This is a genomic window from Halomonas sp. hl-4 (assembly GCF_900215475.1).
GTDB lineage: Bacteria > Pseudomonadota > Gammaproteobacteria > Pseudomonadales > Halomonadaceae > Vreelandella.
Map to the genome: position 1 here is coordinate 4,127,439 of NZ_LT907845.1, position 111,144 is coordinate 4,238,582.

General features: G+C 55.1%; 99 protein-coding genes, 5 tRNA genes and 6 pseudogenes (1 of these 110 cut by a window edge). 54 read left to right on the forward strand and 56 right to left on the reverse strand.

All coding sequences use genetic code 11. The annotated features are described in order from the left end of the window. Positions 1-38, forward strand: the 3' end of a protein-coding gene (locus CPH17_RS19280; RefSeq protein WP_074395838.1) for an SCO family protein. The gene continues 544 nt to the left of window position 1, outside the view; the window shows 38 of its 582 coding nt (coding positions 545-582); the start codon falls outside the window, past its left edge; it ends in the stop codon at positions 36-38. A gap of 1 nt (position 39) precedes the next feature. On the opposite strand, the gene CPH17_RS19285 is transcribed toward CPH17_RS19280, so the two are convergent. From CPH17_RS19285 to miaB, 6 genes are all read right to left on the reverse strand, one after another. Beyond that, positions 40-381, reverse strand: coding sequence for a hypothetical protein (locus CPH17_RS19285; protein ID WP_074395839.1), 342 nt, complete (start codon positions 379-381; stop codon positions 40-42). Positions 382-513: 132 nt separating this feature from the next. Next, positions 514-1,980 carry an apolipoprotein N-acyltransferase gene (gene lnt / locus CPH17_RS19290; RefSeq protein ID WP_074395840.1) on the reverse strand — a complete coding sequence of 489 codons (1,467 nt, stop codon included), beginning with the start codon at positions 1,978-1,980 and terminating at the stop codon, positions 514-516. Between the two features lie 47 nt (positions 1,981-2,027). Further along, entirely contained in the window at positions 2,028-2,918 is an 891-nt protein-coding gene (locus CPH17_RS19295) for an HlyC/CorC family transporter (RefSeq protein ID WP_074395841.1), read from the reverse strand. A gap of 101 nt (positions 2,919-3,019) precedes the next feature. After that, positions 3,020-3,487: an rRNA maturation RNase YbeY gene (gene ybeY, locus CPH17_RS19300; protein ID WP_074395842.1), complete on the reverse strand. Its 468-nt coding sequence runs from the start codon at positions 3,485-3,487 to the stop codon at positions 3,020-3,022. Continuing rightward, positions 3,487-4,563 (reverse strand): PhoH family protein, encoded by a 1,077-nt coding sequence (locus CPH17_RS19305; protein ID WP_074395843.1) that lies wholly within the window; start codon positions 4,561-4,563, stop codon positions 3,487-3,489. The genes ybeY and CPH17_RS19305 overlap by 1 nt, the downstream gene beginning before the upstream one ends. Before the next feature lie 86 nt (positions 4,564-4,649). Next, positions 4,650-5,993: a tRNA (N6-isopentenyl adenosine(37)-C2)-methylthiotransferase MiaB gene (gene miaB / locus CPH17_RS19310; RefSeq protein WP_074395844.1), complete on the reverse strand. Its 1,344-nt coding sequence runs from the start codon at positions 5,991-5,993 to the stop codon at positions 4,650-4,652. A gap of 180 nt (positions 5,994-6,173) precedes the next feature. Between miaB and CPH17_RS19315 the strand changes: the two genes are divergently transcribed. The 4 genes from CPH17_RS19315 to CPH17_RS19330 all read left to right on the forward strand — a co-directional run bounded on the left by CPH17_RS19315 (position 6,174) and on the right by CPH17_RS19330 (position 7,065). Further along, positions 6,174-6,249, forward strand: a tRNA-Asn gene (locus tag CPH17_RS19315). Positions 6,250-6,287: 38 nt separating this feature from the next. After that, a tRNA-Asn gene (locus CPH17_RS19320) sits at positions 6,288-6,363 on the forward strand. A gap of 49 nt (positions 6,364-6,412) precedes the next feature. Then, positions 6,413-6,488: transfer RNA gene (locus CPH17_RS19325), tRNA-Asn, on the forward strand. A gap of 214 nt (positions 6,489-6,702) precedes the next feature. Then, the gene (locus tag CPH17_RS19330; protein ID WP_074395845.1) at positions 6,703-7,065 is read left to right on the forward strand and encodes a metalloregulator ArsR/SmtB family transcription factor; all 363 of its coding nucleotides are present in this window, start codon (positions 6,703-6,705) and stop codon (positions 7,063-7,065) included. A gap of 76 nt (positions 7,066-7,141) precedes the next feature. Here the strand turns inward: CPH17_RS19330 and CPH17_RS19335 are convergent, their stop codons facing one another. Next, a complete protein-coding gene (locus CPH17_RS19335) occupies positions 7,142-9,253 on the reverse strand; it encodes a carboxy terminal-processing peptidase (RefSeq protein ID WP_074395846.1) in 2,112 nt (703 codons plus the stop codon). A 139-nt stretch (positions 9,254-9,392) separates the two neighbouring features. Here CPH17_RS19335 and CPH17_RS19340 point away from each other — a divergent pair, with 139 nt between their 5' ends. Continuing rightward, entirely contained in the window at positions 9,393-10,697 is a 1,305-nt protein-coding gene (locus tag CPH17_RS19340; protein ID WP_096300834.1) for a M18 family aminopeptidase, read from the forward strand. Positions 10,698-10,762: 65 nt separating this feature from the next. Here the strand turns inward: CPH17_RS19340 and CPH17_RS19345 are convergent. The 9 genes from CPH17_RS19345 to CPH17_RS19385 form a co-directional block, all read right to left on the reverse strand. Further along, positions 10,763-10,839: transfer RNA gene (locus CPH17_RS19345), tRNA-Met, on the reverse strand. A gap of 64 nt (positions 10,840-10,903) precedes the next feature. Next, positions 10,904-11,995 carry a redox-regulated ATPase YchF gene (gene ychF / locus CPH17_RS19350; protein ID WP_096300835.1) on the reverse strand — a complete coding sequence of 364 codons (1,092 nt, stop codon included), beginning with the start codon at positions 11,993-11,995 and terminating at the stop codon, positions 10,904-10,906. 84 nt (positions 11,996-12,079) lie between these two features. After that, positions 12,080-12,664: an aminoacyl-tRNA hydrolase gene (gene pth / locus CPH17_RS19355; protein ID WP_074395849.1), complete on the reverse strand. Its 585-nt coding sequence runs from the start codon at positions 12,662-12,664 to the stop codon at positions 12,080-12,082. Positions 12,665-12,796: 132 nt separating this feature from the next. Beyond that, complete coding sequence (locus CPH17_RS19360) at positions 12,797-13,453, reverse strand: 50S ribosomal protein L25/general stress protein Ctc (RefSeq protein WP_074395850.1); 657 nt, start codon at positions 13,451-13,453, stop codon at positions 12,797-12,799. Positions 13,454-13,549: 96 nt separating this feature from the next. Then, complete coding sequence (locus CPH17_RS19365; RefSeq protein ID WP_172822093.1) at positions 13,550-14,491, reverse strand: ribose-phosphate pyrophosphokinase; 942 nt, start codon at positions 14,489-14,491, stop codon at positions 13,550-13,552. Between the two features lie 58 nt (positions 14,492-14,549). Beyond that, positions 14,550-14,624, reverse strand: a tRNA-Gln gene (locus CPH17_RS19370). A gap of 29 nt (positions 14,625-14,653) precedes the next feature. Beyond that, positions 14,654-15,502, reverse strand: a complete 849-nt coding sequence (gene ispE / locus CPH17_RS19375; protein WP_074395851.1) for a 4-(cytidine 5'-diphospho)-2-C-methyl-D-erythritol kinase — start codon at positions 15,500-15,502, stop codon at positions 14,654-14,656. 11 nt (positions 15,503-15,513) lie between these two features. Next, a complete protein-coding gene (lolB, locus tag CPH17_RS19380) occupies positions 15,514-16,107 on the reverse strand; it encodes a lipoprotein insertase outer membrane protein LolB (RefSeq protein ID WP_441316778.1) in 594 nt (197 codons plus the stop codon). Positions 16,108-16,228: 121 nt separating this feature from the next. Beyond that, on the reverse strand, positions 16,229-17,983 hold the full coding sequence (locus CPH17_RS19385) for a tetratricopeptide repeat protein (protein WP_074395853.1): 1,755 nt from the start codon (positions 17,981-17,983) through the stop codon (positions 16,229-16,231). 202 nt (positions 17,984-18,185) lie between these two features. Between CPH17_RS19385 and hemA the strand changes: the two genes are divergently transcribed. The 5 genes from hemA (at position 18,186) to CPH17_RS19410 (ending at position 22,789) form a co-directional block, all read left to right on the forward strand. Continuing rightward, entirely contained in the window at positions 18,186-19,499 is a 1,314-nt protein-coding gene (gene hemA, locus CPH17_RS19390; RefSeq protein ID WP_096300836.1) for a glutamyl-tRNA reductase, read from the forward strand. Beyond that, entirely contained in the window at positions 19,496-20,584 is a 1,089-nt protein-coding gene (prfA, locus tag CPH17_RS19395; RefSeq protein ID WP_074395855.1) for a peptide chain release factor 1, read from the forward strand. The genes hemA and prfA overlap by 4 nt, the downstream gene beginning before the upstream one ends. Continuing rightward, positions 20,584-21,435, forward strand: coding sequence for a peptide chain release factor N(5)-glutamine methyltransferase (gene prmC / locus CPH17_RS19400; RefSeq protein WP_074395856.1), 852 nt, complete (start codon positions 20,584-20,586; stop codon positions 21,433-21,435). The genes prfA and prmC overlap by 1 nt, the downstream gene beginning before the upstream one ends. Before the next feature lie 100 nt (positions 21,436-21,535). Further along, a complete protein-coding gene (gene lrp, locus CPH17_RS19405; RefSeq protein WP_074395857.1) occupies positions 21,536-22,036 on the forward strand; it encodes a leucine-responsive transcriptional regulator Lrp in 501 nt (166 codons plus the stop codon). 3 nt (positions 22,037-22,039) lie between these two features. After that, on the forward strand, positions 22,040-22,789 hold the full coding sequence (locus tag CPH17_RS19410; protein ID WP_096300837.1) for a HesA/MoeB/ThiF family protein: 750 nt from the start codon (positions 22,040-22,042) through the stop codon (positions 22,787-22,789). Here CPH17_RS19410 and CPH17_RS19415 read toward each other — a convergent pair. Then, positions 22,786-23,352, reverse strand: coding sequence for a bactofilin family protein (locus CPH17_RS19415; RefSeq protein ID WP_096300838.1), 567 nt, complete (start codon positions 23,350-23,352; stop codon positions 22,786-22,788). The two genes, CPH17_RS19410 and CPH17_RS19415, sit on opposite strands and share 4 nt — an antisense overlap. Before the next feature lie 207 nt (positions 23,353-23,559). Between CPH17_RS19415 and CPH17_RS19420 the strand changes: the two genes are divergently transcribed. Next, on the forward strand, positions 23,560-24,156 hold the full coding sequence (locus CPH17_RS19420; RefSeq protein ID WP_096300839.1) for a bactofilin family protein: 597 nt from the start codon (positions 23,560-23,562) through the stop codon (positions 24,154-24,156). Positions 24,157-24,225: 69 nt separating this feature from the next. Here CPH17_RS19420 and ahpF read toward each other — a convergent pair whose 3' ends face one another. Together ahpF and ahpC are read right to left on the reverse strand one after the other, a co-directional pair. Beyond that, positions 24,226-25,782, reverse strand: a complete 1,557-nt coding sequence (ahpF, locus tag CPH17_RS19425) for an alkyl hydroperoxide reductase subunit F (RefSeq protein ID WP_096301000.1) — start codon at positions 25,780-25,782, stop codon at positions 24,226-24,228. Between the two features lie 212 nt (positions 25,783-25,994). Then, a complete protein-coding gene (gene ahpC / locus CPH17_RS19430; protein ID WP_074395862.1) occupies positions 25,995-26,558 on the reverse strand; it encodes an alkyl hydroperoxide reductase subunit C in 564 nt (187 codons plus the stop codon). 590 nt (positions 26,559-27,148) lie between these two features. Between ahpC and CPH17_RS19435 the strand changes: the two genes are divergently transcribed. The 4 genes from CPH17_RS19435 (at position 27,149) to CPH17_RS19450 (ending at position 31,357) form a co-directional block, all read left to right on the forward strand. Beyond that, the gene (locus tag CPH17_RS19435; RefSeq protein WP_096300840.1) at positions 27,149-28,255 is read left to right on the forward strand and encodes a polyamine ABC transporter substrate-binding protein; all 1,107 of its coding nucleotides are present in this window, start codon (positions 27,149-27,151) and stop codon (positions 28,253-28,255) included. Positions 28,256-28,363: 108 nt separating this feature from the next. Then, positions 28,364-29,545, forward strand: coding sequence for an ABC transporter ATP-binding protein (locus CPH17_RS19440; RefSeq protein WP_074395864.1), 1,182 nt, complete (start codon positions 28,364-28,366; stop codon positions 29,543-29,545). A gap of 64 nt (positions 29,546-29,609) precedes the next feature. Beyond that, entirely contained in the window at positions 29,610-30,521 is a 912-nt protein-coding gene (locus CPH17_RS19445) for an ABC transporter permease subunit (protein WP_074395865.1), read from the forward strand. After that, positions 30,518-31,357, forward strand: coding sequence for an ABC transporter permease subunit (locus CPH17_RS19450; RefSeq protein WP_074395866.1), 840 nt, complete (start codon positions 30,518-30,520; stop codon positions 31,355-31,357). The genes CPH17_RS19445 and CPH17_RS19450 overlap by 4 nt, the downstream gene beginning before the upstream one ends. On the opposite strand, the gene CPH17_RS19455 is transcribed toward CPH17_RS19450, so the two are convergent. Beyond that, positions 31,354-31,563 carry a CPXCG motif-containing cysteine-rich protein gene (locus tag CPH17_RS19455; protein WP_074395867.1) on the reverse strand — a complete coding sequence of 70 codons (210 nt, stop codon included), beginning with the start codon at positions 31,561-31,563 and terminating at the stop codon, positions 31,354-31,356. The genes CPH17_RS19450 and CPH17_RS19455 overlap by 4 nt on opposite strands. Positions 31,564-31,676: 113 nt before the next feature. On the opposite strand from CPH17_RS19455, the gene CPH17_RS19460 reads away from it, so the two are divergent. Continuing rightward, positions 31,677-32,102: a DUF3617 domain-containing protein gene (locus tag CPH17_RS19460; RefSeq protein WP_096300841.1), complete on the forward strand. Its 426-nt coding sequence runs from the start codon at positions 31,677-31,679 to the stop codon at positions 32,100-32,102. Positions 32,103-32,219: 117 nt separating this feature from the next. Here CPH17_RS19460 and CPH17_RS19465 read toward each other — a convergent pair whose 3' ends face one another. Next, positions 32,220-35,333, reverse strand: a complete 3,114-nt coding sequence (locus CPH17_RS19465; protein ID WP_096300842.1) for an efflux RND transporter permease subunit — start codon at positions 35,331-35,333, stop codon at positions 32,220-32,222. After that, positions 35,333-36,400: an efflux RND transporter periplasmic adaptor subunit gene (locus CPH17_RS19470; protein ID WP_096300843.1), complete on the reverse strand. Its 1,068-nt coding sequence runs from the start codon at positions 36,398-36,400 to the stop codon at positions 35,333-35,335. Before CPH17_RS19470 ends, CPH17_RS19465 begins: the two co-directional genes overlap by 1 nt. A gap of 186 nt (positions 36,401-36,586) precedes the next feature. On the opposite strand from CPH17_RS19470, the gene CPH17_RS19475 reads away from it, so the two are divergent. Further along, positions 36,587-37,771 carry an NAD(P)/FAD-dependent oxidoreductase gene (locus CPH17_RS19475; RefSeq protein ID WP_096300844.1) on the forward strand — a complete coding sequence of 395 codons (1,185 nt, stop codon included), beginning with the start codon at positions 36,587-36,589 and terminating at the stop codon, positions 37,769-37,771. Between the two features lie 32 nt (positions 37,772-37,803). Here CPH17_RS19475 and CPH17_RS19480 read toward each other — a convergent pair whose 3' ends face one another. The 4 genes from CPH17_RS19480 to CPH17_RS19495 all read right to left on the reverse strand — a co-directional run bounded on the left by CPH17_RS19480 (position 37,804) and on the right by CPH17_RS19495 (position 39,932). Further along, positions 37,804-38,124, reverse strand: coding sequence for a YqjK family protein (locus CPH17_RS19480; protein ID WP_096300845.1), 321 nt, complete (start codon positions 38,122-38,124; stop codon positions 37,804-37,806). Continuing rightward, on the reverse strand, positions 38,099-38,500 hold the full coding sequence (locus CPH17_RS19485) for a phage holin family protein (protein WP_074395873.1): 402 nt from the start codon (positions 38,498-38,500) through the stop codon (positions 38,099-38,101). The genes CPH17_RS19480 and CPH17_RS19485 overlap by 26 nt, the downstream gene beginning before the upstream one ends. After that, positions 38,500-38,832 carry a DUF883 family protein gene (locus tag CPH17_RS19490; RefSeq protein ID WP_074395874.1) on the reverse strand — a complete coding sequence of 111 codons (333 nt, stop codon included), beginning with the start codon at positions 38,830-38,832 and terminating at the stop codon, positions 38,500-38,502. Before CPH17_RS19490 ends, CPH17_RS19485 begins: the two co-directional genes overlap by 1 nt. 71 nt (positions 38,833-38,903) lie before the next feature. Continuing rightward, a complete protein-coding gene (locus CPH17_RS19495) occupies positions 38,904-39,932 on the reverse strand; it encodes a phospholipase A (RefSeq protein WP_074395875.1) in 1,029 nt (342 codons plus the stop codon). Between the two features lie 178 nt (positions 39,933-40,110). Here CPH17_RS19495 and mscK point away from each other — a divergent pair, with 178 nt between their 5' ends. Then, entirely contained in the window at positions 40,111-43,416 is a 3,306-nt protein-coding gene (gene mscK / locus CPH17_RS19500) for a mechanosensitive channel MscK (RefSeq protein ID WP_096301001.1), read from the forward strand. On the opposite strand, the gene CPH17_RS19505 is transcribed toward mscK, so the two are convergent. The 3 genes from CPH17_RS19505 to CPH17_RS19515 are packed head-to-tail and all read right to left on the reverse strand — an operon-like array spanning position 43,413 to position 47,463. Then, positions 43,413-44,171 (reverse strand): TlyA family RNA methyltransferase, encoded by a 759-nt coding sequence (locus CPH17_RS19505; RefSeq protein ID WP_096300846.1) that lies wholly within the window; start codon positions 44,169-44,171, stop codon positions 43,413-43,415. The genes mscK and CPH17_RS19505 overlap by 4 nt on opposite strands. After that, complete coding sequence (locus CPH17_RS19510) at positions 44,168-46,210, reverse strand: hypothetical protein (RefSeq protein WP_096300847.1); 2,043 nt, start codon at positions 46,208-46,210, stop codon at positions 44,168-44,170. The genes CPH17_RS19505 and CPH17_RS19510 overlap by 4 nt, the downstream gene beginning before the upstream one ends. Positions 46,211-46,239: 29 nt before the next feature. Continuing rightward, positions 46,240-47,463: an ATP-grasp domain-containing protein gene (locus CPH17_RS19515; protein ID WP_096300848.1), complete on the reverse strand. Its 1,224-nt coding sequence runs from the start codon at positions 47,461-47,463 to the stop codon at positions 46,240-46,242. Between the two features lie 174 nt (positions 47,464-47,637). On the opposite strand from CPH17_RS19515, the gene CPH17_RS19520 reads away from it, so the two are divergent. From CPH17_RS19520 to tmpT, 3 genes are read left to right on the forward strand one after another with little or no spacing between them, the layout of a single operon-like run. Beyond that, the gene (locus tag CPH17_RS19520) at positions 47,638-47,964 is read left to right on the forward strand and encodes a DUF1820 family protein (protein WP_074398453.1); all 327 of its coding nucleotides are present in this window, start codon (positions 47,638-47,640) and stop codon (positions 47,962-47,964) included. Positions 47,965-48,013: 49 nt separating this feature from the next. Then, on the forward strand, positions 48,014-48,649 hold the full coding sequence (locus CPH17_RS19525) for a TIGR04211 family SH3 domain-containing protein (protein ID WP_096300849.1): 636 nt from the start codon (positions 48,014-48,016) through the stop codon (positions 48,647-48,649). Positions 48,650-48,666: 17 nt separating this feature from the next. After that, positions 48,667-49,299, forward strand: coding sequence for a thiopurine S-methyltransferase (tmpT, locus tag CPH17_RS19530; RefSeq protein ID WP_096300850.1), 633 nt, complete (start codon positions 48,667-48,669; stop codon positions 49,297-49,299). 14 nt (positions 49,300-49,313) lie between these two features. Here the strand turns inward: tmpT and CPH17_RS19535 are convergent, their stop codons facing one another. Continuing rightward, positions 49,314-49,907 carry a YajG family lipoprotein gene (locus CPH17_RS19535; protein ID WP_096300851.1) on the reverse strand — a complete coding sequence of 198 codons (594 nt, stop codon included), beginning with the start codon at positions 49,905-49,907 and terminating at the stop codon, positions 49,314-49,316. Between the two features lie 265 nt (positions 49,908-50,172). On the opposite strand from CPH17_RS19535, the gene CPH17_RS19540 reads away from it, so the two are divergent. The 10 genes from CPH17_RS19540 to CPH17_RS19585 are packed head-to-tail and all read left to right on the forward strand — an operon-like array spanning position 50,173 to position 62,846. After that, positions 50,173-53,013 (forward strand): SNF2-related protein, encoded by a 2,841-nt coding sequence (locus tag CPH17_RS19540; RefSeq protein ID WP_074395883.1) that lies wholly within the window; start codon positions 50,173-50,175, stop codon positions 53,011-53,013. A gap of 19 nt (positions 53,014-53,032) precedes the next feature. Then, positions 53,033-54,280: an RNA-binding domain-containing protein gene (locus CPH17_RS19545; RefSeq protein ID WP_074395884.1), complete on the forward strand. Its 1,248-nt coding sequence runs from the start codon at positions 53,033-53,035 to the stop codon at positions 54,278-54,280. A 48-nt stretch (positions 54,281-54,328) separates the two neighbouring features. Next, positions 54,329-56,431 (forward strand): site-specific DNA-methyltransferase, encoded by a 2,103-nt coding sequence (locus CPH17_RS19550; protein ID WP_074395885.1) that lies wholly within the window; start codon positions 54,329-54,331, stop codon positions 56,429-56,431. Positions 56,432-56,442: 11 nt separating this feature from the next. Beyond that, the gene (locus CPH17_RS19555; protein WP_096300852.1) at positions 56,443-57,090 is read left to right on the forward strand and encodes a DEAD/DEAH box helicase family protein; all 648 of its coding nucleotides are present in this window, start codon (positions 56,443-56,445) and stop codon (positions 57,088-57,090) included. 42 nt (positions 57,091-57,132) lie between these two features. Continuing rightward, positions 57,133-57,345: a hypothetical protein gene (locus CPH17_RS19560; protein WP_074394775.1), complete on the forward strand. Its 213-nt coding sequence runs from the start codon at positions 57,133-57,135 to the stop codon at positions 57,343-57,345. After that, a complete protein-coding gene (tnpB, locus tag CPH17_RS19565; RefSeq protein ID WP_074394776.1) occupies positions 57,342-57,698 on the forward strand; it encodes an IS66 family insertion sequence element accessory protein TnpB in 357 nt (118 codons plus the stop codon). The genes CPH17_RS19560 and tnpB overlap by 4 nt, the downstream gene beginning before the upstream one ends. Before the next feature lie 43 nt (positions 57,699-57,741). Beyond that, the gene (gene tnpC, locus CPH17_RS19570; RefSeq protein ID WP_074394777.1) at positions 57,742-59,340 is read left to right on the forward strand and encodes an IS66 family transposase; all 1,599 of its coding nucleotides are present in this window, start codon (positions 57,742-57,744) and stop codon (positions 59,338-59,340) included. Between the two features lie 50 nt (positions 59,341-59,390). Further along, positions 59,391-61,007 (forward strand): hypothetical protein, encoded by a 1,617-nt coding sequence (locus CPH17_RS19575; RefSeq protein WP_197703500.1) that lies wholly within the window; start codon positions 59,391-59,393, stop codon positions 61,005-61,007. Further along, complete coding sequence (locus tag CPH17_RS19580; protein ID WP_027336024.1) at positions 60,941-61,957, forward strand: IS30 family transposase; 1,017 nt, start codon at positions 60,941-60,943, stop codon at positions 61,955-61,957. Before CPH17_RS19575 ends, CPH17_RS19580 begins: the two co-directional genes overlap by 67 nt. After that, entirely contained in the window at positions 61,932-62,846 is a 915-nt protein-coding gene (locus CPH17_RS19585; protein ID WP_197703501.1) for a restriction endonuclease, read from the forward strand. The genes CPH17_RS19580 and CPH17_RS19585 overlap by 26 nt, the downstream gene beginning before the upstream one ends. A gap of 208 nt (positions 62,847-63,054) precedes the next feature. Here the strand turns inward: CPH17_RS19585 and CPH17_RS19590 are convergent, their stop codons facing one another. Continuing rightward, positions 63,055-63,639 carry a DMT family transporter gene (locus CPH17_RS19590; RefSeq protein WP_231898053.1) on the reverse strand — a complete coding sequence of 195 codons (585 nt, stop codon included), beginning with the start codon at positions 63,637-63,639 and terminating at the stop codon, positions 63,055-63,057. A gap of 104 nt (positions 63,640-63,743) precedes the next feature. Here CPH17_RS19590 and CPH17_RS20335 point away from each other — a divergent pair. Continuing rightward, positions 63,744-63,893 (forward strand): annotated as a pseudogene (locus CPH17_RS20335) (transposase); the annotation flags it as partial. Then, entirely contained in the window at positions 63,860-64,864 is a 1,005-nt protein-coding gene (locus CPH17_RS19595) for an IS3 family transposase (RefSeq protein WP_231896491.1), read from the forward strand. The pseudogene CPH17_RS20335 and the gene CPH17_RS19595, both read left to right, overlap by 34 nt. On the opposite strand, the gene CPH17_RS20450 is transcribed toward CPH17_RS19595, so the two are convergent. After that, positions 64,845-65,342 (reverse strand): DMT family transporter, encoded by a 498-nt coding sequence (locus CPH17_RS20450; RefSeq protein WP_331712945.1) that lies wholly within the window; start codon positions 65,340-65,342, stop codon positions 64,845-64,847. The two genes, CPH17_RS19595 and CPH17_RS20450, sit on opposite strands and share 20 nt — an antisense overlap. 129 nt (positions 65,343-65,471) lie before the next feature. On the opposite strand from CPH17_RS20450, the gene CPH17_RS19605 reads away from it, so the two are divergent. Beyond that, positions 65,472-66,056, forward strand: coding sequence for an alpha-ketoglutarate-dependent dioxygenase AlkB family protein (locus tag CPH17_RS19605; protein WP_096300853.1), 585 nt, complete (start codon positions 65,472-65,474; stop codon positions 66,054-66,056). A 52-nt stretch (positions 66,057-66,108) separates the two neighbouring features. Here the strand turns inward: CPH17_RS19605 and CPH17_RS19610 are convergent, their stop codons facing one another. Genes CPH17_RS19610 through cysP form a run of 4 tightly spaced genes read right to left on the reverse strand, consistent with a single transcriptional unit; the run spans position 66,109 to position 69,917 of the window. After that, the gene (locus tag CPH17_RS19610; RefSeq protein ID WP_096300854.1) at positions 66,109-67,203 is read right to left on the reverse strand and encodes a sulfate/molybdate ABC transporter ATP-binding protein; all 1,095 of its coding nucleotides are present in this window, start codon (positions 67,201-67,203) and stop codon (positions 66,109-66,111) included. Then, positions 67,200-68,027: a sulfate ABC transporter permease subunit CysW gene (cysW, locus tag CPH17_RS19615; RefSeq protein ID WP_027336211.1), complete on the reverse strand. Its 828-nt coding sequence runs from the start codon at positions 68,025-68,027 to the stop codon at positions 67,200-67,202. Before cysW ends, CPH17_RS19610 begins: the two co-directional genes overlap by 4 nt. Then, positions 68,027-68,881: a sulfate ABC transporter permease subunit CysT gene (gene cysT, locus CPH17_RS19620; RefSeq protein WP_096300855.1), complete on the reverse strand. Its 855-nt coding sequence runs from the start codon at positions 68,879-68,881 to the stop codon at positions 68,027-68,029. The genes cysW and cysT overlap by 1 nt, the downstream gene beginning before the upstream one ends. 25 nt (positions 68,882-68,906) lie before the next feature. Next, positions 68,907-69,917: a thiosulfate ABC transporter substrate-binding protein CysP gene (gene cysP / locus CPH17_RS19625; protein WP_096300856.1), complete on the reverse strand. Its 1,011-nt coding sequence runs from the start codon at positions 69,915-69,917 to the stop codon at positions 68,907-68,909. 241 nt (positions 69,918-70,158) lie between these two features. Here cysP and rpe point away from each other — a divergent pair, with 241 nt between their 5' ends. Beyond that, positions 70,159-70,854 carry a ribulose-phosphate 3-epimerase gene (gene rpe, locus CPH17_RS19630; protein ID WP_096300857.1) on the forward strand — a complete coding sequence of 232 codons (696 nt, stop codon included), beginning with the start codon at positions 70,159-70,161 and terminating at the stop codon, positions 70,852-70,854. Between the two features lie 7 nt (positions 70,855-70,861). Here the strand turns inward: rpe and CPH17_RS19635 are convergent, their stop codons facing one another. Next, the gene (locus tag CPH17_RS19635; protein ID WP_074395892.1) at positions 70,862-72,160 is read right to left on the reverse strand and encodes an NAD(P)/FAD-dependent oxidoreductase; all 1,299 of its coding nucleotides are present in this window, start codon (positions 72,158-72,160) and stop codon (positions 70,862-70,864) included. A 152-nt stretch (positions 72,161-72,312) separates the two neighbouring features. Between CPH17_RS19635 and CPH17_RS19640 the strand changes: the two genes are divergently transcribed. Next, entirely contained in the window at positions 72,313-72,981 is a 669-nt protein-coding gene (locus tag CPH17_RS19640) for a phosphoglycolate phosphatase (RefSeq protein WP_074395893.1), read from the forward strand. 29 nt (positions 72,982-73,010) lie between these two features. On the opposite strand, the gene CPH17_RS19645 is transcribed toward CPH17_RS19640, so the two are convergent. After that, on the reverse strand, positions 73,011-73,931 hold the full coding sequence (locus CPH17_RS19645) for a metal ABC transporter solute-binding protein, Zn/Mn family (protein ID WP_074395894.1): 921 nt from the start codon (positions 73,929-73,931) through the stop codon (positions 73,011-73,013). 368 nt (positions 73,932-74,299) lie between these two features. Between CPH17_RS19645 and CPH17_RS19650 the strand changes: the two genes are divergently transcribed. Genes CPH17_RS19650 through trpC form a run of 3 tightly spaced genes read left to right on the forward strand, consistent with a single transcriptional unit; the run spans position 74,300 to position 76,805 of the window. Continuing rightward, the gene (locus tag CPH17_RS19650) at positions 74,300-74,890 is read left to right on the forward strand and encodes an anthranilate synthase component II (RefSeq protein ID WP_074395895.1); all 591 of its coding nucleotides are present in this window, start codon (positions 74,300-74,302) and stop codon (positions 74,888-74,890) included. Positions 74,891-74,926: 36 nt separating this feature from the next. Beyond that, the gene (trpD, locus tag CPH17_RS19655; RefSeq protein ID WP_096300858.1) at positions 74,927-75,946 is read left to right on the forward strand and encodes an anthranilate phosphoribosyltransferase; all 1,020 of its coding nucleotides are present in this window, start codon (positions 74,927-74,929) and stop codon (positions 75,944-75,946) included. Positions 75,947-76,001: 55 nt separating this feature from the next. Beyond that, on the forward strand, positions 76,002-76,805 hold the full coding sequence (trpC, locus tag CPH17_RS19660; RefSeq protein ID WP_096300859.1) for an indole-3-glycerol phosphate synthase TrpC: 804 nt from the start codon (positions 76,002-76,004) through the stop codon (positions 76,803-76,805). On the opposite strand, the gene CPH17_RS19665 is transcribed toward trpC, so the two are convergent. From CPH17_RS19665 to CPH17_RS19690, 6 genes are all read right to left on the reverse strand, one after another. After that, on the reverse strand, positions 76,802-79,945 hold the full coding sequence (locus CPH17_RS19665; RefSeq protein WP_096300860.1) for an efflux RND transporter permease subunit: 3,144 nt from the start codon (positions 79,943-79,945) through the stop codon (positions 76,802-76,804). The genes trpC and CPH17_RS19665 overlap by 4 nt on opposite strands. A gap of 17 nt (positions 79,946-79,962) precedes the next feature. Then, positions 79,963-80,991 carry an efflux RND transporter periplasmic adaptor subunit gene (locus tag CPH17_RS19670; RefSeq protein WP_231896523.1) on the reverse strand — a complete coding sequence of 343 codons (1,029 nt, stop codon included), beginning with the start codon at positions 80,989-80,991 and terminating at the stop codon, positions 79,963-79,965. A 116-nt stretch (positions 80,992-81,107) separates the two neighbouring features. Further along, complete coding sequence (gene ydiJ, locus CPH17_RS19675) at positions 81,108-84,212, reverse strand: D-2-hydroxyglutarate dehydrogenase YdiJ (protein ID WP_096300861.1); 3,105 nt, start codon at positions 84,210-84,212, stop codon at positions 81,108-81,110. A gap of 89 nt (positions 84,213-84,301) precedes the next feature. Then, positions 84,302-84,892, reverse strand: a complete 591-nt coding sequence (locus CPH17_RS19680) for a DUF4202 domain-containing protein (RefSeq protein ID WP_096300862.1) — start codon at positions 84,890-84,892, stop codon at positions 84,302-84,304. A gap of 135 nt (positions 84,893-85,027) precedes the next feature. Next, positions 85,028-85,306, reverse strand: coding sequence for a type II toxin-antitoxin system RelE/ParE family toxin (locus CPH17_RS19685; protein ID WP_074395901.1), 279 nt, complete (start codon positions 85,304-85,306; stop codon positions 85,028-85,030). Next, positions 85,303-85,542, reverse strand: coding sequence for a damage-inducible protein J (locus CPH17_RS19690; protein WP_441316756.1), 240 nt, complete (start codon positions 85,540-85,542; stop codon positions 85,303-85,305). The genes CPH17_RS19685 and CPH17_RS19690 overlap by 4 nt, the downstream gene beginning before the upstream one ends. Before the next feature lie 237 nt (positions 85,543-85,779). Here CPH17_RS19690 and serS (CPH17_RS19695) point away from each other — a divergent pair, with 237 nt between their 5' ends. After that, entirely contained in the window at positions 85,780-87,057 is a 1,278-nt protein-coding gene (gene serS / locus CPH17_RS19695; protein ID WP_074395903.1) for a serine--tRNA ligase, read from the forward strand. Here serS (CPH17_RS19695) and CPH17_RS19700 read toward each other — a convergent pair. Beyond that, the gene (locus CPH17_RS19700) at positions 87,002-87,832 is read right to left on the reverse strand and encodes an SIMPL domain-containing protein (RefSeq protein WP_074395904.1); all 831 of its coding nucleotides are present in this window, start codon (positions 87,830-87,832) and stop codon (positions 87,002-87,004) included. The genes serS (CPH17_RS19695) and CPH17_RS19700 overlap by 56 nt on opposite strands. A gap of 205 nt (positions 87,833-88,037) precedes the next feature. Here CPH17_RS19700 and CPH17_RS19705 point away from each other — a divergent pair, with 205 nt between their 5' ends. Continuing rightward, the gene (locus tag CPH17_RS19705) at positions 88,038-89,141 is read left to right on the forward strand and encodes an AI-2E family transporter (protein WP_096300863.1); all 1,104 of its coding nucleotides are present in this window, start codon (positions 88,038-88,040) and stop codon (positions 89,139-89,141) included. A 46-nt stretch (positions 89,142-89,187) separates the two neighbouring features. On the opposite strand, the gene trxA (CPH17_RS19710) is transcribed toward CPH17_RS19705, so the two are convergent. Then, entirely contained in the window at positions 89,188-89,511 is a 324-nt protein-coding gene (gene trxA / locus CPH17_RS19710; protein WP_074395906.1) for a thioredoxin, read from the reverse strand. A gap of 323 nt (positions 89,512-89,834) precedes the next feature. On the opposite strand from trxA (CPH17_RS19710), the gene cysB (CPH17_RS19715) reads away from it, so the two are divergent. After that, positions 89,835-90,809, forward strand: a complete 975-nt coding sequence (gene cysB, locus CPH17_RS19715; RefSeq protein WP_074398456.1) for an HTH-type transcriptional regulator CysB — start codon at positions 89,835-89,837, stop codon at positions 90,807-90,809. Positions 90,810-90,825: 16 nt separating this feature from the next. Here the strand turns inward: cysB (CPH17_RS19715) and CPH17_RS19720 are convergent, their stop codons facing one another. Both CPH17_RS19720 and pabB (CPH17_RS19725) read right to left on the reverse strand, forming a co-directional pair. Then, a complete protein-coding gene (locus tag CPH17_RS19720) occupies positions 90,826-91,446 on the reverse strand; it encodes a phosphoadenosine phosphosulfate reductase domain-containing protein (protein WP_074395907.1) in 621 nt (206 codons plus the stop codon). Positions 91,447-91,564: 118 nt separating this feature from the next. Then, a complete protein-coding gene (gene pabB, locus CPH17_RS19725) occupies positions 91,565-92,920 on the reverse strand; it encodes an aminodeoxychorismate synthase component I (RefSeq protein WP_074395908.1) in 1,356 nt (451 codons plus the stop codon). A 273-nt stretch (positions 92,921-93,193) separates the two neighbouring features. On the opposite strand from pabB (CPH17_RS19725), the gene CPH17_RS19730 reads away from it, so the two are divergent. From CPH17_RS19730 to CPH17_RS19745, 4 genes and pseudogenes are all read left to right on the forward strand, one after another. Further along, positions 93,194-93,934, forward strand: a complete 741-nt coding sequence (locus CPH17_RS19730) for a GntR family transcriptional regulator (protein WP_074395909.1) — start codon at positions 93,194-93,196, stop codon at positions 93,932-93,934. Between the two features lie 57 nt (positions 93,935-93,991). Beyond that, positions 93,992-94,879: a methylisocitrate lyase gene (gene prpB, locus CPH17_RS19735; RefSeq protein WP_172822130.1), complete on the forward strand. Its 888-nt coding sequence runs from the start codon at positions 93,992-93,994 to the stop codon at positions 94,877-94,879. 42 nt (positions 94,880-94,921) lie between these two features. Beyond that, a complete protein-coding gene (prpC, locus tag CPH17_RS19740; protein ID WP_074395911.1) occupies positions 94,922-96,049 on the forward strand; it encodes a bifunctional 2-methylcitrate synthase/citrate synthase in 1,128 nt (375 codons plus the stop codon). Positions 96,050-96,061: 12 nt separating this feature from the next. Then, positions 96,062-97,093 (forward strand): annotated as a pseudogene (locus CPH17_RS19745) (aconitase family protein); the annotation flags it as partial. Positions 97,094-97,097: 4 nt separating this feature from the next. Here CPH17_RS19745 and CPH17_RS19750 read toward each other — a convergent pair. The 4 genes and pseudogenes from CPH17_RS19750 to CPH17_RS19765 all read right to left on the reverse strand — a co-directional run. Next, positions 97,098-98,582 (reverse strand): annotated as a pseudogene (locus CPH17_RS19750) (FAD-binding oxidoreductase); the annotation flags it as partial. An 89-nt stretch (positions 98,583-98,671) separates the two neighbouring features. Next, on the reverse strand, positions 98,672-99,262 hold the full coding sequence (locus tag CPH17_RS19755; RefSeq protein WP_096300862.1) for a DUF4202 domain-containing protein: 591 nt from the start codon (positions 99,260-99,262) through the stop codon (positions 98,672-98,674). 135 nt (positions 99,263-99,397) lie between these two features. Continuing rightward, entirely contained in the window at positions 99,398-99,676 is a 279-nt protein-coding gene (locus CPH17_RS19760; protein WP_074395901.1) for a type II toxin-antitoxin system RelE/ParE family toxin, read from the reverse strand. Continuing rightward, a complete protein-coding gene (locus CPH17_RS19765) occupies positions 99,673-99,912 on the reverse strand; it encodes a damage-inducible protein J (protein WP_441316756.1) in 240 nt (79 codons plus the stop codon). The genes CPH17_RS19760 and CPH17_RS19765 overlap by 4 nt, the downstream gene beginning before the upstream one ends. A gap of 237 nt (positions 99,913-100,149) precedes the next feature. Here CPH17_RS19765 and serS (CPH17_RS19770) point away from each other — a divergent pair, with 237 nt between their 5' ends. Next, positions 100,150-101,427, forward strand: coding sequence for a serine--tRNA ligase (gene serS / locus CPH17_RS19770; RefSeq protein ID WP_074395903.1), 1,278 nt, complete (start codon positions 100,150-100,152; stop codon positions 101,425-101,427). Here the strand turns inward: serS (CPH17_RS19770) and CPH17_RS19775 are convergent. After that, positions 101,372-102,202 carry an SIMPL domain-containing protein gene (locus CPH17_RS19775; RefSeq protein WP_074395904.1) on the reverse strand — a complete coding sequence of 277 codons (831 nt, stop codon included), beginning with the start codon at positions 102,200-102,202 and terminating at the stop codon, positions 101,372-101,374. The genes serS (CPH17_RS19770) and CPH17_RS19775 overlap by 56 nt on opposite strands. Before the next feature lie 205 nt (positions 102,203-102,407). Here CPH17_RS19775 and CPH17_RS19780 point away from each other — a divergent pair. Continuing rightward, a pseudogene (locus CPH17_RS19780) lies at positions 102,408-103,510 on the forward strand (AI-2E family transporter). A 46-nt stretch (positions 103,511-103,556) separates the two neighbouring features. Here CPH17_RS19780 and trxA (CPH17_RS19785) read toward each other — a convergent pair. Beyond that, complete coding sequence (gene trxA, locus CPH17_RS19785; RefSeq protein ID WP_074395906.1) at positions 103,557-103,880, reverse strand: thioredoxin; 324 nt, start codon at positions 103,878-103,880, stop codon at positions 103,557-103,559. A gap of 323 nt (positions 103,881-104,203) precedes the next feature. On the opposite strand from trxA (CPH17_RS19785), the gene cysB (CPH17_RS19790) reads away from it, so the two are divergent. Further along, the gene (gene cysB / locus CPH17_RS19790) at positions 104,204-105,178 is read left to right on the forward strand and encodes an HTH-type transcriptional regulator CysB (RefSeq protein ID WP_074398456.1); all 975 of its coding nucleotides are present in this window, start codon (positions 104,204-104,206) and stop codon (positions 105,176-105,178) included. Between the two features lie 16 nt (positions 105,179-105,194). On the opposite strand, the gene CPH17_RS19795 is transcribed toward cysB (CPH17_RS19790), so the two are convergent. Continuing rightward, positions 105,195-105,815, reverse strand: a complete 621-nt coding sequence (locus CPH17_RS19795; protein ID WP_074395907.1) for a phosphoadenosine phosphosulfate reductase domain-containing protein — start codon at positions 105,813-105,815, stop codon at positions 105,195-105,197. A 118-nt stretch (positions 105,816-105,933) separates the two neighbouring features. Continuing rightward, the gene (pabB, locus tag CPH17_RS19800; protein ID WP_074395908.1) at positions 105,934-107,289 is read right to left on the reverse strand and encodes an aminodeoxychorismate synthase component I; all 1,356 of its coding nucleotides are present in this window, start codon (positions 107,287-107,289) and stop codon (positions 105,934-105,936) included. Between the two features lie 273 nt (positions 107,290-107,562). Here pabB (CPH17_RS19800) and CPH17_RS19805 point away from each other — a divergent pair, with 273 nt between their 5' ends. From CPH17_RS19805 to CPH17_RS19820, 4 genes and pseudogenes are all read left to right on the forward strand, one after another. Next, complete coding sequence (locus tag CPH17_RS19805) at positions 107,563-108,303, forward strand: GntR family transcriptional regulator (RefSeq protein ID WP_074395909.1); 741 nt, start codon at positions 107,563-107,565, stop codon at positions 108,301-108,303. 57 nt (positions 108,304-108,360) lie between these two features. Further along, positions 108,361-109,248, forward strand: coding sequence for a methylisocitrate lyase (prpB, locus tag CPH17_RS19810; RefSeq protein WP_172822130.1), 888 nt, complete (start codon positions 108,361-108,363; stop codon positions 109,246-109,248). A 42-nt stretch (positions 109,249-109,290) separates the two neighbouring features. After that, positions 109,291-110,417, forward strand: a pseudogene (gene prpC / locus CPH17_RS19815) (bifunctional 2-methylcitrate synthase/citrate synthase). A gap of 12 nt (positions 110,418-110,429) precedes the next feature. Next, positions 110,430-111,144: pseudogene (locus tag CPH17_RS19820) on the forward strand (aconitase family protein); the annotation flags it as partial.

Below are 111,144 nucleotides of genomic sequence, written 5' to 3' on the forward strand. Positions count from 1 at the left end.
TGGCTGATATTAATCGGCTTGTCGATGAAAGCGAGTAAATTACTGACAGGCAACGGAGAGGCTGCAGCGCGATTTATAACGACGCGAATTGATATCTAATTCAACGCTGTCGTTTTCTTTATCGTATAGAAACGATGCGTAACCACTGTCTGACGATGCCGTGCGGTATAACCCGCAAATCGTATAGCCATATTGCACTTTTTGAAGCTTCGAAAGTTCGATATCACCCGACGTATCCAGTTCATCTGCCAGCGCGTGTTGAATATCGCTGTCGACATTGCCGTCAGACATTGCCTGCCCACCAAAGATAATGCCCGCCAGGACCAACGCGACAACAAGGGGTGACGCGACAAGTAATAAAAAAGAACGGGATTTCAACATGGCAATGAAGGCTCTCTCGCAGAATCAGTGGAACTGCTAGCGGACTATCGACTCTCGGATGCCAGCCAACGATTAATGGGGCTGGCATCGTTAGGCGAATTGTCGCTAAGCCGCTAATGCGGTGTGCACAGTTTACTGGTGACGCGTCCGCGAAACACCTGCCAACGCCATGAGTGCGGCTAAAAACCACACCGGCCAGCTACCCATACGGGTAAACGGCGTTAAGCCCTCCGTGGCGAAGAACTCTCCGGTGATCGATGCGGTTTCGAACTGCGGTGCGCGCTCGACGATGCCACCCTGGTGATCGATGATCGCGGTAATGCCGTTGCTGGTGGCGCGCAGAACGTAGCGACCGTTTTCCAGCGCCCGCAGGCGTGCCATTTGTAAGTGCTGGTGGGGGCCAATTGATGCGCCAAACCAGGTGTCGTTAGACAACGTCATCAGTACGTTGCTGTCTTTGGCGCGGCTGGCCACCAGCTGCGGATAAATAATTTCATAGCATATGGCCTGGCCAATGCTGACGCCTGCCGCCTGCATCGGCGCTTGATCAGGCTCGCCTTTGGCGAAGCTCGACATGGGCAGATTGAAAAAGTTGATCGCGCCGCGCAGTAGGCTTTCCAGCGGCAGGTATTCGCCGAAGGGCACCAAATGCTCTTTTTGGTAGCTGCCTTCCACGTTGCCCACGCCCACCACACTATTGAACAAGCGCTCGTCGATGTCTCGCTGGACCACGCCGGTCACCAGCGCCGTGTCGGCGGGTAAATTGCTTTGTACCCGCTCAAGCACCGGTCGCGCCTGGGTTTCCATCATGGGTAGGGCGGTTTCCGGCCAGACAATCAGGTCCACTTCGTCAGCAACGTCGCGGGTTAAGTCGCTGTAGGTGTTAGCGGCATTGCGTTGACCTTCTGGGGTCCACTTCTGAAGCTGGGGAAGATTACCTTGTAAAAGCGCTACCCGCGTTGGCGTCTCAACGGGAGTTGTCCATTGCGATGGCATTGCCAGCGGAATCAGCCAAATGGCGGCCAGCGGTGCCAGCGTCCACCATTGGCGTCTCAGGAGAAGTGCTGCCCCAAGCCCGCCGCTAAGGGCGACCAGCAGGGAAAGTAAATAAACGCCGCCAATGGGCGCCCAGGCGGCTAGTGGTGAATCCACATAGCCTGAACCTAACAATAACCAGGGGAAGCCGGTGAATAAATACGTTCGCAGTACTTCGCCCAGCACCCAGGCGCCAGCAAAGCTTACTAACGCCAGACGCGGGCCGGTAAAACGGCGGTAAAGCCATAGCGTGCCGGCAAAAAAAAGCGCCAGCACGCAGACAAACAGGGCGGTGAGAAATAGCGCGAGCGGTACGCCCGTGTAGCCGTAGTCGTGAATCGATACGTACACCCAGGAGGCGCCGCTGCCAAACAGCGCTATCCCGTAGCACCACCCTTTTAGCGCTGCCTGTGCGGGAGTGAGCTGATGGATACCCGCGTACATTAAACCTGCTGCGATCGGGCCTAGCCACCAAAGCTCAAACGGTGATGCGGTCAGTGTGGTTAAGCCGCCAGCCAGCAGCGCGGCGATAAGCTGTTGATACACAGCGGGAATGCTACCCATAACGCGATATCCTATCTAGCGAATGTCCTGAGCGTGAGGCGTAAAGGTTACACGTCTTCTTGCTCGTCGTCGCTGGTGTCAGGGCGTTGTTCCCGGTAGGCCTCAAGCAAGCGGATGCGGCGGTTGTCGGCGTTGAGGACCTCAAAGCGCCAGCCGCCCAGATAGGTGTATTCTCCGCGCTGAGGGAGGTGGCCAAACTGCTGCATCACCAGCCCGCCGATGGTATCAAACTCATCGTCAGAGAATTGGGTATCGAAATGATCGTTAAAGTCGTCAATGGTGGTGAGCGCGCGAATGGCATAGCGCTTATTGCCTAACTCACGGATATCTTCTTCTTCGTCAGCGTCGTGCTCATCTTCGATATTACCGACAATCTGCTCAAGAATATCCTCGATGGTAATGATGCCCGCCGTGCCACCGTATTCGTCGACCACAATGGCCATGTGGTTGTGGGTATCACGGAATTCTTTAAGTAGGCTGTTAAGCCGCTTGGACTCGGGGATAAACATCGCCGAGCGGACAATGTCATCAAGCTGAAACGCATCGCGTTCGGCCTGGGTTTGCGAGAGCAGGGGCAGCAGGTCCTTGACCAGCAAAATGCCTTTTACATCGTCAAGGTTTTCACCAATCACCGGGTAGCGAGAGTGGCCGGTTTCTTGAATGAGCGCTAAATACTCCTCGCTGGTTTGATCGAGGGTAATTGCCGAGATTTGTGAGCGGGGAATGAGAATTTCGCGGACCTGTTGATCGCTAATTTCCAATGCGCCTTCAATGATCATGATGGCGTCTTGGTCAAGCTTTAAACGTCCTGCCGCGTGGCGTAAAAATTCCAGTAACTCATCGCGTGAGCTGGGTTCGTCGTTGTCGCCGGAAAGGGCACCAAAGAGTTTCTCGAGCCAGGATCGTTGATTGGCGTTGCTCGATCGGTCTTCGCTCATGCGGATAATCTCTTGTTGACGGACTCAGATGGCGTAATGTGAAGAAGTGTTTTATCACTGACTAGGGGCGCGATACCAGTTCAGCGTATAGGCATTAAGTCTTACAGTTCGGCGATATAGGGGTCAGCAATGCCCAGGGCCGCAAGCAGAACGCGCTCACATTGCTCCATTGCCTCGGCCTCGTCGTCGTCCATGTGGTCATAACCCAGTAGGTGCAAGGTGCCGTGAATCACCATATGGGCATAGTGATGCTCAAGGGCTTTATGCTGCTCCTCGGCTTCCTGCACAACCACCGCATGGCAAATCACCAAATCACCAAGTAACGGTAGCGTTATGCCCGGTGGGTTCTCGAACGGAAACGATAGCACATTGGTGGGTTTGTCCTTGCCGCGATAATCGCGGTTCAGCGACTGGCTTTCGGCAGGGTCGACAAACCGAATGGTCATTTCCCGGCGTGCGTCGTCAGGATGTGCGGCCAGGACATCGCTCACCCAGTGGGTGAGCTGAGTCTGACTCGGCAGGTGCTGATCATCGATGGCCGCTTGGCGGTCGATCACGATATCGCTCATTAGAGCGTATCTCCTGAGTCTTCACGGGCCTTTAGGCGAGCTTCTCGCTCTTGCTTGCGTACCTCTTGGCGGGCACGTTCTTCGACTTCCTGTTGGGATTCAAAGGCATCGTAGGCTTCAATGATGCGTTGCACCAGCGGGTGGCGAACCACATCTTTAGCGGCAAAATGCGTCACGCCAATTCCCGGTGTGCCTTTTAATACGTCGAGTACCTGGATCAGGCCTGAGCGCTGTCCCTTAGGGAGATCGACCTGGGTGACGTCGCCGGTAATGATGGCGGTGGAACCAAAACCGATTCGCGTCAGGAACATTTTCATCTGCTCCGGTGTTGTGTTTTGGCTCTCATCCAAAATGATATGGGCATTATTGAGTGTCCGGCCGCGCATGTAGGCTAGCGGCGCAATTTCAATCACCTGGCGCTCAATCAGTTTGGCCACCTGCTCAAAACCAATCATTTCATAAAGTGCATCGTAAAGCGGGCGCAGGTAAGGGTCGATTTTCTGGGCCAGATCGCCAGGTAAAAAACCAAGCTTCTCACCAGCTTCCACCGCTGGACGCACGAGTAAAATGCGCCGCACTTCCTGCTGATTCAACGCTTCCACAGCGGCCGCCACGGCAAGATACGTTTTACCGGTACCCGCAGGGCCAATGCCGAAATTAATATCGTGCTCGCGAATGCTGTTGACGTAGCGTTGTTGATTAAGGCCGCGGGGTTTAATCATGGTGCGCGGGGTGCGCATGATCACTTCATCACTATCGCCTTCGCCATCTTCTTCTTCATCGAGTGCTTCAAGCCCTGATTCTTGTAGAAAAAGATGCACTGTGTCAGCCGATAGCTCTTCTGCTGCCGTCTCACGGTAAAGGTGTTCCAGTACGTTTGCAGCGGCCTTGATACGGTTAGCTGCGCCCGCGAGTTGGAACACATTGCCTCGGTTGCGTAGCGTCACATCCATGCGGCTTTCAATCAGCTTTAGGTGCTCGTCCTGCTGGCCGCATAGGCTGGCAAGGCGCTGCGGATCATTGGGTTCAAGGCTTAGCGTGATAATGCGATTGGCCTGAAGCGATGGCTGGCTCAAGAGTGGAAAACCTATCGGTTGATGGATATGAAACTCAGCTTACTGCCCCAACGGGTGTTGGGGCAATTACCTAGGATAAGCGATATTTAATAACGCTCCGGGGTAGCCAGCTCGCCGCGCAGCGAATTGGGCAGGGCTTCGGTGATCTCAACGTCGACGAAGTAGCCGATTAGCTCGGTAGGATTGGCGGCACGGAAGTTGACCACCCGATTGTTTTCGGTACGCCCGGACAGCTGGCCTGGGTCTTTCGGCGAGAAGCCCGTCACCAATATACGCTGGGTGGTACCCACCATACGGCGGCTGATTTGCCCGGCTTGCTGGAGAATGCGCTCTTGCAAAATCGCCAGACGCTGCTTTTTAACGCTTTCCGGTGTTTCATCCTCAAGGGCGGCGGCAGGCGTGCCGGGGCGCGCCGAGTAGACAAAGCTAAATGAGTGGTCGAAACCAATGCGATGGATCAGATCCATCGTTGCTTCGAAATCCTCTTCAGTTTCGCCAGGGAAGCCGATAATAAAGTCGGAAGAGAAACTGATATCAGGCCGGTTGGCGCGAATCCTTTCCATCTTCTCGATGTAGGATTCTACTGTGTGGCCACGCTTCATCGCGCTCAAGATGCGGTCTGAGCCTGATTGCACCGGCAGGTGCAGGTGGCTGACCAATTCGGGGATATCGGCGTACGCCTCCACCAGACTATCGGTGAACTCAACCGGGTGCGAAGTGGTGAAGCGAATACGGTCGATCCCCTCAACGGCTGCAACGCAGGCGATCAGTTCGGCAAGGTCAATCTCATCGCCGAGCTGGTTTTCGCCTCGGTAGGCGTTGACGTTCTGGCCGAGCAAATTGATTTCGCGTACGCCCTGGTCGGAGAGGTGGATGACTTCATCCATCACCGCTTCAAACGGCCGCGAGACTTCTTCGCCACGGGTGTAAGGCACCACGCAGAAGGTGCAGTACTTGGAGCAGCCTTCCATGATCGATACAAAGGCGGTGGCACCGTCTGAGGTCGGTTTAGGAAGGTGGTCGAACTTCTCGATTTCCGGGAAGGTAACGTCCACCGCGGCAATTTGATTGTCGCGGCGTGCATCCAGCATGGACGGCACCCGGTGAAGCGTTTGCGGCCCAAACACCATGTCGACATGAGGCGCGCGCTTGCGCAATGCTTCGCCTTCCTGACTGGCCACGCAGCCACCAACCCCGATTACGAGGTCGGGATTGGCGTCTTTGAGTTTTTTCCAGCGTCCCAACTGATGAAACACCTTTTCCTGCGCTTTTTCACGAATGGAGCAGGTGTTAAGAAGAATGACATCGGCTTCACGCTCGTTATCGGTAAGTTCGAGCTGATGAGATACGCCGAGTAGATCCGCCATGCGGGAGGAGTCGTACTCGTTCATTTGGCAGCCGTGCGTTTTGATGAAGAGCTTCTTCGCCATCGGTACCTGTCATCTATGAGTCGTCGAAAAGACGAGGGATGAATGAAGTGTCGTTGCGCTTGGGCGCTAGTTGATTCGTTGCATTATACGGACACAACCCACAGGCGGCTAGCGTTGACGCGGAATCGGTGCTTGACCGTAACATTTCTATGAGTATACTACGCACCGTGTTTGAGCAGTTCCCCGATAGCTCAGTTGGTAGAGCAAATGACTGTTAATCATTGGGTCGCAGGTTCGAGTCCTGCTCGGGGAGCCAATGCACTAACTACCTCAAACACGGCAATATTAGATTGTTCCTCGATAGCTCAGTTGGTAGAGCAAATGACTGTTAATCATTGGGTCGCAGGTTCGAGTCCTGCTCGAGGAGCCAAATTGCCCCGCAAGAAGCGTAAAACCTACCCCTAAGGTAGTCCTATTGTTCCCCGATAGCTCAGTTGGTAGAGCAAATGACTGTTAATCATTGGGTCGCAGGTTCGAGTCCTGCTCGGGGAGCCATCTAGTACCTTTTGTCCTTCCTTTTTTGACGCACGCTACCAGTCGATTCAGCTCTTCTTTTAAAGTCTTTTGACGTGAATGTGGCACGTTTGCTGCCTTATAGTGCCTCAGATGATTTTGTGTGGCTGTCTAACGCTTATTACCAGCGGCTTTGCTGGTGTAAACGCAGTTGGCGTAAACTATTCGAATTATTTGCTAGGTGGGGATAATAGCGGTGGGAAAATCCACTTCGCTGCATGCGTTGCAGGTATTCAAGTGCTTAAGCGATGAGACGCGGTTAATGCTGGTGCTTTTGATTGCCCAGGAGCAATCGCTGTGCGTGTGTGAACTGACCTACGCGCTGGAGGCGTCTCAGCCTAAGGTGTCCCGTCACCTAGCACAGCTCCGCCAATGCGAGCTGCTAGTAGACCAGCGGGACGGGCAGTGGGTGTATTACCAGCTATCCCCCCAGTTACCAGACTGGGCTCGGCGTATTATTGACTCAGCCCAGCAAGGCTGCCCAGCCCACTTGGCCCGCTTGACGCAGCGTTTGGCCGCCATGGGCGACCGGCCGACGCGCCGGGCAGCACTGTGTTAACACGTCTAAAACAGCGCCGTTGCCATTGATTGGCATCGGCGCTGTCGAAGCATCTTCCTTTGATGCGCTAATCAGCTTACCGGTTTACGTAGCGTTGAGCGTTTTGTAGCTGAGCGTAATCCAGCAGAACTTCAGCGGCTTCAAGTACGTGGGCTCGTTCTACCGGCATGTCGTCTTCGTTATCGTCATCTTCGTTGCCGTTACTGGTGTCATCTTCAGCAGCGTTATCGCTAAGTGGTGTTTCGTCACGGGCGTCGGTCCATTCTTCAAGCTCGTCGAGTCCCAGAGCGCGACGCCGTTGGTTTTCCAATGACAACTGCTCAGCTTCCTGGGCTTCGGTTTCCCGCTCGCGCTGTTCACGGTTGAGGCTGACGCTGGTGTTTTGCTCACGGAGCTCACGCGATAGCGCTGATTGCTGCTCAAGATAGCGGAAATTAGGGTTATCCGCCGCGCGCTCCTCATGGGCTGATAACAGCGTATCAAGGTAGCGTTCGGGCTCACCGTAACGGCGGTATTGAACGTCTTGAACCGTGTCCCATTCCAGCGCATTGTCCAGACTGCTTTCGCCAATGCGCTCCGGGTCGAGCAGGGAAGGGAAGTCGATGTCAGGCTCGACGCCACGGTTCTGGGTGCTCTCACCCGAAATACGATAGAACTTAGCGCGGGTGAGTTTGATTTCACCATGATTCAAATCGCTTAGCGTCTGGACCGTGCCTTTACCAAAGGTAGAGCTGCCCATCACGATGCCGCGTCCATAATCCTGAATGGCACCGGCGAGAATCTCTGATGCCGAGGCTGATAGCCGATTGACCAGCACGCCCATGGGTCCGTCGTAGAGCGTTCCGGCTTCACTGTCGCCGTAGAGATTGATACGGCCGTCGGCGTCGCGCACCTGGACGGTGGGGCCGCGATCAATAAACAGGCCGATTAGCGAATTGGCCTCTTGCAGCGCACCGCCGCCGTTGTTACGCAGGTCAAGCACAATGCCTTCTATGTCCTGGCTTTTCAGGTGCTCGATCTCTTTGGCTACATCGCGGGTGGTGCTGCGGTAGTCGTCTTCTCCCGCCTGCCAGGCGTCAAAATCGACGTAGAAAGTGGGGATTTCAATAACCCCCAGTCTGTGGGTGGTGCCGTCGCGCTCGACATCAATCACCTCGCTCTGGGCGGCTTGGTCTTCTAAGTCAACCGTGTCGCGGGTGATTTCGACGGTTTGCGAGCGAGTCATATCCACGGCCTGGGCGGGCACCACGTCAAGCTTAACAACGGAGCCTTTGGGGCCGCGAATTAGGTCAACCACGTTATCCAGGCGCATGCCAATAACGTTGACCATCTCGCCGTCTTCTTGACCTACGCCAATAATCCGGTCGGCGGGCTCCAGAACACCAGCGCGTTCAGCGGGGCCGCCGGGTACTAAGCTGGATACTTTGACGTATTCGCCGTCTGCCTGGAGTAGCGCGCCGATGCCTTCCAGTGACAGGCTCATCTGAATATCGAACGATTCGCCTTGGCGCGGCGAGAGGTAGCTAGTATGGGGGTCAATGGTGCCGGTCACCGCGGCCATGACCAAGCCAAAGACGTCTTCCGATTCGGTTTGCTCCAGGCGGGAGAGCTGGCCCTCGTAGCGCTGGCGGAGATTATCGACGATTTGCTCGTCATCCTGGTCGGTTAAAGCCAGGGTCAGAGCATCATTTTTCAGCCGTTTTTCCCATAGCGATTCTAGCTCGCTTTCATTTTCGGCCCAGGCAGTGTCTTCGCGCTCAAGCTCAAGGCGTTCATCGCCGTCGAAGTTGAACGTTGTGTCGTCGTCAAGGCGCTCCAGTAACCACTCAAGGCGTGCGGTATGGCGCTCGCTGAGACGATCATAAAGCGCAAATACCTCATCCAGTTCACCCTCGAAAAGCGTCTCGGCCAGATCGGTTTCCAGGTGGCGATAGGGTTCGATATCGCTACTTAACAGATAAGCCCGCTGGCCGTCTAAGATATCCAAGTAACGGTCGAAGGCCTCTTTCGACCACGCTTGGTCGAAGCTGACCTCTGCGTAGTGCCCGTAACGGAGCGAGTCGGCAATCTCTACCGCCGCTTGGCGCTGTTCTTCGGTCGGCTCAAGTTGCGCTAACGCCGTCGAGCTGGTGACGACCAGCATGACGGTTAGGGCGACCGAGCGCGAAAGCGTTGCAAACAAGCTCATCAGTCAAGCTCTCCCGGATTTGTGTACACTCATGCTTTCCTAGACCCGCATCTGACCTATGAGTTGCGAAGGCCGAAGGAGCATTGTAGCAGGTCGTCTGCTTCGCTGAGACTCAATCATGTCGCTAATGGGGATTTCTATGTCCGAAACATTCAACGCTGATCGCGTCGCGCGGTTATGCGAGTTTTTACGCCAGTCACCTACGCCTTGGCATGCCACGGGTGCGATGGCTGAGCGTTTAGAGCACGCTGGTTTTCAGCGACTGGAAGAGACGGCCAATTGGCAGTTGATGCCCGGTCAGCGCTACTACGTGACGCGCAACGATTCATCGCTGATTGCCTTTCAACTTCCCTCGGGAGCGCTACGGGATTTGCGCATGATAGGAGCGCATACGGATAGCCCCAGCCTACATTTAAAGCCTAATGCCACCCAGTATGCCGCCGGTTGGTTGCAGTTGGGGGTGCAGGTGTATGGCGGCGCGTTGCTTGCCCCGTGGTTTGACCGCGACTTAGGCATAGCTGGGCGGGTGCATATCCGCCATGCTGATGGACAGCTTGAGAGTATGCTCCTTAACGTTGATCACCCGGTAGCGATCATTCCGAGCCTTGCGATTCACCTTGACCGCGATGTGAATGCAGGGCGTAGCATCAACCCCCAAACCCAAATGGCGCCGGTGCTGCTGCAGAGCGATACAGACAAGCTCCAGGACCTGTTGGCACGATGGCTGGAAGCCGAGCATGGCTTACGCGCCGTGGATATCGTCGATTTTGAGCTGGGCTTTTACGATGTGCAGCCACCTTCCCTGGTGGGCGTCAACCAGGAGCTGATTGCCAGCGCGCGGCTGGACAATTTGCTGTCATGTTTTGTGGGCCTGGAAGCGTTGCTTGACTGCGATGGGCAGCAAGGCGCGCTGCTGGTCGCCAATGATCATGAAGAAGTGGGCAGTGCGACTGCCTGCGGTGCACAAGGTCCCTTCTTGGGCGATGTGCTGAAGCGCCTCAATGCGCAGGTGGGAGGGGCGACTGAGGAATCGCTGGTGCAACTGACTCAGTCGTCGCTGATGATCTCCTGTGATAACGCCCACGGGCTGCATCCCAACTTCCGTGATAAGCACGACGAGTTGCATGGGCCGTCGCTTAACGGCGGGCCGGTGATCAAGGTCAATGCCAGCCAGCGCTATGCGACCAATAGCGTGACGGGCGCACTGTTCCGCGATGTTTGTCGCGATGCCGACGTGCCGGTACAGTCGTTTGTGACGCGATCAGACATGGGCTGCGGTACCACCATCGGGCCGGTTACCGCCACCGAGGTCGGCGTGCCCACTATGGATGTGGGTCTGTCTCAGTGGGCGATGCACTCGATTCGGGAAACCGCAGGGACTCAAGACGTTGAGTATCTAACCCGTGCGCTGGTGGGGTTTTTAAACCGCTCGACGTTAAGCTAGAACCTTTTAGCTACCGGCAAACAAAAAAGCCCGCCGACAGTGTCAGCGGGCTTTTAATGTTCGCTTGGTGGCTACGCCCTGATTTGAACAGGGGACCCCATCATTATGAGTGATGTGCTCTAACCAGCTGAGCTACGTAGCCATTCAACGGGGGCGAATATTACTCAGCGCTGCCGAGTCCGTCAAGCATTAGTTGGCGAGAGCCGCTACACATTGAAACGAAAATGCACGACGTCACCGTCCTTGACGATATACTCCTTACCTTCAAGGCGCCATTTGCCTGCATCTTTGGCGCCTTGCTCGCCGCCCAGGGAAACAAAATCATCAAAGGCGACGACCTCCGCGCGAATAAAGCCTTTCTGGAAGTCGGTATGGATAGCACCGGCGGCTTCAGGCGCGGTGGCTCCTTGCTTAACAGTCCAGGCGCGCACTTCCTTAACGCCCGCCGTGAAATAGGTCTGCAGGCCGAGCAGCGCATAGCCGGCGCGAATCACACGGTCCAAACCGGGTTCGTCCATCCCCATCTCACTTAAAAACATCTCGCGTTCTTCGTCATCCAGTTCGGCGATTTCGGCTTCGATCTGGTTGCATACCGGCACCACCACAGCGCCTTCCTCGGCAGCGATTTCGTGAACGACATCCAGATAAGGATTGTTCTCGAAACCGTCTTCATTGACGTTGGCGATGTACATGGTGGGCTTCAAGGTCAAAAAACCGAAGCTTTTTACCTGACGTTGCTCGTCTTCGCTTAAGCCAAAGCTACGTAGCGGTAAGCCTTCAGCCACGTGCGGCTGGATACGGTCAAGAATCTCCTTGGTGGCAATCGCCTCTTTATCGCCGCCCTTCACCGAGCGGACAAGGCGCTGGCTGGCCTTTTCGACGGTGTCTAAATCGGCGAGTGCAAGCTCAAGATTAATCGTCTCAATATCGGCGCGTGGATCAACCTGGTTGGCCACGTGGATCACATTGTCATTGTCGAAACAGCGCACCACATGAGCGATGGCTTGGGTTTCGCGGATATTGGCTAGAAACTTGTTGCCCAACCCTTCGCCTTTTGAGGCGCCTGCCACCAGGCCTGCGATATCGACAAACTCCATCGTTGTCGGCAGGACTTTCTGCGGTTTGACGATCTCGGCAAGGGCATTAAGCCGCGGGTCGGGCATAGGCACGATCCCTACGTTGGGTTCGATGGTGCAGAAGGGAAAGTTTTCTGCGTCGATGCCTGATTTGGTAAGCGCATTGAACAGTGTGGACTTGCCGACGTTGGGCAGCCCGACGATGCCGCAGTTAAAACCCATAAAATGTTCCTGAAAAGAGATGGTAGGGCGTAAAATTAATCGCCATTCTACGAGATCAGCCCGCTGCCAACCACTGGTGAAATGTTATGGCTTTAGGCTGTGTAGTTGGTTCATGGCTTTGGCCCAGTCGCCAGCCAGGACCGAGGGCAAGGTTGCTAGGCACTCGTCGATGGCGCGCTCAATAGCCGTTTGCTCAGCCTTTCCAGCGCGACCTAGTACATAATTGGTGACCTGGCTTGCATCCCCCGGGTGGCCAATGCCGATACGTACTCGGTGAAACTGTTTTTGGTTGCCCAGTGCGCTGATGATATCGCGCAGTCCATTGTGGCCGCCATGGCCGCCACCGGTTTTATAACGTGCCTGGCCTGGCGGCAGGTCGAGTTCGTCGTGGGCCACCAATAAATTGTCAGGGGTAAGTTTGAAAAACTGGCACAGAGCAGCGACGGCTGCACCGCTGCGGTTCATAAAGGTGGTGGGGTTGAGTAAGTGCAGCTCATGGTCACCGACGCGCACCTTGGCATAATGGCCGAGGAACTTCTTTTCCGGGCGTAGTTCACCATGGGTGCTGCGGGCAATCGCATCGACGAGCCAAAAGCCGGCGTTGTGGCGCGTTGCCTCATAGTTAGCTCCGGGGTTGCCGAGTCCAATGATGGCCGTTACCTGGCTCATTTCCCACCTCCAACAAAAATTCTGGGAGAACGTTTTTGATGACGCCTTGTGGCGGCCACAAAAAAAATCAAGCGCCGAAGCGCTTGATCGTAACATCACGAGGGCCGTGCGGGGACGGCCCACGCAGACAGCTTACTCGGCGCTGTTGTCTTCTTCGCCTTCACTGTCGCTTGCGCTTTCACCGTCTTCGTCTTCGTCGGTAGTACGAACTTTCATCTTGGTGATGCTGAGTACCGCGTTGTCATGCTCTTCGCCATGAGACAGATCCACCGAGGTGACGCCTGCCGGCAGAGTCAGGTCAGACAGGTGCAGCGTCGTGCCGATCTCAGCTTTGCTGATGTCAACTTCCAGGTAGTCAGGAAGGTCTTTCGGCAAGCAGCTAATCGCCACTTCGTTAGCAAGAACGTGCAGTTCGCCGTCCTGATCCTTGATGCCGACACACACGTCTTCACCGATGACGTGCAGCGGCACATTCATGGTGATTTCGTGGGTGGCATCAACACGCAGGAAGTCGGCGTGGGTCAGCAGCGGCTTGTACGGGTGACGCTGAAGGTCACGTACCACTACCTGCTCTTCCTTGCCTTCAATCACGAGCGTGATGACCGAGGAGAAGAATGACTCGTCTTCAATCGCTTTGTAGAAAGCGGTTTTTTCGACGGCAATTGACTGCGCGTCTTTTTCACCGCCGTAAACAACGGCCGGTACCTGTTGGTTCGCACGACGCAGGCGGCGGCTCGCACCTTTCCCCAGGTCATTACGAACGCTGGCTATCAAACTAAAATCAGACATGAAATGTGCCTCTTGGTTTAAGTAAGGAAACGCCGCCGCCCGCGACCAGACGACGACGCTTCCAGGGGCCCGTTGCCGGGCTATGGTGTCAGCCGATTAGTGGAACATCGCGCTGACAGATTCTTCATTGCTGACCCGGCGGATAGCTTCCGCGATCAAGCCAGCAACACTCAATTGACGAATTTTGCCGCTGCGCCGCGCTGTGTCGGAGAGCGGGATGGTGTCGGTCACCACCACTTCATCAAGTACCGAGTTGGTAATATTATCGACGGCAGGGCCGGATAATATCGGGTGCGTGGCGTAAGCAACAACGCGCTTGGCACCGTGATCTTTTAGCGCTTCTCCGGCTTTGCAAAGCGTGCCGGCGGTGTCGATCATATCGTCGACGACCACACAGGTGCGGCCTTCGATTTCACCGATGATGTGCATCACCTGGGCTTGGTTAGCCTGGGGGCGACGCTTATCGATAATGGCCAAATCGGCGTTAAGCTGTTTGGCGATGGCGCGAGCGCGAACTACGCCGCCAACGTCGGGGGATACCACTACCAGGTCGCTGTAGTTCTGACGTTCAATGTCGTCGAGCAAAATAGGCGACCCGTAAACGTTATCAACCGGCACGTCGAAAAAGCCTTGAATCTGATCGGCGTGCAGGTCCATGGTCATGACGCGGTCTACGCCAGCCTTAACCATCATATCGGCCACTACCTTGGCGGAAATGGGTACCCGCGCCGAACGCACGCGTCGGTCCTGGCGTGCATAGCCAAAGTAGGGCAGCACGGCCGTGATGCGAGTGGCTGAGGCGCGCCGCAGGGCGTCGACCATCAGGATCAGTTCCATCAAGTTATCGTTGGTCGGCGCACAGGTGGATTGCAGGATGAAGACATCCTTACCGCGCACGTTCTCATTGATCTCGACCGCGATTTCACCGTCGCTGAATTGACCCACCGTGGCATTACCCATTCGGCTGTCTAAGCTCTCGGCAATTTTTTGAGCGAGTTCGGGATTAGCGTTCCCGGCGAAAACCATCAATTTTGACACGCGCAGCCACCTTTGCAGTGTTGGGGATCAGGGAGGAAAACGCAGGTCAACGTTAGGTTGGCTGGGGTACCAGGATTCGAACCTGGGAATGCCGATACCAAAAACCGGTGCCTTACCACTTGGCGATACCCCAGTAATAACCTAATGCGATGACCGGGCGAATCAGCAGCCCAAAGCATCATGTAGAGGAGAGGTGTTGAGTCCGCGTGCTACCCAGGCTGGTCCGTGATGGCCCGCCGCCTCGGCAACTGCGTATGCCGTCTGCGCATTCTCAAATGCAGCAAACACGCAGGCCCCTGTGCCGGTTAACCGGCTCGGTGCATGCTGTGATAGCCAGTCTAGCGTTTCCGCAATGGCTGGATAGCGCTGTTTGACCACGGCTTCACAGTCGTTGCGCCACTCCGACGCTCCCCCCTGCAGTGCGCGCGCCATAGTAATGGGGCGGCTGTCGCGTGTCAATTGCGGGTCCTTGAATACAGCAGGCGTTGAAACGCTAACGCCGGGGTGAATAATCACAAACCAGGGGGTGTCGAGCATGACCGGCGTAAGCTGCTCTCCAACGCCTTCCGCCCAGGCACTACGGCCATACACAAATACGGGGACATCAGCGCCTAGCTGTAGCCCCAGTTGGGCCAGCTCATCAAGCGAAAAACCCAGCTGCCAGAGCACATTGAGGCCCAGTAGCGTTGTGGCCGCATCGGAGCTGCCGCCGCCAAGCCCGCCACCCATGGGTAGCTTTTTGTCCAATGCCAGCGTCGCGCCCTGTCGGGTGCCGCTGGCCTGCTGGAGCAGCCGTGCGGCACGTACGATCAGATTGTCGCTATCGGCGACGCCAGGCACACGGCTAATTAGTTGGATGATGCCGTCATCGCGCGCGCTAAGTGTCAACTGGTCGCACAAGTTAACGATCTGAAACAGCGTTTGCAGCCGATGGTAGCCGTCTTCACGACGGCCGGTAATGTGTAACAGCCGATTCAGCTTGGCGGGCGCGGGCAGCGTTAAGGTCGTCATAATGGCTTGGCTTATTCGTCCTCGTCATCCGTGGGACGCCACTCATTGACGATTAGGGTGATGCGAATATCGTCATAGTTCATGACCAGGCGGCGCGGTAGCCAAAGCCCGTTGTATTGCTCCCATTCGCGATAGTCAATTTCCCAACCATCCTGTTCCAGGTGGCTTGGGAAGCCAAACTCATCGGTTTCCAACTGGTAGTTGTCGTCATCCCCGGGCAGGCCGCGCGTCCAGTCGGGCATGGCGCGGACCGGCAGTGACCAGCCGAGTTGTTCTTCCATCAGTGCTTCTGGGGTTTCTGCTTCAAACTGGCCGTCGCCGTTAGACAGCGAGAAGCGCCCCTCGCTGCCTTCCAACACGGTACGGCCACCGCCAAAGGGACCGCTAATCAGCATGCGAAAGTAATGCGGATGCTGATTCCAGTCGAGGTTGGCACTGGTGTTTTCGTCAGGAGTGCGTAGCCCGGCCTTACCTACCAGGGTCCAGGTGTCGAGTGCTTCAACCTCGGCCTCTTGGGCCTCCCAGTCACCGGCTTGTCGACCGCTTTCATCTTGCGGTGCCTGGGTGGCACACCCGGCGAGTAATACCGCCACCGCACAGGCCATCAGCCTTGAGGCGCGGCGTAAAGGATGGCTCGGAATAAAAATTGAAGAGGTGTGCATGTCGGACTCCTTGTCAGTTAATTGGTCAACGGCGATCGCATTAAAGAATGGCATTCGGCTCGCGTTAGAGGGAATCTGCCGGGTCGAGTTCGGGATAGCGCTGTATTAATGCATCAATGGTTGGGTGGTTTGCGGTGCGCTGCTGTACGTCATTGATAATCTGGCGCGCTTCGTCACTTCGTCCAAGGGCATGCAGTACTTCAGCCAGGTGAGCGGCAATTTCCTGATCGGGCATGCGTGAATAAGCTCGTTCCAGCCAAGTGAGCGCTTCCTGAGGGTCGCCGAGGCGGTAGTGCACCCAGCCGAGGCTATCGAGAACGGCTGGATTATCAGCATCTAGCTTGTAGGCGCGCTCAATCAATTCGCGAGCTTCCTCCAGGCGGTCAGGAAGATCCAGATCCGCTAGGGTATAACCTAGCGCATTGAGTGCCACGGCGTTGTCGGGTTCGATGCTGATTACGTGGCGCAGATCCTGTTCCATTTGCTCAACGTCACCCATCTCCCAGGCACGCATTGCTCGATGGTAAAGCAGCTCAGTGTCATCGGGCGTGCGCGTTAGTTCGCGGGCGAGCAGAGCTTCTGCGTCAGCGGTGCGGCCGAGTTCGTCGAGCAACTGTACTTCCAGTTTAACTAAGTCGCTAAAGTAATCTTCATGACGCATGCGCTCGACGCGCAAGAAGGCGCGCGCGTCGATTAGCCGGTCGTCATCGATGAGCATTTGCGCCGCTGTAGCGCGTGCCGGTAAAAACTCCTCGCCACCATCTACCTGACGATAGTAGAGCAGCGCGTTCTCGGTGTCGTCTTCGGACTGGGCGATTAACCCAAGTAAATAATAGGCCAGGTTAGGCGTATTATCTTGACCCACCAGTGGCTTGAGTAGGCGCTGCGCGGGGGCGGCATAACCCTCATCTAAGTAAAGCTGCGCCAGGGCGACCCGCAATGCATCGCTGCCTGAATGACGGTCGAGCAGCGCATCGGTTTGCTGTTGGGCGGCGTCCAGATTATCAAGGCGGATCTCGGCTTGAGCCAGCAGCAGTAAAAAGCGCACATCGTCTGGGTTGTCCTGCAGGCCTTGCTGGGCCGCCTGACGCGCCCTGGCGGGATTGTCGGTTTCAAATGCCAGCTGACCTTCTACCAGTAGCAGCGTGGGCCGCTCAGTCAAACCAGAGGCTTGATCAAGGTAGCCACGGGCTTGCTCGGTACGCCCCAATGCCGCTTCCCAAAGTGCAGCCGCCAGCAGTGCATCGGCTTGCTGCACTGGGTCGCTGGGCGGCGTTTGATTTAAGTGCTCGACGAGGCGGTTCAGCAAGCTGTCAAGCGGGCCCTGTTCAGCAATCGCCGTTTCAGCAAAGCCGGTTAGCTCGCCATCCTGGTTGGCCGCTGTCAAGGCGAGACGGCGCTCCAGGCTTTCTAGCCAATTGCCCTGTTGCAGCGATAGAGCAGCCAACAGCCGGTTCGGGGTTTCGGCCTGAGGGTTGAGCGCTTTCCAGCCCTGTGCTGCCTCCTCAATCAGGCTGTCGTCATCGCTAAAGCGAGCGGCAAAGGTCGCTCGCTCAGCCAGTTCCTCCGCGCCGAAGCGTTCTGCAGCTTCAAGGTAGCCTTGGCTTGCGCGCTTGAAGTCGCCGCGCTGCCCAGCAAACTCTGCCTGCAGCAGCGTGCTTAAGCCGGCAGCGTCCAGCCCCTGCGAAATGGGCGGGGCGTTACGCATGGGGTCATCGGTAAACGGCAGCCGCTCATCGTGGGCATTGGGCGACAACTGACAGCCGCTCACGAATAGCGTGATGGCGGCCAGGGGGAATAGCAGCAAACGTGGTGGCATGCGGGTCTCAATCAGGTGGCCGAGTGCTCAGCATAGCGGCTTGCCCGCCTGCGGCAAAGTGGTGTGCGCCAGATCATTGTGTGCTGTGGTAAGATAACCCACTTTATCGAGCGGCATTTAGCCCTCACCATCGCTGCTTAGACTTGCCAGAGCAAGCCCAAATTGACGTGAAGACCGACACACTAGCGAAGACACATACCCCATGACGCTTCTTGCCCTGGGAATCAATCATCGCACCGCCAGCGTCGCCGTACGCGAACAGGTTGCCTTTACACCGGCGCAGTTGGATCACGCGCTGGCGGAGCTGCGTGCGCTGCCGCAAATCAGCGAGGCGGCGGTACTCTCGACCTGCAACCGCACCGAGCTTTACTGCGTCACCAATGCGGCGGGTGAGCAGGTCGTCCTCGACTGGCTGGGCCGTTTTCATCAGCTGAAGGTCGATGAACTGACCCGCTGTGCCTATCACTACCTGGATAATGAAGCGGTACGCCATCTGATGCGCGTGGCCGTGGGACTGGATTCCATGGTGCTGGGTGAGCCGCAAATTCTTGGTCAGTTGAAAGACGCCTATCAGCAGGCCCGTGAAGCTCAGGGGCTGGGTAGTGAGCTTGAGCGGTTATTCCAGCATACCTTTGCGGTTGCCAAACAGGTGCGTACGGAAACCGGTATCGGTAAAAACCCGGTGTCGGTGGCTTATGCGGCGGTCAGTATGGCAAGCCGGATTTTCGATGACTTTGGTCGCTCGCGGGCGCTGCTGATCGGGGCAGGAGAAACCATCGAGCTGGTCGCCCGGCATCTCCATGAGGCGGGAGTTCGCAAACTGACGGTTGCTAACCGTACCCGCGAGCGAGCCGAGAAAATTTCGGGGCCGTTAGGCGGCACGGCGATTACTCTGCCGGAGATTCCGGCCGCCTTGGAAGAGGCCGATATCGTCATTTCCTCGACGGCGGCACCACTGCCAATTTTGGGTAAGGGAATGGTTGAGCGTGCCCTGAAAAAACGCCGTCATCGCCCGGTGTTCATGGTTGATATTGCCGTGCCGCGCGATATCGAGCCTGAGGTGGGTGAGCTTGCCGATGTTTTCCTCTACACAGTTGATGACCTTGAAGAAGTCATTCAGGAAAACCGCCGCCATCGCCAAGTGGCAGCCGACCAAGCTGAGTCGCTGATTGAGCATGGTGTTAGCGGCTGGCAGCATGAGCGGCGCATTCGTCATGGCGGCGAGCTTATTCGCGGCTACCGCCGTCACGGGGAGTCGCTGCGTGATACAGCACGAGATCAGGCCTTGGAGCGGTTGGCGCGCGGCGAAGACCCGGCCAAGGTCGTCGAGCGCCTGGCCCACCAACTGGCCAATCGGCTGATGCATCAACCGACACAAACGCTGCGCGATGCCGCATCTCAAGAGGATCACGTGTTATTGGAGGCGGCGCCGCGCCTCTTGATGCCGCCTAAGCCCGCCTTTGAAAAACCATCGACATCGACGGCCAATCGCCAGAAGGATGACACGCCCGCATGAAAGAAACTCTGCGCCAACGTTTAGATAGTTTTGCCGATCGGTTTGAAGAGCTGTCAATGCTGCTGTCTGACCCTGAGGTAATTCACGACCAGCAACGTTTTCGTGACTACTCCCGTGAATATTCAGAGCTTGACGAGTTGGTAGGTGCCTGGCAGCGCTATCGTCGCATTGAAAGCGATATCGAAGCAGCTCAGCAGCTTAGCCAGGACAGCGACCCGGAGATACGTGAGCTCGCTGAGATGGAGATTGACGACGGTCGCGAGCAGTTGGACACGCTGGATACAGAGCTTAAACGGCTGCTAGTGCCCAAAGACCCGGATGATGGTCGCGGGGTTTACTTGGAAGTCCGCGCGGGTACCGGCGGCGATGAAGCCTCGTTGTTTGCCGGTGATCTTTTCCGCATGTATTCCCGCTATGCCGAAAAGCGTGGCTGGCGTGTGGAAGTCGTCAGTGCCAGTCACGGCGAGCAGGGTGGATATAAAGAAGTTATTTCGCGGGTCAAAGGCGACGGTGTGTATGCCCGCTTGAAGTTCGAGTCGGGCGCCCACCGGGTGCAACGCGTCCCCGCGACCGAATCCCAGGGGCGTATTCACACCTCGGCATGTACCGTGGCTGTGATGCCAGAAGTTGACGATGTTGGCGATGTGGATATCAACTCTGCAGACTTGCGAGTCGATACCTTCCGCTCCAGCGGCGCGGGCGGTCAGCACGTCAATACCACCGACTCGGCAATTCGCATTACCCACTTGCCGTCGGGCGTAGTCGTCGAATGTCAGGAAGAGCGCAGCCAGCACAAGAACCGCGCCAAGGCGATGTCGTTGCTGGCGGCGAAATTGAAACAAAGCGCACAAGATGCCCAGCGCCAGAGCCAGGCCGATGCTCGCCGTTCGTTGGTGGGTTCGGGTGATCGCAGTGAGCGTATTCGCACGTATAATTTTCCTCAAGGGCGAATTACCGATCACCGCATCAACCTCACGTTGTATAAGTTAACCGAAGTGGTCAGCGGTGAGCAGCTCGATGACGTCATTGACCCGCTGGTGCATGAGTATCAGGCGGAACAATTATCCGCCCTGCAGAATGCCTGATGACACTGGATGCCTTGCTAAGAAAAGCCGCTGAACGGCTAGCTAATGCAGGCTCGACCAGCGCGCGGCTGGATGCCGAGGTACTGTTGGGCCATGTCGTGAAGCGCGATCGCACCTGGCTGTATACCTGGGGAGACAAAAGCTGCTCAACCTGGCAACACGCGCGGTTTGATGCCCTCGTTGCAGCCCGAGCCCAGGGGGTGCCCGTCGCTTATTTGACCGGGCAGCGCGAATTTTGGGGCCTAAACCTCGCTACGTCGCGGGATACGCTGATTCCCAGACCCGATACCGAAACACTGGTTGAATTGGCGTTAAGCCGAGCAGACTCATCCAGCGGTCGTTTGCTGGATATCGGCACCGGAACAGGGGCAATTGCCCTGGCGTTTGCCAGCGAACGGCCCGGTTGGCAGATTATGGGCGTGGACCTGCTCCCCGCCGCGGTGGCGTTAGCACAAACGAATGCCGAACAGCTGGGGCTTGGCAATGCCAGCTTTCAGCAAAGCAATTGGTTTAGTGCCTTTGCTTCGCCCCATAAAGCCGCCACCTTCGATATTATTGTCGGCAACCCGCCCTATATCGCGGCTGACGATCCTCATTTGAAGCAGGGTGACGTGCGTTTTGAGCCGGCATCTGCTCTCGTCGCCAAGGCCGACGGCATGGCCGATTTGCTACACCTTATCGTAACGGCGAAGGCTTACTTATCCGCTTCGGGTTGGTTAATGCTTGAGCACGGTTATGACCAGGCCGCCGCACTACGCGAGGCGATGCATGCGGCGGGCTACCACAACGTTGAAAGTGTTTGTGACCTGGGAGGCAACGAACGCGTTACGCTAGGCGTCTTTCAGATTTAACTTTGATTTACTGCGAGTTTCTCGTAACGACCGGCCAAACCCGACAGACACCTTGGCTGTTTATCTTCAACCGCCTGATTCATCAGCAATGGATCCTGCCATGAAAGCAAAAAATAAAACGCTGGACCGTATCGATTTAAAAATTCTGCGCTGCCTGCAGGAAAACGCGCGAATTTCATACGTGGATTTAGCCACCGAGGTGGGCCTTTCCACTACGCCCTGTCTAGAGCGGGTTAAACGCTTGGAAAAAGCAGGGATTATTCGCGGCTATCAGGCGATACTCGACCCTCAGGCGCTCAAAGCCAACTTACTGGTGTTTGTCGAGATTAGCCTGGAAACCCAGTCGCCTGCCGTTTTCGATGAATTCAGGCGCGCGGTGGAAAAGCTGCCGCAAATTCAGGAATGTCACTTGGTGTCGGGGCAGTTTGATTACATTCTAAAGTGTCGTATCCCGGAAATGTCGGCGTATCGTCAGCTGCTCGGCGATGTCGTCTTGACCTTGCCCGGTGTCAAAGAGTCGAAAAGCTACGTGGTCATGGAGGAGGTTAAAGAGAGCTTTAGCCTGCATGTGCCCAAGTTTGAGGAATTCGAGGAAAAGTAGCCCATGATGGACGACCCCACGCTGCTTCGTTACAGCCGTCAAATTATGTTACCGGAAGTAGATATCGGCGGTCAGCAGCGGCTGATCGATAGCCATGCGCTGATTATCGGGGCCGGTGGCTTGGGGTCACCTGCGGCACTGTATTTAGCGGCGGCGGGGGTTGGGCATATTACGCTGGTAGATGCAGACAGTGTTGAGCTGTCCAACTTGCAGCGTCAAATCGCCCACCAACAGACGAGCCTAGGTCAAAACAAAGCCGCTTCGGCAAAGGCCAGCATGCAGGCGCTCAATCCCCAGTGCCGCGTGAGTGCTGTGGCTGACCACGCTGACGGGAAGCAGCTTGAGCGTTTGGCGGCCACCGCCGATGTGGTGCTCGACTGTACAGACCGTTTCTCCAGCCGCTACGCGATTAATGCCGCCACGCAAAAAGCCAAGGTGCCGTTGGTATCCGGGGCAGCCATCCGTTTTTCTGGTCAGTTGGCGGTGTTTGATCCTCGCGTGCCCGATGCGCCCTGTTACGCCTGTTTGTATCCCCCTGATGGGCAAGGTGATGAGGCGCTAAACTGCGCGGAAAGTGGTGTCATGGCACCGTTGGTCGGCATTATCGGCTGTTTTCAAGCGGTGGAGGCGTTCAAGCTGCTGAGCGGGGCAGGCAAGGCGCATCAGGGGCTGTCACACTTCGACGCGCTAAGCGGACACTGGCGGCATTTTAATCTGCCGAGAGACCCTGCTTGCCCTGTGTGCGCGCCCTAAAGTGAGTCGGTTTTTTCGCTTCCATAGCCGTCGTTAACCGGGAGACTGGTACTTTGCGTATCAGCGCGGTTGTGGTCGCTTTTAGCTTTCCCGCTCCCGCCCTTTAGCTGCTGCGATGTAAAAACGCTGGCGAAAACGTCGTTATCGGGGTTCATATCAATGCTGCCATGGAAAACGCTACCGTCTTCCAGAACGAGACATGGTGTCGTAATGGTGCCCGTCACATTCGCCCCGTCATGAACCGTTACTTTATGCAGGGCAACCAAGTTGCCTTCTACGCTACCCGAAATGCGCAGGGTATGCGCATAGGCATCGCCATTTAGGCTGCCGTTGCTGCCAAGTGTCACGGTATGTTGTTTGCAGGTCACGACGCCGGTGATCTGACCTTCGATGGTAATGTCTTCGTCGCTATTAATGTCACCATGGACCTGGGTATTGCTACCAATCACCGACGTGCTTTGCCGTGACGCTGTGGGCAGGCTTTTTTGCTCGGAATACGGTATTTTTTCTTCAGTGGCGGTCGCGCTTTGATGCGCGGGAGTGGATTTAGCTTTACTGAACATGCGATGTTCCTGTCGGGTGGGGCCGTGTGCCAACGCGTAAATGCCAAAATGATGGCAGCCATATAGGTGAGTTTTTTAATCTACGCTGCTCATCTGCAAATCGAAGCGTAAAGATACCGCGCAACTCGCCTTGTATTCTCGCCGTTAACCTATCAGCTTCGGGTCTATAACCTTTATGCTTAATTAAAGGCGGGGGCGTCGCATCTCATGGGTATTGAAACATGGCTGATTTTGCTTGGCGTTGCAGTGATGACGATGATCATTCTGGATGGTCAGCGTAAAAAGTTAAAAAAACGAGCAGGGACCCGCCATAACACCTCAGGCCTGAAGACCTTGACCGATGCCGTTGCGTTGTCTGGGGCTGACGATATATTGCCGCTAGCCGAATCGCTCAATGTATCCGAGTCGCGTGGCGAGCCTTCGCAATATGACGGCGCTAAGTCGTTTGGAGATCGCAGAGAAGGAAGTCACCTGGGCGTCGCAACGCAAATAGCCGGAAAAGTCATTGCCGATGAGAGCGTGTCGATCAAGGGGCGCGTTGTGGGCGCCGTTATTGCCAAAAATCAACTGATTCAACTGAGCCCCAGCAGCATTGTTTGTGCTGATCTGGAGGGCGGGCATATCTGTATAGGTGGCCACCTAGACGGTGATATCCATGCAAGTGATAGATTGACATTGATGCCCAGTGCTACCGTTCGGGGGACGATGTCAACTAATCGCTTTGAGTGCCATTCAGGTGCAAGCGTTAATGGCACCGTGGCACGACAACGAATGGATGGTTCCACACAAAAAAACGCCCGCTAGGTAGCGGGCGCGACGTAGTCAATGACGTCAAAGGAACCTATCCATCAGCGTGCTCAAAAAACCATGGAGTTAGTGGCGTATAAGGTAATCAAAGGCGCCCAGTGAGGCTTTGGCTCCTTCGCCCATGGCAATCACAATCTGCTTATAAGGCACAGTGGTGACATCGCCAGCAGCGAAAATACCCGGCACCGACGTCATGCCGTGGGCATCAACGATGATTTCGCCGCGTGGGCTCATCTCAATGGGCGAGCCTTTAAGCCATTCGGTGTTGGGCACCAGGCCGATTTGCACAAAGATGCCTTCCAGCACGACGTGTTTAATCTTATCGTTGGTACGGTCTTTATAGGTCAAACCATTCACGCGGCTACCGTCGCCGGTGACTTCTGTGGTCTCGGCGTTGAGGATGATATCCACGTTGGATAGGCTTTTGAGTTTTTTCTGCAGCACGGCGTCGGCGCGCATCTCCCCCATAAACTCGATCAGCGTGACGTGGCCGACAATGCCGGCAAGGTCAATCGCAGCCTCAACCCCTGAGTTACCACCGCCAATCACCGCAACATGCTTGCCCTTGAACAGCGGCCCGTCGCAGTGCGGACAGTAGGCGACCCCTTTATTGCGGTACGTTTGCTCGCCGGGCACGTTCATTTCCCGCCAGCGTGCGCCAGTGGCTAATACCAAGGTTTTGCTTTTAAGCGTGGCGCCAGATTCCAGCGTGACTTCGTGTAAGCCACCTTCGCTTTCGGCGGCTTTTAGCGAGCTGGCGCGTTGGAGGTTCATCACGTCGACTTCGTAGTCTTTCACGTGCTCTTCAAGTGCGCTTACTAGCTTGGGTCCTTCGGTATGAGATACTGAAATGAAGTTTTCAATGCCCATGGTATCGGCTACCTGACCGCCGAAGCGCTCTGCCGCGACGCCAGTGTTAATGCCTTTGCGCGCGGAATAAATAGCGGCTGCTGCCCCCGCTGGACCTCCACCAATCACCAGGGTGTCAAAGGCGGCTTTTGCGTTAAGCTTTTTGGCTTCGCGCTCAGCGGCACCGGTATCCACCTTGGCGATGATTTGCTCAAGGGTCATGCGGCCTTGATCAAACGGTTTGCCGTTGAGGTAAATACTCGGCACCGACATTATTTCGCGGGCTTCGACCTCGTCCTGGAACAGCGCGCCATCAATGGCAACGTGGCGAATATTGGGATTGACAACCGCCATTAGATTGAGCGACTGAACGACATCGGGGCAGTTCTGGCAAGACAGTGAGTAGTAGGTCTCAAAGACCAGCTCGCGATCGAGCGCGCGGATCTGGTCGAGTACCTCGTTACTGGTTTTGGGCGGGTGTCCGCCTACCTGAAGCAGGGCCAGCACCAGCGAGGTAAACTCGTGGCCCATGGGGATGCCCGCAAACACGACGCCGGTGTCTTCGCCAGACCGGTTAATGGCGAAGGAAGGCGTGCGAGAGTCTTGGCCTTCTGTCGACAGGCTAAGCTTATCGCTCAAGCCGCTAATGTCTTGCAACAGACTGAGCAATTCCTGCGATTTGTCACCGTCATCCAGCGAGGCGACGATCTCTAATGGCTGCGTGACTTTTTCCAAATACGCTTTTAACTGATCTTTTAGATTGGCGTCGAGCATGATCGAGACGACCTCGTAGCTAGCAAAGGTGAGTAACGGCAACTGGGTGGGCCAGCCGGTTCCTGGGCGTAAAGTGCTTCAAGGCAACTCAGCGCGCTCTAGGTATATAACGTGCTGAGGCACAGGAAAAACAGTGCATAGAAAGCAACACCCGGGCGATACCCGGGTGCCTGGCGAAACGTCAACGAGCGCATTGCGGCGCCATGAAGCGTTTAGATTTTGCCGACCAGATCCAGCGACGGTGCTAGGGTTTCTTCGCCTTCTTTCCACTTGGCAGGGCAGACTTCGTTAGGGTTAGCACGCACGTATTGGGCGGCTTTTACCTTGCGCAGCAGCTCTTCGGCGTTACGACCGATGTTGCCAGCGTTGATTTCAACGATCTGGATCTTGCCGTCGGGGTCGATAACGAAGGTGCCGCGCTCGGCTAGGCCTGCGTCTTCAATCAGTACTTCAAAGTTGCGAGAAATCCGCAGCGTGGGATCGGCAATCATGGGAAACTGCAGCTTGCCGATTGTTTCGGAGCTGTCGTGCCACGCCTTGTGGGTAAAGTGCGTGTCGGTGGAAACGCTGTAGATTTCGACGCCAAGCTTTTTAAATTCTTCGTAGTTGTCTGCCAAATCGCCAAGCTCTGTAGGGCAAACGAACGTGAAATCGGCTGGGTAGAAGAAGAAGATGCTCCACTTGCCTTGCAAATCGGCATCGGAAACGTCAACAAATTCGCCGTTCAGGTAAGCGGTTGCATTGAACGGTTGGACTGCTGTGTTGATTAAAGACATTCAGATCATCTCCATTGCTGACTAATAACAGTGAAATAATTTGCTGATTAGACTAAGGGCTAACGCCTGATGGTTAAAATTGTAAAAAACCATCGCAGCGATAGTGGCGACCTATCATAACACCCGTTATTAGGGTCTGTTGATGTTTCATCGCGAACCGCGTTGCCGCCTCAAAGAGTGCCAGACAAGGCGCAAAACGCAGGGAAGGGTGGCTCCCTTTTCAAGTTTTGCAACGCCGTATGGCACTCTTTGAGGCGCAACCCGAAGGGCTGGGCCCGTTTTTACCCGCGGCGGCGTTAGTCGTCGTTCATTTGGAATAACCAAACATCTCTCCTCCTGCCTTGCCGCGAATAAAAACGGGCACCAGCGCGGCCGCGAGCGAAACGTCAACAGACCCTAGCCAATGTGAGCGCTTGCGCTACGCTTCAGGTTGAGGCGGCTGGGCACCAGCGTAATAATTTTTGCGCATTGGCTTGCGATAGCGGGGCCCGCGCCGCAAAATCCGCACGGTCAGCCGCGGGATGGCGAGTGGACAAGCATATCGGCTGACTTGTCTGTGGTTATCGTTAGTCTCACTAAGGAGTAGGTAAATGGGGAACATTCACAAACTTTCCGGGGCCGTTGCGGCCATTTCACTTGTCGCAGCGGCAACCACGGTTCATGCCGATGATGAAGTGCGCGTGTATAACTGGTCTGACTATATTGCGCCCGATACATTGGAAAAATTCACGGAACGCACCGGCATAGACGTCACTTACGACGTGTTTGATAGCAACGAGGTACTTGATGCAGCGTTGCTTTCAGGCCGATCTGGATATGATGTGGTTGTGCCGTCCACCTACTACCTGACGCGGCAAATGAAAGCCGAGGTGTATCAGCCACTGGACCACGATAAAATTCCCAATTTAAAGCACTTGAATCCCACGCTGATGGAGAATCTGGAACAGGTTGATCCAGGCAGTGAGTACTCGGTGCCTTATATGTGGGGAACCAACGGCATTGGCTACAACGTCGATCGCGTCGAAGAGATTCTAGGTGAAGACGCGCCCGTCGACAGTTGGGCATTGTTATTTGACCCGGAAATTACCAGTCAGCTGAGCGAAGCCGGATGTGGCTTGTCGATGCTGGATTCCGGCGATGAAATGCTATCGCCCGCAATGGTGTACCTGGGGCTGGACCCGACCAATGAAAGCATCGAGGACCTTGAAGCGGCAGGCGAGTTGCTCGGCGAGGTTCGCGATGACATGACCTATTTCCATTCTTCTCGCTATGTGTCGGACCTGGCCAACGGCGACATTTGCGTCGCGGCCGGTTACTCCGGGGATATTTTCCAGGCGGCTGACCGGGCTGAAGAAGCCGGGCGTGACTTTGAGGTTGCTTATAGTATCCCTAAAGAAGGCGCTGCACTGTGGTTTGACATGATGGCGATTCCCGCTGATGCACCTGATTCCGATAGCGCCCATGCCTTTATCAACTTTATTCTTGACCCGCAAATTGCCGCTGAAATAACCGAGTACGTGCGGTATGCCAACCCTAACGCCGCCGCGGATGAGTATCTATCTGACGAGATTCTCAACGATTCCGCCATCTACCCCGATACTGACGTGATGGATAACCTCTACGTTCAGGTTGAAAAGCCCCAGGACATCCAGCGCGCTCGCACTCGTATCTGGAACCGCGTAAAATCCGGCCGTTAAGATACGTTCATCCGACGGCGAGCCCAGGCAGCTTCATATGATTGGCCTGGGCTCGCTGTTCGGTTTTTGATTGCCCGTTTTCTGCGGGCCTTTTGATGGGAGTGGCGAATGGTGACTACGCCCCTATCGAACGACGCGTCATCCACGTCTCCTACCAATGCCGCTACGCTGCGTGCCATGGGCAAAGCGCCTAGGTTCGCGGATGACATCGTGTTGGAGGTGAAGCGGTTAAGTAAACGCTTTGATGATGCCTTGGCGGTAGATGATGTCAGTCTGCAGGTAAAACGCGGTGAGATCTTTGCCCTGCTGGGTGGTTCAGGTTCCGGCAAGTCGACGCTGTTGCGTATGCTGGCGGGTTTTGAAACGCCAACCGAGGGGCGTATTTTGCTGGGCGGTGACGATATCACCGCCATGCCGCCGCATAAGCGGCCTATCAATATGATGTTTCAGTCTTATGCGCTGTTCCCGCATTTGAGCGTGGCTCAGAACATTGCGTTTGGTCTCAAACAGGACAAGTTACCTAAAGCCGATATTGAAGCGCGGGTCGCGCACATGCTTAAGCTGGTACACATGGAGCGCTTTGCCAAGCGTAAGCCTCACCAACTTTCCGGCGGTCAGCGCCAGCGTGTCGCACTGGCCCGTTCGTTGGCCAAACGGCCCAAGCTACTGCTGCTTGACGAACCGATGGGGGCGCTAGACAAAAAGCTGCGCACCGAGATGCAACTGGAAGTCGTTGAGATTATCGAGCAGGTCGGGGTGACGTGCATCATGGTCACCCACGATCAGGAAGAGGCCATGACCATGGCCGACCGCGTGGCGATAATGGCCGACGGCTGGATCGAGCAGGTGGGCTCGCCTATTGATATCTACGAAAGCCCGGTCAGCCGTATGGTGGCCGAGTTTGTAGGCACAGTGAACCTCTTTGAGGGCGAGATTGTTGAGGATGCGGCCGACCATTGCAAGATTGTTTCACCGGCGCTTGAACGGCCGATTTATATCGATCATGGGATTACCACCCAGGCCATGGACCGCCGAGTGTGGGCGGCGCTGCGCCCCGAGAAAATCTGGCTGACCCGCGAGAAGCCCGACGCGGCGCATAACTGGAGCGAGGGTAGGGTGGAAGATATTGCCTACCTGGGAGGGTTTTCGCTTTATTACGTGCGCACCCCCAGTGGCCAGCTCATCAAGGTCAGCATGGCCAATACCGAGCGGCGCGGCGATCGACCGACCTGGGAAGACCGTGTGTATGTACATTGGGAAGATCATAGCGCTATTGTGCTGAATCGCTAACCGTGGGCTCCTTTGGATGCTGTGGAAACGCCCGCTGCGGCGGGCCATCAGGAGATCGCCTTAAATGATGCCTGCTCGCTTTTCCGCCATGCTAAAACGCTGGCAGCTAGGGCGGCGCGCTGTCATCGCGCTGCCCTTGGCATGGCTGACGTTATTCTTCTTGCTGCCCTTTGCATTGGTACTAAAAATCAGCCTCTCGGAGGCGACCGTTGCGGTGCCGCCTTATGGGGCGCTGGTTGAGTACGTTGATCAAACGCTGCATATTGCCCTCAACCTGGGCAATTACCTGTTCTTGGCCTCGGACTCGCTGTATGTGGCGGCGTACTGGGGGTCGTTGAAAACTGCCTTCATCGCAACGCTGGTGTGTCTGTTGATTGGCTACCCAATGGCGTATGCAATGGCGCGTACCAGCGCGCGCTGGCAGATGATTTTATTGCTGTTGGTGATGTTACCGTCCTGGACGTCGTTTTTGATCCGTATCTATGCCTGGATGGGGATTCTCGGCAACAGCGGCTTGCTGAACAACCTGCTGATGGGCGTGGGTCTGATTGATTCCCCCTTGCGTATGATGAATACCCAGTTTGCGGTGATTATCGGGATTGTCTATGCCTACCTGCCGTTTATGGTACTGCCTCTCTACGCCCATCTGACCCGGCTGGACAGCGCGCTGCTTGAAGCGGCGTCGGATCTGGGATCTCGTAAGCTGAATACCTTCATCAAGGTGACGTTACCGCTGTCGATGGGCGGCATTATTGCAGGCTCGATGCTGGTTTTCATTCCTGCCGTTGGCGAATTCGTGATCCCCGAGCTGCTGGGTGGGCCGGATACCTTGATGATTGGCAAGGTGCTGTGGGAAGAGTTCTTCAATAATCGAGATTGGCCTGTGGCTTCGGCACTGGCCATGGTCATGTTGCTTTTGCTGTTGATTCCCATCGTATGGTTTCACCGTTATCAGTCCCGGGAGTTGGAAAAATGAGCATAGCCAAGCCACGACTGCGCTTTACCAGCGTTATGCTGGTGGTCGGATTGCTGTTTTTGTACCTGCCGATGCTGGTGTTGGTGGTTTACTCGTTCAATGCCTCGAAGCTGGTGACGGTTTGGTCAGGGTTTTCAACCCAGTGGTACGGCGAGTTGTTTCGCGATGAACAAATCCTTTCGGCGATATGGATGAGCCTGCGCATTGCGTTTTTCTCCGCCAGCATGGCGGTATGCCTGGGCACCATCGCCGCGTTTGTGATGACCCGCTACGGTCGATTTCGCGGCAAAACGGCGCTTTCCAGCATGGTGACGGCGCCCTTGGTGATGCCCGAAGTCATTACCGGCCTATCGCTTCTACTGCTGTTTGTGCAAATGGCCCAAATCACTGGGTGGCCCGCAGATCGGGGAATGGCGACGATTTGGATCGCGCATACCACGTTTTGTAGTGCTTACGTGGCTGTGGTGGTGGCGGCCCGTCTGCGTGAGATTGACCTGTCTATCGAGGAAGCCGCCATGGACCTCGGCTCGCCGCCGATGAGAACGTTTTTCTGCGTGACGCTGCCGATTATTTCCCCGGCCCTTGTGGCGGGCTGGCTACTGGCGTTTACGCTCTCATTGGATGACTTGGTGATTGCCAGTTTTGTGTCTGGACCAGGCGCCAATACGCTGCCGATGGTCGTGTTTTCATCGGTACGTATGGGCGTGTCACCCAAGATTAATGCGCTGGCGACGCTGATTATTTTAGCGGTATCGCTGGCAACGCTTTTGGCGTGGTACCTAATGCGGCGAAATGAAGCCAAGCGCCAGCTTGCGCTTAAAGCGTCCGCCCATTAAAGGATATCGTCATCGCTGCCTACGCGAACACTTTCCAACTCGCCGGTAATCAGCGATACCTCGATGGCCAGTTGGATGGGCGCACAGCATTGGTGGCAATCCTCCCAGGTAACATGACTGCCCTGGGAAGCGTCAATCAATAGTGTTAATAAGGTATCGCAGTAGGGGCAGTAAGCGTCATACTCTACTAAGGTATCTTCTTGCATGGTGCGATCCTTCTGGCAGTGGCACTTTAGTGTAGCAGCCGTATTATCGAGAGGCATTGCCATGTGGAATCAGGTAGGCTAAACGCCGTTTTATAACGCAATGGAGAGCAGCGATGATGTTACGACAGGTGGCCATAGCGGCCTTATTGGCCTTGCCGGTAGCCGCATGGGCGGAAACACCCAACATAGCGCCAGGCGAATGGGAGTTCGTCAGCACCACGACGGTTAGCGGCGACATGCCGATTCCGGATCAAACTGAAACCGAGCAACAGTGCATTACCCAAGACGACCTGGAAGATGCGGATCTGGGCTTTATTGAGGAAGAAGAAGGTTGTGAACTACTGGATCAAGACACCAATGCAGATGGCATTTCCTATAGCATGGTGTGTCGGGCCGATGGCGGCGAAGCCAACATCGACGGCGATATGCAGTTTATGGGTGAGCGCATTGAAGGCACCGTCGATATCCAAACGCAATCGCCAATGGGCGAGCTTAATATGCAAACCGCGATTGACGGCGAGCGGTTGGGTGACTGTTAATCGTTTATTAAATGCTGCTTAATTGTCAGTTAAGCATCATCTAGAAGGGCGCGCCTAACCGGCGCGCCCTTTTGTTGGTCAAGCATATAGCTCCGTAATGGAATGGCGGGCTTCCCGCTAACGTTCCGGCGGGGCATTAGCCATTTCGTTTTCTAGCCGGCGCTTAACGGCGCCTGGTGAACCGCTTTGTTGTGCCAGCAAATCGTAGGCGACGGGGACGACAAATAGCGTAAACAACGTGGCAGCACCTACCCCGGCCATGATGACAATACCAATCACATAGCGAGACTCGGCTCCCGGACCGCCCGATACAATCAACGGGATGGCCCCCGCCATGGTGGTAATCGCCGTCATTAAAATAGGCCGCAGGCGAGTAACCGAGGCCTCGATGAGGGCGTCACGAAATGCCTTGCCTTCATCGCGGAGTTGATTGGCGAACTCGACAATCAAAATACCGTTCTTCGCCGCAAGACCAATTAACAACACCAATCCCACTTGGCTATAAATATTCAGCGACTGGCCGGTTAACCATAGCGCCAGTAATGCGCCGCTCATGGCAAGCGGCACGGTGAGCATGATGACGAATGGATGAATGAAACTTTCAAACTGCGCCGCCAGCACCAGAAAGACCACCAGTGCACCAAGGACCAGCAGGAACGTGGTGGCACCGCTGGCATTCTGGAAGTCTCTAGATGCCCCGGCGACATTGGTTTGCGCTTCTTCTGGCAAGATTGTATCCGCGCTTTGCTCAAGATAGGTGAGTGCTTCACCTAGTGGATAGCCATCTGCTAAGTTGGCCTCGATGGTGATTGAGCGCACGCGGTCAAAGCGGTTAAGCGTACTGGCACCGGCGGCGTCGCTTAACGTTACCAGGCTTGCCAGGGGGATGAGTTGATTGCTGCGCAACGAGCGCACTTGAATATTATCCAGGGAGCGCGGACTGTTTTGGCTGGCGCGGTCGCCTTCGACGATAACATCGTACTCTTCGCCATTATCCACATAGCGGGTCACGTTGCGGCCACCGAGTAACACTTCCAGCGTGCGGCCAATCTCGCTCACTGTGACCCCCAAAGCAGCGGCGCGCTGTTCGTCGATCTCCACGTTGAGCTGGGGCTGCGTCTCGTTGTAGTTGCTTTCGATGGCGCGAATGCGTGGATTGTCATCGCGTATATAGTCAATTAGCTGGTCACGCCACTCAGCCAGTTCTTCGTAGGTGCCCCCGCCGAGTACAAACTGCACGGGCTTTTCCGTGCGTTGGCCAAAACCTTGGCGCATGACGGGAAATGCCTGAACGCCGGGCAGGGTATCAAGGGCATTGCGAACGTCATCCATGATCGCCCAGGCGCTACGCCGACTGCCCCATTCGGCCATGTTGACGATGATGAAACCGCTGTTGAAGTTTTCAATATTGCCGTAGCCACGCGGTGCGCGCACCACCACCCGCTCCAGTTCGCCGCTTTCGACCATCGGCGTCAAACGGGCTTCCACCTCATCCATATAATCCATCATGTAGTCGAAGGTGGCCCCTTCGGGCCCGTTGACCAGTACGATGAAGTTGCCGCGGTCTTCTTGAGGGGTGTATTCGTTAGGGAGTAGTTGGCTTAACCAGGCAGTCATCGCAATCAGCAATACGAAGACAGCAGCCACCCAGATTCGCCGCGCCAGCAGTACTTCGAGCAGCGAGCGGTAACGGCACTGTGCGCTGCGCGTGATGCTCTGTACCGCTTTGGAAAGGCGACTGTCGTGCATACGCGGCGAGAGGATTTTAGACGCCATCATCGGTGTCAGCGTGAGCGCTAACAGGGTAGAGATCGCGACCGCGGCAGCCATGGTCAGCGCAAACTCGGAAAACAAGCGGCCAATATCACCTTGCAGCATGCTGAGCGGCACAAACACGGCGATCAATACCAGTGTGGTGGCAATGACCGCAAAAGCAATCTGGCGGGTGCCACGAAACGCCGCTACCAAAGGTGTTTCGCCCTCGTCGTGCATGCGGCGGTTGATGTTTTCCAGCACCACGATGGCGTCGTCGACGATCAGTCCAATAGCGAGTACCAGCGCCAGCAGGGTAAGCAGATTGATCGAGAAATTCATGACCGCCAGCGCGGTAAAGGCACCAATGATAGCAATGGGCACCGTGACAGCGGGGATCAGTGTAGTGCGCAAGTTACCCAGAAACAGGAACATCACCACGATGACTAACACCATCGCCACCGCCAGCGTAAAGACGACTTCCTTGATCGCCCCGGACACAAACACCGATGCGTCATAGTTCAAACTGAGGGACATGCCCTCAGGGAGAGTCGTTTGCAGCCGCTCAAGCTCCTGTTGCACCGCGTCTGACAGTTCGACGACGTTCGCGGTCGACTGCATAATCATGCCCAGCCCGACCATGGGAACGCCATTTGCGCGAAACACGCTCCGGTCCTCAACAGAGCCAATCTCAACGCGGGCTACGTCACCTAAACGCACTAAATAGCCATCGTCGCCCTCTTCAAGGGGGAGGGCCTGGAAGTCATCGGCGGTTTCAAACGTGCGTGGCAGCCGAACAATAAACTGGCGGTCCTCAGACTCGATGGCACCGGCCGGTAACTCGACGTTCTCGGCCCGCAGCGCATCTTCAATATCGCCTACGGTCAGGTCCCGTGCTGCCATGGCATTGCGGTCAATCCATACGCGCATGGCATAGTCGCGTCCACCGCCGACGCGAACCCTGGCCACCCCGGGCTGCACCGAGAGGCTATCGACTAAAAAGCGGTTGGCATAATCGGTTAGCTCGGTCATCGAGTAGTCTGCCCCTGAGAGGCTCAGCCAGACGACGATTTCCTCGCTGCTGTCGGCTTTACTCACCTCGGGGTTTTCGGCGTCGTCGGGCAGGTTGCGCAGGGCGCCGCCGATGCGGTCACGCACATCGTTGGCCGCCGCGTCGATGTCCATGGTCAAGGCAAATTCGATATCGATGCGTGAGCGACCGTCCTCGCTTTCGGAAGTGATTAACTCGATACCTTCCACCCCGGCGATGCGGTCTTCGAGGACTTGGGTAATCCGAGTCTCAACCACGCTGGCCGATGCGCCGGGGTAGCGCGTGTCGATGCTCACAACCGGCGGGTCGACGGTGGGGTACTCCTGTAGCGGTAAACGGTCAAGCGCCAGTAAACCAAAGGCAATGATTAATGCCGCCATGACCACCGCAAGAACGGGGCGCTGAACCGAGATATCCGATAAGCGCATTAGCGGTCTGCCTCAAGTAAATCGCGAACATCGGTCTCATCGTCAATCAGGCCAATCAGTCTTACGGCTTGGCCATCCCGGGCGCGTTGCAAACCATGCACAGCGACGACGTCGTTGGCCGAAACCCCGGCGTTAATTTCCACTTCGCCGGCCCGGCGCTCGCCTATTTCCACGCTTTGTTGGCGTAGACGGGGAGAGGTGTCGGCGTTGTCGATCAGCATGACATAGTGACGATTGCCATTAGGCTGAATGGCAGCCTCTGGCAGAACGACACTCTCGCGGGGCTCCTGGCGCACCACGACTTCCATGAGCATGCCGGGGCGTAGACGTTCATCGGGGTTATCGATATCAGCGCGGACGCTAATGCTGCGCGTCACCGGATCGACCCGCGTGCCGAGGCTGGCTATTTCGCCGTGGAATACATCGTCAGGGAAAGCCGCGGTGGTGGTGCTAAGCGATAGACCTGGCGCCAATCGGCTCAGGTAGGTTTCAGGTACGCTGAAGTCGAGCTTCATGACGTCCAGTTTGTCCAGCGTAATCAAGTCCATTCCTGGGGTTACCAGTGCTCCGGTGCTTACGTTGCGCGTGCCGACTCGGCCGCTGAACGGAGCTTTAAGCCGGTAATCCTCCAGGCGTGCGCGTAACGCAGCGATCTCTGCTTCGGCTTGGTCGACACCCGACTGGTTGTCTTCTACGTCGGCGCGGGCTGCCAGATTGCGGTTTTGAAGCTCTAAAGAGCGCCCCAGTGCGTTGCGTCGTTCGTCGCGCAGGGCGAGTGCGGCTCTTAAGCGTGCCTGCTCTTCGGCGTCTTGTAGACGAATGAGTATATCGCCCTGGTTCACACGCTGGCCGTCTTCGAAGCTAATCTCGGCGATAGTATCGGTGACGGTGGCCGACAGCGTCATGCTTTCGTCGGCGCGCAGGGTACCCAATGCCTCAAGGGGATCTGACCAAGGGGCCAGGGCAGCGCGTACGCCAATCACGCTGGGCTCGGATTGAGCATGAGTTAACATGGGAGCGGTAAATAGGAGCAGCGTGAGCATCAAGCGGCGACAAAATAAAGGCATAAGTCTCTCTGCAATATGTTGTACCGCCTGAGCTAGATCGTGATGCCAAGCAGCGTTTTTTTATCGATGGTGTTGATAGTAGGCTTAAATTGTACAAAAGCTGTATTTATTATTTATATGATACAACAAAAAAGCCTCTATAGGCTGTTAAAATGCCGCCTTTTGCAAAGCTGGGAGCGGTGACGAATGACCTACGATGTCGTGATCATTGGGGCTGGCGCGGCAGGCCTGATGTGCGCCGCTCAGGCGGGCTATGCCGGTAAGCGCGTGTTGGTCATTGATCATGCTAATAAAGCCGGCAAAAAAATCCTGATGTCGGGCGGCGGCCGCTGCAACTTTACCAATCTCGCTACTACACCACAGCATTTTTATTCAACGAATCCGGCTTTTTGCATTTCAGCGCTAAAACGCTATCGCCCCGAGCACTTTGTCGAGTTGGTAGAGCGTCATGACGTTGACTACGTTGAAAAAACGCCCGGCCAGCTATTCTGTTCAACTTCGGCTAAAGAGATTGTCCGCATGCTGCTCACGGAGTGCGAGTGGGCGGGGGCTGAAGTAGCACTCAGTGCACAGATTACCCGCGTTGAGGAACAGGGCAGCGCCATGCGGCTATCGACCTCGATAGGAAAAATAGATGCCGGTGTGGTGGTGGTCGCAAGCGGCGGCCTGTCGATTCCTACTATGGGGGCTAGTGGCTTCGGCTATGACCTTGCCCGCCAATTTGGCCTTGAGGTGCTACCCACCACGCCCGGTCTTGTACCGTTTACGCTGAGTGATCAATGGAAAGCCAGGGCCAGCGAGTTGTCTGGCGTCAGCTTGCCGGTGACGGTAAATACTCGCCTGAAGGCGTTTAATGAGCCGATGCTGTTTACTCATCGTGGGTTATCCGGCCCGGGCATGTTGCAAGCGTCTAGCGTTTGGTCCCCCGGTGAGGCGATTGAAATCGATTTATTACCGCAGCATGACGCCCAGGCGCTATTGCACCATGCCCGTGAGCATACGCCGAAACGTCAGTTGGTCACCTGGCTGATGGATCACTTTCCCAAGCGAGTGGCGCAATCGTTAATGGACTGGTATCCCGATGGCAATGATACGCAACCGCTGGCGCAGTACAGTAATTCGCAGCTTCAGCTATGGGCGGAGCGACTAAATCGCTGGCAGCTAAAGCCTGCCGGTACTGAAGGGTGGCGAACGGCCGAGGTAACGATGGGGGGTGTCGATACTCAGTCGATTTCATCCAAAACGTTTGAGGTAAAAGGGCTTCCTCAACTGCGCTTTATTGGCGAAGTGTTGGATGTGACCGGAGAGCTGGGGGGCTATAACTTTCAATGGGCATGGGCCAGCGGGGTGGCCTGTGGCCAGGCCTGCTGACCCAGGCAATGCACAAACGCATCAGCAGTTTCTTAAGTGGCGACTTTGGCAAGCAGCTTAAGCTTGCGATAAAGCATGTAGCCAGCCAGCACCTTGCGGCCCCCTGCAAGTGCCCCCCGCGGGTGGCGAACCAAACGCAAGGCGGCAAGCCCGCCAATCACGTAGGCGGGAATCTTGAACCGCTGCCAATTGGAGTCGAGGGGAGATGCCGCGCGCAGCAACTGATCGCTGTCGACCAGAATGTCCACGCGCTGCTGCTCAAGTTCAGCTAGTAGGCGTGCCTTGCGCTCAGCTCTTGTAGGGGGCTTGGTGTCAGCCCCTGGTGGCTTAGCGGGCGCGTTGTTCAGGCTCATTTTTTGCCTCCAGCAAGGCGCGGTCGGCGGCTAATTGACGTAGCGTTTCTTTCAGTAAGGTGTGCTGTTTTGCTTGGCGAAGCGCAATAACCGCCAACGTGAAGCTGGCGGCAATCAATACCAAGGCACTAACGGCAATAGCGGTGAGCCGGTAAGTGTCCCAGAAAAGCACCACCACTAGCGCGACCAAGGTGGCGACACCTAGCAGCAACAAAAGTAGGCTGGCGCCAGCAATGAGCATTAGCACCATAAGCCTGGAGCGTTCTTCTTCAAGCTCCACCACCGCTAAACGTAGTCGCGTCTCACCATTGGCAATCAGCGAGTTAAGCAAACGTTTAGCGGCTGAAAAAACGCGTTGGGTGGGCCCCAAAGCCATTAGCGACGACCGAGAAGCATACCGATGATGACACCTGTTGCGGCGCCGATGCCGATGCTGGTCCAGGGATTTTCATGAACATACCTGTCGCAAGCGTCGGCTTGGTGTGTCAAGGAGTCGCGGGTGTCTTCATAAATACGCTCGCCACGAGCTTCCAAGCGATGGCGGGTATCCTTGAGGCGTTGCTCGGCACGGGTGCGGAGGTCGCGCATCTCACCACTGGCATCTTTTGAGGTAGCGTTTACCAATTCTTCAACGGTATCGCTTAGGTGGCGCAGATCTTCTTTCAGTTGATCGGCCTGTGCGGTGCTTTCGTTTTGACGTTTAGCCATGATGTCATCCTTTGACGGTAAGTGAACAACTACCAGCATAGCAGTCGCATAACCACTGACAAGTGAATTGCTTATCGGTTCAGGCCGCTGGCGCTGAATAACGGATTTAAACTAAACCCAATGCTCAGGCGATGTACGCGGTGATCGTAATCGATCAGGCTCTCGCCGTAACCGTAGTAGTATTGGACATGGGCACGCAGAGAATTGAAGGCAGGCCAGCTGTAGTCAATTTGTGTGCCCATGTTGCCGGCGCTTGGATTGCCACGCAGTTGTCCGCTGACTTCATGGTTATCATCGAGCCGCTTTGCCACACGAATATCGCCATAGCCCATGTAGCGTTCAATGTCTGGGTTATCATCATCTTCTTCGGATTCGGGAACCCGCCAGTGGGGCGCAAAGGTAACGGCCCAGTCGCCACGTTGAAAAATACTCTCGAGATAGACGCGGTTCCAACTGCGCGATAATGGGTCCGAACGGCCGTTAGACTGGTGGTTAATCGCCACCCGGTTGCGCGTATTGACCCAGCCCAAGGCATCCCAGGGGGTGTCTATGTCGATAAACATTTCAGGTTCATAATTGGTCTCGCGAAACGGCGAGGACGCATCGGTGTTATAGGCTTGCCACCAGCTGCGCTGGGTATAGCCAAAATAAAGATCGCCAACGTCGTCCCCCAGCAAATCTTCTGCCAGATTGACCTTGGCACTGAACTGGAATTTCAGCTCGCTATCATCTGGCGCTGTGTCGGACGAGATACTGCGAAAATTGTCGCGATTCTGATTCTCGTTGTAGCTTACCGGGAAAAGGTAATTAGTCCGGTGGGTGGTGATCGAGAATGGGTTGCGTCCGGATTCTTGTTCCAGCTCACGCCGCTCGTTCAGGTCTTCAATCGCAACCAGTTCGGGTGGCGGCACAACGGTATCACTATTGGACTCAAGGTCATCAACCTGACGTAACTGCTGGTGGAGTTGGGATAGCTCGCTATTCAGTTCGTCGATGCGCGCTTCGATCTCCTCGCGGCTGTCGGCGTAAGCGAGAGTACTGACGGCGGTCAAACCGCACAGCACAATAAAACATGTTAAATGTCGGTGTCGAATGGCCATCGATAACTCACAAAAATAGGTGGGGCACGTGCCTGTGCCCATGTTGTTCTATCACGCTGTCGGCATAAGTCAACTGTTATGATTGCGCGGTGGCTGGCAACCCCCGACAATAGCCAAGCTCAACATCGACGCATCTACGAGGCATAGCGCTGTGGTTAAATTTACCTTTCCATTGGTAATGAAAGGGTTAGTGGCCCTAGCGCTGCTGTTGTGCAGCCTCGCGCTAAGTGCGGCGACGCTGAACGATGTGCCTGATGAAAGGGCGCTTCAGGAGCGTCTTGCTGAGCTTGAATCCCAGGAGACTTTAAACGCTCAGCAGGCGCTTGATCAACAGGCCTTGGCCGCCGCGTTGGAGGCTTATGAGCGTTTGGATGCCATTGAGCAGCAGCTTGCCGAGCTAGAAGAGCGAGTAAGCCAGGCCCCCGACGCACTTATCAGCGTAGAGCGTTCGCTCGGTGAAGCTGAAGATAGCGATGATGTGCCATCGATCGATGAGCTAAGCGACTTGCCTTTGGCAGCATTGGAAGCCGAGCAGGCAGAGGCGCTGACCAATCTTCAGCAACTTCAGAGCCAGTTGGCTGAAGTGAATTCGCAATTTTTAACCGCACAAACGCTGCCGGAACGAGCTCAGCAATCCATGGCAGTGACGCTTGAACGGATGGAGACACTCCGCCGTGACTACGCCGAGCGTGAAGCCATGCTGGGAGATCGTCAGCTGTCCGCCCTCAATGACGCGCGCATGATTCAACTCCGCCTTGAGCGTGCCGTGGCTGAGCGTGAGGTGGCGCTCTATCAACGCCAGTTGAGCGCTAATGGTCGGCTGCGTGATCTTGCCCAGCAGCGTCGTGACTTATTACTGCTACAAATTGACCAGCAAGAGCAGCAGCTGAACTTACTGCAAAGTGTCACTGACCGAGAGCGGCGGCTGGCATCCGAACAGGCGATAGCCGATGCCGCACAGGGCAACCCCTTAATTGCTGCAGGACATCCTGTTGTCGTCCAGGCGCAACAGCGCAATCAAGCGCTGAGCCTGTCGTTGCTGCAGGCTGGCGAGCGCGATAACAGCTTGGTGCGCGATAACATCGATGCCCAGCGTCAGCTTGAGCACGTACGCCAGCTACAGCGCAGCTTGAATGAACAAATCGAGGCCATCCGAGGCAGTCAGTTGCTATCGCGGATACTTCGCGAGCAGCGCCAGTCGCTGCCCACCGTATTGCCGCGCCGCGATTTGCAGGATGAAATTGCCGACTTACGGCTGCAGCAGTTTGATCTGGTCCGCCAGCGCGATCAACTTCGCCAGGCCGAGCAACTGTCAAGGCAGCGGCTTCAGGAGGCAAATATTGAGCCGACGCCTGCGTTGATCAATACACTGTCACGGCTTTACCAGTCTCGACGTGAATTGGTCGAGCAGCTTGAAGAGGTTTACGGACGTTTGTTAAGCGCCGCCGTCGAGCTACAGCTTAACCAGCAGCAGTTACTGACCACCACTCAGGCATTGCGCACTACTATTGATGAGCAGCTGTTTTGGGTAGCGAATAGTCGCCCTTTGGACGTTAATTGGCTGCGCCAATTACCCCAACACCTGCGCCTGGAATGGCAAGAAGGCGAGTGGCGCGCCATTCTGCCAACCCGCTGGCCGTCGCTGGATTGGGAAATGCTTAGCGGGCTCCCCTTTTTCATGGTCAGTCTTATTCTGGTGGCCCTGCGGCGCCTGATTAAAACCCGCTTGGCCACGCTGCATAGTCAAATAGGCCGGCTCAAAAGCGACACGCAGTTACACACCCCAAAAGCTGTATTTCTGAATGCGCTACTGGCGGTGCCGGGGCCGTTGGCGCTTGCCGGTAGCGGTGTCGCCTTGGGCGCCACAGAAAGCCTACTGGCGACGAATGTGGCGCCTGCGTTAGTTCAGTTAGCACTTAGCTGGAGCGTTGTGGCCTGGGGGCGTAGGCTGCTAGTGGCCGACGGCGTGGCCGAGCAGCACTTTACCTGGTCGCCTGTTTATAACGCTCAGTTACGGCGGTTACTGGCTGGGCTGGGGGTGGCTCTGGTGCCGGTGATTGCTATCTCGACGTTAGCAGATAATTTGCAAACCCCGTTAGCCCAGCGGCCAGTTGCCATGGGCTTATTAACCTTGGGGCTGCTATCGATGGGCCTGTGTTTGGCGCGACTGATCTTAGCCCATGTGCCCATTTTTGGCGTACGCCTGTTTCGCTTGTTGCTGGGTTTGTCCATGGCGGCGGTGCCCTTGGTCCTACTTGGACTGGTGGTGTGGGGATACGAATACACGGCATTGAGACTGGTTGGCCGCTTTGTGGCCACGCTGTATCTGCTAGGCCTGTGGGTAGTGGTAGAAGCCACGGTGGTGCGAAGTTTAGCCGTTGCAGCAAGGCGTCTGGCGTACCGGCGGGCACTGGCCAAGCGCCGCGCCCAGGTTCAGGAAGGTGCCGAAGGCGGCTTGGAGGTAGTGGAGGAGCCGCCGCTGGACATGGAGCAGATAAATACCCAGTCGCTACGCCTCTCCAAACTGATTTTGTTGATTGCTTTCATTGGGCTGCTGTATCTGGTTTGGGCGGACCTGCTCTCGGTGCTGGGCTACTTGGATCAAGTGTCACTTTGGGAGAACACCGATGGCGAATTGGTCGACAGCGCGTTGTCTATTTCAGACCTGTTTGGTGCCCTGCTGGTGGTGGCATTGACGTTCATTATGGCGCGCAATTTGCCGGGGCTGCTGGAGGTCATGGTGTTGTCCCGCCTGACATTAAAGCAGGGCAGTGCCTATGCGATCAGCTCGCTGCTGTCGTACACCATTGTCGGCACCGGGGTGGTCATGGCGTTAGCCACGCTGGGCGTATCTTGGGATAAACTACAGTGGCTGGTAGCGGCCTTGAGCGTTGGCTTGGGGTTTGGGCTGCAAGAGATTTTTGCGAATTTTATTTCGGGGCTGATCATTCTGTTTGAACGCCCCATCCGGATTGGCGACACCATCACGTTGGGTAATTTGCATGGCACGGTGAGCCGTATTCGTATCCGCGCCACAACGGTGACCGACTTCGACCGTAAAGAAATCATCATTCCCAATAAAACCTTTGTCACCGACCAATTGATCAACTGGTCGCTCTCCGACAACGTCACCCGGGTGGTGCTGACTTACGGGGTTGCCCACGGCTCGGATTTAGCCCTGGTACATCGTTTGTTGCGGCAAGCAGCGGATGAAAACGCCCGCGTGCTGGTGGACCCTGAGCCACAGGTGTTTTGCATGAGCTATGGTCCTCATAGCCTCAATTTTGAGCTGCGTATTTTTGTTAATGACCTGCTTGACCGGTTGTTTGCTGCCGATGAGGTGAACTGCCGTGTAGACGCGCTATTCCGCGAAGCTGATGTGCGTGTTGCCTTTGAGCAAATGGATGTTTGGCTGCACCGTGAGTCGGGTGAGGCCGTTAAAGTGGAAACGCTTACGCCGCCACAAGGTCCGTCGAGTCGTTAGCCAGTTTTTTGTGCATAGAGCAGAAACTCGTGGTTACCGTCGCCGCCGGTAATTGGGCTGATTTGCCAATGCGTGATCATTAACCCCAGTGCCTGACAGGTTTTGTGTAAGCGTTCCTCAACCTGTTGGTAATGAGCCGGATTGCGAACCACTCCACGTTTATCCAGTGCTTTAGGAGTGAGCTCGAACTGTGGTTTGACCAGTGAGATAAGCCGGCCACCGCCGGGCAGCAAGGCAGCTATCTCAGGCAATATCAAGGTTTGCGAAATAAACGATACATCCATAACCGCGACGTCAATGGGATGCATAGCAAGTGCTCGTTGCAGAGCTTTATCAGCGCTCATGGCGCGGCCATTGATGCCTTCCAGGCAGGTGATGCGGGGATCGCCACGCAGGCGAACGTCTAGCTGATCATGACCGACTTCGACACCGATAACATGGCGTGCGCCAAAGTGAAGCGCGCAGTCGCTAAAACCACCGGTCGACTGCCCAACATCGAGCACGTTCAGGCCGTCAAGGCGAAGTGTCAGTGCGTTAAGCAATGCTTCTAGTTTGAGCCCGGCGCGAGACACGTAACGTTCTTCGGGGTCGGGAGCAACGTAAAAGCTCGTCTCAACGGCCCACTTTTCGCTCGGTTTGGTCAACGGTGTGGTGCCCTCGGCAAGATAAACGCGCCCATGGCGAATAAGCCGCTGGGCGCGTGTGCGGGAGCTCACCAGCCCTTGGCTGACAAGTAATTGGTCAAGTCGTGTCATGCGTCGTTGGGTGATGTGCTCTGTGGGCCTTCATTGGCCTGCAACTCCGCGGCGGGTAGCCGCTCGGCTCCCCAGCTTTGCTGCAAATAACGTATAACGGTGTTGAGCTCGTCTTCGGTAACCATCGCCAGTTCGCCACGCTCAAGCGGGTCGTAATGGTAAATGTAAAGCCGCGAGACAAACTGTGAAAACGGTAGCGAGGCTTCGCCAAAACGTTCGCCGTGGCCTGCCGTGCTGACTTTTACGCCACCTCCCCAATCCTGACCGCTGTCATTGTTGGGGTTGTAAAAGTAAATGCGCATCACGTCACCGGGGTCGAGTGAGGCGCGCAAAATAGTGATGGCGTGCCAGCCAATGAATCGAGCAGCGCTGTCTGTGACGGCGATGCCGGCGGGCTGGGGGTGAATCAGCGGCTGGTTGCCGTTGTAATAAGGGTGATAGCAAGCATAAAAATGCCGCACGAAATCGTCAACATCACTAAGTTGACCGGTGGCCACATCGACATTAATGCGAAATCCGCGTCCCGACCACCAGCCATGAAATTCCGGGTTTACCCAGCGGTGAGGGTCGCCTTCTCGGTCCACACAGCGTCGGCCCATTTCCGCGTAAATGCGATCCAGGTGTGGCACCACGATTAATGAAACGGGATCGAGATCGATGGGTAGCTCGGTGGCCACGCCCGAAAGGCTCGCCATCGACGAAATAGCTTGGCCTTCAAAGTGCATGATGATTTCGTCGTCGCGTGCAGCCCATGTGACCATTTGCAATAAATAGTCGGGGTCATTATAGGCCCACATCGAGAGCGCACGGGCTGACTGGCAAGTCGGGTTATTGCCCTGGCCAACGCCAAGCGGTAAGCCAAGCATGCACAGCACGCCTTCCACTAAGCGTGCGCGGGGCGAGGTCGCTTCGCCATAGGCAATGTTCAGCCGGGCTTGTGACCACTCAGATAGTGGCAGACTGAGTTGGCGCCACATGGCCGGTGCCACCGGCGGCTGGTAGAGAATTCCCCGCTCAAGCATCAATGCCAAGCCATAAACCGCTTGGCTGGTGGCGGGGTAAACGCCACCACGAATTAAGGCATGGACGAGTTCGCGATAACACAGAAGGCAGTCGCGGCCGGTTGACGAGAGCCCCAGCGCTTCAGACACCAGATGATCGCCTTCTTCGAGCAAGTGGCGAAGCAACACGGCGTGGTAAGGCGATACCAGCCCAGTGTCATGCATGGCCCGCGCAAAACCGGTGGCCTCTGCTTGTAGGGCAGATTGGTCCATGCCATCGAGTCGCTCGCGGTAGACCTCAACGCCTGGATCTTCGCGGCACGCTTGGGTGGGCCCAAACAGCGAGCTAACCAAGCGGTCGGCACCTTGGCCGCTGGCCCCCAGGTCTATCTCGGGGTTGGCCTGGCACAGCGCAATTTGGGTAATCATTTGCTTGATCGAGTCGACCTGAATGGGGCGCTGTTTAAGAATGCGCCAAATTTCGTCGATCAACTGGTCGATGATGTGCTCGTAGCCAATCCGCTGGGCGAGGTGTTGAAAAAGCTTTCGTGGAATCGCGGCCAAGCGACCTTGTTGTTCACGCTCCGCTTCGCTGGGTGGGGTGAACAACAGCCATAAGTTAAGCGCGATCACTTGGGTTAAATAGTGGTGGGCATACTCCTGGGAAACCAGTGAGTGCTCAACGTCGCCTTTTGCCACCGCCAGAAGCCGCAGTTCACTTAACGCTTCAATGACCACTAGATTGGCGTCGGCACTTTTGAGCGACAGCGTGGTAAGGGTGGGCACTAAATATTGCGGTGTTGCCCAGTCGGAGCCTTCAAATACGCCTGCGGATTCAAAATCAGCCGAGCGTGTTTCAAGCGCCTCACAGCCCCCATCCTGCATCAACAGTCGGCGAGCCGTATCTAGCACACGTGGAAGCTTGGCCGGTTTTGAAAATGTAGGCGCCTGCGTGAGCAGGCGCACAGCATCGTCAAATTTGGTCAGCAGCCCGTTGAGTTTTTCATCTTGCGCGGATGGCTGTTGATCGGTCGTCACGGTGACTCCTTGTCCCGGTGGAGCGGGGATTATACATAGAAGTCGAGATCTTCTTGATGTTTTAGTAGATCACGAAGGGTATGTGCATCCTCGCCCTTAAAGTAGACCAGCCCCCAGTGTGTGCCAAACGCGGTTCGTTTGGTAACGGTTTCTTCCATGGGCGCGGTCAGCTCGTGAGATTCGAAGTAGGGGTGATCTTCGGTCTCTTCGGGAATTTCCAGGCGGCTGACCACGCGGCGGCGTGGATAAACACCGAAACAACCAGCAAAGCCGTCGGCATCCACCACTTCTTTGGGGAAAAATTCAGCGACTTCCTCGGCCGACGTTTTAGGGTCAAACACCAGCATGGAAGCCTGGTAGGCGTTAAATCCGTAAACGCGCTCAAGAAGCTCAAATACCTTGAAACCAGGTGGCCGGTAAGCGACTTCGCCAAAGTACATTTCGCCATCGCTGGTGACAAAGTATTCCGGGTGAATTAACCCAAAGTCGATATCGAAGGCCTTGATCAGCTTTTCAATTTGCGTTGTGATCTGCTCACGATATTTTTCAAGCTCAGGCGAGGCGGGAACGAAAACCGAATAGCCAAGCGTGACGTACTCTGAAATATTCAGAAACGCGATCTTGCCATTATGAATCCAGGCTTCAACGGCGAATTCCCATCCATCTAGGTGTGATTCCATTAATACCGGGAATTCTTCATCGGGGATGGTATCGACTTCGTCGGGGGTGCGAATGACTCGGTGGCCTAAACAGCCGGCTTTGTCGAATGCCTTGAGGTGTATCGGGTCGTTGGGGTCACCGTCAAGTTTAAGCAGCGTCTGGTTGACGCGCTTGAGAAAGCGAACAACGTCATCTTTATCGTGGGCTTCCTCAAAAATCCCCACGCGTATGCCGCCTAGCTGGGCGCGGCGCTTCATTAGCGCCTTATCGCGTAATAGCAGCGACTGGCCGTATAGGCGTGGGTTATCAAGCAGCACAGAGTTGATTGCCCCGGCCCATTCCACTGTCTCTTCGTAGAGTGGAATAGCGACATCAACGCCTTTATCTTTTAGCGTTTCAGCAATTTCTAAAGAACGGTCATTTAGGCGTTCAAAATTCCAAGGTACGTAGGGGATGTCGTGTTTCTGGCAGTAGTCTTCTGCCCAATCGGGGGCCACCACGATGTAACGGCGATTAAAATTTTCTGCCGCTTCAATGGCATTGAGGCTCCAGCCAAGTAGGGCGATATAGCCTTTGTTTGGATCCTTTTGCATAGGTAACTCCTTCGGTGGGTGAGTGAAGAAAAGCCGAACCGAGCCGTGCACCATACACCAGAGGCAACGGCTTCGGCCATGTAGAGGTTATCCGCACTGCAAACGCTTACGTGCGCGAATATGTTAGGCTGTGAGGTCAACAGAATGTTCCAACGGCAAGAGGAAAAGGCCAAGATGGCGGCCAAGCCGATTTACCGAGTGGTGGTGCACCAGCAGGGCGAAATTTGGGATTTATACGTGCGCGAGATATTTCAAAGCGAACTCTGGGGCTTTATTGAAGTCGAGGAGTTTGTCTTTGAAGATGCTTCACGGGTGGTGGTCGATCCTGCGAGCGAGAAATTGCAGCACACCTTCGAAGGCGTCAAGCGGAGTTACCTTCCGCTCAATGCGATCGTGCGTATAGACGAAGTAGAGCGTGAGGGACCTTTGAAAGCGGTTAAAAGTGACGCGCGAGTGGCGGAGTTTCCACGTCCTTTCCCACTGCCTCCGCGCGGAGATTAGTCATGTGAGCGTGGCCCAGCAGGCTGCGTATTAATTAGGACATTATGTCATGCAAGTAACTCAATTTTGTCATCGTTACCGGGCGGTTGCCGCCGGTGTATTGGTCAGTGTGTGGTGTGTTAATGGGGCCGCTCAGTCAGACAGTAACGCCTGGGTAACCGACGAACTTTCAACCTATGTGCGCAGTGGCCCAACCGATGGCTATCGCATTGTGGGGACCCTTAGTGCCGGCGAGCAGGTCGAGGTGCTGGAAACCAACGGTGACTACTCCCGTGTGCGTGGTGACGATGACGAAGCCGTGTGGATTTTGAGTGAGGAACTGCAACAAACGCCTAGCGCCAGCGAGCAACTGCCCGAACTTGAATCGCAAGTAGAATCGCTAACCGAAGAGTTAGACGGTATCAACGAAGAGTGGGAGCAGCGCGTGGCGAGCATGCGCGAAACACTGGATGCCCGCGAGCAGCGCATTGACGAACTAGAAACGCGCAATGACCAACTGGGTAGCGACGCCGATGAATCGAGCGAGCAAGTGCGGTCACTGCAAGCGCGGCTCGATACTCAAGAGGAAGACTTGCTGTTGCGCTACTTCATGTATGGGGGAGGCGTTGCAGGTGCTGGTTTAGTCGTCGGGTTGATCGTGCCGCATCTGCCTCGTCGGCGTAAAAAACGTGATCGTTGGTTTTAACAGGCGGATGCGTGTTAATGACTGACCATTGGCGTAGTCGCTGGCAGGAAGGACGCATTGGCTTCCATTTGCCCCAGCCACATCCCGCGTTGAAACATTACTGGCCATCGCTTGGCGTGCCTGAACGCGCCAAAGTGCTGGTCCCTCTGTGCGGTAAAAGCCTGGATATGCGCTGGCTCGCCGAGGCGGGCCACCCTGTGCTCGGGGTTGAACTAGCGCCCGAAGCAATTGAGCAGTTTCTTGCCGAGTCACAGGTGCCGGTATCGCGTTATCAGCAAGCGGGGTTCAATATCAGCCGCCAGAGTAGTATTGAGCTTTGGTGCGGTGATTTTTTTCACCTGCATATTCAGCAGGCAAACGAGGTGGGGGCCTTTTATGACCGCGCCGCGTTAATTGCCTTACCCGAAGCGACGCGCCAGCGTTACGCGTTTCACCTTGCTCAACTGGTGCCGCCAGGAGGGCAAGGGCTGTTAGTCAGTCTGACCCACGAAGAGGAAAGTGCCGGCCCGCCCTATAGCGTTACTAACCACGAAGTGGAGACGTTGCTCTCGCCCAACTTTCGGGTTTCGCTACTCGAAGAGAAGGAGCCGGACGAACGCGGGCGATGCGAGAAGGTATGGCAGTTAGTGCGCCGAGGACCGACGCACTAGAATGTCTATCTCGCTTACCGGGCTAATAGCTGGCCAAGCTCTTGGTCGCTGAAAGCACGGTTTAGTGCATCGCCCAGCAGGTCGTTGAGCATGCGCGTGTTGGTATCTTTATCCGGCTTGAGGGCGTATTCCTGATTACGGCGCGAGGTATAAGTGCCGGTATAGGTGGTGCCGTCGTTGCGGGCAGTCGCCTTTAATACCCCCTCCAAGCGTGCTTCATCGATCAAAGGCTGATCGCTATTTCCCTGGGCGTAGGAAAGGCTATTGAGTTCAAGCGTTAAGCTTGGGCGACCGTCAGCGGCTTCCTGGGTGGGCGTAAAGCCCATGTCGGCGACCGCACGCTCGGCTTCTTCTTGCAAGCGGGGAATGATTTCGTGGCTGTTGACGGTAATTTGCGCAGTGGACATGCCACCACCTGCACGGTTACCAATGATTTCGCTGTCGCGGCCGTCCTGGGCAAGCACGGTGATTTTCTGACCATCACCTACCGAGGCTACTTCAGCGGAGCGTTCGGGGGAAAGCTGCAAGTAATGCGGGCTGGCACAGCCCGAAAGCCACGCGCTGGCAAGCAGCACACCTGAAATCCTTAAAAAGTGACGCCGAAGCATATGTTAAATCCTTTTCTAACGGTGATGCCCAAGGGGATCTTTGTTATAGAATGCCAGTATAACGCCTAGCGCATTCAGGAGTAAGGTTTGGCAATGCTGACTGTGAAGAATTGTTTCTCACAATGACGGGCACATTCGCATGAATCGAATGTTAACCTAAAGCTCAGAATGTAGCTTGTTATGTCTGGGACAGATAGCAAGCAAAATATCTTTTGAGCGAACAGCCCTACGCTAATCCCAATGTTAGCTACCAAAAGGATGGATGATGTTCACCCGCCACCAGAGCGCTTATTTTGCCCACTGGTTGACGCAGTCCGGTAAGATTGAGAATCAAATCTCACGAGCCATGGCGTCAGCACGTGTCGATATGAATCCACACCAGATTGATGCTGCCTGCTTCGCATTAAAATCACCTCTAGAAAAAGGGGTATTGCTTGCGGACGAGGTTGGGTTAGGTAAAACCATCGAAGCCAGCTTGGTAATGGCCCAAAAGTGGGCTGAAGGAAAGCGCAACATCCTTTTGATCGTTCCTGCATCGCTGCGCAAGCAGTGGAATCAAGAGCTGCAGGATAAGTTTGAGCTTCCATCAGTCATTATTGATGGCAAGGTGGCTGTAGAACTTAAAAAAGAGGGGATAAATAACCCGTTTGATCACCAAGATAAAATCGTTATCTGCTCATATGAATATGCTTCGCGCCAGAAAGATGCTATCCGTTTGGTAAGCTGGAATTTGGTAGTGTTTGACGAGGCTCACAAACTTCGCAATCTCTATCAAAAAAAGGGTAGCAAGCGCGCACGTTCGTTGGTGGAAGCAACCGAATTTGCCGATAGCCGTGTGCTGCTATCCGCTACCCCGATTCAAAATAACCTGATGGAATTGTATGGTCTGAGTCAGGTAATTGACCCTCATTTTTTTGGTGATGAGAAATCATTTCGATCCCTTTATGTTAATCGTCAAAAGAACGATAAGGCGCTTGAAGACTTAAAACAGCGTATCCGTCCGCTCACCCACAGAACATTAAGGCGGCAGGTGCAGGAAGAGGGTGGTATCAACTTCACTAACCGCTATTCCATTACACAGGACTTTACACCGCTGCCTGCTGAGTGGGAGCTATACCAAGACCTCTCGCATTATCTTCAACAGCCCAATAATCAGGCGATTAATTTCCGTGCTCGCCACCTAGTAAGCATGGGACTGCGTAAAATATTGGCTTCATCCTCTTTCGCTGTTGCCGAAACACTTAAGAGTATGATTGAGCGGTTAGAAGCGCAGCAATTGCTGAACGAAGATGCGTTATCAGACATTGAAGAGATAGATGATTGGTTGGAAACACGGCAAAACGACAGTAATGATGATGCTTTCAGTGAGCAACCAGCGTACTCAAATGATGCGCTTCGGCAAGAAATAGCCAAGCTTAAGGGGTTTCGGGATCTAGCCCAAAGCATCACCTCTAATGCCAAAGGGCAGGCCTTGCTAACGATGCTTGAGAAGGCATTGGCAATGACAGAAAACCTTGGTGGGCAACGCAAAGCGGTAGTATTTACCGAGTCCTGTCGCACACAGCTATACTTACAAGAACTGTTAGAAGAACATGGTTATCAGGGGCGGACAGTATTACTAAACGGTTCCAATAATGATCCTCGCTCTAAAGCGATTTACCAAGAATGGCTTCAAAATCATAAGGGCTCTGCCCGCGTCAGTGGCTCTAAAGCTTCTGATATGAAGGCAGCATTGGTTGACCGTTTTCGCAGTGACAAAGCTGACATCCTCATTTCCACTGAAGCGGGCGGAGAAGGTATTAACCTCCAATTCTGCTCAGTTTTGATTAATTATGATTTACCTTGGAATCCGCAGAAAGTAGAGCAGCGTATCGGTCGCGTACATCGCTATGGGCAGAAGAACGATGTGGTCGTTGCTAATTTTGTCAATCGTAAAAATCCGGCTGACCGTCGTGTGTTTCAACTACTGAATGAAAAGCTAAAGCTTTTCGAAGGTGTTTTTGGTGCGTCAGACGAGGTGCTGGGTGCGATTGAAGGTAACATCGACATTGAGAGGCGTATCTACGAAATTTACCAAAAGTGCCGTACTGACCAAGAGATCGAGTCTGAATTTGACCAGCTCCAAAAAACGCTGGAAGAGACCCTTGTGGTCAGGGAAACTGCTGCTAGAGAGACGCTGTTAAATAACTTTGATCGAGACGTTGTATCGACACTTAAAACCCGTAGGGATCAGAGTCATGACTTTCTTCAGGAGTATGAGCAAGTACTGATGGACTTGGCAAGAGCTGAGCTTCCTGACGCTGAATTCAACACTAACCATTTTTATCTGAATGGCCAGCGTTATGATCTAAGCTGGCCACTGGCTGAAGAAAATAATTCAGAATTCTTCCGCCTGCAGGCTAATGAACATTTTTTGGCATGGGAGCTAGTGCATAACGCCAAATCCTACATTCTGGAACCTGCGCATCTGACATTTCATTATGATCAATTGCAAGGACAGTTTGCAGCGCTAAAAGACTACATCGGCCAGTCTGGAGTTTTAACTTCCTTTGAACTTTGCTTCTCCTACAATCGCGGTAAGACGCAGAATACTCGGCTTATCGTGTTAGCACAGACGGATGGCGGTCAGCAGTTGAGCTTAGAAAATAGCGATCATCTGTTGTATATCCCAGCCTCAGAGCAAGCACTAACCGGTACGTTACCCCCAGGGTTGTTTGATGATTGGCGTTCACAAATCGTTGAAGAGGCTCAAGCTCAAACCGAAGAAGAGCTAGATAGCTATTTAGAGCAAGAGTCTGAAAAGCTTGAACGTTGGGCCCAAGACCGCCGTAAAGCGTTGATGGCGACAGTTGAAGAGCTGGATGAGCAAATTCGTACGTACAAGAAAGAAGCCCGGCAACTGGCATCCACGGTAGAGAAAATTCAGGCAAAGAAAGCGTTGCGTAAACTGGAGCGAAAGCGAGATGACGCTCTGGCAGAGTATCACCAGTCGAAAAAACAGATTGAACAGGAAGAGGATCGCTTGCTGGATGAGGTAAGTGAAAAGCTAGAGCTAACCCTCGAGATCAAAGAACTGTTCACCGTACGCTGGACACTTAAACACTAAGCTTCTGCGAGATTGCAACATGGATCGGGAAAAGCTCGTTAAAGACATTTTATTTCATATTCGCCTGGGCGAGGATTCTAGTATCGAATTCAAAGCCATTACCTATGACGGAGATCGTCCCAAGGATCCTAACCGAGATAAAATGGCCCATGAAATCGCGGCCTTTGCCAATGGCCAAGGCGGGCGAATTATTCTTGGCGTTATAGATCGTACCCGAGAGGTAGTAGGCATTGATGACGTAAACGTTGCCAAAACAGAAGAGTGGGTTGTTAACATCAGCCAAAACAATATTAACCCTCCGGTTCGGCTGGATACCCATTTGATTCAACTGCCAAATCAGCAAGGCGACCTGAAAACGGTTATTTGTGCGGATATTCCCCGCAGTATTTCAGTGCATCAGAGCGCAGGACGTTATTATCAAAGAGTGGGCTCTACCAAACAGGAAATGAAACCAGAAGTTCTAGCGCGTCTGTTTCAACACCGCTCTCAGGCCAGGTTAATACGATTCGACGAATCCCTCGTCCCCGGAACCACCCAAGCTGATATTGATAAAACACTTAAGTATCGCTTTCTTAAGCCAGACACCCCGGAACGGGACCAGTTGTATAAACTTCACCTGACCGCGAAAGACGAGTATGACGAAGGGCTTTCCGTGTGTGGTGTTTTGCTCATTACACCAGATCCTACGCAATGGCTTACCAACGCTTATGTGCAGTGCGTGTTTTATAGCGGTACGGAGCGCGATGCCCAATATCAATTGGATGCACAGGATTACACAGGGCCAGTTGATCAACAGATCAATGGTGCAGTGGATTTCGTGAAGCGCAATATGCGGGTAGCCGCTAAGAAAGAGCTGGGCCGTATCGATATTCCCCAATATGACCTTGGTGCGGTGTTTGAAGCAGTGGTGAATGCCATTGCCCACCGTGACTACTCCATGACAGGTCGGCGTATTCGTCTACACATGTTTGCAGACCGGCTGGAGCTTTTCAGTCCCGGTCAGCTCTCCAACAGCCTTACCATTGACGGTCTAATGGAAAACACGGTTACTCGCAATGAAGCGCTGGTCAATTTATTAAGCCGCTATTACCAAGCGAGAGAAGAAGCAGGTCGCCAAGCACTGATTGAGCGGCGGGGTGAAGGTGTCCCCAAAATTATTAACCGTAGCCGCGAATTAAGTGGTGTGGAGCCAACGTACCGGATGGTAGATGATAGCGAGTTGCTACTAACGATTTACGCTGCCAGAAAAGATAATCATACAGACTGATGTTAAAAAACATTGGTAGTCAAAATTATTTGGGATTTACATTTTTATATGAGTGAACAGAATACGCGCCTTGCAGGCGAATCATTGGATATAACCCAGCAACGCCGCATTGAGCTCAAACAGCTTTTCCCCACTGCTTTTACCGAAACCCGTAACGACAAAGGGGAAGTAGTCGAGTCACTTGATTTTGAACGTCTAAAAGCTGAATTAGGCGAGCTAACAGATATTTATGACAATCGCCGCGAGCGGTACGGCATGGATTGGCCTGGGAAACGCGATTGCCTACGGCTGATTCAACAGCCGTCAACTGCCACTCTTAAGCCTTGCCGGGAGGAGTCGGTGGACTTTGATACCACTGAAAACTTATTCATAGAAGGCGATAATCTTGAAGTACTGAAGCTCCTGCAAAAGGGCTACTACGGCGAGGTCAAAATGATCTATATCGATCCGCCTTACAATACTGGTAAAGAGTTTATTTATCCTGATAACTTCAGCGAAAGCCTGGATACCTACCTGCAATACGCTGGTTTAAAAGATAGTGAAGGCCGAACTTTCTCAACGAATACCGCGAATGAAGGCCGCTTTCACACCAATTGGCTGAATATGATGTACCCCCGCCTATATCTTGCTCGTAACTTGTTACGTGAAGATGGGGTGATCTTTATTTCCATTGATGACCATGAGGTGGAAAATCTGCGCCGGATGTGTGATGAGATTTTTGGAGAGGAGAATCGAATTGCGTGTTTAGTTTGGGAAAAAAGCAGAAAAAATGATGCTAAGCTATTTTCCGTTGGGCACGAATATATGCTTGTTTATGCTAAAAACAACAGTGTTCTTAAGGAAAAAAACATTATTTGGCGAGAAGAAAAGCCCGGTGCTAAAGAAATTTGGGATCAATATGTTTTGTTGCGAAAGCAATATGGCGAAAGTGATGCTGCGATAGAAACTGACTTGCAGTCATGGTTTTCCCAATTGCCGAGGTCGCATCCTTCTAGAAAGTGGAGTCGATATAAACGCATAGATAAGCACGGGCCTTGGCGTGACCGTGATATTTCATGGCCAGGAGGTGATGGCCCAAAATATGAAGTGATTCACCCTGTAACAAAACTGCCTTGTGCTATTCCTGAGAGAGGTTGGATATACTCTCATCCAGATGAAATGCAAAGGCAGATTAAAAAAGGGCTTGTTGAGTTTAGAAAAGATCACACTAAGCCTCCCTTCCGAAAAGCACACTTAAAGCCTATTGCTGAAGAGTTGGTTATTGCTGATTTTGATGAATACGAGTGTGAAGATGGTAACGATAACGAGCAGTTAGCAACACAAGTGAGAGGGAGTTACATCTACAAGCAAAGCCAAGTAGCAGTTAAGTATCTTCGAAACTTGATGGGGGTGAAATTATTTAACAATCCCAAAGATCACGTTGAGATTAAACGCCTTATTCAATATGCTTGTGGTTCAGAGGGCACTGTGTTGGACTTTTTTTCAGGTTCTGGCACAACCGGTGAGTCAGTGGCAGAACTTGCTTTGAAAGAAGATTTAAATATTAAATATATTTTAGTACAATTGCCAGAACCCAATTCCGAAAAAGAAAAGACGGGCAAAGAGGCCTTGAAGGCTGGGTACTCAACTATTGCAGATATATCCAAAAGTAGATTGTGCAAAATTTATTCTAAATTTGATATAGATTCCGTAAATAAAGGACATCAATCGAAGAGGGGATTTAAAGTTCTAAAGCTTGATAAAAGCAATTTCAAACTATGGCAAGCCCCTAGCAAAGATATTTCCGACGAAGAATTGCTCCACCAAATGGAGCTCATCGTTGATCATATAGACCCTAACGCTAGCCAGGAAGACCTGCTTTATGAGCTTTTGCTAAAGGCGGGCGTGATGCCGACGGAAAAGGTTGAGAAAATTGAACTTGCAAATCACACGCTGTTTTCAGTGGCTGATGACACTCTGTTAATTCATCTGGACGATGTTATCGACCAAGCGCTCATTGATGCCGTATTGGCGACAGCACCCAGCCAATTCATTTGTTTGGATAAAGCGTTCCATCGCAATGACCAGCTCAAAACGAACGCTGTTAAAACTTTTGCAGCGTTTAATCAAGGCAAAGAAAAAATCGATCAAATCGATTTTAAGACGGTATAAGGGGGCTGAGTATGAAACTGAGATTCAACCCCGATCTGGATTATCAGCGGGATGCCATCGAATCTACCTTGGCAGTTTTTGATAATCTCTCTGCGGCTGGTGAACCCTATCGCAAGCTGGGCATCGCCAACACGTTAACGCTTAACCAAGATATGCTGCTAGAAAACCTACATCGTGTGCAGGAACATAATTTTATCGAGAAATCGAATAGCCTGCATGGAGCTGAAGATGATTATCCATTCCCGAATTTCTCAGTGGAAATGGAGACGGGTACGGGCAAAACGTATGTTTATCTGCGAAGCATTTTCGAGATGAACCAACAGCTGGGGCTGCGTAAGTTTATTATCGTGGTGCCATCGGTCGCTATACGTGAAGGGGTACTTTCCTCTCTAAAAATGATGAAAACGCATTTTCGTAGTTTGTATGACAATGTGCCTTTTGATCACTATGTATATAGCGCCAAAGACTTATCTAAAGTGCGGCAGTTTGCCACCGCTAATACGCTACAAATTATGGTGATTAACATCCAGGCTTTTCAGCGAGATGCTGGGGATGTGGAAAACTATGACAACTTGACACAGGGTCAGATCAAAAAGCTCTCGGTAATTCATCGGGAACAGGGTAAGCGATCCAATAAACCCATCTACCTAATCTCGTGAGGGCTGATCACACTGGTGATCTCTTTGGTTTTGGAGATCGTCATGACCTGTGAACTCAACCCCACTCAGGCCTTTTGGTTGGGCCATCTCTATCATGCCTCAGCGCTGAATATGCCGTTAAGTGATTACGCCGACTCACAAGCGTTACCCCTCACCGACCTGCTGACATGGGAGAAGCGGTTAAGCGTGCAAGGCTTGCCGGTGCCACCACGCTGCCGTCCCGCGCGGTTTTTGTCGGTGGAGGTGGTGACATGATCCGCCCTGGTACCGACCTGACGGTTTATTTATGCCGCGAACCCGTGGATATGCGCAAGCAAATCGATGGGTTGGCCTTGCTGGTCCAGGAGGCCATGGACTTGAACCCGTTCGATCAGGCGCTGTTTGTGTTCGGCAACCGCCAACGCGATAAGGTGAAGCTGCTATTCTGGGAACGTAACGGCTTTGTGGTGTGGTACAAGCGCCTGGAGCGCGAGCGATTTAAATGGCCAACGCATCTGGAAGGCGACACGGTGACGCTGACCGGTCAGGAACTGAACTGGCTGCTGGATGGCGTTAACCTTAAGGCCATGCAACCTCATAAAGCGTTGTATTTTCAGCAGGTTGGTTAGTTTTTTCTCCTGTCTCAGCGGTGTTTTTGGTATACTCGGTAGTATGCAAAACGCCGATTCTTCCTCGCCAACGATCTCCCAGCTTGAGCGCAAGCTGGCCGCTGCTGACGCTGAAAATGCGCGGCTATTGGCGTTGATGGAGAAAAAAGAAGCCCAGTGGGAAGCCACCAAACAATCGCTGTTTGAACAGTTCCGGCTGGCCCTGGAGCGTCAGTTCGGTCCTTCCACCGAGAAGTATCAGGTGGATCAAAAGGACCTGCTGATCAACGAAGCCGAAGTGGCGGTTGACGAGGAAGACGGCGACACCGACGCAGCGGACAACGAGGCGGTTAATGACACCGTGGCCGAGCCCACGGCGCCGGCGAAGAAACGCCGCTCTCGGGGTGGCCGGGTAGCGTTGCCGCCCGAGCTTCCACGGGTTGAGGTGGTGCATGATCTCCCTGAAGAGGCACGTCACTGTCAGGATGATGGCACCGCGCTCACGGTCATCGGCGAAGAAGTGAGCGAGGAACTGCACGTCGTGCCCGCCTGGGTGGAGGTGATCCGTCATGTGCGACGTAAGTATGCGTGCCGAACCTGCGAAGACGGCGTCAAGACTGCCCCGGCGCCCGCTAAGTTACTGCCGAAAAGCAATGCCAGCGCCACGCTGCTGGCCTATGTCGCCACCGCCAAGTACCAAGACGCCTTGCCGCTGTATCGGCAAAGCCAGATTTTTGCCCGCCATGGGGCGGAGATCCCCCGCAATACGCTGGCCCGGTGGATGGTGCAGGCCGGTGAACGCATCGCCCCGCTGATCGAGACGCTACGCCGACACCTGCTCCGTTCCCTGCTGATCCATATGGATGAAACGACGCTCCAGGTGAACCAAGAAGCGGATCGCAAAGCCAGTGCCACCTCTTACATGTGGGTGCAGCGCGGGGGGCCGCCAGGCCAACAGGTGGTCTTGTTCGATTATGACGCCAGCCGTGCCGGGCGAGTGCCTGTGCGCCTGTTGGGTGACTATGCAGGTCGCTTGGTCACCGATGGCTACGAAGGCTACGCCGAGGTGGTGCGTCGCAATGGGATCACCCAGGCGGGCTGTTGGGCACATGCACGGCGCAAGTTCGTCGAGGCGCAAAAAGTGCAGCCCAAAGGCAAAACCGGCAAAGCGGACTGGGCGCTGAACCAGATCCGTAAGCTGTACGGCGTGGAAAAACAGGCCAAAGCACTTGAGCCCGAAGCACGCCACAGGCTGCGTGAGCAGAAGAGCCAACCCTTAATCGCTCAACTGCGCACCTGGCTCGACAAGTCACTGGCGCAGGTGCTGCCTAAAAGTGCGCTGGGAAAAGCCCTGCACTACCTGGATCATCAGTGGCCGCGCCTGACCCGGTTCCTCGATGATGGCCTGATCCCGCTGGACAACAACCCGGCCGAAAATGCCATCCGCCCGTTCGTCGTCGGCCGCAAAAACTGGCTGTTCAGCCATACGCAGAGCGGCGCTCACGCCAGTGCGGCGATCTACAGCCTGATCGAAACCGCGAAAGCCAATGGCCTCTCGCCCTACGACTACTTACAACACGTCTTCAAGACACTGCCCACCCTCAACGATGATGAACTGACGACGCTGCTGCCCTGGCAGTGGAAAGAGACCTTACCGGTCTAAGCGAAGCTTGCATAGATGGGGTTTATGGCGCGCTTACGGAACAGGATCGTATGTCTGGAGCAAAGCCCATTGAGTTTATCCAAGATGTTAGACCAGTTCTTATTATTGATGAACCTCAATCGGTAGACAATACTGCTAAAGCGCGTCGTGCAGTCAATCACTTAAAGCCTCTTTTTGCACTACGCTACTCAGCGACCCACCGTAACCCCTACAACGTGATTTATCAGCTTGGCCCGGTTAAGGCTTATGAAATGAAGCTGGTAAAGCAAATTTCAGTGGCGTCAATCCAATCTCAAAGCAATGTTAATCAGATATACTTAAAGTTAAGTAAAATAGGTTATGTAGGCAAGGCCAAAACGCCTTCTGCCTCAGTAGTGATATTTGAAGACAAGCCTAATGGTACCAAAGATAAAACCGTCAAACTTAAGCAGGGTACGGATTTGTCTGACCATACTAATCGATCAGGCTATCAGGGATACGTAGTAGACGAAATCTATGCTGAGCCAGGCGCTGAGTACGTTCGTTTTGCCAATAACGTCATTCTAGAGCCAGAGCAGGAAAAGGACGGTATCCATGATGATGTCATTAAAGAGCAGATTCGTCAGACGGTAGAGGAGCACTTTAAGAAAGAGCGCAACCTGCAGAAGCAGGGTGTGAAAGTGAAGGTTCTTTCACTGTTTTTCATCGACAAGGTGGCAAACTATCGCTACTACGATGAACATGGCAATGTCCAGAAAGGTAAGATCGCCCGCTGGTTTGAAGAAGCCTACCAAGAGTTTGCCGCTAGTTCATTATTCAATGACCTGCCTAAGCGAGACGTAGAGCAAGTGCACAATGGCTATTTCGCAGAAGTCAAAAAGCGTGGCAAGGTGGTTGAGTTGAAGGATACCAGTGGTAACACCGCTAGCGATGCGGAAGTATACGAACTGATTATGAAAGATAAAGAGCGGTTATTGGATGATGCCGTGCCACTGCGGTTTATTTTTAGCCACTCCGCTCTTAAAGAGGGCTGGGATAACCCTAATGTATTCCAAATATGCTCTTTGCGGGAATTCGGCAGCGAAAAGGAGCGACGTCAAACGCTGGGCCGTGGCCTTCGCCTAGCCGTAAATGCCGGCGGTGACAGAGTTTATGATCCTCAGATAAATCGTCTTACGGTCATAGCCAGTGAATCTTTTGAAGAGTACGCTAAGAATCTCCAAACAGAGATGGAGAAAGATATTGGCGGTGGCTTCAAGTTTGGGCGGGTGCCTACAATTGCGTTTGCGGCTTTAACGATTAATGACTCTGAAACACTAGGTCAGGAAAAATCCCGACACCTGTGGCAGGCATTAAAAACAGAAGGCTATCTAGATGCCAAAGGAGACTTGACTGCTAAGTTTAAACCAGATGATCTTTATTTTGAACTGCAAGTGCCCAACGACTATAAATCGCTCGAAAACGAAATTATCGACCGTCTACGCAGCTTTATGTTCGCGGGGCGGGTGAAAGATGCACGAGGGCGTACGGCCGTAAAGTATAATAAGCGGGTAGAATTAAACCCTGCTTGGCCGCAAATTCTGAGTGCAACACCTGACCAAACCGGTAGGGTGTTGTATCCATGTCATATTCTGAACTCTGCACTGAAGAACGTGCCACGATCCATGTCAGCTTCGCGCAAGGCTTGAGCATCAGGAAGGTAGCGGCCCTGCTCGAGCGCTCCCCGGCAACGATTAGCCGAGAAATACGGCGCAATAGATCGTCCGATGGCAGCTATCGTGCGCCACATGCGCAACAATGCCGTGATCACCGTCGAGACGGTTGTCGACCAAGGCGCAAACTGCTTCCTGGCAGCCCTCGGTTCGCCCTGATTCAGCACATGCTGCGTCGGCGCTTGTCTCCCGAACAGATCAGCGGCAAGCTCAAGCATATGAATATCCCTGACCTTCGAGACGCCTACGTCTGCCGAGAAACGATCTACAGTGCCATCTACGCGTTGCCCGTCGGTGAACTGAGAAAGGAGCTGATCCATTGTTTGCGGCAAGGCAAGCCAACCCGTAAGCCGCGCCGTGGCCAGGTCGACCGGCGCAACCAGATCCCGGACATGGTCAGCATCCATCTCCGCCCTCCAGAGGTGGAAAAACGTGAATTTCCTGGCCACTGGGAAGGCGACCTGATCAAGGGCAAGAACAATGCATCGGCTGTCGGCACCCTTGTCGAACTCAAAAGCGGTTACCTGATCCTAGCGAAGATGAACGATGCGACTGCTACCTCTGCTGTAGAAGGCTTCAGCGCAGCGCTGAATCGCATGCCGTTGGCCGCACGGAAGAGCATGACGTATGACCAAGGACGTGAGATGACGCAGCACGCCAAGGTCACCCAGAATACTGGTGTCGCTATCTACTTCTGTGACCCACACAGCCCATGGCAGAGGGGCGCCAACGAAAATATCAATGGGCTCATACGACAGTACTTGCCCAAGGGAACGGATCTATCGATCTATAGCCAGCAAGAACTGGATGAGATCGCGCTTGAGCTGAACATGCGCCCGCGAAAGCGCTTCGACTTCAAGTGCCCTATTGAGGTGATGAGCGAGGAGCTGGCGAAGTACCATGAGGTTCCGTCATCGACACATTGACGGTGTTGCACTCAGAGCCTGCATCCGCCCTGATTTCAAGGCTCTGTGGGATAAAATCAGCCAAAAAACTCGCTATGCCATTCATTTTGATACCCAACAACTGATTAATCTAGCCAGTCACAAACTTAAAAATATGCCTGTGGTAAAGCCGGTTACGCTAACAATAGGACATACTCAGACTAAACTGACCAATGCTGGCTTCGGCAGTGATCGGCAAATATCAACCCCGAAAGAACTTTATATAAGCTCCCATGACGTGTTGCCGGATTTGATTGGTGTTTTGCAGGAGAGGACTTATCTAACACGGGATACGTTGCTAACTATTATTCGTAATTGCAAGCGGTTGGGGGAGTTTAAAACGAATCCTCAAGGTTTTATTACCGAGTCCGCTAAACAGATTAAGAAAGCGCTCGATGGGCTCCTGGTAGATGGAATACGCTATGAGAAGCTTGGCGGTGAACGCTACAAAATGGAGTTATTTGACGAGCCGGAGCTGGAAACATACTTGGATCGCTCTTACCAAGTGCTTCATGGTAATCAAGGCAGCCAAGTTCAAACACCGTATAACTATATTGAGTGTGACTCTCAAATCGAACGGAAGACTGCACATGCTTTAGACGGTGCCGAGAATGTCAAATTTTTCTGTAAATTGCCGCGTTGGTTCACAATTCCTACACCGGTTGGTGAATACAACCCCGATTGGGCTGTCGTATTAGAAGAGGATCGTAAAGTTTACTTGATTCGTGAAACGAAAACGACTCATGATAGTGATAAGCGCCGTTTAGAAGAAAATCTGAAAATTTTATGTGGGGAAGCCCACTTTAAAGCGTTAGATGATGTGGACTACCGGGTGGCTACGTCCGTAGATGAAGTTATTTCGATTTCATAATGCTGTTGGTAGGGTTCGCTTCCCCTGTAGTTAGGGGAAGCTTTTTACTTAAGTCTAGGCGTGGGTTCTGATCAAGAGTCATCTTGTTGCAACCTAGGCTTCATCATGATATGCGTTCTAGTTATCGGTAAGCCTTGTAATCGGTTAGGCTTATTGCCTTGCTATTATATGCCTCCGTCATGGTTAAAGAGTGAAGCTAACGGGTGCTTCAGGCTGCTTTTTTTGAATTGGGCCCCACGATTAACCATACTGAAAGTAAAACGATTAATGAACCAAGTAAAAATCCGCTAGAAATCGTTTCGTTGAGGACTAAAAAGCCCCATAACACAGCGAAAGGCGGCACCAAGAAGGTAACGGTAAGCGACCGTAACGGCCCGATGTCTGCGATCAATCTAAAATAAAGGATATAAGCAAGGGAAGTGCATAAAAAGCCGACGGCTAGCAGACTGATCCACACATCACCTTGCAGCCAATCAATGCTGGGGCCAGTTGAAAGGTTCCAAAGCAAAAAGGGGGTGAGAAAAATGGTTGCGCCTATTTGACTGCCAAACGCAACCAGCGTTGAATCCAGGCCGCCCTGCTGGGTAATCCATCTTCGGGTAAGAAACCCTGCAAAGCCGTAACCAATAGTGGCGATGATGCAAGCAGCAACGCCAATATAGATGTTACCAGCGATATTCGAATCACCCACCGTAGTAATGATCGTAATGCCGACAATCCCTAGCGCTATACCGACCAGTTTTCTTATAGATAAACTCTCGCTAAAAAAATAAAAGCCAATCATGGCCCCCATTAAAGGTGTCGTTGCATTTAAAATCGCTGAGTAGCCACGACGTCACCCCCTGATTGAGTAGCGCTACACTTTAGAGTCCGATCCTATGGGTAAGGAGATTGGACATGAAGAAGCGTTTCAGCGAAGAACAGATCATTGGCTTCTTGGCCGAAGCCGAAGCGGGACTGCCCATCAAAGAGCTATGCCGTCGGCACGGTTTCTCAGAAGCCAGTTACTATCTATGGCGGAGCAAGTTTGGCGGCATGAGCGTCCCCGATGCCAAGCGACTCAAAGAACTCGAAGCCGAAAATGGACGCTTGAAAAAGCTGCTCGCAGAGTCGCTACTGGAAATGGAGGTCACTCGCGAGGCGCTGAGAAAAAAGTGGTGAGCGCCCCGGCACGCCGAGACGTGGTGCGCTTTATGGTGTCACGTGGCCTGAGTGAGCGCAGAGCGCTCCGTGTCATTCGTATGAGTGCCAGTGCATTGCGCTACCAGCCGGCCCCTGACCGCAATGAGACATTGCGTGAACGCATTGTTGCCTTGGCACACCGGCATCGCCGCTATGGCGCTGGCATGATCTACCTGAAGCTGCGTCAGGCCGGAGAACCGGTCAATCACAAGCGTGTTGAGCGTCTGTATGCGGAAGCTCGCTTGCAGGTGAAGCGTCGCAAGCGCAAGAAGGTTCCCATGTCTGAGCGAAAGCCACTTGGTCGCCCTGGGGCTGCCAATCAGGTCTGGTCAATGGATTTTGTGTTTGACCGGACGGCAGACGGACGAGTGATAAAGAGCCTCACGGTTGTCGATGACGCCACCCATGAAGCCGTGGCGATCGTGCCTGAACGTGCCATTAGCGGACTGTTTTTAACACGTATTCTGGATCACCTGGCCCTACAACGTGGCCTACCGAGCGCCATTCGTACGGATAATGGAAAGGAGTTCTGTGGGCGCGCCATGCTGTCATGGGCGCATCTACGTGGCGTTGCCCTGTTTTTAATCGAACCTGGAAAACCCAACCAAAACGCCTACATCGAATCGTTCAATGGGCGCTTTCGAGATGAATGCCTAAATGAGCATTGGTTCACCAGCCTTCAACACGCCCAGGCTGTCATCGAGGCATGGCGGCGGGAGTACAACGAAGAAAGACCGAAGAAGAGTCTTGGAGGGCTGACACCGTCAGCCTATGCCGAGCAACTGGTGGTAAAACACGATAAAGTTATTTCTGACTCTAAACCCGGGTGCTACTGAAGATGGGGTGACGTCGGCCAGCCGGTAACAATGTGGCGGCTATGCTGTACATAAGAAAAGGGATGCCTGAATTGATAGCACCCAATATCAAAATCTTGCCTAATTTTCCTCTAAACTTCAGACTTTTACGTATGAAGAATATAATGACAGCTAAGCCAATAAATCCGAAAAAAACTCTAAAAAAGGCTGTGTTTATTGCTCCTATCGCCGGTCCCGCTATTCGCATAAAAAGAAAACTTGCTCCCCAGATAGCGGCTAGCGACAGTAGTCGTATATAGTCTATTGCTCTCATTGTATGCCCCTTTTTAAGGTTTTCTATTGGCCTATAGGCCCTCGGTTTATGCATATGGGACTCAGTATTGCCCTTCGTTAGTGTGGGGAGACACCCGTTTCTTGCTGTCTTTTTAATTTTTATAAATTGGCTTAGCTGGTGGGGAGAGGTAAGCGCGGAATGGGTTAGCTCTGTTGGGCCTGTCATTACGAACGCAGTGAAGTGATCAGGGGTTATGGGCTGGTGCACATTTTTTTGCAATGAGCGGGCTCGGCTTCGCCTAGCGGGCACAGAAAAGGTATTGTTATGGGTTAAGATCTGTTTGAAAACGACGAAATGAAGTTGATTAATCTGTTACCGCGGGATGGGGAAGCCTATTACCACGGCAACATCCTGGAAACAGCTACTGCTGACCTGTATCTGGATCAATGCATCAGCGAATTAAGCTGGGAACATGATCGTGCGTTTATGTTTGGGAAGGAGATCGTGACCCAGAGGAAGATGGCCTGGTACGCGGATAAGCCGGTCTCCTATACGTACTCCGGGTATACCAGGACGGCGTTAATGTGGCCCGATTTTTTGCGCAGAATTAAACAGCGGGTGGAGAGCAGCAGCGGCGATATCTTCAATTCGTGCCTGTGTAATTTTTATAGCTCAGGCGATGAAGGTATGGGATGGCACAGCGATGGCGAGAAAGAATTGGTTGAAGACGGGGCGATAGGGTCCTTGACGCTAGGCAGCGCTAGAAAATTTTCCTTCAAGCATAAAATAACGGGCGAGCGTTTGTCGTTAAGTCTTGAGCACGGCAGCTTATTGATCATGAAAGGCAGGACACAGAAAAACTGGCTACATAGCCTGCCTAAAACCAAGAAGTCGACGGATCCGCGGGTTAATCTGACGTTTAGGCAGATGCGCTTCTGAGTTAGGGAATATAACCACAACGCTAGCTGCCCCGTTTGGGGCAGCCGCCATACTACGCAACGTGGGTTTGCGCCATCGCTGTTTCAGTCACGTCTGGGAACCGGTGCCAATGGCGCGGGTGGGCGTAAAGCCGTTGGCCGCGGCGTAATACCAGGCGGTTAAAGTCGGCGTGGCGCACTGTCGCCAGCCAGGGTTTCGCCAGCCAGTCGGCTTCCAGTTCCACGCGGACTTCCGCTCCCACGGGGGAAATCGCCGTAATGGTGACTGGCAGGTGGCTCTCCGCAGTGGGCTGCTCGGCCAGGCGCACCTCATGCGGGCGCAGCAGCAACTCTGCGTCGCCATCCGCCAGGTCGACCGCCAAATGTGCATCGCCGCAGGTGAGCGTGCCGTTTTGCACCTTGCCTTCCAGATAGTTAACGTCGCCCAAAAATTCAAACACAAAGCGGTTTTTCGGCGCGCGATAGAGCGTTTCCGGGGTGTCAATTTGCTCGATACGCCCATTGCTCATCACCACCACGCGGTCGGATAGCTCAAGGGCTTCTTCTTGGTCGTGGGTCACAAACACGCTGGTGAAGTTGAACTCTTCGTGCAGATGACGCAGCCAGCGGCGTAGTTCCTGACGCACTTTGGCATCAAGCGCGCCAAATGGCTCATCAAGCAGCAGTACATCCGGCTCGACGGCTAGCGCACGAGCAAGTGAAACGCGCTGCTGCTGACCGCCGGAGAGCTGTGCCGGGTAACGGTTGGCAAAGGCTTCAAGTTTGACCATCTCAAGCAGGCGATATACCCGGGCGCGAATATCCTGGGCAGAGGGTCGCTGCGCGCGCGGCATGACGGTCAAGCCAAACGCGACGTTGTCATAGACGCTCATATGACGGAATAACGCATAATGCTGAAACACAAATCCAATTCGGCGGTCACGCACGTGAACGTGAGTAACGTCGCGCTCGCCAAATAAAATCTTACCGGGAGACGGTGTGCGGTCGGCGTTTTCCAGGCCGGCAATAATCCGCAGCAAGGTGGTTTTACCCGAGCCGGAGGGTCCCAGTAAGCCGACCAATTCGCCTTCCTGGATATCCAGATTGATTGGCCCCAGCGCTTGAGTTGCACCAAAGTGCTTGGCGATATTCTGTAAGCGAATGCTCATGCAAATGCCTCCCGGCGCGACGCGCGCCATTCCAGCCCCGCCTTGGCGGCGAGCGTCAGTAGGGCGATCAATGCGAGTAGGGCCGCGCAGGCAAAAGCCCCCACGGCGTTGTAATCCTGGTAAAGCTGCTCCAAGTGCAGGGGCAGCGTGTTGGTCTGGCCGCGAATGGCCCCTGAGACAACGGATACTGCGCCAAATTCGCCCACCGCGCGGGCGTTGGTCAGGATAATTCCGTAGAGTAGCGCCCAGCGGATATTAGGCAGCGTAACGCGTCGAAACGTCGTCCAGCCCGATGCGCCGAGCACAACGGCAGCCTCTTCTTCCCGCGATCCCTGGGCCTGCATCAGCGGTATCAGCTCGCGGGCCACAAAGGGGCAGGTAACGAAGATGGTCACCATCAAAATACCCGGCCAGGAAAACATCAGCTGAATGTCGTAGCTATCCAGCCAGCCGCCGATCCAGCCATTGCGTCCGTAGAGCAACAGATAAATAAGACCGGCCACGACGGGAGACACCGCGAAGGGGATATCAATCAGCGTTTGTAGCAGCCGCCGGCCAGGAAAGCTGAAACGCGTCACCAGCCAGGCAAGCGCAACGCCGAACACCAGGCAAACCGGTATCGTGAGCAGGGCAATGCCCAGCGTTAGGCCGATGGCGTGTAGCGTATAAAAGTCACTGACGTTGGACCAAAACACGCTGACACCCTGGGAAAACGCCTGGGCGAAGATAGCCACTAGCGGGAGCAGTAGAAATAGCCCTGAAAGCCCCACGGCCATCGCAATCAACAGGCGGCGGACAAGCGGTGCGTCTCCAATCCGTTGCATTACGCTTTTCCTCCATGCAAGCGGCGCACAAACCGGCCTTGCCAAATATTGATCGCCAGTAGCAAGGCAAGCGAGACAAATAGCACCACTGACGCAATGGCCGATGCACCCACGTAGTCGTATTCCTGGAGCTTGATGAAGATCATCAGTGCCGTGATCTCGGTTTCGTAAGGCATGTTGCCTGCGATAAAAATAATTGCCCCGAATTCGCCGAGCGAGCGTACAAACGCAAGCCCCGTTCCGGTCACCAGGGCTGGCCATAGGTGGGGCATGATGACGCGACGAAAGGCAACGCCGTCGGTGGCCCCCAGCGACATGGCGGCTTCGTCCACCTCAACGGGCATGTCCTCTAACACCGGCTGAACGGTGCGAACCACAAACGGGATACTGGTGAATGCCATGGCCAGGGCGATTCCGACCCAGGTCTGCGCAACGGGTAGGTCGAGCGCTTCTAACCAACTGCCCATCCAGCCATTGCTTGAATAAAGCGTTGCTAGCGTAATGCCCGCCACTGCGGTTGGCAGTGCGAAGGGCAGGTCCATCAGCGCATCCAACAGTCGCTTGCCAGGGAAGGTGTAGCGCACCAATACCCAGGCCAGCAACAAACCAAACACAGCGTTGATCAACGCCGCGACCGCCGCCGCTCCGATGGTGACCATGTAGCTGGCAACCACACGGCCTTCGGTGATAATGGTCCAGTACTCAGCAAAGCTAAGCCCGGACAGTTGGCCGAAAAGCCCGGTAATGGGTAGCAGCAGTACCAGCGAAATAAACAGCACGCTGATGCCCATGGAAAGGCCAAACCCCGGCAGCACCCGCGCGCTGCCGGACTGGCGAAGAACGAAATGGCTCATAGCTCAATCCGGCGGATGAAACGCATTAGCGGCGCTGAAGCTGGTCGAGCATGCCACCACCTTCGAAGTGGGTTTCCATAGCCTCTTCCCAGCTACCGAATACATCCTCGACCTTGAGCAGGTCGGTATCGGGGAATTCGTCGGCGTATTCGTCAACCACGTCTTCATGATGGACGCGGTAATTGAAACCGGCCAGCAAGCGCTGGGTGTCCTCGCGGTAGAGGTATTCCAGATAGCTTTGCGCCAGGTCGCTGTTTTCGTTGCGCTCGGCATTAGGGCCCACCACGGCTACGGGGAACTCGGCCAGGATACTGGTGGGGGGTACGATGACTTCGTAGTCGTCGCTGCCGTATTCCTTGCGAATGTTATTCACCTCGGATTCAAAGCTGATTAACACATCGCCAATTTCGCGCTCGATAAAGCTGGTGGTGGCACCTCGGCCGCCGTTATCAAATACTTCAACGTTACCCAGGAAGGTGCGCATGAAATCCTGGATTTGCTCTTCATCACCGTCAAATTGTTCGTCGGCAAAGCCCCAGGCGGCGAGATAAGTATAACGGCCATTACCCGAGGTTTTCGGGTTGGGGAAGACCATCTCAATATCTTCTTCCACCAGATCGTCCCAGTTTTCGATGCCTTTGGGGTTGTCCTTACGCACCAGGAACGCTGTGGTGGAGTAGTAAGGTGAGGCATTGTTGGGTAGGGCGTCTTGCCAATCTTCAGCAACGAGGTCGGCATCAGCCAAGGCCTGGACGTCAGTCACTTGGTTATAGGTCACCACATCGGCGCGAAGCCCCTGCATGATGGCGCGTGCCTGGGCAGATGAACCACCGTGAGACTGGCTAACCTCGATTTCCTCGTCGTGTTCTTCTTCCCACCATGATTCAAATTTGGGATTAATTTCGGCAAACAGTTCACGTGCAATATCATACGAAGAGTTGAGCAGCTCGCGTTCTTGAGCCATAGCAGGGCTTGAAAGCGTGGCGCCAATGGCGAGAGCCAACATGCTACGACGGAAAACAACAGGTAATGACATCACAAGCTCCTTGAAAGCTAAGCCAGCATTGGCAATTTAGTTAGCAAGCTTAAACCTGTGATTGTGGAATTACAATCGTGTTTTATATTCTTTTTTAGAATAACGATTAAGAAAAATGGGGGCTAACTTATGCACGATACGTGTCTGCTCTCACCGCCGCGCGAAGGTTCTGCTAACATGCCCGCCTTTAAAGGCGGCAATGGCCGTTGTTCCCTCTCTTTGGCAAAGCAGGAATGTTGATATGACCGCTGCGCATGATTATCTGATTGCTCCCTCGATTCTTTCCGCCAACTTCGCACGCCTGGGCGAAGAGGTGGACAATGTGCTCGCGGCGGGGGCCGACATCGTACATTTCGATGTGATGGACAATCATTACGTGCCTAATCTCACTATCGGCCCCATGGTGTGTAAGGCGCTACGTCAACACGGCGTGACGGCACCTATCGATGTACATTTAATGGTCAAGCCGGTGGACCGTATGATCAGCGACTTTATTGAGGCGGGAGCCAGCTACATTACGTTTCACCCGGAAGCCTCCGAGCATATCGACCGCTCGCTGCAGCTGATCCGCGGCGGGGGCTGCAAGGCCGGGCTGGTCTTTAACCCGGCCACGCCGCTGTCCTATCTGGACTACGTGATGGATAAAATCGATATGGTGCTGTTGATGAGCGTCAACCCCGGTTTTGGCGGTCAGTCGTTTATTCCCGCCACCCTGGATAAGCTGCGCGATGCCCGTGCGCGAATCGACGCGTCGGGGTTGCCGATTCGCCTGGAGGTCGACGGCGGCGTGAAAGCCGACAACATTGGCGAGATTGCCGCGGCCGGGGCAGATACGTTCGTTGCCGGATCGGCGATCTTTAATGCCCATAACGCGAGCGACCCTCATGGCTACGATTCTGTTATTCGACAGTTACGCGCGGCAATGGCTAGCAGCTAAGCAGCGGCTAGTGCAGCTTCATACGTGGCTTTAAGTAGCGGTTGAGCTTATCCACCAGCCAGGCGAGCCCGGTTTTGGGCGCGCCATGAATGGTCAACTGGTGCATGCGATAAAGCGACGCGTAGGCCCGGCGTGCCAGCCAACCTTCAAGAAATAACCCGCGTGACGCAGAGCTGCGCATCAGGCTGCCCACTGCATCGTAATGGGCCAGTGAGATCAGCGAGCCGCGGTCCTGATAGTGAAAATCGGTGAGTGGCTTGCCTTCCAATTGATTCACCAGATTCTTGGCTAGGTGTTTGGCCTGCTGGTGGGCGGCTTGGGCCCGTGGCGGAACGGCGCTGTCTTCCCCCTGGGGGCAATGAGCGCAATCACCGAGGGCAAAAATCGCCGGATCATCGATGCACTGCAGGGTTTTCGCCACTTTTATCTGGTTCTTGTTATTGGTTGCAAGCCCCAACTCTGCGAGAAACGGTGGTGCTTTTATCCCTGCCGCCCAGACGTTGAGATCGGTTTCGATTACGTCGCCATCGTTGGTAACCAGGCAGTTGGCCTGCGCTTGTTTAATTGCGGTGCCAACATGGACGGTCACGCCCATTTTTTCCAGATCCTGCTGGACGGTTTGGCTGATACGTTCGGAGAGCCCAGGAAGCAGGCGGGGCGCTGCCTCTAATAGGTGCACGCTGATCTGTTGGTGATCGAGGGCCGTTACCCCGTAGGCATTGAGCATTCGCGAGGCGTCAAATAGCTCGGCAGCCAATTCCACGCCGGTGGCACCACCACCGACAATACCAATCGTCAACTGGGTATGCTGGCGCAGTGACGGGTCGGTGTAGCGCAAAAAAGTATTGATCATATCGCGCTGAAACGCCTTCGCCTGCTGGGGTGAATCAATAAAATGGCAGTGCTCGGCAACGCCGGGCGTGCCGAAGTCGTTGGATACGCTACCCAGTGCCATCACTAAGTAATCGTAGGCGAGTTGCCTGGCGGGCAGGACCTCCTCACCATCTTCATCGACAATGGGCGCTAGATGCAGTTGCTTGGCTTGGCGATCAATGCCGGATAGCGACCCACGCTGGTAGCGATAATGATGCGCCGAGGAATGACCGCGGTAATCCACCTCGTCCATGCTGGAATTCAGCACCCCCGTGGCTAATTCGTGCAATAGCGGCTTCCAAACGTGGGTGGTGTTGCGGTCAAGCAAGACGATATTGGCGCGTTCAGGTTTGCCAAGTGTACGTCCTAGTTGCGTCGCCAGCGCTAAGCCGCCAGCGCCGCCGCCAACGATCACGATGGTAGGAAGGCTCATGTCTTACTCCTTGACTAAATGATCCTCAGCATAGAGGTTTCTCGCGTTAGTGACGAATGTGAGGCGAGGTTAATATAGCTAAACTCTCTCTCAATCAGAACCCGCTGGCTTGAGCTTCAGAGCAAGTTAATCTTTACGCAGAAGGATACAATGTGCACCCACTACTTCGCGGTAAGCGTTTAATTGCCTTTGATCTCGATGGCACGTTGATTGATTCTGTGCCCGACTTAGCAGCTGCAGTGGCGCATGCGTTGGCGGACCAGCAATTGGCAGAGCCAACGGCGGATAAGGTACGCGATTGGGTGGGTAACGGCGCAGCGGTGCTGGTTGAACGCGCCTTAACGTGGGCTCAAGGTGAGCCCGCTGAGGCAGCGCTTTTTGAGCGCAGCTACGAGGCTTTTTTGCGCCATTACGCGGCCGCGTCCAACGAGTTGACGACGCTCTATCCTGGCGCGCACGAGGCGCTAGCCGACCTGTGCGAAGCAGGCTTTACGCTGGTGTTAATCACTAACAAACCACAGCGCTTTATTGCGCCAATTTTAGATCACTTCGGCTTAGGAGCGTGTTTTACGCTGTGCCTTGGGGGAGACTCGCTGGCTGAGAAGAAGCCTTCTCCGGTGCCGTTACTGCATGCGGCCAACGCCTGCGGCGTGCAACCTGCCGAGTGTGTGATGGTAGGTGATTCGCGCCATGATATTGCGGCGGGCAAAGCTGCGGGCTTTGCGACCCTGGCACTGCCGTATGGCTACAATCACGGTGAGCCGATTATCCACAGCGCACCCGATGCCATCTTGGGTTCATTAACCGAGTTGCTCGCGTGATCACGGGCCAAAACCGGCGCGGCAGAGGACTACTCGTCTTCCTCGCGCGCACCGCCTAAGGTGGCATGCAGCTGTTCGGCATTGTGGCGCAGCATATCGACATAGTGCGAGGCCGGCCCGTCGCTGCCGCTGAGTGCATCGGTGTAGAGCGGTCCCGCTAGGGGGAGGTCAGCATAGCGTGCCTGGGCGTCCATGTGGATTTTCGGTGTCGTACTCTCATAAAACAGCGCGGGTGGCCGCTTATCGGCGAGTTGCGCCTGCAGGCGGGCCATGGCGTCGGCCGTGCCGAACGTTTCGTGGTTAACGCCCCATAAAGCGGTGTAGTCGAAGTCATAGGCGTCGGCAAAGTAGGCCAACCCAGCTTCGCTGGTCACCAACGCCCGGTTGGTCTGGGGGATACCGCCCAAGCGCTCTTCAATGTCGGCGTCTAGCTGCTCAAGGGTTTGCTTGAGATCGTCGGCGCGTTGTTCAAATCCCTCGGCGTGATCTGGCGCATGCTCTGCCAGGGTCTCAGCGATCACGTCCACGTAGGCCGCAGCCCCTTTGGGAGCCATCCACATATGGGGGTCAGTATCGCCTTGATAACGGCCAGTATTAAGCGGAAGGGTGGGATAATCTGCCTGCTCGGCCAGTGCCACCATGGGTAAGTCATCTTCAACGATAGCCTGTACATCACGCAGCCACGGTTCTAATTCAAAGCCGTTGTAAAACACCAGGTCGGTTTCTTCTAATGCCAGGACATTGGGTGGGGTAAGATCCCACCGGTGGACATCTTCGTCGGCCGGGACGATGACATTAACCTCCACATCGTCGCCCGCCACACGCTTGACTAAATCGGCGATTACCGAGAACGAAGCCACTACCCGAAGCGGGGTTTGCGCGGTTGCGGGAGCGCTGGCGATTAACAGCGCCAGTAAGAGCGTGCTCCCTTTGATGACATTCTTGCGCATTCCACGCTCCTGGCTGTCTTAAAAAGCAACCGATGATAAAGATTGTAATGCCGCGTTACTAGTTCCCGTGTGCTGGAAGCGGTCTTCAAACGCTACGTTATCATCCTGCTAGGAAGATACAATTTAACAGCATAGTCTTTTCCCATCAGGTACCACGTCTTTATGCCGGTTTTAAACGCCACCATCCGACTTCAGCATCGGCCCTATGGCTTCTCAGTCAGCCGCCGGACAAGTTCGTGACGTACGAACCTGCATGGCGTTACAATCGAGTCATATTTAGCGGAAATGGCAAGTCACCACTGACCTGGGTGACTCTCCGGGTAACACGCGAGCCATTGCACTGAAATTTATCGGGGTTTCAATTTGTTATGGCTCAAAAAGTATTGATGCTCGACAACTATGATAGCTTCACGTTTAACATCGTCCAATACTTGGTGGAATTGGGTGCTGACGTCGTGACCTACCGTAATGACGAGATCACCATTGGGCAGATCGAAGCGCTTGGGCTGACACATTTGGTGATCTCGCCTGGCCCCTGTACGCCCAACGAGGCGGGCATTTCCCTGGCGGCCATTGAGCATTTTGCAGGCCAGTTGCCGATATTGGGGGTCTGCCTGGGGCATCAGGCGATTGGCCAGGTCTACGGCGGCCAGGTGGTGCGCGCACCGCAGGTAATGCACGGTAAAACGTCGGCGGTCCAGCATGATAACCACGGGGTATTTACAGGATTGGATAACCCGCTGGAAGTTACCCGTTACCACTCGCTGGTGGTGGATACACAGTGCTTGCCCGACTGCCTGGAAATCACCGCCTGGACCGATGATGATGACGTCACACCAGGGGTTATCATGGGCTTGCGCCACCGGGAATTGGATATTGAAGGCGTTCAGTTCCACCCTGAATCGATCCTTACCCGTCAAGGCCATGCGCTACTGGCCAACTTTTTACAACGCGGCTGATCGCCGGTTTCACATGCTTTAGGGGCTTTTCTGTTCATGCAAATGCGAGACGCAATTAACGCGGTGATGCGCCGCGAAGACCTCTCTTTCGATGCCATGCACGCACTGATGCGCCAAATCATGACCGGTGAAGCGTCTGATGCCCAAATTGGTGGTTTGCTGGTGGGACTTGCCATGAAAGGCGAAAGCGCCGTTGAGATTAGCGCTGCCGCCCAGGTGATGCGCGAGCTGATGAAGCGCGTTGAGCTTAATACCGACAACGTAGTGGACATCGTCGGCACCGGTGGCGATGGGGCTAACCTGTTCAACGTGTCGACGGCGGCCAGTTTTGTGGCGTCCGCCGCGGGTGCTCACGTGGCCAAGCATGGCAACCGCAGTGTTTCATCGTCCTCCGGCAGTGCCGATCTTTTTGATGTGGCGGATATCTACCTGGATCTTAAACCTGAGCAGGTAGCCCGCTGTATCGAACAGGTGGGCGTCGGCTTTATGTTTGCTCCCAACCATCACCCGGCAATGCGTTACGCCATCGGCCCGCGCCGTGAAATGGGCGTGCGTACGTTGTTTAATATCCTTGGCCCACTGACCAACCCGGCCAGCGCGCCGAATCAGGTGCTTGGTGTGTATGCGCCGTCGCTGGTGCCGCTAATGGCCGAGGTGCTGAATAAGCTCGGCAGCCGCCATGTGCTGGTAGTGCATTCCGAGGATGGCCTGGACGAAATTTCCCTGGCGGCTCCGACCCGGGTGGCGGAACTCAAGGACGGCGAGATTACCCAGTACACCATTACCCCGGAAGACCTGGGTATTGAGCGCCAAAGCTTGGCAACCCTTAAAGCAACCAGCGCCGAAGACAGCTTGCGGTTGGTGAAAGCCGCATTAAGTGGCGAAGGTGCGGCGGCGGATATCGTCGCGCTGAATGCCGGTGCCGCGCTTTATTGCGCTGGCGTGGCCGATAACCTGAAAGAGGGAGTGATGCTGGCACAGGATGCCCAAGCCTCCAAGTTACCGCTTGAAAAACTTAAAGAACTGTCTCACTTCACCAGCGTTTTTAAGCAGTAGGTCCTTAAACACGGTAAGTTTTAAACAAGTAAGTTTTAAACAAGAAGAGATCACCATGACTCAACAGGCAACGCCCACGATTTTAACGCGCATCCTGGACCGCAAGGATCAGGAAGTGGCCGAGCGCCGCCAAGCTGTTTCTGAAGCGGATTTACTGTCGTTGGGTGAAAAACAGAGCGCCCCCCGGGGATTTATCGAGGCTCTGAACACGCGTATTGCGGCTGGTGACCCGGCGGTCATCGCCGAGGTCAAAAAAGCCTCACCCTCCAAGGGCGTGATTCGCGAGGAGTTTCACCCTGCGGATATCGCCAAAAGCTATACCCAAGGCGGCGCGGCGTGCCTATCGGTGCTTACCGATGCTGATTTTTTCCAAGGCCATGAAGATTATTTGATCGCCGCGCGTGATGCCTGTCCGCTACCGGTGATTCGCAAAGATTTCATTACCCACGGCTACCAAGTGGCCGAGGCTCGGGCGATTGGGGCCGATTGCATCCTGTTGATTGTGGCTGCCCTGGATGACGCCCAACTCCACGACCTGAACCAACAAGCCATTGCTCTTGGCATGGACGTTCTGGTGGAAGTCCACAATGCCGACGAAATGGCGCGTGCCCTGGCGCTGGATCTGAAGTTGGTGGGTATCAACAATCGCAATCTGCATACCTTTGAGACCAGCTTGAACACCACGCTTGAATTGCTGCCGCGTATTCCTGACGGCGTGACAGTAATAACCGAATCGGGTATCCACACCCGCGACGATGTGGAGTTGATGCGTGACCACGAGGTTAACGGCTTCCTGGTGGGCGAAGTCTTTATGCGCGAAAGCGACCCCGGAGAGGCGCTTAAGCGGCTTTTCTTTTAAACCGTTGGTCGTTTTATCCGCCAACTGAGCACGGCAACGGTCAGCGCTGGCAAAAAGGTAACGGTGACAATCGCGGTGCCGAGCAGTCCAAAAAGCACGATGGCACCGACGCCGCGGTATAGCTCGGTGCCTTCACCGGGTAAAAACACCAGTGGCGATAGCCCACATAGGGTGGTGAGTGTGGTCATCGCAATGGGTCGCAAGCGACTTTCCACCGCATTAAAGACCGCGTCGCGCACGCCCATTGATGTTTCGCGCAGATTCTCGCGGGCCTGGTGAACCACCAAAATTGGATTGTTGACCACGGTGCCCATAAGAATCAAAAAGCCCAGCATGGTGATCATGTCAAACGGCTGGCTGATGGCATTCAGGCCAAAGCGTGGCAGCACTGCCCCCACTGTGTTCATCAGCCATAGCCCGACGATGCCACCGGCCGCGCCGAGGGGAATGGTCGCCAGAATCAGCAGCGGATAGCCCCAGTGGGCGAAAATCGCCACCAGCAATAAATACACAATTGCCAGCGCAATCAACCCGTTGCTGGTTAACGATTGGCGAGTGGCGTCGAGCTGGTCGCCCGCGCCGCTTACCGTGACATCGATACTGCCCGGTAGCTCACCTTCGTCGCGCATTGGCTCGATAACGTCACGCTGCATTCGCTCGATACCTGCTTCAAGTGCCACGCTGCGCGGGGGAATCACGTCGAGGGTAACGCTGCGCCGACCATCGACCCGGCGGATGGTGGCGGTGCCCACCGTTTCTTCAATATCGGCTACGTCATTGAGCGGCACATTGAACCCGGCAGGTGTATGAAGGGGGAGGCTAGCCAATTGGTCGAGGTCGATATCGCCTGCTTCTGGACCGTAGCCATATAGGTCAATTTTTTCGTCGTCGAGATAAAAATCATCCAGGTACGACCCATTGGTCAGCACCGCAATTGCCGTGCCCAGGGCGTCGGTATCAAACCCCAGCTCAGCCGCTCGCTCCCAGTCGGGGTAAACTTCAATCAGCGGCTGGCCGAGGTCCAGCGCAGAAGGGCGCGATTGAATGCGCGGGTTGTCGAAGGTGTCTTCTGCGCGTTCGTAAATTTGATTAGCGGTGGCATAGAGCGCTTCCAGGTCATTGCCTGCAATATCCAACGTGATGCTGCGCGTGCCGCCGTCATTGCTGGAGATGATTGAGCCGCGAGCGGCAAAGGCACGCATGTCCGGATAGGCCTCAAAACGCTCGGTGAGGGCGTCCATCAGCGCTTCAATGTGGTTGGGGTCGATGGTTTCGGCAATGATGCGCAGGCTCTGCGCTTCTGCTTGAATGCCCATGGTACGGATCGGTGGAACATCGGTGTCGCCACGCTCAAAGGCCTCTGGGTCGGCTTCCACATGGGGCCCCAGTTCACGCTGCAGTGCTTGGGCTATCTTGTCCATGGTGGCGAGGTTGTAGCTGGCGGGCGCATTCATGCTGACAAACGTTTTGGCTTCTTCGCCTTCGGGCAGGTACTCGGCGGGTGGTGTCAGCCAAACAAAAATTGCCACGCCGCCGACGATGCCGAGTACGATCGCGGCCAGGCGTCGTCCGGCGCTTTTAATCATGCCATTAACTACCCACAAGCACGCGCTCATCCAGCGCGGGCGCTTGGCATTGCCATTATCGCGGCCGCGAAAATCGATGTGTGCGCCAAGGGTGGGGATGACGGTAATCGCCACGACCATCGAGATCAGGATCGAGGTGGAGATTGCCACGGCAATATCGGAGTAGAGCTGCCCGGCTTCCTGCTCGATAAAGAAAATCGGCACAAAAACTAAAATAGTCGTCAGTGTGGACGCGAGGACCGCTGGCCAAACCTGCTTGACGCCCGCAAGTGCCGCCTGGAAGCGTGCCAGCCCGCGGCGGCGCTGGGTTTCAATACTCTCGAGCACGACAATGGTGTTATCAATGGTCATGCCGATAGCAAAGGCTACCCCGGCCAGGGAAATCACGTTTAGCGTGCGCCCGGCCAGCATTAGCCCGAGAAACGCGGCAATGGTGCAAATGGGGATACCGATAACGCCGGCGAAGGTGGCCCGAGCTGAGCGTAGAAAGGCATACATGACCAGCGTGGCGAACAGCGCCCCCAGACCGAGGTTTACCCAGACGTTGGCGATCGATGATTCCACGTAGCGCACGTCGTCGTTTGACAGAGTGATCTGCATGCCTTGTTCGGCTAGCAGGCCATCGTTCAAAGCCTCAACTTCTTCAAGCATGTCACGCTTGATGTCGATCACGTTGGCCCCCGGCTCCCGGCGAACTTGAACGCTGAGCACCGGCTCGCCAGCGGCGTTATACGATCGCGAGGTGAGCTCGGCGTAGGACTGCTGCACCTCAGCGACATCACCGAGTCGAATGACTTCGTCACCCTGGCGCCTGAGGATTAATGCTTCCAGGCTTTCTACGTCTTCAAAGCGCCCCACGGTGCGCAGCAAATAGCGCCGCTTGCCGCTTTCCAAGTCACCGCTTGAGACGTCTTGATTACGTTCCTGTAGGGCAGCTTGAATGTCGCTGATACTGAGGTCGCGGGCGGCCAGCGCGTCGGGGTTGATCAGCAACTGCATTTGCCGTTCGGCCCCGCCAGAGACGGTCACTTCCGACACCCCGGTGACACTTTCCATGCGCGGGCGCACATTATCTTCCAGGTAATCGCGCATGGCCGGCATGTCGAGCTGGCGAGGGTTGCCCTCGCGTGGGCCGACGTTGAAATACATGAACGCGTTGGCCGAAAACGAGTTGGCGACAATGCGCGGCTGATCAACATTGGTAGGGTAGGAGGGTACCTGGCTCAGGGCGTTATTGACCCGAATCAGCGTTTCGGTGAGGTCGACGCCAAAAGGAAACTCGAGCTCGATTTCAGCGCTGCCGCTGCTGGCGGTGGACTCCATGCGCTGTAGATTGGGCACGTTGCGTAGATATTCTTCCTGCTCGATAAGGATATCTTTTTCAATATCCTGCGGGTTAGCACCGGCCCACTGGGTCTCGACGCCAATCACCCGGGTTTCCAGGTCGGGAATCATCTGCACGGGAATTCGCCAGATGGCGGCAATGCCCACAATCATTAAAATCAGAGTGACCACGCTGACTAAAATGCCGTGACGGATAATGGCGGCAAACATGCGCGAGGGCGCTCCTTTTAATCGTCAGTTAGGGACAAGGATTGCCCCTCCTCAAGGCGCTCGTTGCCCACCACAACGACGCGATCACCCTCCGCAATGCCATCATGGACGGCAACATTGCCCTCATGGCTGTCGCCGATCTCGACGCGTTGCTCGTAAGCCCGCCATTCGCCGTCTTCCTCACGGGCAAGCCAAACACTCACGCTGCCATCCGGGCGACGGATAAGTGCATCGCGGGGAACGCTGGGGCCTGATTCGCCCTCGATACGCAAACGCCCCTCAACCGCCATGCCAGGGAGCAAACTGAGCGACTCGCGGGGTTCGGCACGTAGCAGGAATTGGCGGCTATTGGTGTCTTGCGGTACCTGCGCCTGGGGACGGGCTTTATGCCACTGGTTGTCGCCTTCCTGGCGTATCTCAAGGATGGCGTCATCCATTTGCGAGTAGGCGGAGAAGGGTACTGAGAAATCAACCGTTAACGAGTCAATATCGACCAGCGTCATTAACGTGTCGCCGGGTGTGACCCATTCGCCGACGTCGCTTTCCCGTTGGGTGATCAGAGCGTTGAAGGGAGCGGTGATGTCGTGACGTGATACGCGCAGCTCCCAAAGACCCTGTTCCGCCTTCTGAGCATTCAGGGTGGCTTCAGCGGCGGCCAGGGTATTTTGCCGCTGGCGCTGTTCGCTGGCGGCAATATTTTGCTGTGCGGATAACTGGTTGGCTTCGTTGAGCCGCTGACGGGCGTCATCGCGATCGGCACGGGCCTGTTCAACATTGGCCTCGGCACGCTGGCGTTCCAGTTCAGCTTCTCGGCTATCCAGCGCCATCAGGCGTTCGCCTTGGCTTACCCGGTCGCCAAGTGCGACGTCAAGCGTCGTGACTTGGCCCGCCTCGGCGCTGGAGACCTGGGACGTGCGCGGTGCACTGACGCTGCCGTTCAAGCGCAACATCTCAACACGCGGGGTTTCTTCAACCAGCAGGGTTTCTACCCGTGTTTCCTGGGCGGTGGCCGTACCCGCTGTCACCATCAGCAAGGTCAGCGCCACTGTGCACGCCCTGAAAGTGCGGCCGATAGACCGGAAACGTCGCAAGTTAACTCATCCTTCACCTCAAGCAATGCCTCAGCATGCCATAATAGAACGGTCGATTGGCGTTGGTGAGATCAACGTTGTCCGCGCTTGAGTGCGCCTAGTAGCGCTTGCAGCGGGTGTTCAAGGGTTTGCGCGGAGTAGCGCTTGACCTGACTGCGGCACGAATAACCGGTGGCTAATAATTTGCCCGCGTTTTCGTCGGCGTCCACCTGCGGCTGCCAGGATTGAGCGTAAATGGTTCTGGAGGTGGCGGTATTACGGGTTTCATGGCCGTAAGTGCCGGACATGCCGCAGCAGCCGGTGCTGACCAGCTCAAGCTCCAGCCCGAAGGCCGCGAACACCTGTTGCCACGCCTTGGGGCTGCCCGGCGCGTTAGTGCTTTCGGTGCAGTGGGAAAGCAGCTTGAAGCCGGGGTCGTTCACCTTCAGCGGACGGGTGGCGAGGGTGTTAAGGCGAGTCGTCAGCCATTCCTGCAGCATCAGCACCTCTGGCACCGCCTCATTGCCCAGCGCTTTGACGTACTCCTGGCGGTAAGTCAGCGTCATCGCCGGGTCGATACCCACCAGAGGGATCTCAAAGTGTGCCAGCGTGCGCAGCCGTTCGGCCTGTTTCTGCGCCGTGCGTTCAAACGCCCCCAGGAAGCCCTGTACGTGCAGTGGCTTGCCGTTGGCGGAAAAAGGCATCACGAACACCCGCAGGTTGAGCCGCGACAGCAGCTCGACGATATCCATCACCAGTTTGGCTTCAAAGTGGCTGGTAAACGCATCTTGGACGATGATCACGCTGTTGGCGCGCTGCTGCTCGGTAAGCAGCGCAAGTGAGGTCGGCGTAGCCTCCGCCACACCCCAGGCGCGCAGCTTTTTCTTTAGGTTGGCGCGGGAAAGCGCTGGCGAGTCGCTAATGCCAATGCCTTTGCGCATCAGCTGTTCGACCCAGCGCTGGCCCATGACAGCGTTATACAGTGGGGCCAATCTGGCAAAGGTCGGCAGCATGAACTCGGTGCCACCGATCAGGTAATCACGCAGCGGGCGCAGGTAGCGGCCGTGGTAGAGCTCCAGAAACTGCGAGCGGAACTGCGGCACGTTGACCTTAACCGGGCACTGCCCCGCGCAGGACTTGCACGCCAGACAGCCCGCCATGGCATCGTAAACCTCGTGGGAGTAGTCGTGGTGCTGCTTGCGACTCAGCGAATTCGCCACCCGCAGCGGCAAGCTTTTGATAAAGCCCCAGCCGCCCTCGGCTTTTTTCTTGCGTGACTCCTCGACCACGTCGATCCCCGCTTGGGACTGCAGGCGCAGCCACTCGCGGATCAGGCTGGCGCGGCCTTTGGGGGAGTGGCGGCGATCGCGGGTGGCCTTCCATGATGGACACATGGGGTCGTCCACATCGTAGTTATAGCAGGCGCCATTACCGTTGCAGTACACCGCCGCGTCGTAGGCCTGCCAGGCCCGTTCGTCGATGGTGCGGTCAAGCTGGCCGCGCATCGGCACTTCGTCGATAGCCAGCAGTTCCGGGTCGTGCTCCCGGGCAATCAGCTCGCCCTTGTCTGATGGCGAGGCTATCTTGCCGGGGTTGAGCTGATTATAGGGGTCAAAGGCGGCTTTTACCCGTTGCAGACTTGGGTAGAGCTTGCCGAAAAATTTGGGGCCATACTCGGAGCGAACCCCCTTGCCGTGCTCGCCCCACAGCAGCCCCCCGTATTTCTGGGTGAGGGCGACTACCTCGTCGGAAATCTCCCGAATCAGCGCTTCCTGGGCGGGGTCTTTCATATCCAGCGCCGGGCGCACGTGGAGTACCCCTGCGTCCACGTGGCCGAACATACCGTAGGAGAGCCCGCGAGTATCCAGCGCGGCGCGAAACTCGGCAATATAATCGGCCAGGTGCTCGGGAGGCACGGCGGTATCTTCGACAAACGGCAGCGGGCGCTTTTCGCCCTGCACGTTGCCGAGCAACCCCACCGAGCGCTTACGCATGCCGTAGACTTTCTGAATCTGCGGGCGGCCTTCCGCCAGGGTATAGCCAAGCCGCTCGACCGTGGCGTCATGGCCTAGATGCTCGGTAAACACCCGAACGCGCTCGGCGAGGGCGTTCGGGTCGTCGTCGTTAAACTCAACCAGGTTGATGCCGCTGATCGGCGTATCGCCGGCCGGGAAAAACTCCGCCACGCTGTCCCAAACGAAGTCATCCATCGCCAGCTGCAGCACGGTGTCGTCGATGGTCTCGATGGACGTGGGGCGCGCACTGGAGGCCATTAGCGCTTTGGCATCGCGCAGGGCCTCCATGAAGCCGGGGTAGCGAACGTTCACCAAGGTTGAGTGCTTAGGGATCGGCAGGACGTTGAGTACCGCTTCATTAAGGAATCCAAGCGAGCCTTCCGAGCCGCATAGCAAACTGTTCAGATTGAGCTGGCCGTCCTGTTCGCGCAGGTGGGCCAGGTCAAAGCCGGTCAGGCAGCGGTTGAGCGGTGGAAACGTCGCCTCAATCAGTTCGCGCTGCTGGTCGATAATTTCAGCAGCGGTGGTGTGCACGCGGCCAAGGATGCCGTCTTTCGCGCATTCAGCGGTTTCTTCTTCCGAGGACAGCGAGCGGCTGTGTAAGTGCTTGCCGCCCAGCAAAATCGTATCCAGTTCCAGCACGTGGTCACGGGTTTTGCCATACTCGCAGCTGCCCTGACCGCTGGCGTCGGTGGCAATCATGCCGCCAATGGTGGCGCGGTTGGAGGTGGAAAGCTCCGGGGCAAAAAACAGGCCGTGGGGTTTGAGCGCCGCGTTGAGCTGGTCTTTGACCACGCCCGCCTGAACGCGCACCCGGCGATGCTCGACGTCGATCTCGATAATCCGGTTCATGTGGCGTGAGACATCCACCACAATGCCGTCGGTCAGCGACTGGCCGTTGGTGCCGGTGCCGCCGCCCCGCGGGGTGAGCACGATATCGCGATGGGGGACTTCACCGGCCAGTTTGGCCAGCCGCTCCAGGTCCTCGGCGTGCCGGGGAAAGACCGCGGCCTGGGGTAGGCGCTGGTAAATCGAGTTATCCGTGGCCAGCACCGTGCGGTTGGCGTAGTCAGGGGCAATCTCGCCTTCGAAGCCGCGCGTTTTCAGCGCCTCAAGAAAGCGCACGTAATGGAAGCCCAGACGTTCAAATGGCGCGGTACGCGAATCCAGAGATGCAATCATAATTGAGCAAGCCGTCACTGCCGAAAGCGGAAGAAAATAAGACAGCTACTTTACCGCAGTGACTGACGACCTGCACCTGGATGGCGGCGTTATGCCTCGCCCAGCGCTTCCTTCACCAGCGCGGCAGATGATGCCGACATGGGCAGCGTTAACGCCAGTTCGTGGGCACGCGGAGACATTTTACGCCAGGTCATTTGCACAATGCGCACCATATGGTCGTGTTCGACCTTGCGCGAAAAATCGGCGAAGTAGTTTTCTAAAAACACCAGGCAGGCGCAGTCTTCCAACGCCTGTACTTCGGGGTCGCGCCCCAGGCCTTTCTTGCCGATCATCGCCGCGACGCGCTTGGCCTCCTCAATGCTGTAGCCTGCTTCCTGCATCAACTGGGCGGTGGTCTCGCCCGCACGCTTGCCCTGGTCGCGCCGCCAGGTTAAATAGCCCACCCGGCCTTTATCGTATTCCTCGCGGGGCACCTGCCAGCGCTGTAAATGCTGGGCACGCACCGCCAGTTGCAACAGCTCGCCGGGGGAGTCGTAAACGTGCGCCAGCCACTTGCTCATGCGCTGGGCGTAGGCCAGCTCCTGAGGAATGGCGGTGCCATCGTCAAGCGAGGTGGAACGCGGGTCTTGTGCGTGCAGCGCGTCAATGGCGTCTAGGGTTTGTTCAAAAGCGGAGGTCATGGCTGAGGTGCTCGGCTAAAGAGGGTGGTTAAACTGATATGGTCCTAGGTTGCCGAGAAACACTGAGAATCACAACTTCTGTAGGTAGGGAGATTATGGGGAACGTGGCTAGAGCAGACTAAGGATTGTTAAAAATCAGTCGCTTGGAAATTTCTGCTTTTGGTGAAGTACTCGCATGATATGAATTGAGGAATGATCGACCCAGTAGGCAATAATCATCGAAATCTCCGGGATGATAAGCAATCTGCCTGGAATGGCATCCCGCTGCACACCCATCAATGGCTGATCAAGTAGGCTTTCAGCTTTCGCCTCAATGATTTCGTCGGTTTTCTCAGCGGCGGCAGGATTGACCTCGTAAAGAAACTCGAAGATTTTTTCGCGGTCATTCAGAGCCTCTTCTTCCCATAAAATCATTGATTAGCTCGGCCTCGAATTTTGGCTTTGCGTTCAGCCATTTGTGATTTTGCGTTTTCGTGGTTGATGAAAGAAGCCTTTCCATCATCAAGCTTCTCAAAGGCTTGATTAATTTGATTGGTTAGCCATGCATCATGAGATAGCACCTTGCGTTGTTGCTCAGCTAATTGTTCGGTGAATTCGCGGCAGGCATCACTTAGCGTACGGCCTTGGCTCTCAGCCATTTGCTGGCTCAAGCGTTTTGTCTCTTCATCAATACGAAACTGTATTCTAGTATCCATGGTTAATCCCTATACTAATTTGCGTGCGTACAAATGTTAGCACAAAACAACTGACATGACGCGGGCTATTCCCTTTCCAAGTTCCCCTCGTAGGCACCCATAGCCCCTCACCGCGCTTTTGCCTACAATAGACGCCTTTGTCATCGGCGTTGTACGCCATGTTTTTACTGAATTCAGGCCAAGGGATACCTCATGCTCGATCCGAAACTGCTGCGCGGTGATCTTGATGCACTGGCGCAACAACTGGCCCGCCGAGGCTTTGTGTTGGATAAACAAGGGCTGCAGGCGCTAGAGTCGCGCCGCCGCGAACTGCAAACCCAAACCGAACAGCTACAGAGCGAGCGTAATACTCGCTCCAAGGCGATTGGTAAGGCAAAAGCCAACGGTGAGGATATCCAGCCGCTGCTGGATGAGGTCAGTGATTTGGGCGAGCGGCTGGATGCCGCGAAGCAGCAGCTGGCCGAGGTGCAGGAGGATTGGGATGATACGGTGAGCGGGATTCCCAACGTTCCCCATAAGAGCGTGCCAGAAGGTAAAAGTGAAGACGATAACGTTGAGCTACATCGCTGGGGCACGCCTCGCGCGTTTGATTTCGAGGTGCTGGATCACGTCGATCTGGGCAAGAAGTCGGGCTATCTCGATTTTGACCTGGCCTCGAAGCTGACCGGCGCTCGTTTTGCGGTGATGCGCGGGCCGATTGCTCGGCTGCACCGGGCACTGGCGCAGTTCATGCTGGATACCCAAACCCAGCAGCACGGCTATGAAGAGTGCTACGTGCCGTACATGGTCAACCGCGATTCGCTAATGGGCACCGGCCAGCTACCCAAGTTTGGCGAAGACTTGTTCAAGCTGGATGATGAACGTGAGTACCACCTGATTCCCACCTCGGAAGTGCCGCTGACTAATTTTGTGCGCGATGAGATTGTCGAGCAGGCGGCGCTGCCAATGAAGCTTACTGCCCATACGCCGTGTTTCCGCTCCGAGGCAGGCTCCCACGGGCGCGATACCCGCGGCATGATTCGCCAGCACCAGTTCGACAAGGTTGAGATGGTGCAGATCGTCGAGCCAGAACACAGCTACCAGGCGCTGGAGGACATGCGCGGCCATGCCGAGGCGATCCTGCAGGCGCTTGAGCTGCCGTATCGGGCAGTAACGCTATGCACTGGTGACATGGGCTTTGGCGCGGCCAAAACCTATGATTTGGAAGTCTGGCTGCCTAGTCAGGAAACCTACCGCGAGATTTCATCGATCTCCAACTGCGAGGACTTTCAAGCGCGGCGTATGCAGGCGCGCTACCGCCATCCTGACGCAAAAAAGCCCCAGCTGTTGCATACCTTGAACGGCTCGGGGCTGGCGGTAGGTCGCTGCCTGCTGGCGGTGCTGGAAAATCACCAGCAGGCGGATGGCTCGGTGGTTATTCCTGAGCCGCTGCGTCCGTATCTTGGTGGTCTGACTCAGTTGGCCCTTTAAGCGTCCACTCTACGTTAACGCCCGCTTCAATGCGGATGGTCCCAGGGCGGTATTCGCTGCTGGGGCCTTTGGCATCGGCGCTGTCGCTGCTTTCCGCACGCATCGACATCATGCGGGGCTGGAAGATGGGCGACTGGGTTTCTTCGATGCGCTGGACATGGCCCAGGTCGGCATCCAGCGTGTCAGCCATTAACTCGGCTTTATGCCGGGCTTTTTCAAGCGCTTTGACCATTGCTTCGTCGGTGGCGGCGTCACGGTCTTGCAGGTCGAACTGCACGCCGTCAAGGGCGTTCACGCCTGCGCCCATCAATGCGTCTAGTACGTCACCAAGCTGGTCCAGGTCCGTCAATTCAACAGTGACAGGGCGCTCCAGTCGCGTGCGTTGCAGCGTTTCACCGTCGCCGTTGTCGGAGCGGGGGGCTTGTACTTGCTCTGGGTAAATGTTCAAGGAACCGGCACTAATCGCATCACGCTCAAGGCCGCTGTCTTCCATGCTGTTAATCAGCTCGCTGGCCCGGCGTTCTAGACGCTCCCTTGCAGCGGTTAATTCGTCACTATCGGTGTCTTCGAGGTTGGACAGTGCAGGTGTCTTTTCCCATAGGCGGGCACTGAGAGTCGCTTTGTCGGGTGCCACCTCAACCGATGATTGGGCTTGTACATGCAGGCTCGGTGGGGAAGGTGCGGCTTGAGCCAGCGGAATGCTAATCAGGGTGAATAGAGCGCCGGCGGCGAGGCTATGGCGTAGTCGTGCTTTAGAAAGAAAGTGTGGTTTCATTGGTAAACATCCCTTTATAGCCTCGTGCTAAGGCACATGGCGGAGTAGGTCTAGTAAGGCTAGACTCTGCTTGGAATGTAGCCTGCTTAACAAAGTTCAGCCGTATCATTGTGGTACGCAACAATTGCTAAATGTTTGCACGCTTGGTGCTACATCACCGTTGTCGCTTAAATGAGGCGATAACATCGCTTAGGGATGGAGGGGTATGTCGAAGTTATCGGAAGAGGATTATCGTAGCATTCCATTGCATGCCACTCTGGCGCTGGCCGCCCTGGTGGTTATTATGGCGGGCATGAAACTGGGGGCTGATCTGTTGGTGCCGCTTCTGCTTGCCATCTTCATCGCTGTGGTGTGTACGTCGCCGGTGCACTGGCTACACCGTTGCGGGCTGAGCTTACGGATGTCGGTATTTCTCACCTTGATTTTCATGTTGGTGTTTTTGTCGCTTATTGGCCTGCTGGTAGTGAACAGCTTCAGTACCTTTATCCAGGCCCTCCCCGATATTGAAACGCGCCTCTACGAGCATTATTGGGACGTATTGAACGCACTTGCCTCGCGCGGCCTGGCGATTGACCCCGACCGACTGAGCTCAATGCTGGACATGGATGAAGAGGGCTCTTGGGTACCTCCGTTGTTGGGTGAGCTTGGTAACTTATTTATGCAGAGCGCAGTTGTGGCGTTGCTAGTCATCTTTTTGTTGTTCGAAACGCTCAATTTTCGCGATAAAGTATCGCTTGCGTTGGAAAATCCCGCGCCGAGCTTGATGCGTTTTAGTGAGTTTAGCCTGACGTTGAAGCGCTATCTCGCTGTTAAGACGGTGATTAGCTTAGCCACCGGTATTTTGGTTTGGCTTTCATGCTTGATTGTGGGTGTTGAGTTCCCCTTGCTTTGGGGGGTGTTGGCTTTCGCGCTCAACTTTATTCCCAATATTGGTTCCGCTATTGCCGCGGTTCCGCCGGTGTTATTGCTGCTGGTCGCCCAGGATGGCGGTGCCTGGCAGGCGTTACTGCTGGCAACGGCTTACCTGGTCATTAACTTTGTGCTTGGGAATCTGATCGAGCCGCGTGTGATGGGGCAGGCACTGGGGCTTTCCACCTTTGTGGCGTTTTTATCGCTGATAGTATGGGGGTGGATTTTCGGTGCGGCGGGAATGCTGCTTTCGGTTGTGCTGACCATGACGCTTAAGATTGCTCTGGATAGCCATCCGCAAACTCGCTGGATTGCTCATTTGCTAGGCCCTGGGCGGCGGCGTGGGGGAGTTACGGAGGGCAGGGATGCACGACGTCCACCGTGGCTAAGACGTCACTGAATTGAAACGTAATAACCGCCGACTGATGTCGGCGGTTTTTGCTGCTTTACGCGTTCTGGTCAATAAACTGGGTTAGCTGCGATTTGGACTGTGCACCCACTAGCGAAGCTACCTTAGTGCCCGCTTTAAACAGCATGACGGTAGGCACGCCGCGGACGCCTTGCTCCGCCGCAATTTCAGGCGCGTCGTCAACGTTTACACTGACCACTTTAAGATTGTCACCGCGATCGGCAGCGACTTCATCGACCACCGGGGCCATGACTTTGCAGGGGCCACACCAGGGGGCCCAGAATTTCAGCAGGACTGGCTGTTCGGCGTTGAGGACTTCCTGCTCAAAATTGGCGTTAGTGACATCAACATTAGTAGCCATTTGTTTCTCCCGTTTGCGTTGCTCTTGCTGTTTCGTTGCCTCAAATGGAGCAACGGTCATTACGCGATTGCGTAGCGCATTTCACCGCGTCAAGTCGGCAAATGTTAGCGGGCGAAGCGGGGCGTGGCAAATACGATCTTCACCAAATCGATAAAATAGTAAAAAGTAATAGGTGCTGATAAAGCTGTTTTTTTATACTATAAAGGCATTATAGCACTTTTTTTTATTCTAATAATGCCGTGCGGCTGTGTGAGCTAGGTGCCAAAGCCAGCGCAGTGGCGTTCCCACGCAATCATCCGCGCATTGACCGGTTAGGTGACATTATGAAACTGCAGCAGCTTCGCTACATTTGGGAAGTTAATCGGCACAACTTGAACGTTTCGGCCACCGCGCAAAGCCTGTTTACTTCGCAACCTGGTATCTCCAAACAAATCCGCTTATTGGAAGATGAGCTGGGCGTCGAAATTTTTGCCCGTAGTGGTAAGCATCTCACTCGAGTGACGCCTGCAGGCCAATCGATTATTGATCTGGCCGGCCAAGTGTTGCGGTTAACCGAGAACATCAAGCACGTTGCTCAAGAGCATAGCGACGAGCGGCGGGGGAGTCTGGCGATTGCGACCACTCACACCCAGGCGCGCTACGCGCTACCGCCGATTATCAGCGCTTTTACTCAGAAGTATCCCGATGTGGCGTTGCACATGCAGCAGGGCACGCCCAAGCAAATCGCCCAAATGGTCAGCGAAGGACAGGCAGATTTTGCCATTGCCACTGAATCGCTTGAGCTGTTTACCGACCTGATTTTGCTGCCTTGCTATCGCTGGAACCGCTGTGTATTGGTGCCCAAAGACCACCCGCTGGCCAAGCTTGACGCCCCCTTAACCCTGGAGGCGCTGGCGGAGCATCCGATAGTCACTTACGTATTTGGTTTTACCGGACGCTCTCAGTTGGACGATGCCTTCAAAGCAAAAGGGCTAACACCCAATGTGGTGTTAACCGCGGCAGACGCCGATGTGATCAAAACCTATGTGCGGCTGGGTATGGGCGTGGGCATTGTGGCGCATATGGCCGTCGACCCTACCTTGGATGATGATCTGGTCGCTCTGGATGCCCGGCATTTGTTCGCAAGCTCAACGACCAAAATCGGCATACGCCGAGGTACCTTCATGCGCGGCTATATGTACGATTTTCTAACCCGCTTTGCGCCCCATCTCACCCGGGAACGGGTGGAAGAGGCGCTAACCGCAGGCCCGCGCCATGAACAAATGCTATTTGATGAAGTGGACCTACCGGACTACTAAGCGCTAAAAAGCGGGTCTAGTGCTGTAAATGCAGCCCGCACTCGCGTTTTTCCTCGACCTTGGTGGGGTCAAAGTAGTCGAAGTTGTTGGGCAGGTCGTGGGCTTGAAGATATTGATACATGTCCTTGGCGCTCCACTGCAGCAGCGGGGCGACTTTCAGTAGCCCGTCACTGTTACGGCTTACCGGCTGCATCCTAGCGCGTTCTGGGGTGTCTTCTGCGCGTAGAGCAGTGAACCACACGTCCGGCTGCATTTCCCGCAGGGCGCGCTCGAAGGGTTCGATTTTTACCTCCTGGGTAAAGGCATCGTGGCGCGGATCATCAATCCCCGGCATAGGGCCTTCCAGCGCTTCGCGATGAGCGCGCGTTCGTTTGGGCAAGAAGCTTACGATGTTGAGATTAAGTCGCTTGATGACCTCATCGGCAAACTGGTAAGTGGCCTCGGTGTTGTAGCCGCTGTCCATCCATACAATGGGGATGTCGGGGCGTACCTGGGTCACCATATGTAGAATCACCGCTTCAAACGGGCGGAAGTTGGTGGTGCAAATCGGCCGTTCGCCCTGACGTAGCGCCCACTCGATTAATCCTTGGGGATCGTTAGCGAAGTCGCGGTTGATGGTATCTAGCGCTGAGGACATGCTGCCTCCTTAATCATTAAAGAAATGTTTTGACTAGGCTATCAAAAGGCAGGCGGTTAGCCCCAATACCGTTTGGTTTGGGTTTTATATTCCTTTTTGATTTAAATATTGCCCTTTCTTATTCCAATGCGCCTATCAGATGGCGGATTTTATCCTGTGTTTCGGTGTATTCCTCGTCGACTTGGGAGTCGGCTACAAGGCCTCCTCCTCCCCACACGTGAAGCTTGCCCGCATCCGCTACCATGGTGCGGATAGCGATAGAGGTGTCCATGCTTCCCCGCACGTCGACATAGCCAAGGCTGCCGCAGTAAACACTGCGCTGGCAGGGTTCTAACTCATCGATGATCTGCATGGCGCGAATTTTGGGTGCGCCGGTAATCGAACCGCCAGGAAACGCAGCAGCCAGCAGCGCGAGTGCTGCACGTGGGTCGGGAAGCTTGCCCTGGATGACGCTCACCAAGTGGTGAACATTAGGGTAGCTTTCTAAATGACATAGCTGAGGGACCTGTATGGTGCCGGGCAGACAGATACGGCCGAGGTCATTGCGTAACAGATCCACAATCATGACGTTTTCAGCGCGGTCTTTGCGACTGTTAAGCAACTCTTCGGCGAGCGCGCGGTCCGCCTCGGGAGTTTTCCCGCGGGGGCGGGTTCCTTTAATAGGTCGGGTTTCTACTTGCCCTTCATGGCAGCGGATAAAGCGTTCGGGCGAGAGTGATAGCACGGCTTTGTCATGCCACGCCATAAACCCTGAAAAGGGCGTTGGCGTTGCATGGCGCAAACGCAGGTAGGCTTGCCACTCATCTCCTTGATACGGTGCCGAGAAGCGTTGGGCCAGGTTGATCTGGTAACAGTCGCCCGCGCGGATATAGTCTTGCACGGCATGAAAACGTCGGTGGTAATCAGCGCGACTGAGTTCCGCCTGAAAAGAGGCAGTCAGGCAAAAGGGCGTAGCGACTGGCACCGAGTGGCCAAGCCAACGCATGACCTGAGCACGGCGCTCATCGCTTGCGACCAGCCACGCCTGTTGGGTGTGATGATCGAAGGTAATGCACCAGTCGTACAGGCCAATTCGGGCTTGTGGCAGGGTAGTGACGCAAGGTTGTTGGCTGGCAATGGATTGCTGTTCACGGCCCAGGTCGTAACTCCAGTAACCGATCAACCCGCCTGCAAAGGGAAGCTCTCCCATTTCCTGTGAAGGAATAGGAAGTTGTTCAAGAAGCCACTGCTGGGGAGCAAATGCATCTGGCCAGTCGCTGGGTACATCGAATTGATCAGACGTGACCCGTGAGTGACCGTTGACATCAATCTCAAGCATCGCCAGTGGGTCACTGCTCATGATATCGAACCGGCCGTTGGCCACCGGACGCCCGCTATCAAGCAACACCGCCCCAGGGCGTTGGCGTAGTGCTGCGAACGTCGTCAATGGATCGGGTAGATAGGGCAGTGCCGTCAGTGTTATCGCCGATGTCATGAAGCAAACGCCTAGCCAAGTGGGGCAAGGTATTTTAGAGGGCGTTAAACAAGGACACCAGTTTATCTTCTAGACGGCTTTTTCACGTTATTAGCATGATTTAAAAAAATGCCATTGGTGGTTTTGCGCTTTTCGATAGATTGTTGACATTGAAAGGCGTTATTGGCCTAAGTCGTACGACAAAAGACTTACTTGCTCGAACGATAAGCAAGGTTGACGGTGGTTTTGTGGAGGGCTAAAGTTGGCCTACCATTTAATTGTCGACAATTTGCCATGACGTTATCAGCTGTGACTACAAACAAAGATTCATCTGGTCATGAGGTGACTTCTTCGGAAGTGCGCACGCTTGCGGAGCGGGTTTTCCAGCAACTCCAGGATGCCATTGTTCGCGGTGAGCTCGCCCCAGGCAGCAAAATTACCGAGCCAGGTTTATCAAAAACTTACGGTATTTCACGCGGGCCGTTGCGTGAAGCGATGCGCCGCTTGGAAGCCCACCGCTTAATCGAGCGGGTCCCCCATGTCGGGGCGCGGGTTGTCAAACTCTCAATGAAAGAGCTGATTGAGCTGTTTGACGTGCGTGAGGCGCTGGAAAGTATGGCGGCCCGTCTTGCTGCCGAGCATATGTCGCCGGAAGAGGTGCAAGGCTTGCGGGATGTACTGGCGCTGCATGAAGGTCAGGCGGATTTAAAGCGTGGCGAAGCCTATTATCAGCGCGAAGGCGATCTCGACTTTCACTACTGTATCGTGCAGGGCAGCCATAACAAGATGCTGATGAACCTGCTGTGCGACGATCTTTACTACCTCGTGCGTCTTTATCGCACCCAGTTTAGCGCCAGTGGCACGCGCCCCCAGCGGGCCTTTGTGGAACATCACCGCATTGTCGATGCCATTGAAGCCGGCGACGCTGAGCTTGCCGAATTGTTAATGCGCCGCCATGTGAGCGCTTCCCGCGCCAATGTCGCTGACCGTTATGCCGCCATTCTTGAACAACAATCATCGACACCCGCGGATTAAAACGCCGCTTGCCCGTGTCGGATTAAACAGGAGTCTACGCCCATGTCTCATGCAACCTTGTCAGGTTTAACACCCGGTGCACGCTTTCGGGCGGCGCTGGAGGCGAATCGGCCGTTGCCAATCCTTGGCACTATTAATGCCTATACCGCGATGATGGCCGAGCGGGTAGGCCACCAGGCAATTTACTTGTCTGGTGGCGGTGTGGCTAACGCCTCTTTTGGGCTGCCGGACCTTGGCATGACTACCATGAACGACGTGGTGGAAGACGCCCATCGTATTTGCGGCTCTACCGATGTGCCACTGCTGGTAGATATCGACACCGGCTGGGGCGGCGCCTTTAACATCGCTCGCACCGTCAAGGAAATGCAGCGTGCAGGCGTGGCGGCGGTGCATCTGGAAGATCAGATCGCCCAGAAGCGCTGCGGACATCGCCCCAATAAGGCCATTGTCTCCCAGCAGGAAATGGTCGATCGCATCAAAGCCGCCGCCGATGCCAAGCTCGACCCGGATTTTTATCTGATTGCGCGTACCGATGCTTTCCAGAAAGAGGGGCTGGACGCCGCGATTGAACGTGCCAATGCCTGCGTGGACGCGGGTGCCGATGCCATCTTCGCCGAAGCGGTGCATACGCTGGATGACTACCGGGCGTTTTGCGAGCGTGTCAATGCACCGATTCTTGCCAATATTACCGAGTTTGGCGCCACGCCGCTGTTCACCCAGCAGGAACTGGGTGAGGTGGGCTGCCGGATGGTGCTATATCCGCTATCCGCCTTCCGGGCCATGAACGCTGCCGCGCTTCACGTCTATCAAAGCATTATGGATAACGGCCACCAGAAAGACGTTGTGGGCACTATGCAGACCCGTGATGAGCTTTACGACTTTTTGAATTACCACGACTTCGAACAAAAGCTCGATGCGCTATTTGCCGAGCAGAAAGACACTTAATAATTTACAACCTATAAAAGACACGCTAGCAGGAGACACAATATGGCTGATAAACCGCAAAATAGTGCAGGACTCCGTGGCCAGAGCGCGGGTTCCACTGCGCTGTGTACCGTAGGAAAAACCGGCTCAGGGCTAACCTACCGTGGCTTTGATATCAAAGAGCTGGCCGAGAAAGCCAAGTTTGAAGAAGTGGCCTACCTGCTGTTGAAGGGCAAACTGCCCAACCAAGCCGAGCTGGATGACTACATCGCCAAGCTGAAAAGCCTGCGCGGTTTGCCCAGCGCCTTGAAAACCGTGCTGGAAGAGATTCCCAAAGACGCCCATCCCATGGATGTGATGCGGACCGGCACCTCGATGCTGGGCAATCTGGAAACCGAGGAAAGCTTTGGTGAGCAGGATGACGTTGCCGATCGACTACTCGCCGTACTGCCGTCGATTATCTGCTACTGGTACCGTTTCACCCACGATGGCGTGCGTATCAAGACCGAGACTGACGATGCCTCGGTGGGCGGTCATTTTCTGCATATGCTGCGCGATAAACCAGCGTCTGAATTGCATGCCCGGGTGATGAACGTATCGCTGATTCTTTACGCTGAGCACGAGTTTAACGCTTCTACGTTTACCGCCCGTGTCTGTGCCTCGACCCTTTCCGACATGCATTCCTGCGTGACCGGAGCGATTGGCACGCTGCGTGGACCGCTGCACGGCGGCGCCAATGAAGCGGCGATGGCGATGATTGAAAACTGGTCGTCACCGGAAGAAGCCGAGCGTGAAATGCTCGGCATGCTCGAGCGCAAAGAGAAAATCATGGGCTTCGGTCACGCTATCTATCGTGAGTCTGACCCGCGTAACGCGATCATCAAGCATTGGTCGAAAAAACTCGCCGACGATGTAGGCGATACGGTGTTGTATCCCGTATCGGAGCGCTGTGAAGAGGTCATGTGGCGCGAGAAGAAGCTGTTCTGCAACGCTGACTTCTTCCATGCCAGCGCCTACCACTTCATGGATATCCCCACCAAGCTGTTTACGCCGATTTTCGTGATGTCGCGTTTGACGGGCTGGGCCGCGCACGTGTTTGAGCAGCGTGCCAATAACCGCATTATTCGTCCCAGTGCCGATTACACCGGCCCTGAAAAGAGCGAATGGGTGCCCATTGAAGCGCGCGACTGAGTGAGAGTGACCATGAATACTGATTATCGCAAGCCGCTACCGGGTGTGACGGTCGATGGTGGCGCCATCGATTATTTTGATACCTACCAGGCTGTCGAGGATATCCAGCCCGGCGCTCACGCTACGCTGCCCTTTACGTCGCGGGTATTGGCGGAGCAACTGGTGCGCCGCTGCGCCCCGGCGCAACTGACCGACGCGCTCAAGCAACTGATTGAGCGCAAGCGCGACCTGGACTTTCCTTGGTATCCGGCGCGGGTGGTCTGCCACGATATTCTGGGCCAAACCGCGCTGGTTGACTTAGCGGGCCTGCGCGATGCGATTGCCGATAAAGGCGGCGACCCGGCGAAGGTCAACCCGGTGGTGCCCACCCAACTGATTGTCGATCACTCTTTGGCGGTCGAGCACGCAGGGTCAGAAGAGGGCGCCTTTGAGAAAAACCGCGTCATTGAAGATCGTCGTAATGATGATCGCTTTCACTTCATCAACTGGACGAAAGTGGCCTTCGAGAACGTCGATGTAATCCCGCCGGGCAACGGCATCATGCACCAGATCAATCTGGAAAAGATGTCCCCCGTGGTACAAGTCCAGCAGGGCGTGGCGTTTCCCGATACCTGTGTAGGCACCGACAGTCACACGCCGATGACCGATGCCCTGGGGGTAATTTCGGTGGGCGTGGGCGGCCTAGAGGCGGAGAGCGTGATGCTGGGTCGAGCTTCGATGATGCGCCTGCCGGATATCGTCGGCGTGGAACTTACCGGCAAACTACAGCCGGGCATTACCGGTACCGATATGGTGCTGGCGATTACCGAGTTTTTACGCAAGGAGCGTGTGGTCGGCGCCTACCTGGAGTTTTACGGTGAAGGTGCCGATGCGCTAACCGTGGGCGACCGCGCAACGATCTCCAACATGACGCCAGAGTACGGCGCCACGGCAGCGATGTTTTATATCGATAGCCAAACCATCGACTATCTCAAGCTCACCGGTCGCGAAGACGAGCAGGTGGCGTTGGTTGAAGCCTATGCCAAGCATACTGGCTTGTGGGCCGATAGCCTGACCACGGCCGAGTACGAGCGGGTGCTGACGTTTGATCTGTCAAGCGTAACGCGCCCTGGGCGGGGTCTTTCATATCCAGCGCCGGGCGCACGTGGAGTACCCCTGCGTCCACGTGGCCGAACATACCGTAGGAGAGCCCGCGAGTATCCAGCGCGGCGCGAAACTCGGCAATATAATCGGCCAGGTGCTCGGGAGGCACGGCGGTATCTTCGACAAACGGCAGCGGGCGCTTTTCGCCCTGCACGTTGCCGAGCAACCCCACCGAGCGCTTACGCATGCCGTAGACTTTCTGAATCTGCGGGCGGCCTTCCGCCAGGGTATAGCCAAGCCGCTCGACCGTGGCGTCATGGCCTAGATGCTCGGTAAACACCCGAACGCGCTCGGCGAGGGCGTTCGGGTCGTCGTCGTTAAACTCAACCAGGTTGATGCCGCTGATCGGCGTATCGCCGGCCGGGAAAAACTCCGCCACGCTGTCCCAAACGAAGTCATCCATCGCCAGCTGCAGCACGGTGTCGTCGATGGTCTCGATGGACGTGGGGCGCGCACTGGAGGCCATTAGCGCTTTGGCATCGCGCAGGGCCTCCATGAAGCCGGGGTAGCGAACGTTCACCAAGGTTGAGTGCTTAGGGATCGGCAGGACGTTGAGTACCGCTTCATTAAGGAATCCAAGCGAGCCTTCCGAGCCGCATAGCAAACTGTTCAGATTGAGCTGGCCGTCCTGTTCGCGCAGGTGGGCCAGGTCAAAGCCGGTCAGGCAGCGGTTGAGCGGTGGAAACGTCGCCTCAATCAGTTCGCGCTGCTGGTCGATAATTTCAGCAGCGGTGGTGTGCACGCGGCCAAGGATGCCGTCTTTCGCGCATTCAGCGGTTTCTTCTTCCGAGGACAGCGAGCGGCTGTGTAAGTGCTTGCCGCCCAGCAAAATCGTATCCAGTTCCAGCACGTGGTCACGGGTTTTGCCATACTCGCAGCTGCCCTGACCGCTGGCGTCGGTGGCAATCATGCCGCCAATGGTGGCGCGGTTGGAGGTGGAAAGCTCCGGGGCAAAAAACAGGCCGTGGGGTTTGAGCGCCGCGTTGAGCTGGTCTTTGACCACGCCCGCCTGAACGCGCACCCGGCGATGCTCGACGTCGATCTCGATAATCCGGTTCATGTGGCGTGAGACATCCACCACAATGCCGTCGGTCAGCGACTGGCCGTTGGTGCCGGTGCCGCCGCCCCGCGGGGTGAGCACGATATCGCGATGGGGGACTTCACCGGCCAGTTTGGCCAGCCGCTCCAGGTCCTCGGCGTGCCGGGGAAAGACCGCGGCCTGGGGTAGGCGCTGGTAAATCGAGTTATCCGTGGCCAGCACCGTGCGGTTGGCGTAGTCAGGGGCAATCTCGCCTTCGAAGCCGCGCGTTTTCAGCGCCTCAAGAAAGCGCACGTAATGGAAGCCCAGACGTTCAAATGGCGCGGTACGCGAATCCAGAGATGCAATCATAATTGAGCAAGCCGTCACTGCCGAAAGCGGAAGAAAATAAGACAGCTACTTTACCGCAGTGACTGACGACCTGCACCTGGATGGCGGCGTTATGCCTCGCCCAGCGCTTCCTTCACCAGCGCGGCAGATGATGCCGACATGGGCAGCGTTAACGCCAGTTCGTGGGCACGCGGAGACATTTTACGCCAGGTCATTTGCACAATGCGCACCATATGGTCGTGTTCGACCTTGCGCGAAAAATCGGCGAAGTAGTTTTCTAAAAACACCAGGCAGGCGCAGTCTTCCAACGCCTGTACTTCGGGGTCGCGCCCCAGGCCTTTCTTGCCGATCATCGCCGCGACGCGCTTGGCCTCCTCAATGCTGTAGCCTGCTTCCTGCATCAACTGGGCGGTGGTCTCGCCCGCACGCTTGCCCTGGTCGCGCCGCCAGGTTAAATAGCCCACCCGGCCTTTATCGTATTCCTCGCGGGGCACCTGCCAGCGCTGTAAATGCTGGGCACGCACCGCCAGTTGCAACAGCTCGCCGGGGGAGTCGTAAACGTGCGCCAGCCACTTGCTCATGCGCTGGGCGTAGGCCAGCTCCTGAGGAATGGCGGTGCCATCGTCAAGCGAGGTGGAACGCGGGTCTTGTGCGTGCAGCGCGTCAATGGCGTCTAGGGTTTGTTCAAAAGCGGAGGTCATGGCTGAGGTGCTCGGCTAAAGAGGGTGGTTAAACTGATATGGTCCTAGGTTGCCGAGAAACACTGAGAATCACAACTTCTGTAGGTAGGGAGATTATGGGGAACGTGGCTAGAGCAGACTAAGGATTGTTAAAAATCAGTCGCTTGGAAATTTCTGCTTTTGGTGAAGTACTCGCATGATATGAATTGAGGAATGATCGACCCAGTAGGCAATAATCATCGAAATCTCCGGGATGATAAGCAATCTGCCTGGAATGGCATCCCGCTGCACACCCATCAATGGCTGATCAAGTAGGCTTTCAGCTTTCGCCTCAATGATTTCGTCGGTTTTCTCAGCGGCGGCAGGATTGACCTCGTAAAGAAACTCGAAGATTTTTTCGCGGTCATTCAGAGCCTCTTCTTCCCATAAAATCATTGATTAGCTCGGCCTCGAATTTTGGCTTTGCGTTCAGCCATTTGTGATTTTGCGTTTTCGTGGTTGATGAAAGAAGCCTTTCCATCATCAAGCTTCTCAAAGGCTTGATTAATTTGATTGGTTAGCCATGCATCATGAGATAGCACCTTGCGTTGTTGCTCAGCTAATTGTTCGGTGAATTCGCGGCAGGCATCACTTAGCGTACGGCCTTGGCTCTCAGCCATTTGCTGGCTCAAGCGTTTTGTCTCTTCATCAATACGAAACTGTATTCTAGTATCCATGGTTAATCCCTATACTAATTTGCGTGCGTACAAATGTTAGCACAAAACAACTGACATGACGCGGGCTATTCCCTTTCCAAGTTCCCCTCGTAGGCACCCATAGCCCTCACCGCGCTTTTGCCTACAATAGACGCCTTTGTCATCGGCGTTGTACGCCATGTTTTTTACTGAATTCAGGCCAAGGGATACCTCATGCTCGATCCGAAACTGCTGCGCGGTGATCTTGATGCACTGGCGCAACAACTGGCCCGCCGAGGCTTTGTGTTGGATAAACAAGGGCTGCAGGCGCTAGAGTCGCGCCGCCGCGAACTGCAAACCCAAACCGAACAGCTACAGAGCGAGCGTAATACTCGCTCCAAGGCGATTGGTAAGGCAAAAGCCAACGGTGAGGATATCCAGCCGCTGCTGGATGAGGTCAGTGATTTGGGCGAGCGGCTGGATGCCGCGAAGCAGCAGCTGGCCGAGGTGCAGGAGGATTGGGATGATACGGTGAGCGGGATTCCCAACGTTCCCCATAAGAGCGTGCCAGAAGGTAAAAGTGAAGACGATAACGTTGAGCTACATCGCTGGGGCACGCCTCGCGCGTTTGATTTCGAGGTGCTGGATCACGTCGATCTGGGCAAGAAGTCGGGCTATCTCGATTTTGACCTGGCCTCGAAGCTGACCGGCGCTCGTTTTGCGGTGATGCGCGGGCCGATTGCTCGGCTGCACCGGGCACTGGCGCAGTTCATGCTGGATACCCAAACCCAGCAGCACGGCTATGAAGAGTGCTACGTGCCGTACATGGTCAACCGCGATTCGCTAATGGGCACCGGCCAGCTACCCAAGTTTGGCGAAGACTTGTTCAAGCTGGATGATGAACGTGAGTACCACCTGATTCCCACCTCGGAAGTGCCGCTGACTAATTTTGTGCGCGATGAGATTGTCGAGCAGGCGGCGCTGCCAATGAAGCTTACTGCCCATACGCCGTGTTTCCGCTCCGAGGCAGGCTCCCACGGGCGCGATACCCGCGGCATGATTCGCCAGCACCAGTTCGACAAGGTTGAGATGGTGCAGATCGTCGAGCCAGAACACAGCTACCAGGCGCTGGAGGACATGCGCGGCCATGCCGAGGCGATCCTGCAGGCGCTTGAGCTGCCGTATCGGGCAGTAACGCTATGCACTGGTGACATGGGCTTTGGCGCGGCCAAAACCTATGATTTGGAAGTCTGGCTGCCTAGTCAGGAAACCTACCGCGAGATTTCATCGATCTCCAACTGCGAGGACTTTCAAGCGCGGCGTATGCAGGCGCGCTACCGCCATCCTGACGCAAAAAAGCCCCAGCTGTTGCATACCTTGAACGGCTCGGGGCTGGCGGTAGGTCGCTGCCTGCTGGCGGTGCTGGAAAATCACCAGCAGGCGGATGGCTCGGTGGTTATTCCTGAGCCGCTGCGTCCGTATCTTGGTGGTCTGACTCAGTTGGCCCTTTAAGCGTCCACTCTACGTTAACGCCCGCTTCAATGCGGATGGTCCCAGGGCGGTATTCGCTGCTGGGGCCTTTGGCATCGGCGCTGTCGCTGCTTTCCGCACGCATCGACATCATGCGGGGCTGGAAGATGGGCGACTGGGTTTCTTCGATGCGCTGGACATGGCCCAGGTCGGCATCCAGCGTGTCAGCCATTAACTCGGCTTTATGCCGGGCTTTTTCAAGCGCTTTGACCATTGCTTCGTCGGTGGCGGCGTCACGGTCTTGCAGGTCGAACTGCACGCCGTCAAGGGCGTTCACGCCTGCGCCCATCAATGCGTCTAGTACGTCACCAAGCTGGTCCAGGTCCGTCAATTCAACAGTGACAGGGCGCTCCAGTCGCGTGCGTTGCAGCGTTTCACCGTCGCCGTTGTCGGAGCGGGGGGCTTGTACTTGCTCTGGGTAAATGTTCAAGGAACCGGCACTAATCGCATCACGCTCAAGGCCGCTGTCTTCCATGCTGTTAATCAGCTCGCTGGCCCGGCGTTCTAGACGCTCCCTTGCAGCGGTTAATTCGTCACTATCGGTGTCTTCGAGGTTGGACAGTGCAGGTGTCTTTTCCCATAGGCGGGCACTGAGAGTCGCTTTGTCGGGTGCCACCTCAACCGATGATTGGGCTTGTACATGCAGGCTCGGTGGGGAAGGTGCGGCTTGAGCCAGCGGAATGCTAATCAGGGTGAATAGAGCGCCGGCGGCGAGGCTATGGCGTAGTCGTGCTTTAGAAAGAAAGTGTGGTTTCATTGGTAAACATCCCTTTATAGCCTCGTGCTAAGGCACATGGCGGAGTAGGTCTAGTAAGGCTAGACTCTGCTTGGAATGTAGCCTGCTTAACAAAGTTCAGCCGTATCATTGTGGTACGCAACAATTGCTAAATGTTTGCACGCTTGGTGCTACATCACCGTTGTCGCTTAAATGAGGCGATAACATCGCTTAGGGATGGAGGGGTATGTCGAAGTTATCGGAAGAGGATTATCGTAGCATTCCATTGCATGCCACTCTGGCGCTGGCCGCCCTGGTGGTTATTATGGCGGGCATGAAACTGGGGGCTGATCTGTTGGTGCCGCTTCTGCTTGCCATCTTCATCGCTGTGGTGTGTACGTCGCCGGTGCACTGGCTACACCGTTGCGGGCTGAGCTTACGGATGTCGGTATTTCTCACCTTGATTTTCATGTTGGTGTTTTTGTCGCTTATTGGCCTGCTGGTAGTGAACAGCTTCAGTACCTTTATCCAGGCCCTCCCCGATATTGAAACGCGCCTCTACGAGCATTATTGGGACGTATTGAACGCACTTGCCTCGCGCGGCCTGGCGATTGACCCCGACCGACTGAGCTCAATGCTGGACATGGATGAAGAGGGCTCTTGGGTACCTCCGTTGTTGGGTGAGCTTGGTAACTTATTTATGCAGAGCGCAGTTGTGGCGTTGCTAGTCATCTTTTTGTTGTTCGAAACGCTCAATTTTCGCGATAAAGTATCGCTTGCGTTGGAAAATCCCGCGCCGAGCTTGATGCGTTTTAGTGAGTTTAGCCTGACGTTGAAGCGCTATCTCGCTGTTAAGACGGTGATTAGCTTAGCCACCGGTATTTTGGTTTGGCTTTCATGCTTGATTGTGGGTGTTGATTCCCCTTGCTTTGGGGGGTGTTGGCTTTCGCGCTCAACTTTATTCCCAATATTGGTTCCGCTATTGCCGCGGTTCCGCCGGTGTTATTGCTGCTGGTCGCCCAGGATGGCGGTGCCTGGCAGGCGTTACTGCTGGCAACGGCTTACCTGGTCATTAACTTTGTGCTTGGGAATCTGATCGAGCCGCGTGTGATGGGGCAGGCACTGGGGCTTTCCACCTTTGTGGCGTTTTTATCGCTGATAGTATGGGGGTGGATTTTCGGTGCGGCGGGAATGCTGCTTTCGGTTGTGCTGACCATGACGCTTAAGATTGCTCTGGATAGCCATCCGCAAACTCGCTGGATTGCTCATTTGCTAGGCCCTGGGCGGCGGCGTGGGGGAGTTACGGAGGGCAGGGATGCACGACGTCCACCGTGGCTAAGACGTCACTGAATTGAAACGTAATAACCGCCGACTGATGTCGGCGGTTTTTGCTGCTTTACGCGTTCTGGTCAATAAACTGGGTTAGCTGCGATTTGGACTGTGCACCCACTAGCGAAGCTACCTTAGTGCCCGCTTTAAACAGCATGACGGTAGGCACGCCGCGGACGCCTTGCTCCGCCGCAATTTCAGGCGCGTCGTCAACGTTTACACTGACCACTTTAAGATTGTCACCGCGATCGGCAGCGACTTCATCGACCACCGGGGCCATGACTTTGCAGGGGCCACACCAGGGGGCCCAGAATTTCAGCAGGACTGGCTGTTCGGCGTTGAGGACTTCCTGCTCAAAATTGGCGTTAGTGACATCAACATTAGTAGCCATTTGTTTCTCCCGTTTGCGTTGCTCTTGCTGTTTCGTTGCCTCAAATGGAGCAACGGTCATTACGCGATTGCGTAGCGCATTTCACCGCGTCAAGTCGGCAAATGTTAGCGGGCGAAGCGGGGCGTGGCAAATACGATCTTCACCAAATCGATAAAATAGTAAAAAGTAATAGGTGCTGATAAAGCTGTTTTTTTATACTATAAAGGCATTATAGCACTTTTTTTTATTCTAATAATGCCGTGCGGCTGTGTGAGCTAGGTGCCAAAGCCAGCGCAGTGGCGTTCCCACGCAATCATCCGCGCATTGACCGGTTAGGTGACATTATGAAACTGCAGCAGCTTCGCTACATTTGGGAAGTTAATCGGCACAACTTGAACGTTTCGGCCACCGCGCAAAGCCTGTTTACTTCGCAACCTGGTATCTCCAAACAAATCCGCTTATTGGAAGATGAGCTGGGCGTCGAAATTTTTGCCCGTAGTGGTAAGCATCTCACTCGAGTGACGCCTGCAGGCCAATCGATTATTGATCTGGCCGGCCAAGTGTTGCGGTTAACCGAGAACATCAAGCACGTTGCTCAAGAGCATAGCGACGAGCGGCGGGGGAGTCTGGCGATTGCGACCACTCACACCCAGGCGCGCTACGCGCTACCGCCGATTATCAGCGCTTTTACTCAGAAGTATCCCGATGTGGCGTTGCACATGCAGCAGGGCACGCCCAAGCAAATCGCCCAAATGGTCAGCGAAGGACAGGCAGATTTTGCCATTGCCACTGAATCGCTTGAGCTGTTTACCGACCTGATTTTGCTGCCTTGCTATCGCTGGAACCGCTGTGTATTGGTGCCCAAAGACCACCCGCTGGCCAAGCTTGACGCCCCCTTAACCCTGGAGGCGCTGGCGGAGCATCCGATAGTCACTTACGTATTTGGTTTTACCGGACGCTCTCAGTTGGACGATGCCTTCAAAGCAAAAGGGCTAACACCCAATGTGGTGTTAACCGCGGCAGACGCCGATGTGATCAAAACCTATGTGCGGCTGGGTATGGGCGTGGGCATTGTGGCGCATATGGCCGTCGACCCTACCTTGGATGATGATCTGGTCGCTCTGGATGCCCGGCATTTGTTCGCAAGCTCAACGACCAAAATCGGCATACGCCGAGGTACCTTCATGCGCGGCTATATGTACGATTTTCTAACCCGCTTTGCGCCCCATCTCACCCGGGAACGGGTGGAAGAGGCGCTAACCGCAGGCCCGCGCCATGAACAAATGCTATTTGATGAAGTGGACCTACCGGACTACTAAGCGCTAAAAAGCGGGTCTAGTGCTGTAAATGCAGCCCGCACTCGCGTTTTTCCTCGACCTTGGTGGGGTCAAAGTAGTCGAAGTTGTTGGGCAGGTCGTGGGCTTGAAGATATTGATACATGTCCTTGGCGCTCCACTGCAGCAGCGGGGCGACTTTCAGTAGCCCGTCACTGTTACGGCTTACCGGCTGCATCCTAGCGCGTTCTGGGGTGTCTTCTGCGCGTAGAGCAGTGAACCACACGTCCGGCTGCATTTCCCGCAGGGCGCGCTCGAAGGGTTCGATTTTTACCTCCTGGGTAAAGGCATCGTGGCGCGGATCATCAATCCCCGGCATAGGGCCTTCCAGCGCTTCGCGATGAGCGCGCGTTCGTTTGGGCAAGAAGCTTACGATGTTGAGATTAAGTCGCTTGATGACCTCATCGGCAAACTGGTAAGTGGCCTCGGTGTTGTAGCCGCTGTCCATCCATACAATGGGGATGTCGGGGCGTACCTGGGTCACCATATGTAGAATCACCGCTTCAAACGGGCGGAAGTTGGTGGTGCAAATCGGCCGTTCGCCCTGACGTAGCGCCCACTCGATTAATCCTTGGGGATCGTTAGCGAAGTCGCGGTTGATGGTATCTAGCGCTGAGGACATGCTGCCTCCTTAATCATTAAAGAAATGTTTTGACTAGGCTATCAAAAGGCAGGCGGTTAGCCCCAATACCGTTTGGTTTGGGTTTTATATTCCTTTTTGATTTAAATATTGCCCTTTCTTATTCCAATGCGCCTATCAGATGGCGGATTTTATCCTGTGTTTCGGTGTATTCCTCGTCGACTTGGGAGTCGGCTACAAGGCCTCCTCCTCCCCACACGTGAAGCTTGCCCGCATCCGCTACCATGGTGCGGATAGCGATAGAGGTGTCCATGCTTCCCCGCACGTCGACATAGCCAAGGCTGCCGCAGTAAACACTGCGCTGGCAGGGTTCTAACTCATCGATGATCTGCATGGCGCGAATTTTGGGTGCGCCGGTAATCGAACCGCCAGGAAACGCAGCAGCCAGCAGCGCGAGTGCTGCACGTGGGTCGGGAAGCTTGCCCTGGATGACGCTCACCAAGTGGTGAACATTAGGGTAGCTTTCTAAATGACATAGCTGAGGGACCTGTATGGTGCCGGGCAGACAGATACGGCCGAGGTCATTGCGTAACAGATCCACAATCATGACGTTTTCAGCGCGGTCTTTGCGACTGTTAAGCAACTCTTCGGCGAGCGCGCGGTCCGCCTCGGGAGTTTTCCCGCGGGGGCGGGTTCCTTTAATAGGTCGGGTTTCTACTTGCCCTTCATGGCAGCGGATAAAGCGTTCGGGCGAGAGTGATAGCACGGCTTTGTCATGCCACGCCATAAACCCTGAAAAGGGCGTTGGCGTTGCATGGCGCAAACGCAGGTAGGCTTGCCACTCATCTCCTTGATACGGTGCCGAGAAGCGTTGGGCCAGGTTGATCTGGTAACAGTCGCCCGCGCGGATATAGTCTTGCACGGCATGAAAACGTCGGTGGTAATCAGCGCGACTGAGTTCCGCCTGAAAAGAGGCAGTCAGGCAAAAGGGCGTAGCGACTGGCACCGAGTGGCCAAGCCAACGCATGACCTGAGCACGGCGCTCATCGCTTGCGACCAGCCACGCCTGTTGGGTGTGATGATCGAAGGTAATGCACCAGTCGTACAGGCCAATTCGGGCTTGTGGCAGGGTAGTGACGCAAGGTTGTTGGCTGGCAATGGATTGCTGTTCACGGCCCAGGTCGTAACTCCAGTAACCGATCAACCCGCCTGCAAAGGGAAGCTCTCCCATTTCCTGTGAAGGAATAGGAAGTTGTTCAAGAAGCCACTGCTGGGGAGCAAATGCATCTGGCCAGTCGCTGGGTACATCGAATTGATCAGACGTGACCCGTGAGTGACCGTTGACATCAATCTCAAGCATCGCCAGTGGGTCACTGCTCATGATATCGAACCGGCCGTTGGCCACCGGACGCCCGCTATCAAGCAACACCGCCCCAGGGCGTTGGCGTAGTGCTGCGAACGTCGTCAATGGATCGGGTAGATAGGGCAGTGCCGTCAGTGTTATCGCCGATGTCATGAAGCAAACGCCTAGCCAAGTGGGGCAAGGTATTTTAGAGGGCGTTAAACAAGGACACCAGTTTATCTTCTAGACGGCTTTTTCACGTTATTAGCATGATTTAAAAAAATGCCATTGGTGGTTTTGCGCTTTTCGATAGATTGTTGACATTGAAAGGCGTTATTGGCCTAAGTCGTACGACAAAAGACTTACTTGCTCGAACGATAAGCAAGGTTGACGGTGGTTTTGTGGAGGGCTAAAGTTGGCCTACCATTTAATTGTCGACAATTTGCCATGACGTTATCAGCTGTGACTACAAACAAAGATTCATCTGGTCATGAGGTGACTTCTTCGGAAGTGCGCACGCTTGCGGAGCGGGTTTTCCAGCAACTCCAGGATGCCATTGTTCGCGGTGAGCTCGCCCCAGGCAGCAAAATTACCGAGCCAGGTTTATCAAAAACTTACGGTATTTCACGCGGGCCGTTGCGTGAAGCGATGCGCCGCTTGGAAGCCCACCGCTTAATCGAGCGGGTCCCCCATGTCGGGGCGCGGGTTGTCAAACTCTCAATGAAAGAGCTGATTGAGCTGTTTGACGTGCGTGAGGCGCTGGAAAGTATGGCGGCCCGTCTTGCTGCCGAGCATATGTCGCCGGAAGAGGTGCAAGGCTTGCGGGATGTACTGGCGCTGCATGAAGGTCAGGCGGATTTAAAGCGTGGCGAAGCCTATTATCAGCGCGAAGGCGATCTCGACTTTCACTACTGTATCGTGCAGGGCAGCCATAACAAGATGCTGATGAACCTGCTGTGCGACGATCTTTACTACCTCGTGCGTCTTTATCGCACCCAGTTTAGCGCCAGTGGCACGCGCCCCCAGCGGGCCTTTGTGGAACATCACCGCATTGTCGATGCCATTGAAGCCGGCGACGCTGAGCTTGCCGAATTGTTAATGCGCCGCCATGTGAGCGCTTCCCGCGCCAATGTCGCTGACCGTTATGCCGCCATTCTTGAACAACAATCATCGACACCCGCGGATTAAAACGCCGCTTGCCCGTGTCGGATTAAACAGGAGTCTACGCCCATGTCTCATGCAACCTTGTCAGGTTTAACACCCGGTGCACGCTTTCGGGCGGCGCTGGAGGCGAATCGGCCGTTGCCAATCCTTGGCACTATTAATGCCTATACCGCGATGATGGCCGAGCGGGTAGGCCACCAGGCAATTTACTTGTCTGGTGGCGGTGTGGCTAACGCCTCTTTTGGGCTGCCGGACCTTGGCATGACTACCATGAACGACGTGGTGGAAGACGCCCATCGTATTTGCGGCTCTACCGATGTGCCACTGCTGGTAGATATCGACACCGGCTGGGGCGGCGCCTTTAACATCGCTCGCACCGTCAAGGAAATGCAGCGTGCAGGCGTGGCGGCGGTGCATCTGGAAGATCAGATCGCCCAGAAGCGCTGCGGACATCGCCCCAATAAGGCCATTGTCTCCCAGCAGGAAATGGTCGATCGCATCAAAGCCGCCGCCGATGCCAAGCTCGACCCGGATTTTTATCTGATTGCGCGTACCGATGCTTTCCAGAAAGAGGGGCTGGACGCCGCGATTGAACGTGCCAATGCCTGCGTGGACGCGGGTGCCGATGCCATCTTCGCCGAAGCGGTGCATACGCTGGATGACTACCGGGCGTTTTGCGAGCGTGTCAATGCACCGATTCTTGCCAATATTACCGAGTTTGGCGCCACGCCGCTGTTCACCCAGCAGGAACTGGGTGAGGTGGGCTGCCGGATGGTGCTATATCCGCTATCCGCCTTCCGGGCCATGAACGCTGCCGCGCTTCACGTCTATCAAAGCATTATGGATAACGGCCACCAGAAAGACGTTGTGGGCACTATGCAGACCCGTGATGAGCTTTACGACTTTTTGAATTACCACGACTTCGAACAAAAGCTCGATGCGCTATTTGCCGAGCAGAAAGACACTTAATAATTTACAACCTATAAAAGACACGCTAGCAGGAGACACAATATGGCTGATAAACCGCAAAATAGTGCAGGACTCCGTGGCCAGAGCGCGGGTTCCACTGCGCTGTGTACCGTAGGAAAAACCGGCTCAGGGCTAACCTACCGTGGCTTTGATATCAAAGAGCTGGCCGAGAAAGCCAAGTTTGAAGAAGTGGCCTACCTGCTGTTGAAGGGCAAACTGCCCAACCAAGCCGAGCTGGATGACTACATCGCCAAGCTGAAAAGCCTGCGCGGTTTGCCCAGCGCCTTGAAAACCGTGCTGGAAGAGATTCCCAAAGACGCCCATCCCATGGATGTGATGCGGACCGGCACCTCGATGCTGGGCAATCTGGAAACCGAGGAAAGCTTTGGTGAGCAGGATGACGTTGCCGATCGACTACTCGCCGTACTGCCGTCGATTATCTGCTACTGGTACCGTTTCACCCACGATGGCGTGCGTATCAAGACCGAGACTGACGATGCCTCGTGGGCGGTCATTTTCTGCATATGCTGCGCGATAAACCAGCGTCTGAATTGCATGCCCGGGTGATGAACGTATCGCTGATTCTTTACGCTGAGCACGAGTTTAACGCTTCTACGTTTACCGCCCGTGTCTGTGCCTCGACCCTTTCCGACATGCATTCCTGCGTGACCGGAGCGATTGGCACGCTGCGTGGACCGCTGCACGGCGGCGCCAATGAAGCGGCGATGGCGATGATTGAAAACTGGTCGTCACCGGAAGAAGCCGAGCGTGAAATGCTCGGCATGCTCGAGCGCAAAGAGAAAATCATGGGCTTCGGTCACGCTATCTATCGTGAGTCTGACCCGCGTAACGCGATCATCAAGCATTGGTCGAAAAAACTCGCCGACGATGTAGGCGATACGGTGTTGTATCCCGTATCGGAGCGCTGTGAAGAGGTCATGTGGCGCGAGAAGAAGCTGTTCTGCAACGCTGACTTCTTCCATGCCAGCGCCTACCACTTCATGGATATCCCCACCAAGCTGTTTACGCCGATTTTCGTGATGTCGCGTTTGACGGGCTGGGCCGCGCACGTGTTTGAGCAGCGTGCCAATAACCGCATTATTCGTCCCAGTGCCGATTACACCGGCCCTGAAAAGAGCGAATGGGGTGCCATTGAAGCGCGCGACTGAGTGAGAGTGACCATGAATACTGATTATCGCAAGCCGCTACCGGGTGTGACGGTCGATGGTGGCGCCATCGATTATTTTGATACCTACCAGGCTGTCGAGGATATCCAGCCCGGCGCTCACGCTACGCTGCCCTTTACGTCGCGGGTATTGGCGGAGCAACTGGTGCGCCGCTGCGCCCCGGCGCAACTGACCGACGCGCTCAAGCAACTGATTGAGCGCAAGCGCGACCTGGACTTTCCTTGGTATCCGGCGCGGGTGGTCTGCCACGATATTCTGGGCCAAACCGCGCTGGTTGACTTAGCGGGCCTGCGCGATGCGATTGCCGATAAAGGCGGCGACCCGGCGAAGGTCAACCCGGTGGTGCCCACCCAACTGATTGTCGATCACTCTTTGGCGGTCGAGCACGCAGGGTCAGAAGAGGGCGCCTTTGAGAAAAACCGCGTCATTGAAGATCGTCGTAATGATGATCGCTTTCACTTCATCAACTGGACGAAAGTGGCCTTCGAGAACGTCGATGTAATCCCGCCGGGCAACGGCATCATGCACCAGATCAATCTGGAAAAGATGTCCCCCGTGGTACAAGTCCAGCAGGGCGTGGCGTTTCCCGATACCTGTGTAGGCACCGACAGTCACACGCCGATGACGATGCCCTGGGGGTAATTTCGGTGGGCGTGGGCGGCCTAGGGCGGAGAGCGTGATGCTGGGTCGAGCTTCGATGATGCGCCTG

What these genes read in the sequence shown, in the direction of transcription:
- CPH17_RS19285 (WP_074395839.1), bottom strand. Translation starts at nt 381, where the DNA reads ATGTTGAAATCCCGTTCTTTTTTATTACTTGTCGCGTCACCCCTTGTT.
- lnt (WP_074395840.1), bottom strand. Translation starts at nt 1,980, where the DNA reads ATGGGTAGCATTCCCGCTGTGTATCAACAGCTTATCGCCGCGCTGCTG.
- CPH17_RS19295 (WP_074395841.1), bottom strand. Translation starts at nt 2,918, where the DNA reads ATGAGCGAAGACCGATCGAGCAACGCCAATCAACGATCCTGGCTCGAG.
- ybeY (WP_074395842.1), bottom strand. Translation starts at nt 3,487, where the DNA reads ATGAGCGATATCGTGATCGACCGCCAAGCGGCCATCGATGATCAGCAC.
- miaB (WP_074395844.1), bottom strand. Translation starts at nt 5,993, where the DNA reads ATGGCGAAGAAGCTCTTCATCAAAACGCACGGCTGCCAAATGAACGAG.
- CPH17_RS19335 (WP_074395846.1), bottom strand. Translation starts at nt 9,253, where the DNA reads ATGAGCTTGTTTGCAACGCTTTCGCGCTCGGTCGCCCTAACCGTCATG.
- CPH17_RS19340 (WP_096300834.1), top strand. Translation starts at nt 9,393, where the DNA reads ATGTCCGAAACATTCAACGCTGATCGCGTCGCGCGGTTATGCGAGTTT.
- ychF (WP_096300835.1), bottom strand. Translation starts at nt 11,995, where the DNA reads ATGGGTTTTAACTGCGGCATCGTCGGGCTGCCCAACGTCGGCAAGTCC.
- pth (WP_074395849.1), bottom strand. Translation starts at nt 12,664, where the DNA reads ATGAGCCAGGTAACGGCCATCATTGGACTCGGCAACCCCGGAGCTAAC.
- CPH17_RS19360 (WP_074395850.1), bottom strand. Translation starts at nt 13,453, where the DNA reads ATGTCTGATTTTAGTTTGATAGCCAGCGTTCGTAATGACCTGGGGAAA.
- ispE (WP_074395851.1), bottom strand. Translation starts at nt 15,502, where the DNA reads ATGACGACCTTAACGCTGCCCGCGCCCGCCAAGCTGAATCGGCTGTTA.
- lolB (WP_441316778.1), bottom strand. Translation starts at nt 16,107, where the DNA reads ATGGCCTGTGCGGTGGCGGTATTACTCGCCGGGTGTGCCACCCAGGCA.
- CPH17_RS19385 (WP_074395853.1), bottom strand. Translation starts at nt 17,983, where the DNA reads ATGCCACCACGTTTGCTGCTATTCCCCCTGGCCGCCATCACGCTATTC.
- hemA (WP_096300836.1), top strand. Translation starts at nt 18,186, where the DNA reads ATGACGCTTCTTGCCCTGGGAATCAATCATCGCACCGCCAGCGTCGCC.
- prfA (WP_074395855.1), top strand. Translation starts at nt 19,496, where the DNA reads ATGAAAGAAACTCTGCGCCAACGTTTAGATAGTTTTGCCGATCGGTTT.
- prmC (WP_074395856.1), top strand. Translation starts at nt 20,584, where the DNA reads ATGACACTGGATGCCTTGCTAAGAAAAGCCGCTGAACGGCTAGCTAAT.
- lrp (WP_074395857.1), top strand. Translation starts at nt 21,536, where the DNA reads ATGAAAGCAAAAAATAAAACGCTGGACCGTATCGATTTAAAAATTCTG.
- CPH17_RS19410 (WP_096300837.1), top strand. Translation starts at nt 22,040, where the DNA reads ATGATGGACGACCCCACGCTGCTTCGTTACAGCCGTCAAATTATGTTA.
- CPH17_RS19415 (WP_096300838.1), bottom strand. Translation starts at nt 23,352, where the DNA reads ATGTTCAGTAAAGCTAAATCCACTCCCGCGCATCAAAGCGCGACCGCC.
- CPH17_RS19420 (WP_096300839.1), top strand. Translation starts at nt 23,560, where the DNA reads ATGGGTATTGAAACATGGCTGATTTTGCTTGGCGTTGCAGTGATGACG.
- ahpF (WP_096301000.1), bottom strand. Translation starts at nt 25,782, where the DNA reads ATGCTCGACGCCAATCTAAAAGATCAGTTAAAAGCGTATTTGGAAAAA.
- ahpC (WP_074395862.1), bottom strand. Translation starts at nt 26,558, where the DNA reads ATGTCTTTAATCAACACAGCAGTCCAACCGTTCAATGCAACCGCTTAC.
- CPH17_RS19435 (WP_096300840.1), top strand. Translation starts at nt 27,149, where the DNA reads ATGGGGAACATTCACAAACTTTCCGGGGCCGTTGCGGCCATTTCACTT.
- CPH17_RS19440 (WP_074395864.1), top strand. Translation starts at nt 28,364, where the DNA reads ATGGTGACTACGCCCCTATCGAACGACGCGTCATCCACGTCTCCTACC.
- CPH17_RS19445 (WP_074395865.1), top strand. Translation starts at nt 29,610, where the DNA reads ATGATGCCTGCTCGCTTTTCCGCCATGCTAAAACGCTGGCAGCTAGGG.
- CPH17_RS19450 (WP_074395866.1), top strand. Translation starts at nt 30,518, where the DNA reads ATGAGCATAGCCAAGCCACGACTGCGCTTTACCAGCGTTATGCTGGTG.
- CPH17_RS19455 (WP_074395867.1), bottom strand. Translation starts at nt 31,563, where the DNA reads ATGCAAGAAGATACCTTAGTAGAGTATGACGCTTACTGCCCCTACTGC.
- CPH17_RS19460 (WP_096300841.1), top strand. Translation starts at nt 31,677, where the DNA reads ATGATGTTACGACAGGTGGCCATAGCGGCCTTATTGGCCTTGCCGGTA.
- CPH17_RS19465 (WP_096300842.1), bottom strand. Translation starts at nt 35,333, where the DNA reads ATGCGCTTATCGGATATCTCGGTTCAGCGCCCCGTTCTTGCGGTGGTC.
- CPH17_RS19470 (WP_096300843.1), bottom strand. Translation starts at nt 36,400, where the DNA reads ATGCCTTTATTTTGTCGCCGCTTGATGCTCACGCTGCTCCTATTTACC.
- CPH17_RS19475 (WP_096300844.1), top strand. Translation starts at nt 36,587, where the DNA reads ATGACCTACGATGTCGTGATCATTGGGGCTGGCGCGGCAGGCCTGATG.
- CPH17_RS19480 (WP_096300845.1), bottom strand. Translation starts at nt 38,124, where the DNA reads ATGAGCCTGAACAACGCGCCCGCTAAGCCACCAGGGGCTGACACCAAG.
- CPH17_RS19485 (WP_074395873.1), bottom strand. Translation starts at nt 38,500, where the DNA reads ATGGCTTTGGGGCCCACCCAACGCGTTTTTTCAGCCGCTAAACGTTTG.
- CPH17_RS19490 (WP_074395874.1), bottom strand. Translation starts at nt 38,832, where the DNA reads ATGGCTAAACGTCAAAACGAAAGCACCGCACAGGCCGATCAACTGAAA.
- CPH17_RS19495 (WP_074395875.1), bottom strand. Translation starts at nt 39,932, where the DNA reads ATGGCCATTCGACACCGACATTTAACATGTTTTATTGTGCTGTGCGGT.
- mscK (WP_096301001.1), top strand. Translation starts at nt 40,111, where the DNA reads ATGAAAGGGTTAGTGGCCCTAGCGCTGCTGTTGTGCAGCCTCGCGCTA.
- CPH17_RS19505 (WP_096300846.1), bottom strand. Translation starts at nt 44,171, where the DNA reads ATGACACGACTTGACCAATTACTTGTCAGCCAAGGGCTGGTGAGCTCC.
- CPH17_RS19515 (WP_096300848.1), bottom strand. Translation starts at nt 47,463, where the DNA reads ATGCAAAAGGATCCAAACAAAGGCTATATCGCCCTACTTGGCTGGAGC.
- CPH17_RS19520 (WP_074398453.1), top strand. Translation starts at nt 47,638, where the DNA reads ATGGCGGCCAAGCCGATTTACCGAGTGGTGGTGCACCAGCAGGGCGAA.
- CPH17_RS19525 (WP_096300849.1), top strand. Translation starts at nt 48,014, where the DNA reads ATGCAAGTAACTCAATTTTGTCATCGTTACCGGGCGGTTGCCGCCGGT.
- tmpT (WP_096300850.1), top strand. Translation starts at nt 48,667, where the DNA reads ATGACTGACCATTGGCGTAGTCGCTGGCAGGAAGGACGCATTGGCTTC.
- CPH17_RS19535 (WP_096300851.1), bottom strand. Translation starts at nt 49,907, where the DNA reads ATGCTTCGGCGTCACTTTTTAAGGATTTCAGGTGTGCTGCTTGCCAGC.
- CPH17_RS19540 (WP_074395883.1), top strand. Translation starts at nt 50,173, where the DNA reads ATGTTCACCCGCCACCAGAGCGCTTATTTTGCCCACTGGTTGACGCAG.
- CPH17_RS19545 (WP_074395884.1), top strand. Translation starts at nt 53,033, where the DNA reads ATGGATCGGGAAAAGCTCGTTAAAGACATTTTATTTCATATTCGCCTG.
- CPH17_RS19550 (WP_074395885.1), top strand. Translation starts at nt 54,329, where the DNA reads ATGAGTGAACAGAATACGCGCCTTGCAGGCGAATCATTGGATATAACC.
- CPH17_RS19555 (WP_096300852.1), top strand. Translation starts at nt 56,443, where the DNA reads ATGAAACTGAGATTCAACCCCGATCTGGATTATCAGCGGGATGCCATC.
- CPH17_RS19560 (WP_074394775.1), top strand. Translation starts at nt 57,133, where the DNA reads ATGACCTGTGAACTCAACCCCACTCAGGCCTTTTGGTTGGGCCATCTC.
- tnpB (WP_074394776.1), top strand. Translation starts at nt 57,342, where the DNA reads ATGATCCGCCCTGGTACCGACCTGACGGTTTATTTATGCCGCGAACCC.
- tnpC (WP_074394777.1), top strand. Translation starts at nt 57,742, where the DNA reads ATGCAAAACGCCGATTCTTCCTCGCCAACGATCTCCCAGCTTGAGCGC.
- CPH17_RS19575 (WP_197703500.1), top strand. Translation starts at nt 59,391, where the DNA reads ATGTCTGGAGCAAAGCCCATTGAGTTTATCCAAGATGTTAGACCAGTT.
- CPH17_RS19580 (WP_027336024.1), top strand. Translation starts at nt 60,941, where the DNA reads ATGTCATATTCTGAACTCTGCACTGAAGAACGTGCCACGATCCATGTC.
- CPH17_RS19585 (WP_197703501.1), top strand. Translation starts at nt 61,932, where the DNA reads ATGAGGTTCCGTCATCGACACATTGACGGTGTTGCACTCAGAGCCTGC.
- CPH17_RS19590 (WP_231898053.1), bottom strand. Translation starts at nt 63,639, where the DNA reads ATGGGGGCCATGATTGGCTTTTATTTTTTTAGCGAGAGTTTATCTATA.
- CPH17_RS19595 (WP_231896491.1), top strand. Translation starts at nt 63,860, where the DNA reads ATGGCGGAGCAAGTTTGGCGGCATGAGCGTCCCCGATGCCAAGCGACT.
- CPH17_RS20450 (WP_331712945.1), bottom strand. Translation starts at nt 65,342, where the DNA reads ATGACAGGCCCAACAGAGCTAACCCATTCCGCGCTTACCTCTCCCCAC.
- CPH17_RS19605 (WP_096300853.1), top strand. Translation starts at nt 65,472, where the DNA reads ATGAAGTTGATTAATCTGTTACCGCGGGATGGGGAAGCCTATTACCAC.
- CPH17_RS19610 (WP_096300854.1), bottom strand. Translation starts at nt 67,203, where the DNA reads ATGAGCATTCGCTTACAGAATATCGCCAAGCACTTTGGTGCAACTCAA.
- cysW (WP_027336211.1), bottom strand. Translation starts at nt 68,027, where the DNA reads ATGCAACGGATTGGAGACGCACCGCTTGTCCGCCGCCTGTTGATTGCG.
- cysT (WP_096300855.1), bottom strand. Translation starts at nt 68,881, where the DNA reads ATGAGCCATTTCGTTCTTCGCCAGTCCGGCAGCGCGCGGGTGCTGCCG.
- cysP (WP_096300856.1), bottom strand. Translation starts at nt 69,917, where the DNA reads ATGTCATTACCTGTTGTTTTCCGTCGTAGCATGTTGGCTCTCGCCATT.
- rpe (WP_096300857.1), top strand. Translation starts at nt 70,159, where the DNA reads ATGACCGCTGCGCATGATTATCTGATTGCTCCCTCGATTCTTTCCGCC.
- CPH17_RS19635 (WP_074395892.1), bottom strand. Translation starts at nt 72,160, where the DNA reads ATGAGCCTTCCTACCATCGTGATCGTTGGCGGCGGCGCTGGCGGCTTA.
- CPH17_RS19645 (WP_074395894.1), bottom strand. Translation starts at nt 73,931, where the DNA reads ATGCGCAAGAATGTCATCAAAGGGAGCACGCTCTTACTGGCGCTGTTA.
- CPH17_RS19650 (WP_074395895.1), top strand. Translation starts at nt 74,300, where the DNA reads ATGGCTCAAAAAGTATTGATGCTCGACAACTATGATAGCTTCACGTTT.
- trpD (WP_096300858.1), top strand. Translation starts at nt 74,927, where the DNA reads ATGCAAATGCGAGACGCAATTAACGCGGTGATGCGCCGCGAAGACCTC.
- trpC (WP_096300859.1), top strand. Translation starts at nt 76,002, where the DNA reads ATGACTCAACAGGCAACGCCCACGATTTTAACGCGCATCCTGGACCGC.
- CPH17_RS19665 (WP_096300860.1), bottom strand. Translation starts at nt 79,945, where the DNA reads ATGTTTGCCGCCATTATCCGTCACGGCATTTTAGTCAGCGTGGTCACT.
- ydiJ (WP_096300861.1), bottom strand. Translation starts at nt 84,212, where the DNA reads ATGATTGCATCTCTGGATTCGCGTACCGCGCCATTTGAACGTCTGGGC.
- CPH17_RS19680 (WP_096300862.1), bottom strand. Translation starts at nt 84,892, where the DNA reads ATGACCTCCGCTTTTGAACAAACCCTAGACGCCATTGACGCGCTGCAC.
- CPH17_RS19685 (WP_074395901.1), bottom strand. Translation starts at nt 85,306, where the DNA reads ATGATTTTATGGGAAGAAGAGGCTCTGAATGACCGCGAAAAAATCTTC.
- serS (WP_074395903.1), top strand. Translation starts at nt 85,780, where the DNA reads ATGCTCGATCCGAAACTGCTGCGCGGTGATCTTGATGCACTGGCGCAA.
- CPH17_RS19700 (WP_074395904.1), bottom strand. Translation starts at nt 87,832, where the DNA reads ATGAAACCACACTTTCTTTCTAAAGCACGACTACGCCATAGCCTCGCC.
- CPH17_RS19705 (WP_096300863.1), top strand. Translation starts at nt 88,038, where the DNA reads ATGTCGAAGTTATCGGAAGAGGATTATCGTAGCATTCCATTGCATGCC.
- trxA (WP_074395906.1), bottom strand. Translation starts at nt 89,511, where the DNA reads ATGGCTACTAATGTTGATGTCACTAACGCCAATTTTGAGCAGGAAGTC.
- cysB (WP_074398456.1), top strand. Translation starts at nt 89,835, where the DNA reads ATGAAACTGCAGCAGCTTCGCTACATTTGGGAAGTTAATCGGCACAAC.
- CPH17_RS19720 (WP_074395907.1), bottom strand. Translation starts at nt 91,446, where the DNA reads ATGTCCTCAGCGCTAGATACCATCAACCGCGACTTCGCTAACGATCCC.
- pabB (WP_074395908.1), bottom strand. Translation starts at nt 92,920, where the DNA reads ATGACATCGGCGATAACACTGACGGCACTGCCCTATCTACCCGATCCA.
- CPH17_RS19730 (WP_074395909.1), top strand. Translation starts at nt 93,194, where the DNA reads ATGACGTTATCAGCTGTGACTACAAACAAAGATTCATCTGGTCATGAG.
- prpC (WP_074395911.1), top strand. Translation starts at nt 94,922, where the DNA reads ATGGCTGATAAACCGCAAAATAGTGCAGGACTCCGTGGCCAGAGCGCG.
- CPH17_RS19755 (WP_096300862.1), bottom strand. Translation starts at nt 99,262, where the DNA reads ATGACCTCCGCTTTTGAACAAACCCTAGACGCCATTGACGCGCTGCAC.
- CPH17_RS19760 (WP_074395901.1), bottom strand. Translation starts at nt 99,676, where the DNA reads ATGATTTTATGGGAAGAAGAGGCTCTGAATGACCGCGAAAAAATCTTC.
- serS (WP_074395903.1), top strand. Translation starts at nt 100,150, where the DNA reads ATGCTCGATCCGAAACTGCTGCGCGGTGATCTTGATGCACTGGCGCAA.
- CPH17_RS19775 (WP_074395904.1), bottom strand. Translation starts at nt 102,202, where the DNA reads ATGAAACCACACTTTCTTTCTAAAGCACGACTACGCCATAGCCTCGCC.
- trxA (WP_074395906.1), bottom strand. Translation starts at nt 103,880, where the DNA reads ATGGCTACTAATGTTGATGTCACTAACGCCAATTTTGAGCAGGAAGTC.
- cysB (WP_074398456.1), top strand. Translation starts at nt 104,204, where the DNA reads ATGAAACTGCAGCAGCTTCGCTACATTTGGGAAGTTAATCGGCACAAC.
- CPH17_RS19795 (WP_074395907.1), bottom strand. Translation starts at nt 105,815, where the DNA reads ATGTCCTCAGCGCTAGATACCATCAACCGCGACTTCGCTAACGATCCC.
- pabB (WP_074395908.1), bottom strand. Translation starts at nt 107,289, where the DNA reads ATGACATCGGCGATAACACTGACGGCACTGCCCTATCTACCCGATCCA.
- CPH17_RS19805 (WP_074395909.1), top strand. Translation starts at nt 107,563, where the DNA reads ATGACGTTATCAGCTGTGACTACAAACAAAGATTCATCTGGTCATGAG.